This is a genomic window from Ensifer sp. Root278 (assembly GCF_001429285.1).
In the GTDB taxonomy this organism is placed as follows: domain Bacteria; phylum Pseudomonadota; class Alphaproteobacteria; order Rhizobiales; family Rhizobiaceae; genus Ensifer.
In genome coordinates this window covers 1-115343 of record NZ_LMJJ01000009.1, presented here as the reverse complement: position 1 = coordinate 115343, position 115343 = coordinate 1, and the positions used below count along the sequence as shown (strand labels likewise).

Here is a 115343-nt window from a genome sequence, read left to right as displayed (position 1 = left end):
GTCGCTCATATATTAGCGGCGGCGAATCGCCGTAACCCCGTGAAATCCAATGCGTTCGGCAGCTTCCCGCACGCGTTCGGCCGGCTGGGCGCGCACCGGACCCCGCACATTCAGTATGCGGTCGACGTTGGAAACGCCGACGTCTGCGGCTTTGAAACATGGTCAGGAGAGTCGAGTGCGGATAGGCCCTAGCCGATTGTTCGCACGCTATCGGCCATCAGCTTGATGCCGAGTGCGCCCACCACAGCGCCAGCCACGCGGTCAATCCAGGTCTTCGAGCGCAGATAGACGACCCGCGGCGCACGTGACGAAAAACCAAGGGCGACAATCGCATACCACACGAACTCGTCGATGAAGAGCAGTGGCGGAAGCGCCAGCAGCATCCAGGTGGGTGTGGGAGACGGTAGCAGCGCAGCAAACATGGATGCATAGAAGATGGCCGTCTTCGGATTGGAAATCTGCACGAAAAGGCCCCGCAGCAGAGACTTCCACAGTGTACCTGGTTGATCTGCGGGCGCATCGGCAATCGCTATCGTCTGGGGAGCGGCACGCCAGATACCGACGCCGATCCAGACGAGGTACGCGCCACCGGCGAGCCTGAGCAGCATGCTGAGCCACTCCACTTGAAGGAGGATCGCTGTCAGGCCGGCGACTGCAATGCAAGCGAATAGAAAGCCGCCAATTCCCATGCCTACCGCTGCCATTAATCCGTCAGCGCGTGACCGGGCGATCGCGATACGCGACACCACAATAAAGCTTGGGCCAGGACTCATGGCTCCAAGAAGGAAGACGCCCAGGATGGTGACAAGAATTGCGAATTCATGCATGTCGCTTCCTCCCGAAAAATCCGGCACCGCGGTGCGCCAGCACTATGGCGACTGTTGCGTCGTTGCTCAATCGTCCGAGTGCTCAGTCCAGCACGCGCAACCGACGCGTATCCTCATTTGGGGCGATTTGGCCGTTGCTCCATTCCCTCAGGCAAATTCTATTGTGGCCTGGGCTTCGTTGACCACCCAATCGATGAACACCTTGGCGAGCGGGGAATGGTCCCGGTTCTTTTGCGTGCCTTCGTCGCCGATTTTATGAAACCTCTGAGCGGGCGGACAAGCGCACCTTGGGCAAGCTCTTCGCCAGCAGTGATGTTGTCCTCCATCGCAATGCCAATTCCGCAGCGTGCCGCCGCGAGGTTCTGATTGAAATCTTCAAAACTCAGCCGGCGAACCGTGACGGGTATCTCCTGGTCGTGGTGACGGAACCAGTCGTTCCAGTGGGTGGATCCGACGCCGTCGAGAAGGACGTGGCGGGTCAGGTCCCTGGTGCGCTTGATGTCGCCGTCCCGGTTGAGGAGGATTGGGCTGCAACGCGAGTTGCTTCCTCTGGGTCGTGTTCAAAAGCCGTTGTGCCAGTCGGGGTGTTCGAACCCGACCGCAAGTTCAGGTCAGGGTCCAAACCCAGGCCGGCGTCGACGAGTATCGTCTGGTCGCCGCTGCGAAGGAGGACCACGTTGCGCGACCAATCGAAAGCGTCTGACGGCAGGAACATGCCGTTTAGCCACTCCGCCCGGACGGCCGGGTCGACGTTGTGGGCCAACATCGCGGTTGACAGCGACAGCACCCCATCGCTGACCACCAGCGCTCATCGGGTGTAGTAGCCGGGCTGATCGAGGTCTGCGAGAAGGCCGGGGCCGGAAGGCTGCCAGTCAAGCAATGTCCGGGTATGCGCGCTGGAAGCGGCCATGTCGGCGCCTGCCATCGTGGCGAACCAGCCGAAGTGTTCACGCGGCCGCGCCTCGACAGGAAGGTTGAGTTGGCGGCCGATTACAGCGGCGATTTCCTTGAACGGGACCGCCTCGTCGGCGACGGCGTGGTACACCGGTTCCGTCACTCCCTGCTCCAGGGCGAGCCGGTAGACGCGGGCGGCATCCAGCCTGTGAACACCCGACCAGCAGTTCTGTCCTTCGTCGACATAGGCCGAAACGCCAGTCGCGTGCGCCAGCTTCACCAGGACCGGAACAAAGCCGTAATCGCCGATCCCGTGAACGGACGGGGCGAGGCGTATGGTTGCTGCGCGCACGCTCCGGGCGGCAAGGGTTCTTGCTGCTGCCTCCGACTTGCGCGGGCTGGCCGGGTTCGGAAGGTCCATTTCGGTGACGCCGCGCGGCAGGCCGGACAGACCGGAGGTAACCAGCAGCGGCCGGTTCGATCCTTCGAGTGCACCGCCGAGGATCTCGATCACGCGCTGGTCCTGTGCGGCACTCTCGAGGAATGTCGTGAAGCCATGGTTCCCGGCGGCATGGATGAAATCATGGTTGAAAGCGGTATGGACGACGGCGTCTGCCGCCGATGCGGCTTCGCGCAGCACATCAAGGTCGTCGAGCGAGCCCTGGACTATATTGGCGCCGGCGGCGACAAGATGTTCTGCTTTCTCCATGGAGCGGGCAAGGCCGGCGACGCGGTGGCCTGCGCGTAAAAGGTCGTCCACGATGGCCGCGCCGACCCAGCCGGTCGCGCCCGTTACGAATACGTGCATGATGTTTCTCCAGTCTTTGGACAAGTCTTGAAGGTTGGATAGCCGCAGATTTATCCGGCCCGCATGGACAGTTCGACATCCTCCGCGAAGGGCACGGAGATATAGCCCGAGGCGTCTGAGCGAACATGGGCAAGGTAGTCGGGGCAATCGTCGGCGTTATCAGCGACAATCAATGCGCCGGGTTTCAGACGGTCTTCCACCAGATCCAGCACCTCGCGGTAGAGGGCCTTGGCGCCATCGAGCAGCAGCAGATCGATCGTCTCGGGAAGACGGGTGCTCAAGGTCTTGAGCGCATCGCCTTCCCGGATTTCGACAAGGTCGATAAGGCCGCCGTCAGCCAGGTTTTGGCGTGCCCGTAGGATCTTGGAAGGCTCGAACTCGCTGGTGATCAATCGCCCGCCGCCATTGTCCCGCAGCGCGGCGGCAAGATGGAGCGTGGAGATGCCGAAGGATGTGCCGAATTCCACGATCGATTTCGCGCCGCAGCTGCGAGCCAGCATGTAAAGCAGCGTGCCCGTTTCGCGCGATACCGGGAGCCAGAGATCCTTCAGTCGCCCATACAAATCGAGATATTCCGTCTTGCTGCGCACGAGACGTTCGCGCTCCTCGCGCGAAAGCGCGGCCATCGCCGGACTTGATGCCGCATCGGCTTCTTTGAACAGGCGATCGAGAAGCGGTGCGAGAGGTTCGGTGGTCAAGGTCGTCATGAAAAGCTCCGTTGTAGGAATGCGGCTTGTGTTGAAATTGAAAATACGAATAATTCGTCGCATTTGCTAATCGCATTGCCGAGCGCCCCAATGACGGATCGTCCAAGTGCCCGTATATCCTCAAGAAAACAGCCAAGGCAGGCGCGCTCGAACGAGCTTGTCCGCGCCATTTTGCAGGCTGCTGTTCAGGTTTTGGCGGAGGAGGGTGCGCAGAGATTCACCACCGCCCGGGTGGCGGAAAAAGCCGGCGTGAGCATCGGATCGCTCTACCAGTATTTTCCCAACAAGGCCGCGATCCTCTTTCGATTGCAAAGCGATGAGTGGCAGCAGACGACGGATCTTCTGCGGGGTATCCTCGAGGATCGCTCGCAATCGCCGTTTGAGCGGCTACGGACCCTCGTCCATGCCTTTATCCGGTCCGAATGCGAGGAGGCGACCGTCCGCGTCGCGCTTGATGATGCCGCCCCGCTCTATCGCGATGCGCCCGAAGCTCGGGAGGCAAAGGAAGCGGGCGATCCGATCTTCGAAAATTTCATGCTGGAAGTGCTTCCGCACAGCACCGGTGCTGCCCGGCAACTGGCCGCGGATCTGATCATCACGACGATGACCACCGTCGGTAAGGTGTTTTCAGAGACGCCACGGAGTGAGGCCGAGATAGAGGCCTATGCCGGCGCCATGGCCGACATGTTCTGCGCCTACATCAGCAGCATGGCTGACGGCGCCAAATCGTAGCGTCTGAAACGTCTCTGTGAGGTGGGCGGAGCCGGCAGGTTGAGCCGACCGATTGATTGACTGGCGGCCGGTTCGACTGCATGTCGCCGGGATACACGTCCGCGCGCCGCAATCAGCCGTCCGACCAGAAGCGTTCCTTGTCAAAGGCCTTTTTCTGTTCGCCGAGTTGGGAAGCGCCTTTCGGTGCGCGGTTTGCATCCTCAGCGCTGGACACCGAGAACCAGAGGCCTGCTGGAAGGATGACTTGCTCAAGATCCTTGGCCGGCGCCAGCGCCCACTTGAGAAGCGTAGCGTCGCGAATGGCCCACTCCGTCTTCGCGAACGGCGAGCCCGTGAGACTGGATTCGCTTGCGCCCGGTGCCCGCATCATGCCCGTGCCAAGTGCGATCTTGAACGACGAGGACGGAACGAATGCAGAGATGTTTACTGGGAGCGCGCGCTCGCTGGCGACCGTGCGGAGCGTCGGGAGCGGGACGCTGATTGACGCAAGGTCGAAGAACGGCGGCTCTTCGACAGTCTGCTTGAGGGTCTGGCGTTCGAGGGCTTCTTCCCCACGGCTCTTGCGCGTTGGAAGCATGGCGGTGAGCAGGGTGTTGTCGGCGGGTGCCGCAGTCTTGAATTTTGCTGGACCGGCACTGTTCGCAGCCACGATCGAGGTGGCCTTGACCCGTCGTTTGTAGTCGGCCATCGCCTGGTCATAACCCGGCAAGGTCCCGCCATTGGCGGGAAGGTGAAGCGTCTGCCCCTTCGGGAAAATGCGGGCCAGTTCCTGGCGCGACATCCGCGGCCACGCCCGCACGTTTCCGACGTCGAGATGCACGAAGGGAGATCCGGAGGTGGGGTAGTAGCCGACCCCTCCGACTTGCATCTGCATGGCGATCTCCCGCAACCGAGCGAGTTTCACGCCTGGAATGTAGAAGTCCATGGCCTTTCCCAGCATGTGCTGGCTGTTCTTGGCGACCCCGGTGCTGCGCGAACGGCCGCGCAGCATGTTATTGGTGGCGGGCGAGCGGTAGGCGGAGACGATGTTGATGTAGTCCTTGGCCCCGGCACGCTGGTAGACTTCCCAGACGAGGTCGAGAAGACGCGGGTCCATGCGGGCAGGCTCGTTCCTACGCCAGTCGCGGAGAAAGCGATTGATTTGTGAAAGCCCTTTCGGGTCGTATTTACCGTCCCGCTTGAAGGTGATCGTCGCGCGCTCGCCGGTGTGGGTGAAGAACAGTTTTAATGATCGAACTTCCGCCGAAGACGCGGTGGTGGTGAAGGCCATAGCGGACGCTGCGATGGCTGCGATCGCGGTCACACGCCCAAACCATCGTCCAATGCGCTGAACGCTTCTTCTTGCGACGCCGCACGATACAGGCGCCGGATACGCGGTTACTGGATACTCAGACACGGCGGGTTCCGATTCATTCGAGGTACAATCCACCGGCGGCAACGACCGGCGGTTCGGCTCTTCGACGGAAATTATGGTCAACGAAGGATTAAGAACCCGTTGATGCTGCCCCCTGAGGCTTCATGATGAAGAATTCCTGCGACGAGCAGATCCCCACGACCTCGGCCTTCGTTGGCCAAATCGGTCGCCCAAGGCGAGGCCACTTGCTTTCTCCGGTCCATACGTTAGGTCATACTGAATGAACCGGTTGCACTGTGGTATCTGCGTAGCCTGGGTGTCCTATGAGAAGTACTTCAGACGTCATTGCAGAACTGACGCAGGCCGAGCGTGACGTTCACATGCTGACGGAGGGCGAAAAGCTTCGCCTCCTCGTCCGGGCCTATGTCGCTGTCCAGGAAGGCTGGACGATGCTCGGGCAGCCCGATCGACTGAAGAAGTCAGCCGAAACCATGGATGTCATTCGGGCCGGTGGGATGCCGGTGCATCTCTACGATGACGAGATGCGGGCAATCCTCCAGGAGGCCGTCAAGGTCATCAGGCAGATCGAGGCCGCCATGGAAGCGAAAAACAATCCGATGCCCGCACGTGGCAAGTCTACGGAGCAAGAGTAGTAAACGCCCGGCGATACGGCCGAAGACCATCGGTCGCGCTGCTCGTCGCCGTCCGTGCGTGGGACGTTCGCGAGACCAAGTTGCCATCGACTTCAGGAAAGAACGTCGTCGTCTGAGATTGGGAACGAAGATTCGATGGCCGCGCCAATGAAGGCTTTCCGCGAAAGCCCAAGCTGGTCGCCGCGCTCCAGAGCAGCGCGGCAGCGGTTTCTTGCCCGTTCGTAGAACCATCCGCCCTGCGGCATTTCGCTGAGATACTGCAGGGCATCCTGTGGCCCGTTGATGGTGCGCTCGCCTTTCACACCAACCCTGACGGGGTGATCCCAAATGATCGCTTGCATTGCCGTTGTCTCCGGTTCGGCGCAGAACGCCTGGCCCGGAAATTTGTTCCTGGATCGGGCAGAGAGTGGCACCAGTCAATTTTGACTGCTTGCGACCTCAACTCAGTCATGGGCGATGTTTGAGCATTCCGGAAGCTGGCGCTTCTGGCACAATCTTGCGGGGCGGTGACCAAAATGGCACCGTGCACTGCGAGGAAAAATGAAGATGGCCGATACACAAGGACTTTACCGCCTCTACGGCGTTCCGAGCTGGGGCTCCGTCCTCGTCGAAGCGGCGCTGGTGCAAGCGCGGCTACCCTACACGTTCGAGAATGTCGCGGGGTTCGATGCGCCCGGCCCGGCCCGGGACCGTCTTGTCGGCGTCAACCCGCTCGCACAGGTGCCCGTGCTCATACTTCCCGATGGCACGGTGATGACGGAGAGCGCTGCCATTCTGCTTCATCTTGCGGAGACATACCCAGAAGCCGGACTTGCGCCACCGGTCGGGGACCCGCTTCGTCCTGCCTTTCTTCGTCGCCTGATCTGGCTCGTGACTGCCGTATATGGGACCTTCACCTACGCTGACTACCCCGAGCGTTGGGCACCGAGCGTGCCGGACGAGTTGCGCAGCCGGGTGCTCGGGCGCCGAATGGATCTGTGGCGCCAGTGGGAGGACGAGATCGCACCCGCGCCGTGGGCGCTCGGAGAGCGGTTCTCTGCCCTTGATATCTGGATCGCGGCGATGACGCGCTGGCGACCGGGGCGCGATTGGCTGGCAGAAAACTGCCCGAAGCTGCTCAGTATTGCCCGGCGTGTCGACGCGGATCCCGATCTTCGCGAGCTATGGACGAGTAACTTCGGCGCGATCTAATTCGCAACCCTGTCCCGCCGGGTGCGTATGTCTGGCGCTCCGGCGCCAGTCCCTGCTAGGCCACGTCGGCCATCAGCAAAGACACGGGAAGCACCGCTTCTTCCTTGACGGTCTTGGTGACGATGTAGGTGAAGTAGCGCGCGATGCCGAGTTCCCTATCGAGAAGTGTGTCGATCAGGCGCTGATAGGCGTCGATATTGGCGGCGACAATTTTCAGGATGTAGTCGACGCCGCCGCCGACCGACCAGCAGCAGACGATTTCCGGAATATCGCGGACGGCTCGTTCGAACCGGTCGAAGTCCGCCTGACGGTGGTTGGCGAGCGTCAGCTCGACCATCACGCTGGCAACCGGCGCGACACGCCGCAATGCCACATGTGCATGGTAGCCGCTGATGATGCCGGCCTTTTCGAGCTTGCGCAGCCGCATCCAGCAGGGCGTGGGCGAAAGGCCCGCCTTTTCGGCGAGCGCAAGTTTGGTGATGCGTCCATCCCGCTGGATTGCATCGAGAATGCGCAGGTCGATCGCATCAAGCTTCATGGCAAACTCCCGCGCAACTCGTTTGTCTGCTCTTATCAAGCCTTGCTGAGCAATGCAGCCTTTTCCGCATCCATTTCGGCGATGTCCTGGAACCGGTCGGCAATGCGGGCATGGGCACGGCCGCTGTCGGAGGCACCTATGGTGACGATGATTTCGTCCGGCCCCGGGGCGTCGGCGATCTGGAAGTTGGAAGTGAGAAAATGCGATCGTTTGCCGCTCTCGCTCTTGTGCATCATCGGCAGCGACAGCAGCGCGCCCGGCGCATTGCGGGTGTTGGCGAATTCGAGGTAGTTGGTGCCGCCGATCGCCTCGCGAAAGGGATTGCCGAAACGCAGCGTGTGGATCATTGCCGAAGCATGTTCAATTTCACCGGCAATGCCGACGGCCGCCGCCTTGCCGCAAGCCTCGATCCGGTCCGCCGCCATCTGACGAAGCAGCCGGTCCGTCATCTCGTGGCTGAGTTCGCCGGCGATACGGATGATTTCCGGCCGCAGATCTTCGACAAAGCCTCGCCCCGCCCAGGGGTTCTGGATCACCGCCGCCACCACGACGACGTTTACCGGGCGCGGCGCCACCTTGCCGCCCTCCACCAGCGTTTCTTCGAGGAAAGTGCAGATTTTTCGAATGCCGATCGTCATGGGATGCGCCGTTGCTGTTTGTTGGGATTGCTTCGCACCCTAGCGGGATCGCCGGGCGGCGCTTCCTATATTTCGTCGGAAGATGTGCGCTGCGGCTTCTCGGAAGCGGAGTAGACTTTGGCCTTCGCCGCGCGCATGGTTGGTTGATAGATGTCAAGAGGCGAGACGATTTGGATCAGAAGTCCCAGATACTGGCGCTCCGCGACGTCGCCAGTCAGATCAACAGCGGTGGCGATCTTCAGACGGCGCTGCAGCAGCTCATTGCGGCCGCCTGTCGCCATGCGAACTGGTCTCTGGGGTCGATCATGGGCATCGACGCGGCGCATGGTTACGCCCATGTCATCGTGCGCTACGATCCGACACTGATCGAGCGGCAGTTGCCCGACAAATGGGAGCTGGCGACCAGCCCGTCGCTGATCGCGCTGCAGCGAAACGAGCCCGTCTACATCCGTGACGCACGCGAATCCGCCGAGTTTCCAGGTTATCGGAAGGAGGCTTTCGAGCGCGACTATCGTACGGTGCTCGTCATGCCGATGAACTGCAGGGATGCTGAGGGCCGACCGATGGTGCTGAGCGTCATTGCTCGCGAGGTCGCCGAGGTGTCGGAAGACGATCTCGCCTTTCTCGGCACGATCATCCACCTCGGTGCCATCGCCGTCGAACGGGAACATCGTCTCGAGGCGGAGAAGCGGTCGGCGCAGCGGCTGGAGCGCGCCCTGGAGGCACATACCTCGCTTCTGGAACATGTGTTGAGCGATGGGTCGGTCGCACCACTTTCGGCCATGGTCGGCACGATGCTGCCGAATCCGACGGTGGTCGTTGATTTCACCGCCAATCAGGTTGTCGCCGGCCAACCGCCGAACGCACTCTACGACGAGGCCAGCTGGCACGAGGCGGCTTCCACCGTTCTTAGCCGGCCGCTGATGAAGGCCGCCCGAGACGCTGTCGAGCGCGGGACGACCGATGCCGTGAACCTCTACCTCGATGACGGCACGCAACGGTTCAAGATAACGGCCCGTGTCGAAGCGCTGATGGTCGACAATCAACTGGTCGGGGCGCTCATCATCTTCCCGACGACGCGCGAGTTCAGCGATCTCGATCTCCTGATGCTCGACAGCGCCAAGTTTGCGCTGAGCGTGCAGATGATGCGAAGCTTCATCCGGTTTCGCTTCGAGACCAGGACGCAGACCGAACTCTTCTTCGAGATCGTGGAGGCGCGGTGGCGCAATGCCGGCGATGTTGCCCAGCGCGCCCAGCGGCTCGGCCTGAGTTTTTCCGTGCCTCAGCAGATGATCGTCGTCGATTTTCCGGATAAGACGAAGGCATTTGGCGGCGCTTCCGTCGATGTGGAGCACACGCTGTCGCGTGTCATGCAGCAGGCATCCGTTCAGGCGAACCTGATTGCCGTCGAGGGCGGCGTCGTCTGCCTCGTTCCCCACGATACGGGTAAGCGGCAGGAGCGCACGACAAAGCTCGCCCGCCGTATCGCCGAGGAACTCGGCCGTTACTTCGACGAGGCACCGATCGTCGTCGCCAGCAACCGGTGTGCCGCCCTGTCGGATTATCCGCAGGCCTGGGAACGCTGCGCCCGAATGATCCGCATCGGCCGCTCCTTTGGTCTGACTGGCGCGGTCTCTGCGCAGGATTTCGGCCCGCTGCCGATGCTGGTCGCTGCCTGCGAGGCCGGCGACGTGCGCGGTTTCGTGCACGAGAGTGTTGGGGCGATCGCCGATCACGACCGGGACAACGGAACCCCCTACCTCGAAACGCTGTCGATCTACTTGCAGGAGGGGTGTCGCAGCCAGGCTTGTGCCGACGCGATGGGCCTGCATGTGACGACGCTGCGCTATCGGCTGGCGCGCATTCAGGAGCTGTTTGGCGTGGATGTCGAAACGCCGGAAAAGCGCTTTGCCGTCGAACTCGCGATCCGCCTGCACGGTGTCATCGACAACCGTTCCACCCTCCGCAGCTAGATTTTCCTCGTCCGTCGGGAGCCGTCTTGCGACCACGTCGCCACCCCTTTTCGTGGCCTTCAATCGCCTCCTAGGGTTCGATGCAGAAGTTCTTCGCCCACTCCTGTGAAGCGACGGAAGAACGACCGCCGTGACGGCATTAGCCTCCAATCAACCTGATGGTGAGGAGGCAAGAAGCGCATGGTTGAGACTGCAGCATCGACGGACGTGCCGATTGATCCGATTGCGCTTCGCCGCGCCTTCGGTACGTTCGTGACCGGTGTCACCGTCATCACCACCCGCGACGATGACGGCACGCCGCGTGGAATGACTGCGAACTCCTTCACCTCGGTTTCGCTCGATCCTCCGCTACTTCTGGTCTGCGTTGCGAAGTCGGCTTCGAGCTATCCTGCCTTCACCAATGCAGGGTGTTTTGCGGTCAACATCCTCCATGAAGGACAGGTCGACGTCTCCGGAACCTTTGCCTCAAAATCTCCGGACAAGTTTCAGTCGGTGACCCACGATCACATCCACACGGGCGCGCCGGTCCTGACCGACAGCCTGACCTGGTTCGACTGCACGACTTTCAGCACTGTTGATGCCGGCGATCATGCGATCCTGATCGGCCAAGTTCGGGCCTTTGGTACCAGTCCGACCGCACCGCTCGGCTTTTGCCGCGGCCGCTATGCCAGCGTTAAGGACCCGTTGCCGAATGGCTGGCTCGCGTCGCATGGCATGATCATCGGCTATCTGATCGAAGCGGGCGACGGCCTGCTTCTGCGTTCGGACGGCAAGGGCGGCTGGGTTTTGCCGTCTGCGCGGCGACGCAAGGCGGACAGCCAGCTCGTCATCGACGGTGGCGACGCGCTGCGGCTCGTCCCGGACGAGACCTTCCTCTATTCGGTCTTCGATGTCGCAGACAGCGACCCGGGCTATCTCGTCTATCGCGCCCGACTGGCGGGCGAGGGCGGCGCCCGCACCAGGCTGCCAGCGGATCTGCGCTTCTTCCCGCTCGACGATCTTCCCGACGATGCGATCGCGACGCACGAACTGCGATCCATGTTGCGGCGCTACGTACGCGAGAGGCAGGCGGGCCGCTTCGGCATCTACATGGATTCCGACGACGGCGGCCGTATCGCGATGATCGACGGCGAAGCCCGTACCTGGCTTCAGACCTCCCAAGACCAAGGACAATGATATGAAGACGACGGTCAGTTCCATTGAAGGTTCGCGCCAGCTCCTGTTCATCAACGGACAGTTCGTGGCGCCGAAGAACGGCAATTACATCGCCAGTTTCGACCCGACGACGGGCGAGTGCTGGTATCATCTTGCCGAAGCGGATGCGGACGATGTCGAGGCCGCCGTGGCCGCTGCCAATGCCGCCTTTCGCGATCCGGCCTGGCGCCGCATGACGCAGACCGATCGCGGTGCGCTGATGCGCCGGCTTGCCGAACTCGTTCGCGCCAACGCCGACACGCTCGCGGAAATCGAGACGCGCGACAATGGCAAGCTGCTGAAGGAAACCAGGGCGCAAATGCGCTCCATGCCCGACAGCTACCACTATTTCGCGGGCATGGCCGACAAATTGCAGGGCGAGACGATCCCGATCAATCGTCTCGATACGCTGAACTTCAATTTGCGCGAACCCTTGGGCGTCGTCGGCATGATCACGCCGTGGAATTCGCCGCTGATGCTTCTGACCGGCACGCTGGCGCCTTGCCTCGCAATCGGCAATACGGTCGTCATCAAGCCTTCGGAGCATGCGACCGCCACGACGCTGGCGCTTGCGGAGCTGATCCACGAGGCGGGCTTTCCCGCCGGCGTCGTCAATGTCGTGACCGGTACCGGCCAGAGTGCCGGCGAGGCGCTGACACGTCATCCCGGAATTGCGAAATACGTCTTCACCGGCAGCACGGCCACGGGCCGGCGCATCGCCGGCAACGCCGCTGAGAACCTTGTCCCTTGCTCGATGGAGCTCGGCGGCAAGTCGCCTCATGTCGTTTTTGGCGATGTCGATATCGAACATGCGGTCAACGGCGTCGTCTCCGGTGTCTTTGCTGCCGCTGGCCAGACCTGTGTCGCAGGCTCGCGCTGTTTTGTGGAAGCGCGCATCTACGATCGCTTCATTGAGGCGCTCGTCGCGAGGACAGAACGCATCCGCGTCGGCCTCCCGACGGCCGACGACACCGACATCGGTCCGCTCGCGCTCGCTGATCAGCTTTCAAAAGTCGAATCCTACGTGGCCTCCGGCATCAAGGAAGGGGCGCGCATCGCCGCCGGCGGCCGGCGGCCGCAGCGGCAAGGGCTTTCGTCGGGGGGCTGGTACTTCGAACCGACCGTGATGGTCGACGCCGAAAACGACATGACCTTCATGCGCGACGAACTCTTCGGCCCGGTGGTCGGCGTCATGCCATTTCGCGACGAGGAAGAGATGATCCGGCTCGCCAACGACACGCGCTATGGCCTGGCCTCCGGCATCTGGACCAAGGACATCGATCGGGCGCTGCGGTTCGCCAACCGGATCGACGCCGGGACCGTATGGATCAACACCTACCGCTCCGCCTCTTTCATGTCCGCCAACGGTGGCTTCAAGGAAAGCGGCTACGGCCGGCGCGGCGGCTTCGAGGTCATGCACGAGTTCTCGCGATTGAAGAACGTCATCGTCGACTACTCCGGCGCGATGCAGGACCCCTTCGTCATCCGCCTGAAATGACAGCAAAAGCACGGGCACAGGAAAGGCAGAAAACATGAAGTTCGCAGTCTCCCTCACGATGGAACGCTTCTCCCCCGATATTCCGATGGAGCAGGTGAAGAGCAACTTGCTGCAACTCGCGCGGCTTGCCGACGAAGGCGGCTTCGAAACGCTGTGGACTGCCGAGCACCACACGCTGGAATGCACGATCTCCCCCAATCCGTTTCAGACATTGGTCTGGCTTGCCCAGCACACGGATCGCATCCGGCTCGGCACCTCCACCCTGGTCGCGCCCTATTGGAACCCGATCCGGCTCGCCGGCGAGTCGGCACTCTGCGATCACCTGACCAACGGGCGCCTGGAATTCGGCATCGCCCGCGGCTCCTACCAGTACGAGTTCGACCGCATGGCGGGCGGCATGCCGCAGCAGGAGGGTGTCGCCTACATGAAGGAGATCGTGCCGGCCGTGAAGAAGCTCTGGTCCGGCGACTATGCCCATGAGGGGCAATACTGGAATTTCCCGATCACGGCGGCCGTGCCGAAGCCGCTGCAGCAGCCTCATCCGCCGATCTGGGTGGCGGCGCGCGACCCCGGCACTTTCGACTGGGCGATCGCGAACGGCGCCAGCATCCTGTCGACACCGCTCTCCGCTCCGGAGGCCGAGATCCACGTGCTTTCCGAGAAGTTTCATAAGGCCGTTGCCGATCATCCCGAAGTACGGCGTCCGCGCTTCATGATGCAGCGCCGCACCTGCGTCTATGACCGGCCGGATGGCTGGGAGCGCGCCGTCAAACACAGCATGGATTACGGCCGCGCCTTCGAAAACCTCATGCAGAACATCGGAACCGTGAGCGAGGGGTTCCCCGAGGCTGTGCCCTATGAGGCGGTCAAGGGCAAAGACAACTACAACCCGGAAAACATCCGCAAGAACCTGATGTTCGGCACGCCGGACGAAGCGATCGAGAAGCTGCTGGTCTATGAGGCCGCCGGCGTGGACCAGTACTGCCTGGGCCTGACCTTCAATCTGCCGTTCGAGCTGCAGAAGCGGACGCTGGAATTGTTCGTCAGCGAAATCATGCCCTTCTTCGCCGCCCGTGAGACGGAACAGAAGCGCGTTGCGGTGGGTGGCTGACGATGGCAGGGGCTCAGCGCCATACGATTGGAGAGGTGACGCTCAACTACCGCATCGAGGGTGACGGCGAGCCGCTCGTCTGCATCCACGGCGTCGGCTCCTATCTCGAGGCATGGTCGGGCGTGGTAGAACGCCTGAAGGAACGGTTTACGATCCTGACATTCGACCTTCGCGGGCATGGCCGGTCCAGCCGGGTCAAGGGCCGGTACGAGATCGATGACTTCGTCAACGAGACGCTGGCTCTCGCCGATGCGGCGGGTTTCCCCACATTCCATCTCGCAGGCTTTTCGCTGGGCGGGTTGATCGCCCAGCGTCTCGCCCTGACCCATCTTGGCCGTCTGCGCCGGCTGGCACTTTTGTCAACCGTCGCCGGCCGCACACCGGCCGAGCGTGAGCGGGTTCTCGATCGCCTGGCCGCACTCAGGGCCGGTACGCCTGCCGATCATCACAATGCCTCACTGTCGCGCTGGCTGACGGAAGACTTCCAGGCGCGCCACCCGGACGTGGTCGAAAGGCTAAGGGCGCGGGACGCCGAAAATGATCCGGAATGCTATGCGGCCGCCTATCGCGTGTTGGCGGAAACGGACTTCGGCGGTTTTCTCGACCAGATCCGCTGCCCGACGCTGATCGCCACCGGCGAGGACGACGCCGGCTCCAACCCACGTATGGCGCGCTACATGCATGAGCGCATTCCCGGTTCACAGCTCCGCATCCTGCCGAGCCTGCGTCATTCCATCCTCATCGAGGCGCCGGACATTGTTGCATCGCTGATGGGCGAGTTTCTGAGCCAGGGGGAGACGGTTGATGGATGAGGCGCTGCAGGCAAGGGGAGAGGCTGTTCGGCGCAGAGTGCTCGGCGACGACTATGTCGATCGCGCGGTCGGTAGCAGCGATGCCTTCTCGCGTCCGTTCCAGGATCTGTTGAACGAATATTGCTGGGGCACCGTCTGGACGGACGAGGGCCTCGATCTGAAGAGCCGCAGCCTGCTCAACCTCGGAATGCTCGCGGCGCTCAACCGAATGCATGAGTTCGGCATCCATTTTCGTGGGGCGATCCGCAACGGTCTAACCGATGACGAGCTTCGCGCGGCACTCGTCCAGATCGCGATCTACTGCGGCATTCCCGCCGGCGTCGAAGCCTTCCGCGTTGCGCGGAGCGTCCGCGACGAGATGGCCCAGAAAGGGGAGCGCTGACTTCCACGGTTTCTAGGAAAGGGCAGCTCCGCGCTACCCCGTATCGCCGGAAGACGGAAGGCCGGCTGAGACCTCAAGATCAACCCGATGGCAGGAAGAGGACCCTGTCAAAAACAGAACGACAAAAGGGAACGACAGCATGAACACATTCGCAAAACTCACCGCGGCCGCATCGCTCGCCCTGTCGCTCGCGACCTTTCCGGCGCACGCCGGTGCCGTGCTCGACCACGTGCTCGATGCAAAGACGCTGAAGGTCGCGACCGACGCCAACTGGGCGCCGCAATCCTTCATGAACGAGAAGAACGAGATGGACGGCTTCGACGTCGATGTCGCCAAGGAAATTGCAAAGCGGCTGGGTGTCGGCGTCGAGTTCGTCACGCCCGGTTGGGACATCATCACCGCCGGCAACTGGCAGGGACGCTGGGACATGCATGTCGGCTCGATGACGCCGACCAAGGAACGCGCCAAGGTCTTCGATTTCCCGGCGGTTTACTACTACACCCCGGCCGCCGTAGCCGTTCACAAGGACAGCCCTGCGGTCGGTTTGATCGATCTGGACGGCAAGGTTGTCGGCGCCACGGCGACGTCGACCTTCGAAGCTTACGCCAAACAGGATCTGACACTCGATGCTGCCGGCGCCCCTGCCTTCGAATACGCGTTCAAGCCGAAGGAAGTGAAATCCTACGCCAACTCGACGACAGCCTTCGACGACCTGCGCCTCGGTGACGGTGTTCGCCTCGACGCGGTCGTGTCGTCGCTGCCCAGCATTCGCGACGCGATCAAGGCCGGTTATCCGATCAAGCAGGTTGGCGACCCTGTCTTTTACGAGCCGCTCGCTGTCGCCATCGAATACGGTGACAAGGAACTGAGCGCCAAGATCGCCGAAGTGATCAAGGCGATGCAGGGCGACGGTACGCTGAGCAAGCTCTCGGAGAAATGGTACGGCGTCGACTACACCATCGTGAAGTAAGGCACCCCATATCTGGCGGTCCGGGAGACCGGACCGCCCTTTGTCCAAAGGGACCAAAGATGCTTTATCCGGATACTGTTGAGTCCGAAATACTCGTCCACAAGCCGTGGTTCGTGGCTAGCATTTTCGCCACCGTTCTCATTGCCTTCACGGCCTTCGGCCTGACCGGCACAACGATGGGCGAACTGATGCGCCCGGTGATCGGCGAACCGCTCGAAAGTGGGTTCTATGGCCGTTTTGCGACCGCATTCGTCGTGGCAGTGCTCTTCTGCCTCAACATCGTCCTGATCGGTTTTGCGAGCCTCAGGGTCCAGATCGCCGTCGTCTGGCTGGAGTTGCTCGCGCTGTTCCTCGCCTTCTTCCAGACCTTCAATCTCAGCCTGCCATTTATCGAGGAGAAGTTGCCGTTTCTCATCACGCAGGGGCTGGTGACGACGGTCTATGTTTCAGCGATCTCGATTGTGATTGCATCGGCGATCGCCATCCTGGGCGCTGTGGCCAAGCTCTCGAGCAACGGCTTTGCCTATGCGATTGCCAGCTTCTACACGTCCTTCTTTCGCGGCCTGCCGCTCTTGATGCAGGTTTATCTGATCTATCTCGGCCTGCCGCAACTCGGCTTCATCATCGATGCGGTGCCGGCCGGCATTCTGGCACTTTCGCTCTGCTACGGCGCATACATGACGGAGATCTTCCGCTCCGGCATCCAGAGCATCGATCGCGGCCAGTGGGAGGCATCACGCTCCATCGGTTTCGGCTTCGGGCTGACGATGCGCAAGGTCATTCTGCCACAGGCGCTGCCGGTCATCATCCCGCCGACTGGCAACCAGTTCATCTCGATGTTGAAGGATAGCTCGCTGGTCTCCGTCATCGGTGTCTGGGAACTGATGTTTCTCGCCCGCACATTGGGCCAGAAGACCTTCCAGCACATGGAAATGCTCATATCCGCCGCCATGCTCTACTGGACCCTGTCCATCGCTCTCGAGTTGATCCAGTCCCGCATCGAACGTCACTATGCCAGGAGCAAGGTCAGATGAGTGCTGAGACCATCATCGACGCCAGGAACGTTTCCAAATGGTACGGCGCCTTCCAGGTGCTGACGGATATCAACCTGACGGTCCGCAAAGGGGAGCGCATCGTCATTTGCGGCCCGTCCGGCTCCGGCAAGTCCACGTTGATCCGTTGTTTCAACCGCCTGGAGGCGCACCAGGAAGGCGAGATCGTCGTCAACGGCATCAACCTGCATGCCAAGATGCGCAATGTCTCGGACGTGCGGCGCAATGTTGGAATGGTGTTCCAGCATTTCAATCTGTTTCCGCACATGACCGTGCTGATGAACTGCATGGTCGGGCCGATGTGGATCAACGGCGTATCGGAAGCAGAGGCGCGGGCGAGAGCGCTCACATTCCTGGAGCGGGTACGAATTCCGGAACAGGCCAACAAGTTCCCCATCCAGCTTTCTGGCGGTCAACAGCAGCGCGTCGCGATCGCGCGCTCGCTCTGTATGCAGCCGGCAGTGATGCTGTTTGACGAACCGACATCCGCGCTCGATCCGGAGATGGTGTCCGAGGTTCTGGACACCATGACGAGCCTGGCGAAGGACGGCATGACGATGGTCTGCGTCACGCACGAGATGGGGTTTGCGCGGGCGGTCGCCGACCGTGTGATCTTCATGAATTCCGGACAGATAGTTGAGGAAGCAAACCCGGACGAGTTTTTCACCAATCCCAGGCACGAGCGGACGAAACTGTTCCTCAGCCAGATACTGAAGCACTAGCGCAGTCCCGTCGTCCTCAGGCTGCAAGATCGGCTTGGGGTCGCCTGGAGCACGGAAGACTCGATCGCATCGAGAGGCGACATCATCGACATTGTCCGGTCGCTGGCGCGGCCGGTTAGAGGAGGATGTACGCCACCGGCTGTTGGTTCCAGCGGCGCCGTGCCGACCTGTTGCCGGATGCTGTAGCGCTAAACCCGATCGCTCGCCGCCGTGATTGACACGATACGCCGCGTCGACGTTGAATAAGGCGAGGGCGGTTCGGTGATTTGCGAATTCGGCCATCTGGTTACTTCGAAGCGGGCGGGCGGAAAGCGGGAGGACAGCAGTGTCGTATATGGATGATTTGGACGTCGCCGATGCGGCTTTGTTGATCATGCACTATCAGGCCGACGTCTTTTCGATCCTGGCAAGCGATGTTCCAACGGATCTGCTCGATCGCACCAATTCACTGATTGCGCGGTGGCGTGACACGGAGAACCCGACGATCTTCGCGAATTTCGCGATCGACTATAGGTCGCCCTGTGAAAACAATATGTTGATCAGCAACATCATGAAGACAGGTTACTTTCGTGACCCGGCGCCCGTAACTGGGCTCGATGTAGCCGAAAGCGACTGGCGATACGCATGTCCGCGCGCCAACGTGTTTCATGGCACGACTTTGCACCAAGACCTGCAGGCAAAAGGCATCAAGACGTTGGTCATGGCTGGGATAGCGACCAGCGGCGTCCTTTTTTCCAGCGTCGGGTGGTCAAGCGATGCAGATTATAAAATCTACATCGTCCGTGACTGCTGTTTTGATCCCGACACAGTTGCGCACGACGCACTTTTCCGGACGAGCTTCGCCACACGGGCCACCATTGTTTAGATCGCTGCTGATTTCGCCTTCGCCCGATCAGCTTCTAATGCAAACGATGTCCATGCTTGGCGTGATTCCCGCCTCGTAGGCCGAGGATGCGTGGGCGTTCGGGACCGGTTCGATGGGCGAGACCTCGGAATTATCTCACGGCCGTCTCTATCTTGGCTATCCCTTCCAGCGTTCGATGGACTGGGCATTTGTCGGCGATTTCGGCGATTTTGGCGCGAACCTCATCCGAGATCTCGCTGTCGACCGATATGACCCGCTCGAACCGGTCGATTTTTCCGCCATCGGCGCGTTCGGATGCAGCGCATTCTTCGCAATCCCTCGCGTGGATCTTGGAATGCGAGACTTCCACCTTGATGCGCCCCAGCGCCAGCTTCTTGTGGTCGGCGTAAAGACGCAGCGTCATCGAGGTGCAAGCAGCGAGTCCGATCGAGAGGAAGTCATAGGGCGATGGACCGGAATCCAGCCCGCCCGCACTTTGTGGTTCGTCGGCAAAAAGGCGGTGGCTACCGGCCTGGACCGAGTTCTGAAATTTGCCTTCCCCCGTTTCCATCACGCGAACCTGTTCCATCGGTCTCGTGCCCTGTGGCGGGTCAGCCACGAGATAGCGGCCCAGCCATTCCGCAATGATCCGGGCGGCGAAGGCGGCGTCGGCAGGATCGGTTAGCAGATGGTCGGCCTTGTCCAGGGAGACAAAGCTCTTGGGGTGTTTTGCCGCGTGGAAGATGTCGCTCGCATTCTCGATACCGACCGTTTGATCCAACGGGGCATGAAGAATGAGAAGGGGTTTCTTCAGCGTCGCGACAGCATTAAGGACGCGATGCGCGCGGGCGTCTTCGACGAATTGTTTTCTGATCAGGAACTTGCGCCCAGCAAGATCGACCTCGGCGGCGCCGCGATCCTCGATGTCCTTGAGGCTCGTCCCGAAATTCTTCAGGACATGGCCGACATCGGCCGGCGCCCCGATCGTCGCCACCGAGCGGACCTCTGGAATGTCTCTGGCGACGGCGAGAACTGCGGCACCGCCGAGGGAATGGCCGATCAGCAGTGATGGTGCCTCGAAGTGTCGGCGCAGATAGTCTGCAGCCGAAAGCAGGTCGGCAATGTTGGAGGAGAAATTGGTTGAGGCGAATTCACCTTCGCTCGATCCCAAGCCGGTAAAATCAAAGCGGAGGACCGCGATCCCTTCACGCGCAAGTTCGGCCGCAATGTGGCGCGCCGCTGCTAGATCCTTGGAGCAGGTGAAGCAGTGGACGAAAATAGCGTAGGCCCGCACGGGACCGTTGGGAAGATCGAGACGAGCGCCGAGGGTTGCGCCGGAATGGCCCGAAAATTCAATTCGTTGAGTGTTGAAATTCATGGCGATGCTCCTTTGAGGAGAACAAGCATGTGGCAGAGGTCTTCAGTGGCATCGCACGCGATGCCACTTTGCCGGACTTGTTCCGACGGTCTGGCTGAATGCCCTGGTAAAATGAGCCTGGTGGACCCCAGCGCCTCTGGCGCAGGCTGATGATCTTCGCGCCATCGAAGGCTGACCCGAAAGGGGCTATGGAGTTGGAATGCTGCGGTTCTTCATAGCGCCCAGCCATGCTCCTGCCTCCCACGTCTCGATAACCAGGACGAGCCTGCGTTCATATCTTATTGACGCCAAATCAGGAGCTTAGGTCAAGAAGGCGAGCTTGAGGGCGTATCAATGACGCCGTGCCCGCTATATGCATGGGAATGCGGGCAGTGGTGAGTGGGCTTGTTCAGGATGGGATCAAGATGGACGACAACAACATCATCAAGTTTGAACGACCGAAGCCAAAGAAGGAGGCCAAGCCGGTCAGTCCAACGCAGCGAAAGGCGTTGATTTGGCTGGCGCTGGTAGCTGCGTTGATCGGGGTGTGGTCATACTACCAGTTTGTCGCGCCGCCGAGCTTGCCTGGGCACTAGGTCCAAAGACCACAGAATTGCCGGCCGTTGTCCGGATGCGCCAACTTCGGACCCGCTTTTGCCGTTGGCCGGGGTCGGTGGAAATGCCGTGCAAATTTAGCCAACAGGTTGCTCAGACGCACGCACGAAATCGGGCGACTAGCAGCAGTCGAGACGGGGATCGGGCTGGTCCGGGGGGCTGTCTAATCGTGGAAGTGCTTAGGGGGCTGCCGGATGTGGCTTCCCATTGCCCCGACGGCATATGGGTGACAGTAAAGCCTCAACTTCAAGGGAGCGGTTCAATACCTTGACGATCTCCTGGACGATCGAGCGAGCGTTAGAACAGCCGGCTCGCCCTGGCGCGCGCGCCTAGCGATTTCTCGCCGTCCCCGTCGGTCGGCGCGCGACCGCTCTTTCCCTTTCGCTTTTTGATCGTTCGGATGGAAACCACTTTTGACGTTGCCTGACCGTTCACGGGCCGATTTGTCTTTGACTCCGGCGATGCCTGGATTAGCGTTATTTTCCCGATCGACCTGCGCTCTACGGCGCACTGCTTCCGGCGCTTTCGCTTGAGAGGAACGCGGACAGGGAAGACCTAAGGGCTCCTCAAGAGCATCGGCCAGTCGAACATCGACATCGATACCGCCCGCTATGTCACCAACGATTTCATCGCCGAGGCGAATGATTTCGACAAGGCGAAGGTCCATGCCGATGCTGACAGCTACCGACTGCCGGAAGATCTGGCGGCGATCGACATGGCGGAGGTAGAGGCGAGTTTCTACCGGAACGCGATCAACTGACGGATGCGCTCGCCGCAAGAAGGGTGCAGCCTGACTGCACCGCGAAGGCAGGCGAGGGACGACATCACCGGCCTTGCCCGGCCGCTGGCGCGGCCGGGCAAGGGGGGAGGCAAGGAAGTCAAAGGCTCTGGAGACGCATGTCTTCTACGGCGGGCGATCGCATATGTTGCGGCGAGCGAGCGTGCCTGCCAAGCCCGTCAATCGGCAGGTGGCAGCGGACAAAGCCGCTTCCGGTTTCCTGAATGGGTGGCCGCGTGTCCGCGCAGAGGCTGCCGGGCTGCCGCGGACAACGCCCGGCAAAAGGACAGCCGATCCCCGGAGTTGCCTTTAGCGTGGGCGTAGCCGGGGGCCGGGAGACGTGCCCATCCTTCCGAAGGCTTGGTGCGGCTTCCAGCAGCATTTCGGTGTAAGGATGCAGCGGCGCGGTGAGCAGCGAGGCCGTTTCGCTCATCTGCATGAGTTCGCCGTGATAAAGCACGGCCACCCGATCTGCCAGTTGCTGCACGACGGCCAGGTCATGCGAAATGAAAAGCATGGCGACGTCGTGCTTCTCCTTGAGCGAACGCAGAAGCTCGACAATTCGGGCCTGGACGGACACGTCGAGTGCAGACAGGATTTCGTCGCAGATCAGCAGCTTCGGGTTGACGAGCAGCGCACGGGCAATCGCGATGCGCTGGCGCTCGCCGCCCGAAAGCTGGTCGGGAATGCGATCGAGATAGCCGGCGTGAAGACCGACGCTTTCCAGCACCGTTTCAAGCGTCTTTCCGTCAGCCGGGATGCCGAAATGCTTCAAGGGACGCTCAAGGATCGACCGAATGCTGGACCGGGGATTGAGCGAGGCGTCGGGATTCTGGAAGATATACTGGATCTGTCGCAAGTGCTCGGCCGAGCGACCATCCAGCGCCGGAGAGAGAGGACCGTCCTCAAGAGTGATCGCTCCCGAGCGCGGTGGCAGCCGCCCGCTGATCGCCCGGGCGATCGTCGATTTGCCACTGCCGGACTCGCCCACGAGCGCGACGACTTCACCGGCGCGGAGTTCCAGGTCGATGTCGCGCACCACCGAGTGGGTCGTGCGGCCGAGAAATTTGTCGACGATGCTTGGCCTTTGATAGGAAAGCGAAAGGTCGGCGACCGAGAGAAGGCGCTCCGACCTGGCCGCTGTCCGGCCGTGCGGACCGGCCACGACGGCCGGCAGTTGCTGCGTCGCGGCGTCCCGCCAGCGCATGCAGGCAACCGATCGCGCATCGGCGATCAGTTCGAGGGCTTGAGGTGTCGTGCGGCAGGCGGTCGTTGCGAAATCGCAGCGGGGCTCGAACTTGCAGCCGGTCGACATCTGATCGCGCCGGAGTACGCCGCGCAGTCCGCGCGTCTGTCGATCGGTGCCGTCCATCGTGGGGATCGATGCAATCAGCCCGCGGGAATAGGGATGAGCGGGTGCTGAAAGAAGCTTGTCGCTGGCGGCGACTTCGACGAGTTGGCCGGCATACATGACGCCGACGCGGTTGGCGATCTGGGCGAGCAGAGCGAGGTCATGGGTGACGTAGAGCATCGCCATGCCGATGCGGGCCCTGAGATCGGAAAGAAGCTGGATGATCTGGCGCTGGGTAGTGACGTCCAGGCCGGTCGTCGGCTCGTCGAGGACCAGAAGATCGGGATTGCAAGCGACGGCCATGGCGATCGTCACCCGCTGCTGCTGGCCGCCGGAGAGTTCGTGCGGATAGCGGTGACCGACATCCGGCAGCCCAACGAGCGCAAAGAGCTCGACGATGCGTCGTTCCATCGTCGTGTCATCGGGCAGGGCCTTGTGCGTTGCGATCATCTCGCGGATCTGCGGACCGACCCGCATGCCGGGACTGAGCGATGTCGTCGGGTTCTGTGGCACGAGCGCTATGCGGTTACCACGCAGGCGCGTCAGCGATGCCGGGCCAAGTTTCAGAAGATCGACGCCGTCAAACAGCACCTCGCCGGTCTGAACGAAGCTGTTTATCGTGCCGTAGCCGAGCAATCGGTAGGCAACCGTCGACTTGCCGCAGCCGGATTCCCCGACGAGCCCGAAGGCTTCGCCGCGGGCGATCTCGAAGGACACGTCTTGCACGACGTTTGTCCAGCCGGAAGGTCCGGCATAGGCGATGTTGAGGTTGCGAACTTCGATGAGCTTTTTCATGTTTCACGCTCCCGCGACGGACCGCTGGCCAAGCATGCGCGACAGGCCGTCGGTAAAGAGGTTGAAGCCGATGACGAGTGAGGCGAGGCCGAGGCCCGGCCCGAAAACCGTCACGGGAGAAGCGATCAGGAGGTTGCGGTTTTCGCTGATCATCAGCCCCCATTCAGGCGTCGGCGGGCGGATGCCGAAGCCGAGAAAGCCCAGCGCCCCGATGAGGATCGGCGCATAGCTGAGGCGAAGCGAGAACTCGACGAGCAGCACGTTCGCGGCATTGAGAAGGATTTCACGGAAGACGATCGACCAAGTGCCTTCGCCGCGCAGCTCCGCCACGGCGACATATTCACGCGTGGCGATCTCCATGGCCGCTGCGCGGGCGATGCGCGCAATGCGCGGCGCATAGACGAGGGCGACGACGAAGACGATGAGCACCGGTTCTCCGGCGAGCGCCGGGCCTGCCGCAATGATCATGACGAGCGCGAGCGCCAGGAAGGGTATGCTGATCATCGCCTCGACGATGCGCTGGGTGATCTCGTCGAACCAGCCGCCGATATAGCCAGACAAAAGGCCGAGCGTCGTTCCGGCCACCATGCCCAGTACCGTGCCGGCGAAGGACAGCAGCAGCACGATATGCGCGCCATACATGAAACGGCTGAAGACATCGCGGCCGATTTGGTCGAGCCCCATCGGATGCTGGAGGGACGCACCGGAAAGCGGGAGGCCTGCTCCCATCTCAGCAAAGCCATAGGGCGTCCAGAAGGCGCCCGCGATTGCAAAGAGCACGTGGGCGATGAGGATGATCGCGCCGACCCTGAAGGGACCGGGTGTGGTTTGCCAAAACCCCTTGTCGAGCCAGGCGAACCGGCTGGGCAGGCTGGATGTCGTCATGGTCATCGGCTTGTCCTCAGGCGGGGTTGAAGCAGGACGGCCAGGACGTCCGCTACCAGGTTGGCGGCGACATAGACGGCCGCGCTGATCATCACCGTCGCCTTAATGAGGGGAATGTCGCGCAATTGAAGCGCGTCGATCAGCAGGGTGCCGAAACCGGGATAGGAGAACACCCGCTCGACGATGACGACGCCGCCGATCAGGAAGCCGAGGTTCAGCGCCGTGACATTGAGCGCGGGCACGATGGCGTTCGGAAGCGCGTGGCGAAAGAGCACGGCGCGGGGGCGAAGTCCCTTCAGCTCCGCGAGACGCACATAGTCGGAGCGCAGCACTTCGATCAGGCTGTCGCGCAGCACGCGGATGGCATAGACGGCCATCATGATCGCGAGCGTCACGGCGGGCAGAACCATGGCACGCAACGTCTCCTGCCAGGTGCTGGTCTCGGAGATCGTCGCAAGCGCCGGCAGGATCGGCACGGCGACGGCAAACAGGAAGAGCAGCATCGTTGCCAGCAGAAAGTCGGGCAGCGACAGCAAGAGCAGGGTGATCACGGAGATGACATTGTCGACGGCCTTGCCGCGGTTGACCGCCTGGATGATTGCCGGAACGAGTGCCAACACCAGGTAGATTGCAAAGGCGAGGAGCGAGAGAAGCAGGGTGTTGAGAATGCGGGGCGCGAGTACGTCGGCGATCGGCCGGCCCGTTGCGATCGACACCCCGAGATCGCCACGCAGGAAGTCGCCGATCCATTGGAAGTAGCGCACGAGTGCGGGCTGGTTGAGGTGGAGCTGGCTGCGTAGTACTTCCAGCGCCTTGGCGGTTGCGTCTCGTCCAAGGATACGGGTGGCAACGTCGCCCGGAAGGGCCTCGAGGATCAGGAAGATCAGGATCGAGACCAGAAGCAGGGTGAGGGCCGAAAACAGGATCCGGCTGAAAAGCAGGCGAGCTACACTCATTTTGGGTTTGCTCCGACTGAGACCAAAGCCGCCTTCGCGGTCAGCGGATCGGGAATGAAGGCCGCATCCGTCTCAAGATCGCCTTCCCAAATGTAGAGAAGCACCAGGGGCTTGTCGGCCGAGAGCGTTGCATGCGGCACCCATGGTGCGTGATGGATGATTTCGTCGTTGCCGCGCATGTCCCAGTCGGCGTCCCCTGCCCGCCAGAAGGAGGGGCCAGTGACCGTGTAGTACAGTTCATCTGCGGGATGGTGGTGGAGCGGATAGTGGGTTTCCGGCCCCAGGAACATCAGCCCGAACGCGATGTCCGGATCCTGGATCAAGGCCGGCACGCCATTGTCGGGTCCGCAAATCACGCCGTATCCGTAGTTCTCACCGAAATCGCTACTTGGCGGATTGGCCAGATAGCTCTTGCTGCGGGTGATATGGATGGCAGGCAGTAGGGCGCCGAGCGCCCGGGCCAGCTCCGATGTCTCGCGATAAGCAGCAAGTTCGTTTTCGCAAGCCACCTGGATTGGCACGCGCCCCTCCGGTACGGGGGCAACCGGCGGCAGGCGACCGGCAATCCGGCGCAGCCTGGCGGCATGGGAGCGCGATACGGCTCGCGGATCGCGATCCAGCGCATCGGCAAAGCAGTTTACAAAGGTCTTCAGAGCGGAAATCGTCATGCAGCTATCCTCTTCCGCGGGACTGGTCGTCCCGTGGATGGGTTGTGTTCAGAGGTGGGAGGGCGGCTCTAGAGCGCCGTGCGTTCAGCTGAACGCACGAAGGACGCTCTAGTACTTTGATTCTAGAGCATCTTTCCGCCTCAAGTGATTCCACTTGAGAGCGGGATGCTCTAGTCGCCGCAGGTCAGTTCCGCATAGTCGATGCGGTTCACATCGACATTCGGCCGGTAGCCCGAGCAGCCTTTGCGCAAGCCCGCCACGACCGAGGTGAAGACCGGCAGGATCATGCCGCCTTCATCGGCGACGATGCGTTGGGCGTCGCGATAGAGCTTATTGCGCTCCGCTTCGTCCGCCGTCTGGCCGGCCTTGACAACGAGCGCATCGAAATCGTCTCGCTTCCAGTGCGTCTCGTTCCATTCGGACTTGCTGTTCAGTGAGAGCGTCAGGGCTTCCGCCGGCGGCCGGGCGCTGGTGTAGGAGATGACCGCCGGCTTCTTCAGCCAGACCGTATCCCAGTATCCTTCGGCCGGTGACGTGATGACATTGACGCGGATGCCGGCTTCCGCGGCCATCTGGGCATAGACCTGCGCCAGCAGCATCATGCCCGGGTAGGAATCCGACGTGTAGAGATCGAAGTCGATACCGTCAGGGTGGCCGGCTTCGGAGAGCAGGGCCTTGGCCTTCTCGACATTCGCCGCCTTTGCCGGCACACCGAGGCCGAGCGGCGACGACAGCGGGATCGGCGTATCTCCGCCAACCTCGCCATAGCCGAGCAGTACGGTATCGAGGATCTTCTGCCGGTCCATCACCAGCCGCAGAGCTTCGCGCACCTTGACGTCGTCGAAGGGCGGCGTGTCGGTCCAGACGGCGAGGTAAAGCGAGGTTGCGCCAGGTGTCGCAACGAGCTCGACCGCGGGATTGTCCTTGAGCGTAATCAGGCTCGGGGGATCCACAGTCAGGGAAAGGTCGACGGTGCCGGAAAGAAGTGCGGAAAGCCGTGAGGTGGATTCGAGGCTGGTGGTGATCTCCAGGCACTCTGCCTTCGGCAGGCCGGTACGCCAATAGTTCGGATTGCGCCGCATCACGCGGACCGCGCCATTGATGGTGAAGGTCTCTTGCAGGAAGGGGCCGGTGCCGTTGCCTTTGGTGCGTAGATCCTCGGACTTGGCGCCATCCGGAACCATCAATGCATATTTGGTTGCGATCAACATCGGCAGTTCGACGACCGGCTCCTTCACCTTGAAGAGCACGGTGTGATCGCCGACCGCCGTGATGCCGTTCGCATCGAGGAAAGCGAGGGTCGAAAAGCCGCCGGGCGAGATCGCCGGATCAAGCAGGCGGCGATAGGAATAGACAACATCCTTGGCATCGAAGTCGGAACCGTCGTGGAACTTTACGCCTTTGCGCAGGTGAAACGTCCATTCTGTGGCATCGGCATTGGACTGCCAGGATTCGGCCAGCACAGGCACGGGCTGCATCGTGTTGCTGCGATCGACAAGCGGTTCGTAGACCGAACGGATGTGGTAGACGCTGTCGGTGCCGATGAGGGCCGCCGGGTCCATCGTCTGTTTCTCGCCGTCGGATTCATAACCGAGCACGCGCACGCAAGCCTGCTGAGCGGATGCGGCGGTTGCGAAAAGCGAACAGCCGGCCATGGCCACGGCAAGCGCCGTGGTTTTCATAAGATCCCGTTTCATTTCGGTTCCCCATTTTTGGATTATTTAGGGAGTATGAAAATGGGGACGGCTGGTTGCAAACGATTAGAATTAACGTCTACATGAGCAAAATTCATGTGGGTTTGAGAGCATGGTCCGCCGCACACTGCCTCCCTTGACGACGCTGCGGGCGTTCGAAGCCGCGGCGCGGCTGGTGAGTTTCAAGGCGGCGGCAGAAGAGTTGCGCGTCACGCAATCGGCAATCAGCCACCAGGTGGCTTCGCTCGAGCGCAATCTCGGCACTCCGTTGTTTCTCAGGCTTCCCGGTCGTGTGGAACTGAGCCGGGACGGAGCGGTCTACTTTCCCGTCGTGCAGGATGCGCTCGACAAGATTGCGCTCGCCACCGACCTCATCCGCCAAACGAACACGCCGGCCTCGCTAACCGTACAGGTCTATGTCACCGTCGCCGTCCGATGGCTGATACCGCGCCTGCAGACCTTCAAGGAGGCCTCGCCCGAGATTGCCGTCAATCTCGACGCAAGCCTACTCGATTGGGAGTTCAACCCCGACCGCGCCGATATCGGCTTCATCTACACGCGGGCGCCGAACCGCGCGAACCTTGCATACACTCTGCTTCGCCGCGAACGCCTCGTCGGCGTCTGCTCACCGGCCATCGCCAAGGTCATCAAGTCGCCCGAAGACCTCAGGCATTTCTCGTTTCTGTCGGTGAGCGGGACAGCGGAGGATGCCGCAACCTGGGCGGCCAGCGTGGGAGCGACCGGCCTCTCCCAAAAATCCTCGCCGCTTTTCGATAGCAATCTGCTCGCGATAGAGGCGGCCGCCAATGGACAAGGTGTGGTGGTCGTGCCGCAGTTTTTGGTCGAGGGAGACATTGCCAACGGCACGCTCGTTGCCCCGCTGATCTCGGATGTCATGCAACCGGGCGGATGGTATCTCGTGCACCTGGAGCGGCGCGCGAGCGAGAAGGCGATCCGCAAGTTCCTGCAGTGGATCCAAAGCCAAGTCTGACGGTGACGCGGGGGCAAGAGGCTCGCAACCGTCACGCTACAGGCTGGGCGTTTCCCGGTGGCTTGCGATCCAACAGCTATGAAGCGGAAAGCGTTTTTTCCGATATGGTCCATGCTCGCTCTCACGCGCACCTCGACACTCTCGTCAGCGCGCCACTAATCTTGGCCGGTCGGTAGGCCTTTGAAATGCCTGACCTTCTCGTCAAGCTGCACCCACTTGTGCTTCGACTGTTCGAACACTGACAGGGCCGGTGGCGCGAAGATCGGGTCGGCAAATGAGCCGACGGCCACCCCGATCCAGGACGGTGCGGCCTCGGCCTTCCAAAAGACGGTAGAACCGCATGTTGGGCAAAAATGCATTCGTACCTTGCGCCCGCTGTCAGCAGTGCGAACGAATTCCGTAGACGCTCCGGAAATCTCGATGCAGTCGACAGAGTAAAACGCGTTGGCGCTGAATGGCGCGCCAGTTCTTCGTTGGCAAGCCAAGCAGTGACACAGCGCGGTCAATTGCGGCGGTTCGCCAAACGTCAGTCTAAGAGCGCCACAGGTGCATTGGGCAGTGGCCATGGAAAGTCCTTCCGCTTGCGTAGTGAAAATACGTTGGATTGAGGGGGGCGCAGTTCCGAGCCGCAGATCCTTGCGGCCGAGAATGCGGAAGGGCGAGGCCCGATACTATATCAGGCGTGCCAAAGTGACGAAGTAGTGCGCGACATTCCAAGGTCCAGGGGGCAACCATACGAGGGACGTATGGACGATACCCTTCGGTTATCTGCGCATGGATGGCGAACCGTTCACCACCACTCAAGTGACCGTAGGTTCCCAGAGCTCAGCCGGATCGTGAAGGCGCGCGCAAGCAGGCGCGCGCTTGCAACTCGAACGTCGATCCCTAATGCGATGGTTGTGCTGACGCAACGCGCACCGGCGCGCCCGCTATCGGTTCCAGCCACCCAACCTGTCGTGAAGCACTGCTATGTCTTCGCGCAGGAAAGGAGGGCGATCCCTGTCGATCTGCTCCTGGTAGGTTCGGGCATATTCGTGACCCGAATATACGGCGGCGGCGATCAGGCCGGGCGCCAAACAGTCGCCTAGCCGGACAACAGTCTTGATCCCCGCATCTGCCCATTCCGCTTCCCGTGCTTTCAGGTCATGCCACAAGGTTTCATCGGGCAGCCGCGCCGTGACCGGGACGAGTGTGGCGCAGTCGATTTGCCGCGTCTTTCCGCTATAGACGCAGGAAACCTCAAGCCGGTCCTTCGTGCGCCCGGCAAGCGCCATGGCAGGAATGATATCCACGCCGAGTTCGATGAGACGTCTTTGCACCCGTCCCTGTTCCAGCGTGTTCTTGCTCCACGGCGCAACCTGGGCTTCGGGCGTCACGAAGGTCACGGCCCGGCCAGCCCTGGCCAGCATTTCAGCAAGCACGCTGCCCATATAGAAGCAATCGTCATCGAAGATTACGACCGGACCGTCGACGGACACGGCCGCGGTGCCGTCGACAAGAAGGGCGTCGGGCGAAACGAGGGCGCCTTCCGAAAGGAATTCCAGGGGCAAGCGGTGGGTGCGGCCGACGCCGTCGCATCGCCAGTTCGCGCCGGTGGCAATCGCCACATGAGGCATGCCGTATTGCAGAACGTCTTCGGCGCTCAGCGGGCTGTGCAGGTAGAGTTGGGCATTCACCTGCGTGCTCAGCTGGCCGACGCGCCAGTCGCGCACGCGCCCCCAGGTCGAAAGCCCTGGCAAACGGCATTCGCGCGCGACCCGTCCGCCCCATTCTCCGCCCGCCTCGGCAAGCACGACGTCGACGCCGCGTTGGGCAAGAGCACGCGACGCCTCAAGACCCGCCGGGCCGCCACCGATGATGAGCGCCGGCTCGGGCGCCGGCGACGATGCAATAATCTCCGGGTGCCAGCCCTTGCGCCATTCTTCGCCGATTGTCGGGTTCTGCGTACACCGCATCGGCACGTTGGTATTGTCGCCGGAAGTGCAGATGTTGCAGCCGATACATTCGCGGATGTCGTCGATGCGTCCCTCCTCGATTTTTTTCGGCAGGTAGGGATCGGCGATCGACGGGCGTGCCGCGCCGATGAAGTCGAGAATACCCTGGCGGATCACCCGCACCATGCTGTCCGGTGAGGTATAGCGCCCAACGCCGACCACCGGCTTGGTCGTGACGGATTTGACGAAGCGGATATAGGGCTCCTGGTAGCCTTCCTCGGAAAAGCGGGCCGTCTGGCTGTCGTTGGACCAGTCGGATAGGTTGACGTCCCATAGGTCGGGAAGATCGGCGAGCGCCGAGATGATGTCCTTGCCTTCTCCTTCGCTGGTAATACCGGATGGGCCCATCAGTTCGTCGACTGCGAGGCGCACGGCGAGTGCGCAGGTATCGCCGATCGCCTCGCGGGTATCCTCCAGAATCTCCCGGAAAAGCCGCAGCCGGTTTTCGAAGGAGCCGCCATATTCGTCGCTGCGATCATTGTGGCGGCGCGAAAGGAAGTGCTGCAGCACGCTCATGTCGTGGCCGGCATAGACATAGATGATGTCGAAACCGGCCCTCTTGGCACGCAACGCGGCATTGCGATACCAGCGGCGCATGTCGGCGATGTCGGCCTTGTCCATCGCACGCGCCTGGACGGGGTCGAGGCTGTCGCTGATGGCATGCGACGGGGCAAGCGGGATCATCCGGCTGAAGCGGTTGGCGACATGCAGGCCATTATGCACGAGCTGGATGGCCGCCAGGCTGCCATGGTGATGGATGCGCTCGGTGACGGCCGAGAGCGCGGGCAGGTCGCCTTCGTCCCAAAGACGCGCTTCGTTGGCCGGCGTCAGGTCCGAGGTTGGATGGATTTCCGCTTCCTGGGTGGAGACGACCGCCCAGCCACCTTCGGCTTTCATGCCGCGCAGGTGGGCCTCTGCGTTGGGATAACGGTACCCCATGCCGGAACAGTGCGGCACTTGATAGAAGCGGTTACGCGCCGTGACCGGGCCGATCTTGACGGGTTCGAAGAGAATATCGAAGCGGGGGTCTCGGGACATCGCTACTACCACGATTAGGATTTCGATTGAGGCGGCCGGGGCCGCCGAAGCCCAGAATAGCCGGGCGCGGCCGCGTCGCAAGACCATTGCTATACGATTGTATAGTTTCTTCCATGGGAAATTGTTTTGATGTCATTGCGCTGCGTCATCATCTTTTCCGCCGCTTTGAAAAAGGGTGCGCTCGACGAGGCCGGCTAAGCGCGTGATCGAGAGCACGACCCGCCTCAACACGCCCGGACCGGATCTCGCGCGTCTTGCCGATGTCCACGCCATGGCCGATGTGACGGGCTTTGGCCTTGCCGGTCACGCTCTCGAAATGGCGCGCGGCTCGGGCTGTCAGCTGCGGATCGACTGGTCCGCTGTGCCCTTGCTGGAGGGAGCCCGCGACCTCGCCGGTGCGGGCTTCATCACGGGTGCCGCGGGCCGCAATTGGGCGTGTTACGGGCAGGAGGTCGTCTTTTCTCGCGAGATGGGAACGATCGACAAGGCGCTGCTATGCGATCCGCAGACAAGCGGCGGTCTGCTCGTCGCCTGCTCGCGATCGTCCGCGCCGGAAGTGCTCGACGTCTTCCGCAAGCATGGCTTTGAGGCGGCCGTAATCGGGGAGGTCGTGACGGGGACTGCGGAGTTGGTGGTCGCGCAGCGCGCGTTGTTGACCGCGCATGCGGGCGGGACGCCTTCAGGCCACTTCGAGCTGAGAGTCTTTCGCCCCTTCAGCGATCGACGGCGATTCCCATTGCATGTGGGAAGCGTTGAGCCGGCGCGCCACGATATCGTGGTTGAGCCACTGGATGGGACCGGACGGTTCTGACGACGCGCCGAAGATGAGTTGCCCCGTCGCCTCCACCACCAGAGCACTCAGGTGGTCGCTGATCATGACCTTGCCGTCGCGGTGCATCTGCGTGATTTCGTTGGACGTGCCGATTGTCAGATCGGACTGCGCTTGGCTGTTCGCCATGGGCCACGCCGAGAAGTCGTAAAACGGACGCATGACTTCATTGGCCTGCATGTCGGTAATTTTCTGGAACACATCCTTCATCGTGAGGCCGTCGGCCAGAAGCTGCTGGCAGGCCTGCCACTGGTACTCTGCCCATTGGCCGCCGTTCTCTTTCTTCAACGCAAGCAGAAGCGGTATCAGTGGGAGCTCGATGCCGGTGAAGACGTCGGACGAATTGGTCCGGATTTCGGGGCAGTTATAGACGGTCGCCTTGATACCCGCGGTCCAGGCATGCTGCGCGATGCCTTCGAGCCGCATCTTGGCGTAGCCTTGCGTGTAGTTGGTGTAGGTCTGCCAACGGTAGCTGCCGTCAATCAGGACGGCCGTTCCATGGTAACCATAGGCCGTATAGCGAACCTGACCGCCCGATGCCTCGATGCGCTCCCGGATCGCCGTGCTGTAGTCGATGAGATGTCGGAACGTGATTGCGGAGACTTCGTCGAAATTCTGCAGGATGAGCTTGCCCATATCGCTGTCGAGCAGGGCTTGCGACGACATGTGGCGGGCACCACGACCCTTGTAGATTCGATTGGCAATAACCAGGAAGACCTTCGCCTTCGGGATGCCCCCGGCCATTGTATGGGCGAAAAAGACGTTGCGGCCGTCGGCGATCATTCCGTCGAGAGCGGCCATGACCTCCTTGAGCGCATTCGTGAACCGCGCGGTGGCGATGTCCCGGCACTGTTTGATGTAGTCCCAGTCGAGCTTGTCGTCCTGCCAGCTCTCCAGCGTCATGTCCGCGAGAAGATCGGTCGCAGTTGGGCCGCCGGCCGGAGCGTCGAGATCGAAGCCCGCCATCAGAGGGATGTTGATGATCTTGCCGCCCAGCCGCTCTTCGGCGGCGGCGAGTTCCTCGGCGTCCAGAGGCCGCAGCGCGTTGTTCTCATCGCGCCGTCCGACCGTGATCCCCACGATTTCCATACCAGCCCGCCGGGCTTCGTCGAGCAGGCCAGTCGCGTATCCGCGACCGAACAGTTCGCCGAAGAGGACGAAAACATCTCCTTTGCGAAAGACGCTGTTTTCGGCAAGACGGTTCAATGCGATCGGGTTTTCCATACTGTCAGCTCTTTGGTCCGTTAGTCGTCGAGGGGTGACTCGGACGAACTTTGAGCGTCACATGACCACATTGGTCTAGAATAGGAAGTCATATTGCGTGACCGTTCATTTCAAAACGTGAACTCGCTTAATGGAGGCGGGCACCAGAAAAGCGGGTCAAGACCCCTCGGATTGACCACACGAGAGAGGGAACTCACGGTCGCGCCGGCGCGATTCGGGATGCGATCTGTTGCGGCTCAGCGCGTGTGGCGCGACGATATTAGCGTATCGATTAGGTGCCTTGTTGGGTCTCATGACCGCAGCGCGGAATGTACCGAGCCCGAGGGCAGTAGGACTCATCAGCCATCCGATGGACGAAGCGATTTCATCAGAAGCACCCAATTTTCCGTATCGCCCTTCCAGCCTTCCCGGACACAGGCGAGCGTTGCCACTTGCTCGTAGCCGCTGCGCTCGTACAGTCGTCTGGCACCCACATTGTTGTCGGCGACGATGACGCTCATCCGACGGAGCGCCTGATCCCGCGCTATGTCTTCTGCCAGACCGAGCAGGCGTGAGCCAAGCCCTTGCCCTCGGTACTCGGGATAGCAGGCCAGTACATTGACATACCAGCTGTCGAGTGCCTTGTTTTCCAGTTCTTGCAGCGGCCGGAACAGGGCGGGGAAATCATCGGCAATTGGGTCGGGCTCCGATCCAATCGGGTAACCAGTCAGGCTTGCTACGGCGCCATCCCCGAAATCCACAACCACAATCTGGCCTTCGCGCACCCTTTGCATTTGTCGGGCGCGACCAACGTCCCATGGATCTTGCCCGTCCTTTGCAAGCCCCTCCCAGATGTACAGGGGCAAACCCTCGCCCGCGAAGTTGACGAGATCGGCCAACGCCTTCGCATCTGCCTCGCTTGCAACTCGTAGCGGTGGTTCGAGCCGGATCATCTGGATCCTCCGGAAAGCTTGTGGGCGGACGGCTATCATATGAGGTTTTTCTGATGACGTGGAGGTCATTCTGACGGCGGCGTGATTGACCTCGCCGTCGATTGAGCGGTCATTCGGTCGTAAGAACTGCCGCGCATGATCCACCCGGTTGCCAAAAAACCATAATTGCTTCACCTAGATTGGCATCGACACTCGGCATTAAGAATTGGATCAACGCTGAATGCGCATATCATACGTCTTCCTTGGTGCATTTCTTGCAATCGTACAGTCCGCCTATGCTGAAGTCGCCCCACCGCCTGTTTTGGAGCCACTGAAGCAACAGGCACAAGCGGCGCAGTTGAGTGCAAAATTTCTCTCGCGTTTCAGCTACAAGCCGGTTCAACTCGACGACGCCTTGTCCGCCAAGATCATGGATCGGTTCATCAAATCCCTCGATCCGGATCGCGTACTTTTCCTGCAGGCGGATATCGACGGGTTCATGTCCGACCGCAGCGAGATCGACGATGCCATCCGGCGGAAGAATTTGAAGATCCCGTTTGAAATCTTCAACGTGTACGGTAAGCGCGTTGTCGACCGCATGAGCTACGCGCGCGACTTGCTCAAGCAGGACTTCGATTTCAGCGAGCAGGAAAGCTATCCCGTACTGCGCGAAAACGCGCCTTGGCCGCAGTCGGAAGCCGAGAGCAATGACCTTTGGCGCAAGCGCGTAAAAAGCGACTGGTTGCGGCTGAGACTGGGCGGCAAGACCGACGCGGCCATTCGCGAAACGCTCGCCAAGCGGTACACAAACGCTCTCGATCGCGCTTACAAGTACAAGAGCGATGACGTTTTCCAGTCGTTCATGAACGCCTACACGACGTCGGTCGACCCGCACACGGACTACTTCGGCGCGACCGCTTCGGCCGATTTCAACATCGCCATGAAGCTTTCCCTGGTTGGTATCGGTGCCGTGCTGCAGGAACGCGACGACTACACGACGATCCGTGAGCTCGTGCCCGGCGGGCCGGCGCAGCTTTCCGGCAAGCTTGCGGTCGGAGACCGCATTACCGGTGTTGGCCAGGGCAAGGACGGGGCGATAAAGGAAGTGGTTGGCACCCGGCTGGATGAAGTCGTGCAACTGATACGCGGGAAAAAAGGCTCCGTCGTGCGCTTGGACATCCTGCCGGCAGATGCCGGAGCAGATGCCACGCATCGCGTCGTCACCCTGGTGCGCGATAAAATCAGCCTTGAAAAGCAGGCTGCGCAGAAGACCGTGCTCACTGTGAAAGCGGGCGACGCCACGCGCAAGATCGGGGTGATTACGCTGCCGGCGTTCTACGAGGATTTTGAAGCCCGGCGCAAAGGCGACAAGGACTATAGAAGCGCGAGCCGCGATGTCCGAAAGCTCCTCGACGAACTCAAGCGGGAAAAAGTCGACAGCGTTCTCATTGACGTCCGCAACAACGGCGGCGGTTCACTGGACGAGGCGATTGATTTGACCGGCCTGTTCATCGGCAATGGTCCGGTCGTCCAGCAACGCGGTAGCGATGGTAAGGTCGACGTAAGAAGCGCTGATTTTCCAGCGCCTGCGTGGACAGGCCCCGTGGGTGTCCTGATCAATCGCGGCTCGGCGTCGGCCTCGGAGATTTTTGCCGCGGCAATCCAGGACTACGGTCGAGGCGTGATCATTGGCGAACCCAGTTTCGGCAAGGGCACCGTTCAAGCCGTCGTCAATCTTGACGAGATGGTCCGCAACAGCAAACCCGAATTCGGGGAGCTGAAAGTGACGATTGCCCAGTTTTTCCGGATCGACGGCGGCACGACGCAACTGCGCGGCGTGACCCCTGATATCAGCCTGCCGGCACTTTCCGACCCGACAACCTTCGGCGAGACCAGCTATGACAACGCCCTGCCGTGGGCGCAGATCAAGCCCGCGAAGTATGCGCCCGCCGACACTGTGACGACGTTGTTGCCGAAACTGCAAAGCCGCCATGATGCGCGGGTTGAGAGCGATCCGGACTTCCAACGCCTGTTGAAAGACATTGCGGAGGTGAAAGCGCAGCGCGAGAAAGGGGTAGTCTCCCTCAATGAAGCCGAACGCCGCAAAGAACTGACTGCCCGAGAAAATCGACGGAAGTCTCGCGCGCAAGCAGGCGATGGCGACGATACTGGCGGAGATGATGGTCTCAATGCAAACGAGCGGAGCCTGAGTGCTGACATTGCCATCGAGAATGCCCGCAAGAACGCAAAGGACGTCTTGCTGAACGAGGCGGCCGCCATTCTTGCCGATGAAGCCGTTTGCAGGAAGGCGTGCTAGCGGCGGCCACAAAACGATCGGGAAGCACGGGTGGGACTAATCAGACCCGTGTCACCCCAAGCATTACCGCATCAAAGGATATGCTTCCGAACAAGGGCCCATCGTACCTGGTTGGGCCCAAGCTTTGTCCGGCATCCCCACGACCACAGAGCCTATGCATGACACGGGGAGCTCAGGCACAGCTGCCAGAACGATTACTCCGCCGCCGACCGCTGGGGCAGAACCCAGTTCGGGCGCGGGAAATGGCAGGTGTAGCCGTTGGGATAGCGCTCCAAGTAGTCCTGGTGCTCCGGCTCGGCCTCCCAGAAATCTCCCACCGGCTCCACTTCGGTCACGACCTTGCCTGGCCACAGGCCTGATGCTTCCACGTCCGCGATGGTATCTTCGGCAATTCGCTTCTGCTGGTCATCGACGTAATAGATTGCCGACCGATAGGACATGCCGATGTCATTGCCCTGGCGGTTCTTCGTGGTCGGGTCATGGATCTGGAAGAAGACCTCCAGAATTCGCCTATAGCTGATCCTCTCCGGATCGAAGAGGATTTCGATGCCCTCGGCATGGGTTCCGTGATTGCGGTAGGTCGCATTGGGCACGTCGCCGCCAGTGTAGCCCACGCGCGTATCGGTGACGCCGGGAAGCCTGCGGATCAGGTCTTGCATCCCCCAGAAACAGCCACCGGCCAGAACAGCTCTCTTGGTCATCCAGAATTCCTCCGGTTGATAAATACGCCCTGGTCTCATCTCCGCTCACGGGGAATGAACCGTCGGCGACGGAACTGTAATATAGGAACTCGTTTTGCTCAGATCAGGAGGTCTTCGGGGCGAATTCCGAGCTGAGGCTCTGGAAGTTGGGACAGACTATTTCCGGGTCGCTTAAAAGCGTTAAGCGTCGGGCACGGTGCCTCCGGGGCTGTCGCGGCCGAATGCTACAACGCTCCGGGCTTGAGCGGCTCTGCAAGCCGCGTCAGCAGCGTTACCACTTCGGCCTGCAGGTCCAGGCAGATTTGCTGATGTTCGGATACCTGCTTCTCGCGGCGCGGAAATTCCCGCAACAGATTGTCGAGGGTCATCGACTCGCGCGCATAGGCCTCGTAAAGGTCATAGAGCTGTTGGTTCTTTGTCATGCGCAGGAGTTCGCGATGCCGTGGAAGCACCAGCGCAAGGCGAGCCCGGCCGAGTTGCACCAAACCCATATCGTCTTTTACCCTCTGCTCTAACCTGTGATCTGTACCATCCAGGTTCTCTCGTGCGGTCCGGCGTCTGAACGCACCGGTGGAACGAGAAACGCTGCAAGACGAGGACGGTTCCCGGCGATGTGCAGGCGGAGCCGGAGTGCGAGGGAGAGAGAGTTGAGATTGGTAAAGCCGGTGACGCTCGTCAAGTCTGGCCGCTGCGGGCATCCACGGGCAGGCTGAGCGCGGTACCATCGACGCGACTTAGGACGAAATTGTCAAAGTTGGCGATTGAGGCGCAGGAGTGGTTGGGGAACACACGCACGCGGCTGCCGAGCGGCAAGGGACGTCCCGAGAAGGGAACGAAACCATGCTCTTCGGACAGTCGTTCGAGTGTCCACATACCGGTTTCGCCGTCGCCTTCGGCGCTGACGACAGTGCCGAAGCCTGCACCACCCATGCCATGCGCGCCGCGATCGGAGCTCATGGACTTCGAGCCGGCGTCAATGACGAAGTGCATGTCGTTGGAGGCAACGACGCGGGCGACCACGCAAAGCGCGAGGTCGTCGGCAGAGCAGATACCAAGCCGGAGCGCGGTGCCGTCCAGAAAGACGTAATTGCCAGGCCGGATACAGTCGACCTCCTGGGGCAGCGGCGCGCCCTGGCAAGTCGGCGTCGCGCCGACGGAAATGCAGTCGACCGCGATTCCGCGTTGCCGAATCCGGTCGGCGAGACTGGCGAGGTCTGTCGCCTCATCGCGGGCGATTTTGTTGAGGGCGTGCGGTTGGGAAGCCGCGTAGGCATGTCCGGCGTGCGAAAGCAGGCCGGCAAAACGCAGGCCGTCGGTGGCGGCGATCCTTGCGCACAAATCGAGCGCTGCAGGACCATTGGGTTTGAGGCCGACGCGACCGAGGCCAACGTCGACCTTGAGGAACACGCCGATCTCGACGCCGTGTCGGTTGGCGGCTTCCGACAGCGCATCGACACCCGTTTCGCTCGCCGCAATCGTACGCAGCTCGGCGCCCCGTGCCTTTACCACAGGCAGCAGGCGATCGAGTGACGCGGCGCGGACGATGGGATAGGCGAGGATGATCGACGGAATCCCGGCTTCGGCGAAGATCAGTGCCTCGCTGGGCTTGGATGCGGTTATGCCGCGGGCGCCTGCCTCGAGCTGCTGTCGTGCGATGTAGAGGCTCTTGTGCGTCTTCACATGCGGAAACATCGTGACGCCGGCCGCGTCGGCGCGCTGCTGCATGCCCTTGACGTTGCGCGTAAGCCGTCTCTCGTCGACTTCGATATAGGGCGTCGGTTGCTCGGCAGCCGTTGGACGCAGGAAGCCCTCGGCCTTCACCTCGTTTGCGCCGTTGTCGATGTCTGCCGACGCCATGCCGGCCGCGCTCGCAGCCGATTGCGTCACTTCGGAAGTGCTCATGTTGGGTTACTCTGATCTGGAACGGGAAATTGCGGCCGTTGTCAGCCGGTTGCGACCTGCCGCACGTAATGGGTCGATGAGATCTGCCGCATCGGCAGTTCGCGCGGCACGAAGTCCGGCGCACGCACCGCACTCGGGATTTCGTCGGACATCGGCTGGCGTCCTTCCGGGCGGCGTGTCGGGTCAGCGATCGGAACGGTCGATAGCAGCTTGCGGGTATAGGGGTGCTGCGGGTTGCCAAATACCGAGCGGCGATCGCCGATCTCGACGATCTCGCCGAGATACATGACGGCGACGCGGTGGGCGATGCGTTCGACCACGGCCATATCGTGGCTGATAAACAGCAGGGCGATCTGCATTTCGCGCTGCAGGTCCATGAGAAGGTTGATGACCTGCGCCTGGATCGTCACGTCGAGCGAGGCGACGGCCTCGTCGGCGACAATGAGACGCGGGTTGAGCGCGAGCGCGCGGGCGATACAGATGCGCTGGCGCTGGCCGCCGGAAAACGCATGCGGATAGCGCTCTAGGTGCTCGGGCGAAAGCTCGACCTTAGCCAGAAGCTCGGCGGCGCGGGCGCGTATGACCTCCGTCGAGCCCAGCTTGTGAACCCGCATCGGATCCATCAGCGACTGCTCGATCGTCATGCGCGGGTTGAGCGAGGAGAAAGGATCCTGGAAGACCATCTGGGCTTCGCGGCGAAATCTCGCGAGGACGGGGCGCGGCGCGCCGATCAGCTCGGTTCCATCGAAGCGGATAGAGCCCGACCGTGGTCGATCGAGCTGCATGATCGAGCGGGCAACCGTCGACTTGCCGCAACCGGATTCACCGACCAGCGCCAGGGTTTCGCCCGGAAAGATATCGAAGGTGACGTTCTCCACCGCATGCACCCGGCCGGAGACGTGGCCGAACAGCCCCGCCTTCAAGTCGAAGCGCGTGACCAGGTTGCGCACCGAGACGAGAGGGCGCCGGGCGTCCGTCATTTGCGCAGACGCGTTCATTCTGTCGCCTCCGCGAGTTGCTGCTCCGGTTCAAACACCAGCAGCGGGAATTTTTCCGGCGCATCCTTGTCGGCCATGCTGCCGAGGCGTGGCACGGCGGAAATCAGGGCGCGTGTATAGGCATGCTTCGGTTTGGCGAAAATATCGTAGACCGAGCCGGTTTCGACGATTTCGCCCTTGAGCATGACGCAGACGCGGTCGGCGACTTCGGCGACGACGCCCATGTCGTGGGTGATGAACAGCACTGACATACCGATTTCGCGCTGCAGGGCACGAACGAGATCGAGGATCTGCGCCTGAATGGTCACGTCGAGCGCGGTCGTCGGCTCGTCGAGGATCATCAGCGATGGGCGGCAGGCAAGGGCAATCGCGATCATGACGCGCTGGCGCATGCCGCCGGAAAGCTGGTGCGGATATTGGTCGAGCCGGCGCTCCGCATCGGGCACGCGGACCAGTTTGAGGGTGTTGAGCGCGACCTGGCGCGCTTCCTCCGGCGTCTTGCCCTGGTGATGGATCACCGCCTCGGCGATCTGGTCGCCGACGGTGAAGACCGGGTTTAGGCTCGACATCGGATCCTGGAACACGATCGAGATGTCCGCGCCGCGAAGAGCTTCGACGCGCTTTTCCGAGAGTTTGGCGAGGTCGGCGACCGTGCCGTCCTTCAATCGCATCAGCACTCGCCCGCCGGTGATGGTCGCACCGTCATACTCGGTCAGCCGCATGATCGTCATGGCCGTGACCGATTTTCCGGACCCGGATTCGCCGACCAGCGCGACGGTCTCGCCGCGCGCTATGCGAAAGGAGACGCCGCGTACCGCGCGCAGCTCGGCGCGGGTGTGGGCGGCGAAACAGACTTCAAGGTCTTCCACAGAAAGGATGACATCCTCGGGCAGCTCAGGTGTTGCGGATTTGGACAGGGGCATCAGCACATGGACCCGATTGCGAGGGGACGTTGCGCCCTCAGGTCTCGCAACGAGGTTGCATCCTGTCAATATGGTTGAATGGCAGGGTCGTCCCGGTGAGGCCGGACCGCGCTGCACCACGACCTTCCGCCTATGCCACAAAACCGAGTGAAATCAATGTGTCACGAATGTGGCAGGCAAAACTATGCGTTTCGTGCATTGCATCGCCTGTCTTCGCATAGCCGGCGATCCGCTGCCTTTGGGCGCCACGACGCTCTAGGCGGCGTCGATATCGACATCGAAGCCACTTTTGTACTGCGGCAGCGCCGCGCACTGTTTCAGATGCTGCCACAACCCATCGCTGTCAGGACTGCCGGGACCGGCGCGCCTGAAGATCCGGATTTCCATTTCGAGTGACATCTGTGGCCCGCCGATCTGGGCAAGGCGGCCCTGCCGCATCGCTTCCGCCACGCAGATCTGCGGCAGCCAGGCGACACCGCGCCCGGCGACGGCCATGTGCTTCAGGCCGTCGGCGAGACCCGACTGGTAGACGGTGCTGAGATTGAGCGGGCGACGCCAGCGCGACTGGATCAAGGTCGCCAGCTTGCCGATGTAGCCGTCGCTCCAGGAATATGCGAGGTAGGGGATTTCCGTGCTTTCGGGCACGTCGATGTCGAACAGCGGGCGGCCATTTTCGTCGGTTCCCGACACCAGGATGAGCCGGTCCTTGCCGATCTGCAGGGATTCGAACGGGCCGCCTTCCAGTACCGGCGGGCCATCGGGATGCACATAGGTGATGGCAAAATCGCACTGGCCCGAGCAAAGGTGATCGATGCTTTCAAGGAAGTCGGCGGCATGCATGCTGGTGCGAAGGGGCAAGCGCGAGATCAGCGGCGAGCCGATCCATTTCGGGAAGAAATACATCGCCAGCGTATGCAGCGAAGTAAACGTCAGCATGGCCGAGCTCTCGCCGGCGACATTGCGACAATCGGTGCGCAGCCGGTAGGCCTCGCGCACGAGGCGTTGGCAGCCCGGCAGGAACATCGTGCCGGCCCGCGTCAATTGCACGGGATAGGTGCTGCGGTCGATGAGATCGGCGCCGATCCAGTTCTCAAGCGATTTGATGCGCCGACTAAAGGCGGGCTGGGAAATGTTGCGTGCAGTCGCCGCCGTCGAGAAATTCCTTGTCGCGGCAATTTCCAGAAAATCTTCAAGCCATTGCAGTTCCATGCTGGCCCTCATGCGTGTTTTGCATAGTCTATCCTAATTACACATTGGACAGACGTGCAAGGGCTCTTCTAGCCTCTCCCATAACGAGAAGAAAAACTTCCGCCTCCACCAAATGGGAACAACGATGAAACGCACCTTAGCCCTAGCCCTCTGCCTGGGGCTCGGCATCGCGGCTGCGCCCGCTATGGCCGAGACCAAGAACCCCGGCACTTTCGTCTTCATGTGGACCGACGACATCCAGTCGTTCGACCCGGCCTATATCGCCAACACGCCGAGCTCCTACGGCTCGCTCAATATCTACAGCCGTCTATTGAACTTCAACGGCTCGAAGATTTCAGAGTTCGTGCCGTCGCTCTCGACAGAGGTGCCGTCGCTGGAGAACGGTCTCATCAAGCAAGGCGCGGATGGCTCCATCAGCTACACCTTCCCGATCCGCAAGGGCGTGTTCGCCCACAAAGTCGGGATCAAGGGTGCCGACGGCAAAGTCACCTGGGAATATTACGACAAGTTGACGGACGCGCAGAAGGCGACGATCGAGCCGGGCTACGGCCAGATCACGCCCGAGGACGTGCGCTATTCGCTGTTGCGCGCCATCCTTCAGGGGCAGTCGTGGATGTCGAACGCGATCACCGAAGTGATCACCGCCGGCAAGTACACCGACATCGCCAAGTGGGTTGAGACAGAAGGCGAGGTCAAATCCATCAACGACGCCAGCCCCGAGGTCCTGCGCAAGGTTTACGATCAGCTCGCGTCGCAGATCGTCGTCGAGGGCGACAATCTCACGCTGAAACTGCCCAAGTCGTTTCCGGCAACGCTTGGTGTGATCGCGCTGCCTTTCGGCACCTCGGTCCTTGACAAGGAATGGGTTGCCTCGGTCGGCGGCTGGGATGGCTCGGGCGACACCTGGAAGGCCCATTACCGTCCGGAACTCGGCGCCAATCCGCTGTTCGCCGAAGAAAACGGCACCGGCCCCTTCATGCTCGAGGAATGGGATCGCACCGACCGGCGCATAACGCTGAAGCGCTTCGACAGTTACTTCATGGGGCCTGCCAAGCTCGAGCGCGTGGTGATGCGCACCGTTCCGGAATGGACGACGCGGCGCCTGCAGCTTCTGTCCGGTGACGCCGATTTCGTCACGGCCCCCGTCGAGTTCATCGACGAGCTCAGCAAGACCGAGGGCGTCAAGGTCATCGACGGCCTGCAGAAGGTGTTTTCGCGCGGTGTCTTCTTTGCCTGGCCGCTCGACGACAACGACAATCCGGCGATCGGCAGCGGCAAGCTCGATGGTGCGGGCATCCCGCCGGACTTCTTCGCCGACATCGACGTGCGCAAGGGCTTCAACTATGCCCAGAACTACGATGCGCTGCTGAACCAGGTGCTGCTCGGCAAGACCGTGCAGTCGCGCGGGCCGACAGTGCGCGGCATCATGGGCTATCGCCCGGACTCGCCTGTTTACAGCTACGATCCCGCCAAGGCCGAGGAATACTTTAAGAAGGCGTTCGGCGGCAAGCTCTGGGATACCGGCTTTACCTTCACGGCCTATGTGACCGAAGGCTACCCGCAGCTGACCGCAGCGCTCTCGGCCTTGCAGCAGGGCCTTTCGCGCATCAATCCGAAGTTCAAGATGCAGATCCAGGCGCTGCCATGGGCATCCGTTTCGGACAAGCTCAACAATCGCGAAAAGCCGGCGGCACCCTTGACGGTGATGGGCTGGGGTCCTGACTATTCTGACCCGGGTGGCCCGCTCGGTGCGGCCAGCTACTACCTGTCGCCCACGGGTCTCGTCGGCGGCATGGTCGGCCAAGGTTACCGCGATCTGATGGCCGAGAAGTTCAAGCCGCTGCTCGACGAAGCCTGGGCCTCGGTCGACCCCGCAGTGCGCGAGCCGATCTACGCCAAGCTGCAGGAAATGTCCTACGAATACGCCACCACCCAGTTCCTCTGGGAGGACTTCGGCTACGTCGTCACCCGCAGCAACATCGATGGTTATGTCGACAACATGATCCTCTACGGCGCTTGGGACTTCTACCCGGTCACCAAGGCCAATGACTGATTGGCTAGTGCGCGTCGGGCGGAAAACCGCCCGACGCGCACCTGTTTCATCTTCCCTGAAATCGGAACGTGTGAATCGTGCTGAACTACGCACTCAGACGACTGATGATGCTGCCGATCGTTCTCTTCGCGCTGTCGTTGATGATCTTTGCGCTGCAGATGTCGCTTTCGCCGACCCAGAGACTGGCGGCCTATGCGCCGTCGCCTGATTATCTCAAGGGTGGTCAGGAAAGCATCCGCAGGATGATCGAGCAGTATGGGCTCAATGATCCCTCCTATATCCAGTACGGTCGCTGGATCGGCGGTGTGCTCAGCGGCAATCTCGGCTGGTCGGAGACCGCCCGTCAGCCGGTATCGACGGCGCTGATGTCGCTGTTTCCGGCAACGCTGGAACTGGTGGTGCTCGCCTTCGTTCCTTGCCTGCTGCTCGCCGTCTTCCTCGGTTCGCGCGCCGGCATCTATCTCAACCGCTGGCCGGATCACGTCATCCGCATCTTCACAATTCTCGGCTGGTCCTTCCCGGTCTACGTCTTCGGCCTGTTGATGCTCTTGATCTTCTATTCGGCGCTCGACTGGTTCCCGCCCGGCCGGCTTAGCCAATGGGCACAGACGGTGGTCAGCTCCAGCGACTTCGTGCGCTACACCGGCGCCAATACCGTCGACGCGCTGCTCAACGGCAATCTGGCAATCTTCGGCGATGCGCTTCGCCACCTCGCAGCACCCGTCATCACGCTGACCTATGTCAACGTCGCCAGCATGACGCGGGTGATGCGCACCTCGATGCTGGAAACGCTGCGCCAGGATTATGTGCGCACCGCGCGTGCCAAGGGTCTGCCGCGCCGCGTCGTCGAATTGCATCACGCCCGGCGCAACGCGCTTCTGCCGCTTGCGACCATCGCCGGCATGGAGCTCGCCGTGATGATGGGTGGCGTCGTTATCACCGAGACCATCTTCGATTACGCCGGCCTCGGCCAGTTTGCCGCCAAGACCGCCGCCAATCTCGACTTTCCCGCCGTCCTCGGCTTCGGCCTCTATTTCGCGATCGTTCTGGTGCTGATGAACCTGGTCGTCGATCTCATCTATCCGTTGCTCGATCCGAGGGTGAAGACGCAATGAAGGTTCTTCGTTACCTCGCAAGAAATCCGGTGTCCCTGTTCGGCGTCGTGATCCTGCTTGCCTTCGTGCTGATCGCCGTTTTCGCGCCGGTCCTGGCGCCGCCGCAAAGCTTCCAGCTTTCCCCCTACGACACGCCGCGCGCCGGCTTCCTGGCAACGCCGCAGCCACCGTCGCCGGAGGCCGTTTTCGGCACCACGCAGGGCCAGTACGACATCTTCTACGGTGTCGTTTGGGGCACGCGGACGGCATTCAAGATCGGGCTCGGGGTCGTCGCGATCTCGGTGCTGATCGGCATGGTCGTCGGTGCAGTCGCCGCCTATTACGGCGGGGTCGTCGAGGAAGTGCTGATGCGCATCGTCGACGTGTTCATGGCAGTGCCCTTCCTGATCGCGGCGATGGTGCTGACGGCGCTGCTCGGCAAGGGCATCGTGCCGATCACGATCGCGCTGACGACATTCGGCTGGATGAGTTATGCCCGCATCGTGCGAAGCGAGATCCTGAGGATCCGTGAGATGGATTACATCCACGCGGCGAGGAGCTACGGCGCCAGCGACCTCAGGCTGATCGTGCTGCATATACTGCCGAATGCCATGTTCCCGGTGCTGGTTCTGGCGACGATGGCGACCGGCTCCATGGTGCTGTCGGCCTCGGCGCTCAGCTTCCTCGGTGTCGGTACCGAAGAAGGCTACGCCGACTGGGGGCAGTTCATCGCCTATTCGCGCAACTGGATCGTCGGCCAGCCCGGCAACCCCTTCCAGTTCTGGTACACGCTGGCCTTCCCCGGCGCTGCCGTCTTCCTTTTCGTGCTGTCGTGGAACCTGGTCGGCGATGCGCTTCGCGACATGCTCGACCCCCGTCACGCCCATTGAGACCCAATGCCTTTAAGGTCCCCCAATCCCTTTAAGATCAAAGGAGCATTTTCCATGTCCTCTCTGTCTGCTGCGTCCATCGAGCTGTTCGAGGATCTGATCCGCTACGAGGTCGAGGACAAGGCGATCCCGTCGATCTCCTACGCCCTTGTCGACCGTGACGGCGTGCTTGCCGAAGGCCATGTCCAGCGCCATGACCGCCATTTCGACATGGGCAAGGACACCTGCTTCCGCATCGGCTCGATCACCAAGACCTTCACCTCGCTGGCAATCATGCAGCTAGTCGAGAAGGGCCTGGTCGATATCGATGTCGACGTCTCGACCTATCTGCCCGGTTTCAAGCCGGAAAACCCGTTCGCCGACGCTGAAGGCGGGCCACACGGTTCGGTCATCAGCCTGCGCAAGCTGATGACCCATACGGCCGGTCTCGTGCGCGAGCCGAAGAGCGGCCACTATCTCGACGCCACCCGGCCGCCGCTCGAAGATACGGTCAACGAGCTGGCAAGCTCTGTTCTAAAGCAGGACCCGAGCCTTGGGGTGATGCACTATTCCAATGCCGGCATCGCCGTCGTCGGCCGGGTGATCGAGACGGTGGCCGGCCAGAGCTATTCGGACTATGTCGCCGCCAATATCCTGAAGCCGCTCGGCATGGACAACTCCTCCTGCGGCATGGCGCCCGGCATTCGCGAGCGGCTCGCGCCTGCCGACATGTGGACGCTCGACGGCGACACGCCGGCGCCTGTGTTCAGCCTCGGCGGTTCGCCGGCCGGCAACATTTTTTCCACCACCGGCGACATGGCACGCTACGCCCAATGCCTGCTTCGTGGCGGCTTCGACACGGAAGGGAATTCCATCATCTCGCCGGCGTCGCTGCGCGAAATGTGGACGCCATTCGGCAAGCGTCCGGTCGGCCACGACAGGACGCTCAACGGCTATGGCCTGTGCTTCGGTTCCGGCGACGTCTATGGCTGGACCTCCGTCGGTCACGGCGGTGCTGTCTATGGCTACGCCTCGCAGATGATGCTTCTGCCTGCCGCCGGCGTCGGCGTGCTGGTCTTTGCGACCCTTGATTTTGCCAACCAGATCGCCTCGTGGCTCGGCGTCGACGGCGTGCGCATCGTCCTTGCCGAGCGCAAGATGGGCAAGATGCCGGAGCGGACACAGCGTCCTCCGGAGATCTCCGAAGCTCAGTTCAAGACCCTGCCGGGCTACTATCGGGACGACACCACGCAGGAGATCGTCGAGGTCAAGTCCAAGGACGGCAAGATCTATCTGATGGGCGAGGGTGTGCCGCACCGGATCCGTCCGGTTGCCGGCAACGACTTCGTCATCGATGGTCGTATCTACGGGCGGGGCGCGGACTACGCCCACATGAACCTTTCCTTCCCCGAAGCCGGCAAGCTCGTTTGGAAGGATGCCAAGTGGACACGCATCGAGGCGCCTGAGGACGAAACCGTGCCCGACGCGATCGCGCCACATCTCGGCGAATACGGGCCGGATTTCAACATCACCTACCTGACCTACAGCCATGGCGGGCTGAAATGCCTGATCGAGTACTTCTGCACCCACACTTGCGAGCCGGTCGAGGAAGGCCGCTTCCGCATGCATGGACGGCTTTACGAAGACGAGATCCTCGAGCTCGACGCCGTCGACGACAACGGCAAGCGCGGCATTCGCGTCGGGCCGATGTTCCTGGAACGGCGCAGCCCGTCCCAGGCGGAAGCGGCGTGAGCCGGACCATGGCCGCTCCGATCAGCGCTCCGATCAGCATGGAGTCACCCCTGGGCGCCCGCATGTTCATCGGCGGGCGCGAGGTCGACTATTATTGCGGCACGTCCTACTTCTGCCTGCACGGCCACCCCGAAGTGATCGAGGCGGCCTGCGACGCCACCAGGCAGTACGGCATGGGCCCGGGCACGCTCGCCCACATGCAGGTCTATGCCGACCTGCAGGGGCGTCTGCGCGACTGGTTCGGCACCGAGGAGGTCGTCTACATGATCTCCGGCTACACCAGCCCGATGGTGCTGCTGCAGGGCTTGCGCGACGATTTCGACGTGATCCTGATGGATTCGGCGACGCATTACAGCACCCGCGACGCAATCCCGACGCTCGGCAAGCGGATCCATGTATTTCGCCATGCCGACCCGGACGATCTGGCCGCGCAATTGTCGCAGCATGTGAAACCGGGCGAGCGGCCGGCGGTTCTGACGGATGGCGTTTTTCCGTCCTCGGGCAAGTTGGCGCCGCTTGCAGATTTCCGGCAAGCGATGGCCTCCTATGATGGCGCATTGCTCTGCATCGACGATTCCCATGGCGTTGGCGTCCTTGGCGAGACCGGCCGCGGATCGCTGCAACATGCGGGGCTCGAAGGCGAGGGCAACTATCTTGCCGGTACGATGAGCAAGGCATTCGGTGCGCTTGGCGGCATCGTCCCTGGTGGCGCGGATCTTGCCGCGAAGATCGCGGGCAATGCCATGATCATGCGCGGTGCCTCGCCGGCGCCTCCGGGTCTTGCGGCCGCCGCCGCAGCATCGTTGCGGGTTCTGCAAACGACGCCGGAAAAGCGTGCCAATCTCGTCCGCAACGTCAAGCACATGCGCAGCGGGCTGCGGGCACTGGGTTTCGAAGTCGCCGACACGCCAGTGCCGATCGTCACCATCAAGGGCGTCACCGACCTCGAGCAATTGCGCGATCGTCTTGCGGAGCGCGACATCATCGTCAGGGTGCAGCAGCCCGGCGGCTATTCCGATGCGTCAGACGTCTCGACCATGCGGCTTGCGGTGTTTTCCGAGCACACGCCTCACCAGATCGATCGGCTCCTACAGTCGATGGCCGAGCTTCTTTAAACCTGAGAGGCAGCGCCGCGGCCGAAGCTGGTGTCGGTAGAGTCCGGCCGTCCGTCGACGGAGCGCGGATGTCCGTTTGTGGGTGAGCCAATAAGTAATTGAAGTATCAGGAATTAGGCGATTTTTGCATGGAGTTTTGCCCAAATTGAATTGGTCAGTGGCGGCGAGTTGCACCAATGTTCCGTGCAAACGACGCGCGAATAGATCGCATAGCGCTGTCCGCCTGCCAGTAGCGCCGCTCCGATGACCGTCTCGACCGTGCTCCCCGATCGTCCGCAGAGACCAAGTCGTCGGCGGCACTGAACGTGCTTGGGCCCCGCGACGCTTGCCCGAAACGACCGCACCTACCCCGTAGTTGCCGACAGACCGAAGGAGGAACCGCCTATGAAAGTCTTTATCTCCGCCGATATCGAGGGTACCGCAGGCATCGCCCATTGGGACGAGGCCGAGCGTACCCATGCCGACTGGGCCGAATTCCGAGCCCTGATGACCGCCGAGGTGGTCGCCGCCTGCGAGGGGGCGCGCGCCGCGGGCGCGACCGAAGTCGTGGTGAAAGACGCCCATGACAGCGGCCGCAACCTCATTCTCGACCGCTTACCCGACTACGTCCGCATCGTGCGCGGCTGGTCCGGCCATCCGGATGCCATGATGTTCGGCCTCGATGCCGGCTTCGCCGCGGCGATCTATACGGGCTATCACTCCAAAGCCGGCAGCGAGGACAATCCGCTCGCCCATACCTCCACCATGCGCATCTCGCGCCTGCTCCTCAATGGCGAGGTCGCCTCGGAATTCACCGTCAACGCGCTCTGCGCCGCCGGCTACGGCGTGCCGTCGGTCTTCCTTGCCGGCGATGCGGGCATTTGCTCGCAGGCGCGGGCCATGGTGCCGGGGCTGAAGTCCGTGGAAACGCTGGAGGGGAAAGGTCGTTCGACGACTTCGATCTCCCCGGCCTGGTCGCGCCGGCTCATTCGCGAAGGCGTAGCAGAGGCGCTTTCCGGCGATTTCGCACAGGTCCTGCCGAGAAGGGCAGAGCGCTACGAGGTGGTGATCGAGTTCAATAATCCGACGGATGCCTATCGTGCCGGCTGGTATCCCGGCGCCTACGCGCACGGTCCCCGCGCCGTCGCCTTCAAGCACGCGGATTTTGCGGAAATTCTGCGCGCGCTGGTCTTCCTGAAAGCCTGATCAGGCGGGTTCACGCTCCAAGAGCAGCTTTGCTGTTTGCCAGAGGTCTTCGACCCTGCGGTTGCGCGACGCGGCGTGACGGTAGAGGCGAATTTCGAGGTCGAGGTTCCATCCCGCATCCGCGGAGGCGGGCACGAGGCCCCCGGCCTCGATCACGTCGTGCGCGAGGCTCTCCGGCAGCCAGCAGACGCCGGCCCCTGTCATCGCCATGTTCATCAGCCCGGCGCTGATCGTGTTCTCATGTGTGGTGCGGCGCCGGAAAGGCGGACGCCGGAGCATAAGGCGGGAAAGGGCGACACCGAAAAACGAATTGAACCCGTAGCTCAGATAGGGGATGGCGAGCCTTGGCTGGGCGACGGCGCGGTCGAGAATGTGCAGCCCCGGCAGCGTGCCTCCGGCCAGGGAAACGTTTGCCGCGGCAAGCGGGATCAGCCGGTCATGTGCGATTGTCAGCGACGAGAACTGTCCGCGGTCGAGGTGGAACGGCACCTCCGAATGGGCATAGGTCAGGAAGAAATCTGCCTCGTCGCCGATGAGGGCCTCGAGGTTCGCTTCGATGCCGCCACGGTCTGCCATCAGCGAGGTGCTGAAGGCGCCGCCTGCCTTTTCCAGCAGTTTGAGCCAGCGCGGGAAGATCGTTACCGTCAGCGTGTGGAGCGCGGCGAAGCGGATGAGACCCTCTTCGTGAGACGGACGCAGCGACTCGCGTGCCGCGTAGAACGTTCGGATTGCCTCCTGCGCGATGGGGAGGAAATTCCGACCTGCCGGCGTCAACTCCGCCGGCATGGTGGCACGGCTGATGAGCGTCGCACCGAGCCATCCCTCCAATTGTTTGATGCGCCGGCTGAAGGCCGGTTGCGTCACGTTGCGCAACTCGGCAGCGCGCGAAAAGCTCCACGTATCGGCGAGTGTCACGAAGTCCTCCAGCCACTTGATCTCCATGCCCAGCTCCCTTGTGCGTTAGAGTTGTAGGGGATCATAAGTTGTTGGAAAGAAATCGCTATGCCGATATTGCATCAGCCTTTGCTAAAAGCGAATTAGCCAAACCCCAACAAACCTTCCACGTTGCGCCCAAGGCAAACAGTTCTGATTTCAGCCAGCAGAGGAGGCTGCGAAATCAGGCTGATAACAAAAGGGAGATTGTTAATGGCCTTCCAGCTTCACGCTGATCTTATCCTGCGCAATGGCCGAATCTGGCGGGGCAGGGAGGAGGGGATCAGCGAGGCCCTTGCCATCTGGCAGGGCAAGGTCCTGGCCACCGGCAGCGACGCTGACATGCTGAGCCTCAAGGGGCCGCGCACGGAGGTCATCGACCTCGAAGGCCGTTTCGCCAGCCCCGGCCTCATCGACAACCACCTGCACCTGATCTCGACCGGCATTACCATGGGTTGGGTCGATGCGACGCCTGCCGCCGCGCCGACACTTGCCGTCCTGCTCAAAAAGCTTGCCGAGCGTGCCGCCGCCACCCCGAAAGGCACCTGGGTGCGGGCGCGGGGCTATGACCAGGTCAAGCTCGATGTTGGCCGGCATCCGACCCGAGAGGATCTCGACCGGGCGGTGCCGGATCATCCTGTGCTGCTGACGCGGGCCTGCGGCCATGTCGCCATCGCGAATTCGCTGGCGCTGAGGCTGGCTGATGTCACCGAGGCGACGCCGGTGCCGGATGGCGGTGTGATCGGCACCACTGACGGCCGTCTCAACGGCTTCCTCGCGGAAAATGCGCAGAACCTCATCAAGGGTGCCATGCCGGAGGTGACGACGGAGGAACTGATCGACGGTATTGAGCGCGCAGGGCGTTATCTTCTGTCGCTCGGCATTACCAGCTGCATGGATGCGGCCGTCGGCCAACTCGCGGGCTTTGCCGAAATCCAGGCCTATGAGATGGCCAAGCTTTCCGGTCGCCTGCCGGTGCGCGTCTGGCTGACGCTGCTCGGCGACCCCGGTGTCTCGATCGTCGAGGATTCCTGGCGCGCGGGTCTCATATCCGGCGCTGGCGACGATATGTTGCGCGTTGGCGCGGTGAAGATCTTTCTCGATGGCTCGGCCGGCGGGCGCACCGCCTGGATGACGAAACCCTATTTGGGCGAGCCCGACAATATCGGCGTGCAGATGCTGCCCGACGCGGAGGTCGAGGCGATCGTCAAGTCCTGCCACGATCGGGGCTATCAGATGGCCTGCCATGCCATCGGTGACGGTGCGATCGAACAGCTTGTCACCGCCTATGAAAAGGCGCTTGCCGCCAATCCCGATCCGGACCGGCGTCACCGCATCGAGCACTGCGGCTTCTCATCGCCCGGGCAAGATGCGCGCATGAAGGCCGCCGGCATCCTGCCCGCGCCGCAGATGGCCTTCATCCACGATTTCGGCGACAGCTACGTCTCCGTGCTCGGCGAGGAGCGCGGCAAGGCCTCCTACCAGATCGGTACCTGGATGCGCATGGGCCTCAAGGCCTCGACTGGCTCGGATTCTCCCGTCTGCTTGCCCGATCCCTTCCCGAACCTTCACGCCATGATCACGCGCAAGACCGGCAGGGGCACCGTGATGGCGGAGGCGGAGAAGCTGAGCCGTGAGGAGGCGTTACAGGCCTACACGGAATACGGCGCCTATTCGCAGAAGGCGGAAGGTGTGAAGGGCAGGCTGGTACCTGGCCAGTGGGCGGACATCGCCGTCTTCGACAACGACCTGCTGGAGGCGCCGGCGGATACCATTCTCTCAGGCACACGCTGCCTGATGACCCTGCTTGCGGGCCGCGTCGTGCATGACGCGCGCTGACGGCCTGCCGGACTGATCAACACAAAGCCGAAAACGGCACGAGAGGGAAAACAGCATGCTGAAAAGATTGACACTGGCCGCAATGCTTAGTCTCGGGGTGGCCACAGGAGCGCTGGCCGCGGGCGAGCGCCATGGCGGGACGCTGGTCTTCACCGCCCCCTATGGCTCGAGCTTCGCCACACTCGACGTGCAGGCGAGCCCGAACACGCAGGAAGAATTCATCACCCAGGCTATCCACCGCGCGCTTTACAGCTGGGATTCGAACCAGAACAAGCCGGTGCTGGAACTGGCAACCTCGGAAGACGTCTCCGAAGACGGCACGGTGCACACCTATCACCTGCGCGACAATGCCGTCTTCCACAACGGCAAGCCGCTGACGGCAGACGACATCATCTACAGCTACAAGCGCATCGCCAACCCGAAGAATGCCTTCCCGGGCGCCAGCTACATTGCCGTCATCAAGGGCGCGGAAGATTTCATCGCCGGCAAGGCGGAGGAGATTTCCGGCCTCAAGAAGATCGATGACCACACGCTGGAGATCACCTACACAGGCCCGATCAATCCCGGCTTCCCGCTAATGCAGAACACGACGGTCATCTATCCGTCGAATGTCGAGGATGAATCGAGCTTCGCAAAGACCCCCTTCGGCCTCGGCGCCTTCGTCTTCAAGGAGCACGTGCCGGGTTCGCAGGTCGTCGTCGAGAAGTTCGACAAGTATTACGAAGAGGGTAAGCCCTATCTCGACCGTATCAACATCGTGCTGATGGCCGAGGACGCCGCCCGCGACGTCGCTTTCCGCAACAAGGAAATCGACGTCTCCATTCTCGGCCCCACCCAGTACCAGGCCTATCAGGGCGAGGAAGTTCTAAAGGATCATCTGCTCGAAGTCGCCGAGGTCTATACGCGCAATATCGGCTTCAACCCGGCCTTCGAACCGTTCAAGGACAAGCGGGTACGCCAGGCGATCAACCACGCGATCAACGCGCCGCTGATCATCGAACGCCTCGTCAAGAACAAGGCTTACCCCGCCGCCGGGTGGCTGCCGATTTCCTCGCCTGCCTTCGACAAGGACAAGGTGCCCTATGCCTTTGATCCCGACAAGGCGAAGGCCCTTCTGGCGGAAGCAGGCTATGCCGACGGCTTCGAGTTCGAAGTGACGGCGAGCCCGAACGAAAGCTGGGGCGTGCCGATCGTCGAGGCCATCCTGCCGATGCTGAAAAAGGTCGGCATCTCGGTAAAGCCGAAGCCGGTCGAAAGCTCGGCGCTCGGTGACGCCGTGACGTCGAACAACTTCCAGGCCTTCATCTGGTCGAACCTTTCCGGTCCCGATCCGCTGAATGCGCTGCGTTGCTATTATTCCAAGACGCCGCAGTCCGCCTGCAACTACGCGAGCTATGCGAGCCCGGAGTTCGACAAGCTCTATGAGGCAGCCCAGCAGGAGCGAGACTCGGCCAAGCAGAACGACCTGCTGCGCCAGGCCAACAACATCGTGCAGGACGACGCGCCGGTCTGGTTCTTCAACTACAACAAGGCTGTCATGGCCTATCAGCCATGGATCCACGGCCTTGTTCCGAACGCGACGGAACTGGCGGTCCAGCCCTATGACGAGATCTGGATCGACGAAACGGCGCCGGATGGGCGCAAATAAGCCTTGAGAGGTTCGGGGCGGCTTCGGCCGCCCCACACATCAGTTGTCCCGCCCGTCCGGGTGGCCAAAATGGAACCGCTCATGTTTCGTTTTACCTTGCGCCGCATCCTGCAGGTCGTCCCGACGATCGTCGTGGTGGCGCTGCTGATCTTCGTTATCTTCTCCGTCGTTCCCGGTACCTTCGCGGCCAGCCTCTTTGCTGACGGCAAGCGTGCCGCAGATCCGCAAATGATTGCTCGCCTCAACGAGGAGTTCGGGCTCAATAAACCGCTGATGGAGCGCTTCGTGACCTATGTCACGGATCTCGCGCGGTTCGATCTCGGTACCAGCTTCCGCACGCGCCAGCCGGTTGTCGACCTCATCAACGATCGCATGGGCGCCTCGCTTCAGCTTGCCGTCGCCGCCATGGCCTTTGCCATTGTCGTCGGCGTGCCGCTCGGCTTCCTTGCAGCACTCCGGCCAGGTTCGATCCTCGATACGGTGACGATGATCGGCGCGGTCTCAGGTCTGTCGATGCCGCAATTCTGGCTCGGCCTGTTGATGATGTATCTTTTCGCCCTGCAGTTGAACTGGTTGCCGAGTTTCGGCTATGGCGACGGCTCGTTGCGAAACCTCATCCTGCCTGCCGTAACCCTCGGTGTCACGCCGCTGGCGCTGCTCGCACGCACCACGCGGGCCGGCGTGCTCGACGTATTGAACGCCGATTTCATCCGCACCGCCCATTCCAAGGGCATGAGCGAGGCGAAGGTGGTGCGCTGGCATGTGGCCCGCAATTCGCTGGTGCTGATCGTCACTACGGTCGGCCTGCAATTCGGCTCTTTGATCGGCCAGGCCGTCGTTATCGAAAAGCTGTTCGCCTGGCCCGGTATCGGCTCGCTCCTGGTCGATAGCGTCGCGATCCGCGACATCCCCGTGGTGCAGGGCACGATCCTGGTTATCGTGCTTTGGTTCCTGATCATCAATACCGCCGTCGATCTGGTCTATGCCGCGATCGATCCGCGCATCAAGCAGGAGTGACGCGCGTGCGCCTCGGCTTCAACTTCTGGCTCGGTGCGACGCTGACCGCGCTCGTCATCCTCGCCGGCATTCTCGCCCAGTGGATCGCACCCTTCGACCCGGTGCTCGATGCGGATCTGATGAGTTCGGAACTGCCGCCGGATGCCACTTTCTGGTTCGGCACGGACGGGCAGGGACGGGACGTCTACACCCGCATCCTCTACGGCGCACAGATCTCACTGACCGTCGGCATCGTGTCGCAGGTGATCAACTCGATCATCGGCGTCACGCTCGGCATGACGGCCGGCTATTGGGGCGGCTGGTGGGACGATCTGGTGAACGGGCTGACCAACGTCATGCTCGCCATCCCTTCTTTGATCTTCGCGCTCGCCGTGATGGCCGTGCTCGGCCCCGGCCTGCCGTCGCTCCTGATCGCGCTCGGCCTGACCAATTGGAGCTGGACCTGCCGCATCGCACGGTCCTCGACACTCTCGTTGAAATCGCAGGGATACGTGCAGGCGGCGCAGACGCTCGGTTATGGGGATCTGCGCATCATGTTCACGCAGGTCCTGCCCAACATGATGGGACCGATCCTCGTCATGGCGACGCTCGGTATGGGGTCGGCGGTGCTGTCGGAGGCGGCGCTCTCCTTCCTCGGCCTCGGCATTCAACCGCCGTTCCCGAGCTGGGGCTCGATGCTGACCGATGCGCGGCAGCTCATCCAGCTCGCGCCCTGGGCAGCGCTCTTCCCCGGCCTTGCCATCTTCCTCTCGGTACTCGGTTTCAACCTTCTCGGCGACGGCCTGCGTGACAGCCTCGATCCGCATATGAGGACGCGCAAGCCATGACCACGCCGCTTCTCGACATCAGGGATCTGCGCCTCGTCGTTTCGCTCGGTCGTTCGGCCCACCATCCGCTGCTCAAGGGCGTCTCCTTCCAGATCATGCCGGGCGAGGCCTATGGTCTCGTCGGCGAATCCGGCTCCGGCAAGTCGGTTACATCGCTCGCCGTCATGGGGCTCTTGAAAAGGCCGCTCGCCGTTTCGGGCGGGGAGATACTGTTCAAGGGACAGAACCTGTTGGCGCTGCCGAAACGCGAGATGCGGCGCCTGCGTGGCAACCGCATCGCCATGATCTTCCAGGAACCGATGACCGCGCTGAACCCGCTTTCGACCGTGGGCCGGCAGATCGCCGAAATGTTCGTGCTGCATCAGGGAAAAAGTTGGGGGGAGGCTGAAAAGCTCGCCGTCGAGGCGCTTGGGAACGTGCGCGTGCCCAACCCCGATCGGCGCGCGAAGAACTACCCGCATCAGATGTCCGGCGGACTGCGCCAGCGCGTGATGATCGCGATGGCGCTTGCCTGCAGCCCGGACCTGCTGATTGCCGATGAGCCGACGACCGCGCTCGACGTCACCGTGCAGGCGGAAGTGCTGCGCCTCATCAAGGAACTCTGTGCGGCGCGGGGCACTGCAGTCCTCTTCATCAGCCATGACCTCGGCGTCATCGCCAGTATCTGCCAGCGCGTCGGCGTGATGTATTCGGGCTGCCTCGTCGAGGAAAATGAGACGCGGGCACTGTTCGAAGGCCCGCGGCATGAATATACCCGCGGGCTGCTCGGCGCCCTGCCGCGCCTTGGCAGCCGTAGCGAACATGGGCGGCAGCGGCTCGTCGATATCGACAGCATCATCTCCGATCGCTCGAAGCTGACCGAGAGCCGCTTCATCGCACCGCGCGACCTGGAAGGGAGCCAGCCATGACCGCTCCGCTGCTGCAAGTGGACGATCTGCACGTCCGTTTCCCCATTTCCGGCGGCGGCCTGCTCGGCACCGGGCGGCGCGCGCTTCACGCCGTCAACGGCATCAGCTTTGAGCTGGCCAAGGGCGAATGCCTGTCGATCGTCGGCGAATCCGGCTGCGGCAAGTCGACGACGGCGCTATCCATCCTCGGCCTCCAGGAGCCGAGCGAGGGCATGATCCGCTTTCGCGGACAGCCGCTTGCCGGCCCCGGCGCGCCAGGTCGCATGGATAGGGCGAAGGCGGTGCAGATGGTGTTCCAGGACCCCTACGCCTCGCTCAACCCACGCCAGTCCGTGCGCACCTCGCTTGCCGCGCCGCTGCGCCTGCACGGCATAACCGCTGCCTCCGAAATCGAGGGCCGCATCGAGGCGATGCTGAAGAATGTCGGTCTGACGCCCGAGCAGGCGGGGCGCTACCCGCACGAGTTCTCCGGCGGCCAGCGCCAGCGCATCGGCATCGCCCGCGCGCTGATCCTCGAGCCCGAGATCGTCGTGCTCGACGAGCCGGTCTCTGCCCTGGACGTATCGATCCGCGCACAGATCATCAACCTGCTGCTCGACCTTCAGGAAAAGCTCAGCCTCTCCTATCTGATGATCAGCCATGATCTTAGCGTGGTCGAGCATATGAGCGATCGGGTGCTGGTCATGTATTTCGGCGAGATCGTGGAAGAGGGCGGCTGGCGCGAGATTTTCGAAGCGCCCACCCATCCCTATACGCGACGGTTGATCGCGGCCATTCCCGATCCGGATGCGGCCCTGAATTCGGCGGCCAAGCCGGATCTCTACCCCACCATGCCGCAACTCGTCGGCCGCAGCTTCGTTTCCGACGGCAGCACCGCGCCGGATGTCTTTACGGCACCGGCGCGATCCGAGCTTATCGAGATCGGCGGAAACCATAGGGTCCGGATGGCTGTGGCCTAGCCAGCGGGTCTCGTTCGGAGATAGATGTGGTGTCGGTATGAAAACGACTGCCTGCGCGATCCGGACGGGATAAATATACGTAGAATTTCTAGATTCTGGGATGAACCAATGGACCGCATGCCGAAGATCGCCGTGATCATGGATGAGAACACCAGTTCAGGTGGCGGACGCTATGATACCTCGAAGAATTACTTCTCCGCGATCCGCCGCGCCGGCGCTTTTGCCTTCGGCATCCCGTACATTCCTGATCTGGTTGACCAGGTCGTCGAGGAGTTTGACGGGTTCCTGAGCGTCGGTGGCCGTATCAACTTTCCGAAAGACTGGTACGTCGATGGAGACCAATCCCAGTATCCGCCATCTGATCGTCTTGCCGTCGATATGGCGTTGATGGAAGGGTTCCTCGCGCGCGAAAAACCTGTGCTTGGCATCTGCAATGGCATGCAAATGCTTGGGTGTCTCAACGGCTGCCGGATGGTCTCGGATGTCCATTCGTCGTGGCCGGAAGCCCTCAATCATGACCAGGCAAATGTGTCGCATGACGTGCGCATCGTCGCCGGCACCAGAATGGTTGAAATCTTCGGCGCCGACACATTCGCTGTGAACACGTTTCATCGAGAGGCGATTGTGGAGGTATCCGGCGCCGTGACCGTCACGGCCCGAGCATCCGATGGAGTCGTCGAAGCGATCGAGATCGGCTCGCAGTCTTTTGCCATGGGGCTGCAATGGCACCCGGAATTGCTGGACGCCGAAAGCCATCCGGGCGCTCGCGTATTTGACGCGTTTGTGGAGGCTGCAAGCCGTCGATCCCGTTAAGCGGGCAAAACGACATAGCATCGCGAGGGTAGGCTTCTATTGGCGCGCTCAGTTATTGTGGCCGCTGTAGCGTAGCAGTTCCGGAACACGCAGAGCCAAGATCGCAAGTGAAATGGCCAACAGCGTCCCGCTGATCAGCGCCACATTGGCAATGCCGATGATTTCTGCCGCCGAGCCGAGCAGCAGGCTCGAAACCGGCATCACGCCGATGGTCAATTCCTGGATGCCCATCACGCGTCCCTGCACGTGCGGTTCGGTCATCATGAGCATGAGCGTGGTCTGCAGGATGCCGAACGGTGACGCCGACAGTCCGATGAGCCCCATGAGAGCAAACGACAGAGGCACCGAGGACGACAGAGCGAAGGTCGCCCATAGTCCGCCCCAGATGGCCGTGCCAATCAGGAAAAGGCCGCCCTTGTAGCGGAAGTCTCCGAGACTGGCGATGACGAGAGCCCCGGCCAGGCTGCCGGTACCGGCGCATGCCAGTAACAGGCCGAGCCCCTGTGGCGTCAGGCCCAGATGTTCCCTAGCGATAACCGGCATGAAGCCCTGGTAGATCGGCCACAACAGAATATTGGCCAGGAACGTGACGCCCAGGACAGACCGGAGGAGGACGTTCCCGGAGATGGTGCGAAAGCCTGACGCGACAAGGCTCACAAAGCCGTCTTCTCGATCTGGTTGCCGGCCGCTCTTCAGGTTCCTCATCGGCCAGAGCGCTACGAACGAAACGAGATACCAGCCGGCGGAGATCGCTAGCGCCGATGCAGCTCCGAATGCCACGATCATCGTTCCTCCAAGCGCCGGCCCGATCATCTGCATCATGCTCAGGATAAGCGAGTTCAGAGCATTCGCGTTGCTGAGCTTCTCGCGATCGACGAGGTCGGCGACCAGCGCGAAACGTGCCGGCTGGGATGGGGATTGCGCCAGGCCAATGCAGAAGCCCCCAAAGACCAGGCCCCAGAAGGATATTTTGTCCAGGGCTACGAGAAGCGCAATCACGCTGAGGACGGCAAAGGCCCAGCCGGACGCAGCCAAAAGCAGTTTGGGCCGGTCGAAGCGGTCCGAGATCACGCCTGCGAGGGGACCAAGCATCATCGGCCCCAGCCTTGCCGCGGTGAAGAGGGCGACGGAAAACTCCGAGCGGGTGGTCTCAAACACCAGCCAGCCGAGCACGAGCGTCTGCGTCCAGAGGCCCCCGAAGAAGAAAAGGTTGGATATCCAGAGCCTTCGATACCCTGGATAAAGGAGAAGCGACGACGCGATCCTGGCCAGGAAACCGACATGAGGCGTGGATGAGGAAGAGCGCTCGCTTGGGACCGTGTCGGAACGTCCTGCGCTGTCCAGTTCTTGCGTCATCACATTGCACCTTTCCAGGCAGCCGTTCGCCTCGGGTTGGATCTGTTCTTCGAGAGGCAGCTGCTCGTTGCGGCGTCTGCGGTGCCAATGCGATGTTCGCCGCCGCCGCATTGCGCAATTCGCGATCGGAGCGCGCGACATCGGCCTCGCCTATAGGGATGTTCTCGGCTGTTCGGAAATTAAGAAAACCGATGGAAACCATTGCGTTAGCGAATGAAACCGGGTTGCGAGATGCAGGAACCGATTTTGCCGTTCCAAACGCGACGATCGGGCACAGACCTGGCGACTTCTAGGGCTTCGCCGGTCGGCTCAGAGGGAGGCCGGCGATCGTAGCCCAATGAACTCTGTACTTTTCCCTTTGCATGCAGGTTGTATACAAGATAATAAATGCAACGCATTCAATCTTGGTGTGACGCGTGATCTGGACCGCCTGGTGATCGCATGGTGTGGTGATCCGCCGTCATCCTCGCCGAAATCGGCTCCAGCGCATTTGGGGGACGAATGAACCGCTATCCCATGTTCAATCCCCAGCTGCTGCTCAGTTTTGTGGCCATTTGCGAAAGCAACAGCTTCACCCGCGCAGCCGAGCGGGTGAACCTTTCCCAATCGACAGTCAGTCAGCAAATTCGCCGACTGGAGGAAATGCTCGGGAAGGCACTTTTTGAACGCTCGTCACATCAGGTGCAACTGACGGAGGAAGGCGTCAAGTTGCTGAGCTATGCGCGCCGCATCATCGCGCTGAACGAAGAGGCGCATGACGCCTTGGCGGGCCCATGGCGTGACGGCGTGCTTCGCTTGGGAATGCCCGAGGATTTCATGGTGCCGACGGCCGATCTGCTGGCGGCTTTCAATAGCCAGCATCCGCACTTGCGGCTGGACGTGACGAGCGGTCTCAGCGCCGATCTGCAACTCGCCTATCGGGACGGAGAGCTCGACCTTATTCTCGTCAAACAGCGCCGCAAGCAACAGCCGCGCGCGGCAAGGCCTGAACCGTTGCTGTGGCTGGACAGCCTCGTGCGCCCGGCGATCGAGCAGGTGCCGGTGCCTTTGGCTGTGTTCCCGCTGAACGGCCTCTACCGCGACGAATTATGTCAGGCGCTCGATACTCTCGGCATTCGCTGGCGTATCAGCTACAGCAGCGCCAGTCTCGCAGCGCTCGCCGCCGCCTCGGCTGCCGGGCTTGGTGTCAGTCTGCTGCCTGCGAGCTGCCGTCTGCCTTCCCACCGCGTGCTGGGCGCGGCCGAGCGTCTGCCATCCGTCGATGACTTTGAACTGGCGCTGTTTTACCGCGACGATGCTAGCGCCGCAGCGCTGGCGCTTGCGGAACGTCTCATCGAGTATTGTGACCTGCGGCGGTAGCGACAGAGGGGAGGTGTCTACCTCCTTGTCATTCGCGATCGCTGCGCGGTCGCCCGCTTGCATTGGCAAATCGAATAGCCAGCATTGGTAAATGTCGCTGCCATGCGGTGGCGCCGTTCGGTAGATTGGCGGCCCTGACCCAATCCATGATGAGGCAACGCAACGATGTTGGAACAGATGCTACCGCAAAGCCGCAGGACCTTTCTCAGCCGGACCGGGGCGCTGACCACGGCGTGCGCTGTCGCCGGCTTGTCTGGCGGCGCGGTTCGCGAGGCATCGGCCAGCGCGGGTAAGAGCGCTGGCGAGACGAACACCAAGACGCTCGTGGATCGCCACTACATCCTGACCGGCGTGCGATTGGAGGAGGGGTTTGAGTATGACGGCGATGTCGTCGTCGCCACACGGACTGCGCTCTACGCGTTGGAGATCAAGGACGGCGCGATTGTCGCCTTGCACGCTGAGAATGCGAACCTGCCCGAAGGTGTGCCGCGCTATCAGGCGCACGGCAAACTGTTGCTGCCGACGATGCGCGATATGCACATCCATCTCGATAAGACGTTTTATGGTGGTCCATGGCAGGCGCCGCGCCCGCGTCAGGGCAAAACCATCATGGATATGATCGCTCTCGAGGAGAAGCTGCTTCCTCAGTTGCTGCCGACCTCGCGAGAGCGCGCGGAGGGCCTGATCGCTCTCCTGCAGTCCAAGGGAAGCACGGTCGCACGCAGCCATTGCAACATCGACCCGGTCAGCGGCCTCAAAAGCCTTGAGCACCTGCAGCAGGCGTTGGAAAACCATCGTGATGATTTCGTGTGTGAAATCGTCGCCTTCCCCCAGCACGGCCTGCTTCACTCCAAGGTCGATGGCCTGATGCGTGAAGCCATGCAGATGGGCGTTCAGTATGTCGGCGGCCTGGACCCGACGAATGTCGACGGCGCCATGGAAAAGTCACTCGACGCCATGTTCCAGATCGCGCTGGATACTGGCAAGGGCGTGGACATTCATCTGCATGAAACGAGCCCCGCCGGCATGGCGGCGGTCAACTACATGATCGATACCGTCGAGAAGAATCCCGCTCTGCGCGGCAAGGTCACGATCAGCCACGCCTTCGCACTGACCACACTTGCTCCGGAGGCTCTGGAAGAGACAGCCTCGCGCCTGGCGGAACAGAAGATCTCGATTGCCTCGACGGTGCCGATCGGTGGATTGATGATGCCCTTGCCGCAGCTGGCCCAGAAGGGGGGTTTCGTCATGACCGGAACCGACAGCGTCATCGACCACTGGTCGCCATTCGGCAGCGGGGACATGCTGGAAAAGGCATATCTCTACGCGCAGCTTTATCGTGGTTCGGACGAATTCCGTCTGTCCCGGTCCATGTCTATCGCCACTGGCGGCATTCTGCCCCTCGACGACAAGGGCAAACGCGCTTGGCCAAATGTCGGCGATGAGGCCTCGTTCACGCTCGTCGGAGCGAGCTGCTCGGCAGAGGCGGTGGCCCGGGTGCCCGCCAGGACTGCGACCTTCCACAAGGGGCGTCTCGTGTCGGGTGGGGTTGGCGAAGCCTGATAAGCTCTGCTTTGGGTGTCACGACGACGTTCGTCATCACGAGCCGGCCAGCAGCCGTGTCTTGCCGAACGTCGAAGTGCTCCAAGAGCTGGTAGCGTGTGTGTCAAAGGAATGGCTCGCGCGCCGACTGTGCACAAGGCTCCCGGGTATCCTCCGGGAGTGCTGCGTTTCGCCTAGGCAAGGCCCTCCGCAACGGCGTAGGCAGACAGCACTTCCTTGATGTTTCTGTCTCCGTCGGTCGGAAGCAAAGCCCGGGTCGTTACCGAGTCGAGGTGATGCGCCATGAGGGCTGCCGCCTCGTCGGTCTTGCCGGCGATCAATTTGTCCAGAAGCTCCTGGTGCTCCGATACGGCGCATTCCGAAGAATGCGGTCGGCCATAGAGTGCAAGGATCAGGGAACTGCGGGCGACCAGTTCGTTCACGTAGCGGATGAGGCTGGCGTTGTTCGTCATCTGTGCCAGCAGCGTATGAAATTCGCCCGCCAGACGGATCGACGGAGCGCGCTCCTTCTTTGCTGCTTCCTCGGCAGCGATATGAGACGAAAGAATGCCGATTTGTTCGCTCGTCAATTTTCCCGAAAGCGTCTCCACCACCAGCCGCTCCAGCGCCATTCGGGTCAGGAACAGATTGCGCCCTTCCTCAAGTGTCGGCCGCGCGACCACGGCTCCCCTGTTCGGCCGCAACTCCACCAACCCTTCCTCGCTAAGGCGAACCAGCGCCTCGCGCACCAGGGTCCGGCTGACACCCAACCTTTCGCCGATCGAATCTTCCGGCAGCTTCGATCCTGGAGACAGCGCCTGATCAAGGATTGCGCGTTTCAGGACGCGATGAACGGCCTGAGCGCGGCCGCCGCCGCCTTCGCTCTCTTTTTTTGCCATACTGGTCACTCCAAGCCGTAGCAATTGTCTCCTCGAATTGCATACAAAACGGCGAGATGTCTAGTGATTTGGCATCGACCCGAGGCAACAGCGGTGGGCGCAGAACGAAAAGGCCTGTCGCCAGGTGATGCCTCTCGTGTTCTGGCCGAGTTCGCTAGCAAGATGCTGTTCAGCCCGCACGAGGCGGGCCCAAGGGTCGAAACCCATCGGGAGAGCAATATTTCGCTCAGATCGGTGACTGCATTGCTTGTGCGTAGCGTGACGGGTTGAAGCGCGTATAGAGGAAGAAAACGCCGACGACGCAGCCGAGATGCAGCGTCCACCCAGGGGCGAAGCTGCCGCTGATGTCGTGCAGAAATGCCGTGGCGAAGGGGCCGAGGGACGCGATCAGGAAGCCGCCGCCCTGCATCAATGCCACCAGCACACCGGCCTCCTGCGGTCGCGGCAAGTGATCGAGGGCGGTGACGATTGCCAGCGAGAAGCTGCTGCCGAGGCCGGCACCGCACAGGCCAACCCAGATCGCGGGCGCCGCTTGGGGCACGAACGCAATGCCAGCAAAACCGATCGCCTGCATCGCCAGCGTCAGGCGCAGGAAGGCGCGGCGATCGATGCTACGGCGGGCCAAGACCGGCAGGGCGAGGGCGGCAGCCGCCTGACAGATGGCCATCAGCGCTACGAGATTGCCGCTATCTCCGCTGCTCCAACCGAGAGATTGGTAATAGGAGGCGAGCCAGGCGACGGCGGAAGAGTAGCCGGCGTTGACCAGGCCGAAGGCGAGTATGAGCGTCCAGGTCCGGGGCCGGCGGAGCAGCCGGCCGGTGAGCGCCTTGTCCGGGCGATCGCTGCGCGAATCCGACAGGATCAGCCACGCGGCACTGAGAGCAACAAGCGCCGGTGCCGCGAGCCAGGCAAGTGCCGGGCGCCAGCCGTAGCCGGCACTGACGAGGAATGGCGTCAGCCGCGCGCCCAAAGCCCCGCCGCCCATCAGGACGGCGGAATAGAGGCCGGTGACCACGGGTATGCTGCGCGGAAACTCCGCCTTGATGATGCCCGGGAAGGCCGCCTGGATAAAGGCGACGCCGGCGCCGCAAAGGGCGGCCGTCATCACCAACGCTATGCCGCCCGGTGCGACAAGCCGGAGCAGGGAGCCGGCCGCCAGCACAACGAGAGCGACGAGAATGCCGCGCCGCGTGCCGATCAAGGCCTGCAGCGAGGGGGATACGAAGGCACCGACGCCCATGAGCATTATCGGCAACAATGTCAGCAGTGCCAGGCTGCCATATCCCATGCCGGTATCGGCGACGATCTCGGACAGCACAGGCCCCGGAGCGGTAAGAAATGGCCGCAGATTGACGGCGACCAGCACGACGAGAATGAGCAGCATCCATTGGCGGCCCGTCGTGGGCTGGGTTGATTTGGGCATGATCGGGTATTTCCTTTACGTCTTCTTCTTGTTTGTGGCCCGAAGAGGCACTTGCGCGATGGCGCGTCAGTCATTCGCGATGGGCAGCCCCCCAAGGTCACCAGCGCAAGCCGGGACAGTGGCCGGCCAAAAAGGATGTCGGCGACAGGTCGCCAATGCCGTTGAGGTTTGGCCGGCGCGGAAAGTCCGCAAAGATCTTGCCATCCACGCTTACGCCGAAGCCAGTTCCCGCCCCATGATGCGCTCGACCGAGGGGGCAAGGCGGAGAAGCTCGCGGGTATATTCGTGTTTGGGCGCGGTGAAGAGGGTTTCGGTATCGGCAAGCTCGACGATCTCTCCAGCCTTCATCACGGCGACCCGGTCGCACATCTGGCGGATCACCGCGAGGTCGTGGCTGATGAACAGCATGGAGAGCCCGGCGAGATCACGCAGATCCTTGAGGAGGTTGAGGAGCTGTGCCTGCACCGAGACGTCCAGCGCTGAGGTCGGCTCGTCGCAAATGAGCAGCGACGGGCGCGGACCCAGAGCGCGGGCAATGGCGATGCGCTGGCGCTGGCCGCCGGAGAAGGCGTGCGCGAAGCGTGCGCCGGCATCGGCGGGAAGGCCGACCGCTTCGAGCAATGTCTTTGCGTCCTGCCTGGCTTCATCCGCATTCGAGGCCAGCTTGTAGAACAGGATCGGTTCCGCAATGGCGGCGTTGATCCGCAGGCGCGGATTGAGCGCCGAATAGGGATCCTGGAACACCATCTGCAGGGACTGACGGATCGATTTTTCACGTCGGCCGCCGAGCGCCGTGCCCTCGAAATCGATGGAGCCCGCACTCTGGGTGACAAGCCCGGCGATGGTGTTGGCAACGGTGGTCTTGCCGCAGCCGGATTCGCCGACGAGGCCGAAAATCTCGCCGCGCCGGACATCGAAGGACACGCCCTTGACGGCCTTGAAGACCAATGTCTTGCGAAGCAATCCGCGGCCGCCGTATTCCACTGCAAGGTCGCGCACGGAAAGCACGACCTCGTCGCGGCTGCCGGTCTCGCTCTTCGCACTCTTGCGGCGCACCGTAGCGCGTGCGTCGAGCGTCACCTGTGTTTCTTCACTCGGCACGGGCAGGCGATCTAGGCGCGTATCGATCGGTGGTACTGCCGCGATCAGCGTGCGGGCATAGGGTGCCTTCGGCGCCGTCAACACCTCGCGCGTCGGGCCGCTTTCCACGACTGCACCGTTCTGCATGATGGTGACGCGGTCGGCGATCTCGGCGACGACGCCCATATTGTGGGTGACGAGCAGCACGCCGACGCCCCGCTGATCGGCAAGATCCCGGATGAGCTTGAGGATCTGCGCCTGCACCGAGACGTCGAGTGCGGTGGTCGGCTCGTCTGCCACGATAAGCTGCGGATTGCAGGCGAGTGCTGTGGCGATGACCACCCGCTGGCGCTGACCGCCGGAAAGCTGGTGCGGATAGCTGCCGAGCCGACGCTCGGGCTCCGGGATGCCGACGGCCTTCATCAACTCCAGTGCGCGGGCCTTCGCCTCCCTTGAGGAGAGCTTCAGATGCGTGAGCATGCCTTCGCACAGCTGGCTTTCCACCGTGAAGAGCGGGTTGAGGCTCGTCATCGGATCTTGGAAGATCGCGCCGACGTCGCGCCCGGGCACGATGCCTTCGGTGCGGCCGGTGCGCAGGTTGATCTCCTTGCCGGCAATGACGATCGAACCGGCGGCGATCTTGCCGGGGGCCTGCAAGAGACCCATCAGCGCATTGCCGACGGTGGTCTTGCCGGCGCCGGATTCGCCGACGAGAGCGTGGATTTCTCCGGGCCGGATCGTGAGATCGATGTCCTTGACGGCGACAAGCGTGTCGCCGTTGGCCAGAGGATACTCGACGCGGAGGTTGCGAATATCGAGAACGGGGCGCGTTGTTTCGGTCATCTCATCGAGCCATCAGTTTCGGGTTGAAGTGGTCGCGCAGATAGTCGCCGATCACGTTGACGGCCAGCACGAGGATGACCAGCACTGTCGCGGGCATCACTGCGATCCACCAGAGGCCGGAGAACAGGAACTGGTTGCCGATGCGGATCAGTGTGCCGAGCGAAGGATAGGTCGGCGGCATGCCTGCGCCGAGGAAGGAGAGCGTTGCCTCCGTCAGGATCGCGCCGGCGAGGTTGATCGTGGCGATGACCATCACCGAACTCATGATGTTCGGCAGGATGTGGCGGCCCATGATGCGGGTGGACGGCAGGCCGATGACCTTGGCGGCACGCACATAGTCTCGCGCGATCTCCACCATGGTCGAGGCGCGTACGGTTCGCGCGTATTGCACCCATTCGTTGATGGCGATGGAGAAGATCAGCACCAGCGGTGCCCAGGCGAGCATCGTCTCGGCGCTGAGCTGCGCGCGGGCGATGCCGCTGATGAGCAGTGCGACGAGGATAGTCGGGAAGCTGACAAAGATATCGGCGATCCGCATCACGATGCTATCGACCACGCCGCCGAAGAAGCCGGCGACGAGGCCGAGCACGACGCCAAGCACGGCCGCAAAGACCACTGCGCCGAGGCCGATGACGACGGAGATCCTCAAGCCGAACAGGATGACCGAGACGAGGTCGCGGCCCTGGTTGTCGGTGCCGAGCAGAAACCGCGAATCTCCGCCTTCCATGAAGACAGGTGGAATTTCCATATCCATCAGCGAATAGGAGGCGACGTCGCGCGGGTCCATGGGCGCGATCATCGGGGCGAAGATCACGAGGACCAGCATGACGACGAGCACCAGGCTGGCGATGACAACGGAAACCGGCGGAAGCCGGCGCATCAGGGATTGCGTAGCCATTATCGTGTCCTCAGGCGCGGATCGATGAAGGTGTAGAGAATGTCGACGATCATGTTGATCATGACGAACAGGAAGCCCACGAAGAGAAGGTAGGCAGCCAGCACCGGCACGTCGGGATAGCCGACGGCGTTCGTGAACAGCAGGCCCATGCCCGGCCATTGGAACACCGTCTCGGTGACGATCGCGAAGGCGATGAGTTGCCCGATCTGCAGGCCTGTGACGGTGACGACCGGCATCAATGCGTTGCGCAGCGCGAGCCGTCCATAGATGTAGGTCCGCGGCAGGCCGCGTGCGAAGGCGAAGCGGATGTAGTCCGACGACAAGACGTCGATCATTTCCGAGCGCACCAGCCGCATGATCAGGGTGAGCTGGAACAATGCCAGTGTGATCGAAGGCAGGATCAGCGACTTCAGGCCCGAAAGCGAGAGAAAGCCGGTTTGCCAGAATCCGATGTCGACAAGATCTCCGCGTCCCGACGATGGCAACCATCGCAGATTTACTGCGAAAACCAGGATCAGCAGCAGGCCTGTGACGAAGGTGGGCATGGAAATGCCGACAAGTGTCGCTGACTGGGTCAGCCGCGAGAAGAAGGCGTGCGGCTTCAGCGCGCAGAGCACCCCAAGCGGTATGCCGAGCGACAGTGCCAGCACGGTGGCAACGATCACCAGTTCCAGCGTGGCGGGAAGGCGACTGAGCAACAGGGTCGTCACGGGCTGCTGGTAGCGATAGCTTGTGCCGAGGTCGCCGGTCAGCACTTGGCCAACGAATTTGACGAACTGAGCCAAGACCGGCTTGTCGAGACCGAGCGCGACGCGCACTGCGTCCTTTTCGGCCTGGGTCGCCCCCTCGCGCACCATGGAGGCGACCGGATCGCCGACGAAGCGGAACATAACGAAGGCAATGGCCGTCACCGCGACCATCACGAGGATGGCCTGAAGCAGCCTGACTGAAAGAAGTCTGATCATCGGATAGTCCTTACGGGGAGCGATCTTGCCCTAAGGGCGGCCGCCGGGTTTATGCGCTCCCGCATCCTCCGTGCCGTCGCCGGTCCTGGAGGGTTGACCCGGTTTGCGGTCCAGTCCCGGCTTGCTTTCGCTTGCCGGGACTGGCCCTGGGAGAGTCCTGATTACTTCTTGATCTGCGCGAACCACGGACGGACATACTCGTCCGGGAACTGCGGCATGTCGACCTTGCTGTTCATCGCCCATGCGACCGGCTGCTGATGCAGCGGCAGGTAGAGAACCTGATCATGGGTGATGCGGAACGCCTGCTTCAGATCCTCGACGCGCTTGGTTTCGTCGAGTTCCGTCGAAGCAGCATAGGCCAGCTTGTCGATCTCGGGATTGGAAAGCCCGTCGGCGTTGCTGCCGCCAAAGGTGCCGTCATTGGTCGCGAGCAGCGCTTGCAGCGGGCTAAAGCCATCCATCGGCGGCAAAGAGGCCCAACCGAGAAGATAGATGTCGAACTCGCCCTTGTCGGTCCGCGGGAAATAGGTCGTCTTGCTCTCGACGCTCACATTGGCCTGGACGCCGATCTGCGCCCACATGGAGGCAACGGCAAGGCAGATCTGTTCGTCAGCGATATAGCGGTCGTTCGGGCAGGCGAGGCCGGTCTTGAAGCCGTCCGGATAGCCAGCCTCGGCCAAAAGCGCCTTGGCCTTGGCGACGTCGTAAGGCAGCGGCACATCGATGTCTTCGTCGTAGCCGGTCACCGCCGGTGCGACAAGCATGCCGGCCGTACGGGACTTGCCGCGCATCAGGCGCTTCTGGATCGTGTTGGTGTCGATCGCCTGCCACAGTGCCTGGCGCACGCGCACATCGCGCAGCGGGTTAGGCTGGCCCGGTGTCGCATGCAGTTCCGGCCGGTAGCTGAAGACGAAGAAGATGGTACGCAGCGACGGGTTTTCGACGACCTTCAGACCGTCGGTGGCCGCAATGCGGTCGACGTCCTGCAGCGGAACCGGCGCAATCATGTCGACCTCACCTGACAGCAAGGCCGCGACGCGGGTCGCGTCGGAGGCGATCGGGCGGAATTCTACTTCGTCCAGATTATGCTGCGGCTTGTCCCACCACTCCTTGTTCACTTCGAAGACCGAGCGCGAGTCCGGCTCGTAGGCCTTCAGCTTGAAGGCGCCCGTGCCGTTGGCATGGTTGCTGGCATAGGTGACGACGCCGGTCGAAGCATTGCCCGGCTTCAGTGCGTCATGCTCCTCCATCCATGGCTTGCTCATGATGTAGATGGCGGCAAGATCGTTGAGGAGCAGCGGGTAAGGGGCACGCAGGATAAGGTCGACGGTATACTCGTCCACCTTCTCGACACCGACGACGGTGGAGAGGTTTTCGCGGTTGCGCGCGCCGGGATCGATCTGGCGCTGGATCGTTGCCACCACGTCGTCGGCGTTGAAGGGCTGGCCCTCATGAAACTTCACGCCTTGGCGTAGCTTGAAGCGCCAGCGCGTCGGCTCGACGACTTCCCAGGATGTGGCAAGCGCCGGCTCCAGCTTCAGATCCTTGTTGCGGCGCACCAGAGGATCGAAAACCATGTGATGAACGCTCTGGGTGAAACTGTCGACCTGAGCGTTCGGGTCGTAGGAAATGACATCGCCGGATGAGGCCCACCGCAGCGTTTCGGCAAATGCGGGCGCAGGCAGCGGCGCCAGAAGGGCGAGTCCCGTCAGAAGGGTCTTTATAGAGGTTTTCACTGGTTTCTCCCGTTTAACGTATACATATTGCCTTTGCTATTGGATACGAATGTTCCCAAAAATAGTGTACATCTGATGCAAACAATATCAAGATGGCGAAAGTCGATTTGGCAGCGCTTTGTCAAAAAAGAACGTCAAACCCGGCAGCCGGAGAGGGAATCTTCCATGACGAACGCACTACTGATTGAAAATGCCACGATCATCACGATGGATCCGGGACGGCGGGTTCTCGATCGCGGCCATATCCTGGTTGAGAATGGACGCATCGCCGCCATCGGCGACGGAAGCCTTGCTGGAGAAACACATGCCGAGCGCATCGACGCCGCCGGCATGGTCGCGATGCCCGGATTGATCGACACGCACGCCCATGCCGGACATATGCTGACCAAGGGGCTGGGCAGTGAGGCCGAGGATTGGATGTCCGTGACCGGCCGTATCTATGCAACCGCGACAGATCCTGAATTCTGGGCGGCGGAGGCGGCACTGTCGGCCGCCGAGAGGATCAAATGCGGCACGACGACTGCGGCGCTGCTGTTTGGCGGCGGCCCGGATATCATGCGCAGCGAGGCGCCGGAGGCAGCCGAAGCGCACCTCGCCGCGGTTGCCGCCATGGGCGTGCGAGAGGTTCTGGCAGTGGGGCCGAACCGTCCAGGACAGGAACATGTGTATCGCCAGTATACGCCGACGTCCCACAGCGACATCGTCGTCGACCCGGACCGGCAAATCGACGTGGCCACGGAGTTGGTCGATGCTTGGGCCGGACGTCACGAGCGGATACAGGTCGTCTTTTCCCTGCCCGTATTCGATGAGCAGGAATTGCGAGACGAAACGGTATACAGAATTGCATGCAAGGTCCGAGATCGTGCGCGGGAAAGGGAATGCCTCGTGGTGCAAGATGGACACCGCGACGGGTCCATCGCCGCCAATGACGTGCGCCTCGGCCTCTTTGACGAGCGATCGCTGCTTGCCCATTGCATAGACCTGACCGAGGGCGACCGCGCAGTCCTGAAACGAACCGGTGCCAAGGTCGCACACAATCCCAGTGCATTGATGTCGGTTTACGGTCGGTGCCCGGCGCCGGAACTGATGGCGGACGGCGTCACGGTTTCCCTCGGCACCGACGCCGCGGCACCCGATAGGCCTTTCGACATGTTTCGCAACCTGTTCCAGGCGCACCGCTACCACGCGCGCCATTTCGCAGACGATGCCGTGTTGCCACCGCTGCAGCTGCTTGAGATGGCAACGATCGAGGGCGCGCGCGCTCTGATGATGGAGAATGAACTCGGTTCGCTCGTGGCCGGCAAGCGCGCCGACATCCTCCTCGTAAACATGCGTCAGCCCCATCTCTGGCCGCCGCACGATCCGGTGCAGCGCATCGCGCGCTTCGCCAACGGGGCGGACGTGGATACGACCATCGTGGGTGGACGGGTGCTGATGCGCGGGCGGCGCCTTGTTGGTCAGGACGAAGGCGCGATCCTGGATCGCGCCTTGCGCGCCTTTGATCTCGCGATGGCTCGTGCCGGACTAAGCGAGCGTCGTTAAGCACTGGGACAAGCGAGGATATCAAGGTGATTGCAGACCTACTCATCCGCAATGCCCGTCCCTTCGGCGGCCCGCTCGAAGACCTTTTCATCCGTGACGGCCGGTTCGTTGCGGCAGATAGCGTCCGTGCCGCGGTCGAGATCGATGCGGCCGGACATGTCGCCATGCCGGGTCTTGTCGAGGCTCATACCCATCTCGACAAGACCCTCATCGGCATGGACTGGTTCGAAAATCGGGTTGGCCCGACCCGCAATGACCGGATCCTGGCCGACCGCGACGCCAAGCGCGAACTTGGCATCAATGCGCGCCGGCAGTCGGCCCGTCAGATCATGCAGACGCTTGCCTACGGCGTTTTGAGCATTCGCAGCCACGTCGATGTCGACACCGAGATCGGCATTGCCAACATCGAAGGTGTCCTCGAAACGCGCGAGGCGATGCGTGATCTGGTCGATGTGCAGATTGTGGCTTTCCCGCAGAGTGGCATGCTGCCGCGCGCGGGCACGCTCGAGTTGATGGACGCGGCCCTCAGCGCCGGCGCCGACATCGTCGGCGGTATCGACCCTGCCTCCATCGAGCGCGATCCGGTGCGTCATCTCGATGCCATCTTCGCCCTTGCGGATCGTCACGCAAAACCGATCGACATCCATCTGCACGAACCGGGTGACCTCGGTGCATTTTGCCTTGATCTCATCATCGAACGCACGCGCGCCTTGTCGCTGCAAGGGCGGGTCATGGTAAGCCATGCCTATTGCCTGGGGATGCTCGATGCCTCACGGCAGGCTGGGTTGATCGAACGGCTCGCTGCAGTGCGTATCGCGGTTATGACCGTAGGAAGTCCATCGGCGCCCGCACTGCCATTAAGATTGATGCGCGCGAGCGGACTCACCGTCGCCTCCGGTTCCGACGGTATTCAAGGCACCTGGGAGCCGTATGGAAATGGCGACATGCTGGAGCGCGCGAAGTATCTGGCGCAGCGCAATGGCATGGCCAATGATGTCGATCTCGAATATGCGGCCCGCGTCTGCACTTTCGGTGGTGCGGACGGCATCGGGCTCGGCGGTTATGGTCTCTCCGATGGTTGTTTCGGCGATCTGGTGCTGGTGCCGGCGCGAACGTTGGCGGAAGCGGTCGCGCTGACCCCGCACAAGCGCACCGTGATCCGGCGCGGTCGCGTCGTCGTGGACGGCGGCGAACTGGCAGGTGACCTGCCGGTCATCGAGTGAGGCTTTGTCGATGAGATCAGGAACCGGGCTGACGGAGGAGAGTTCGACCGGTCGAGACGTCGACAGGCAATCGCAGGAATGGTTGGCCGAAGGGGTCGGCCGCGCCTTTGCCGTTCCGACTGGGGATGATAGTTGTTTGCGGTCCATCCCTCGGCAGACTCTTTCGACCGCACGCCCCGCCATTTTTCAGGTTCTTCATGACGACGCCCAAACCCAGCGACAGCAATGCAAAATCCTCGGTTCCCAAGTCGGACGTGGTCTATCGCATCCTGAAGCGCGCGATCCTAGACCAGGCCTTCGCTGCGGGAACGAAGCTTCCGGAGGATTCGATCGGCGAGCGGCTCGGCGTTAGCCGCACGATCGTGCGCCAGGCGCTGGCCCGGCTGAACGGCGAGGGCCTGATCGAATTGCGTCCCAACAAGGGCGCCTGTGTCAGCCATCCCAGCCTCGAGGATGGACACGATATCTTTGCCGTGCGGCGAGCCCTGGAGACATTGGTGGTCGATAGCCTGATCGGCAGGCTGACGCCGCCGAAGATCAAGGAGCTTGAAGCGCATGTCGATGCCGAGGACAAGGCAAGGGTCAGCAATCCGTCGACCTCGATTCAACTCGCCGGTGAGTTTCACGTCCTGCTCGCAAGACTGACTGAGAACGCGACCCTATTGCGCTATGTTACGGAACTCGTTTCGCGCTCGTCGATGATCCTTTCGCTCTATGGACGCCCCCATTCTTCCGATTGCGCCGTATCCGAGCACCGCGCCCTGATCGCCGCCCTTGCGCGGAACGATCGCGAAAAGGCATGCGCGCTGATGGGCCACCACATCGGCGCCATCACGGCCCGAGCTCTGCTGAAAAGCAACGTTGAGGACGGCTTGCCGGATCTCCTTGCTGCCTACGCAAAGGAAGAGGGCCTTTAGATCGTAACGCCCACTCGGACGTTGCTTGCCTGCGGAAGCTCACGTTCGAGGATGCGCACCCGCACGTTTTGTATGCAATTCATTCGACCACGCGATCAAGGAAGCTCGTCCAAGTCTGCCGCGTGCGAGGAGTAGCGTGGTTCCGCCTTTACACGCCCTATCTGCCGCTTGATCGCGGCAGAGCCTGATTTCTTTTCATATATCCCTGCCAGTTTTCCGCGGCGAGTTTCTTGCCTTGCTGGAGAAGGGTCCCTCTCTCGAATCTTCCCATTATTGTATGCAATTCTCGTGTACGATATTGACGTTATAATGGATGCAATATAGCTTGAACGTCGGGATTGGCACTGTCGGGGAGGGCAGCATGCGCATCGTACCCGTTGCCAACCGGAGGGACGGCGATGCTTTCCTGAGAATCTATAGTTCCCACCGAAGGATGTATGCCGGTGTCGGCCGTGTCTGCGCGCTCGAGCCATCAGTGCTTTTGGCTGCCGTTTGCCGTTCACCGACGCCATTCCCCAATGTAGTCAACGGCGGGCGTGCGCGCTGCCGCCCCGATTGTCGCCGCGCCGGGCGTCGGGGTTTTTTGCTGAATTTATCAACAGGCAAGCAGGAGATCCGGACTTGAACACAGATTTCACCACGCTACCGCCTCCGGATCGCTATCGACTGCTGACCAACTTCATCGGTCCGCGCCCCATCGCGCTCGTTGGCACGCGATCGCCAGCCGGACACAACAACGCAGCGCCCATGAGCTTCTTCAACGTGTTCTCCCATGAACCGCCGTTGGTGGTGCTGGGGATCCAGAACCGTGGCAATGGCGACGAGAAGGACACGGTCGCGAACATCCGCCGAACCGGTGAGTTCGTCGTCAACATGGTCGACATGGCGCTCGCCGATGCGATGATCGTCTGTGGCGTCAATTTCGCCTCGGAGGTCGATGAACTCGATTTCGCGGGCCTGACGCCGATACCGTGCAACCAGATCGACGCCGCCCGTATCGCCGAAAGTCCCTGCAGCTTTGAATGCAGGGTCGAGCAGATCCTCGACTATCACAAGCGCGTGCTGGTCATCGGCAAGGTCGTGCACATGCATATCCAGGACCGGTGCCTCGATCCCGCGGGGCGTTATGCGAACCCCGAGACCTATCAGCCGATCGCGCGGCTGCATGCCGACAATTATATCACCTCAGATCGACAATTCGAACTTAAGAAGCCGGAGGAACTGCTGCCTCTCGAGCTCGCGCAAGTGAACCCAAGGCCGGAGAGGGCCGCCCAATGATCCGCATACATGTCATCAACCCGAACTCGACCGCATCAATGACCGATCAGATCGCACGGGCCGCCGAAGCTGTGCGATCGGAAGGCTCTGTGATCGATGCGGAGACCGCAATCGGTACGCCCGTCTCGATCGAAGGTTACGCGGACGAGGCGATGGCCGTCCCTGCGATGCTGGCGGCGATCCGTGCTGCGGAGAAGCGGGGTGCGTCGGCACATGTGATCGCCTGTTTCGATGATCCCGGCCTTGCGGCTGCGCGCGAAGTGGCAACTGGCCCGGTCATCGGAATCTGCCAGGCGGCGGTACAGGTGGCAATGACGGTGGCAACCCGCTTTGCGGTGATCACCACCTTGCCGAGGTCGGTGCCGGTGATCGAGGATCTCGTCAAGCAATATGGTGCTGCCGCGCGCTGCCGGCGCGTGCGCTCGGTCGACCTGCCTGTTCTAGCTCTGGAAGCCGACCCGGAAAGTGCGCGGACCAAACTCCTCGGCGAAGCGCGCGCGGCGATACGCGAGGATGGCGTAGACGCCATCGTCCTTGGCTGTGCCGGCATGGCGGAGCTGTGCGATTGGCTCTCCCGCGAAGCTGGAGTACCCGTCATCGATGGCGTGGTGGCGGCCGTCAAGCTCGCCGAGGCATTGGCGAGTGGCGGCTTTCGGACCTCAAAGGCAGGTGCCTACGCCTATCCCCGCGACAAGTCGGGTGATGTCGCGGCCGCCCGCTGAGCCATTCGGCCGCATTAGAAAAACGCGCGGCCGATGGATTGGCGTCGGTGCTGACCGTACGACCAGGGACACTGCACCCATATCAGGGATGTCGAAGGTGGGATCTTTGCGGAGATACGACGGGGCGCTGCGGGAGGCCGGTTTCATGCCGAGCGGCGAAGCTCTACCATCCGGCGGCTCAAGTCTCAGGTGCTGCCTCTGCGCGGGCGCACCCGCGAATCTCGTCGAGTGAGCGCACGCCGAGGCGTTCCATAAGCGCGTAGAGATCATCGAGAAGGCGCGGAAAGTAATCCGGTCGGCTCATGCTGGCGGCGCCGATCTGCACCAGATGGGCACCCGCCATGATGAATTCGACCACATCCTCCGCTGTGGTGATGCCGCCCGAAGCGATCACCGGACGCGTGGCGACGCGCGCTGCCTGCACGCAGCGCCAAAGCGCGAAGGGCTTCACGCCGGAACCGGAGTAGCCGCCAAAGCCAGTGGAGCCGCAGACGAAGGCGCGCCGTTCGATATCGATACGCGCGCCGGGAATGGCGTTGAACAGTACCGTTCCATCCGCGCCGCCTCGCTCCGAGGCGGATACGAAGTCCTCGATTATCATCTTGGCGGACGTGGCCGCCTTCGACCACAGCAGCACCTTGCCCTCTGCCGCAGCTGAAAGCGCGCGGAACATCTCCTCGTTTTGCTGAGGATTGTCCCAGTAGGAGGGTTCGTCACGGCCGGCATAGGGGAAGTTGCCATTGACCTCGACGCCGGCAATGCGGCCGCTTTCCACGCAGGCGCGGGTCATGTCCACGAGTTGCACGCGGGTCGGTGCCTTGATGTTGACGAAGACCGGAACGTCCTCCGCCGGCAGCCGCGGCAGCGCCTCGGCAATGAAGCGGTCGAGCGTCATGTTGTTGATGCCGAAGGCCGAGAGATAGCCGCTCTCCGTATGCGCAAAGCGACGGCAACGGTTCGGCTCGCCCTGCCAGGGAAGGAAGGAATTTGCAACGACTGCGCCGAGCCGCGTGATGTCGAAGACATCGAGATACTCGACGATGTTGCCGAAGGTGCCCGCGGCCGACATGACCGGGTTCTTGAAGGTCACGCCGCCTGCGCCCATCGGTACGGTTACGGAAAGGTCCATGGCGGCGATCCTCAAATGAAGGGGGCGGAGGCGAATTGCAGGCGCACCAGGTTCACCCGCTGCAGCGCGAACCACGGACCGACGCGACAGCTCGCCTCGCCGTCCTTGTTGTCCGAAACGGTCACGTGACAGCTCCGGCAGGCGCCGATGCCGCAACTCATGTCCATATTGGCAAAGAGATAAGGGTTGGCGTCGGGGAACTCGGCCGCGAACGCCTGAAGTCGCACGGGTTCGAGCGCGAGGAAGACGGAGGTCCAGGCGAGGCCGCGTTCGACACGCCGGCGCAAGTCTTGCCAGAGGTCCGTGCCCGCCTCCTCGACGAGCACCGTCGCCCCGCGCAGCGCGAAGGGCGCGACGCGGTAAAGGAAGGCCGAGGTGGTCACGATGAGCGAACCCGCGCCGACGGAAACGGCAGGGTTTTCGTTCGACCAGACCGTCAGCCCGTTGCCCGCCGCGGGTGCAAGATCGTCGGCCTCGAACTTTGCGACCAGCACGGCACGATCACCCGAAAATCTATCGACCGTCGCGATCCGGCAGCGGGGGCTGTGGCGATCCTCCGAGAAAAGCACGGTCTCGCCAGGGCTAGCTGCGGCAAGGCCGGCAACCTCCAGCCGCAGCCAACGGCGCGCGCCCGCCCGCCGCAGTTCGTGGCACGCCAGGACCTCGGTTTCACTGAGAAAGCGCATCACGGCTCACCGTGCCATCAGCGTTACGCCGGGGCCAGGCGGCAGATCCCACAGCACCCAGAAGACGAGTTGCAGCACGAGAACCGCGAGGATGGCGAGCGCATAGGGCATGGCCAGCATGAGCGGCGTTCCGACCTTCACCGCCTCGGTACCCTTCGGCCGCCATTTGTTGAGCAGGCCGATCACGAGGATGAGGAAGGGGTTGACCGGGCAGATCGCGTTCAGCGGCGCATCGCCGATGCGATAGATCATCTGGGTCGCCGCCGGACTGTAGCCGAGCGCCAGCATCAGCGGCACGAAGATCGGCGCATACATGATCCACAGGACGCTGCCGGAGATGATGAAGAGGTTCGATACAGAGACGAGCAGCAGGAAGAGGAAGATCGCAACACCCGGCGAGGCCTGCATGCCCTGCAGCATCACCACGCCGTAGCTGCCGATATATTCTCCGATATGGCTGTCGTTGAAAAGCTTCAGGAAGATCACCGCAGCTGCGGAAACGACGAGGAAATAGGACATGGACGAAATGCCGTTCTTCATCCACTCCGCCGCCTCGCCCAGTGATTTCAGCCGGCCGGAGGCCCAACCGTAGGCGACGCCCGACAGCGCGAAGTACAGCGAGATCAGGACGACGATGCCGCCCATGAAAGGGGACTTCGGCACGATCTGCCCGCCTTCGCCACGCAGCGCCCCACCCTCCGGCAGGAGGGATGCGAGGATCAGGCCGAGATAGATGACGGTGAAGATGCCGGCCGCGACAAGGCCCCGCCCTTCGCGGCCATGGCCGGTGCCGGCTTCATCAGCCACCTCCGTTTCGATTTCCAGTTCGCTCACGCGGTTCGGCGCGAGCTTGGAGGGAACGAAGAAGTAGGTGATGAACAACATCGCTGCAGTCGCGGTGAAGGCGCTGAACGCGTTGAAATACCAGTTCATGATCGGCGAGACGTTGGCCGCGGCCTCCGGCGGCAGAACGCTCGCCGTAATGCCCGAGAGCACCGTATCCGTCTGATTGATGACGAGGGAGGCAGAAAAGCCGGCCGTGTTGCCGACGAAGACCAGGATGATGCCGAGCCACGGGTTGAGCCCCATCTGGTAGAAGAGCGTGGCCGCAAGCGGCATCAGCACGAACATCGCCGCGTCGCCGAAAAGGTCTCCGTTGATTGCCACGAACGAGACGACGCTGATGATCGCGAATTTCGGAACGCGGCGCAAAAGCCCCCGAATGACCGAGGACAGGAAGCCGGAATGCTCGGCAACCGAAATGCCCATCATCACGACCAGTGTCAGGGCGATCGGCGGAAAGCCGACCAGCAGTTTCGGGAACTCGACGATGAGGTTGGCAAAATAGGACGGCGTCAGGATGTTCTCGATCGCGACTGTCTTTGCCACGGCCTGGCCCGTGGCCGGATCCACCGTCGAGAAAGCCAGCGACACCCCGGCTTGAGCCAATGGGAAAGATGCCAGTGCCGTCAGCGCCGCCAGCGCGAGCAGCAATGTGAAGGGCTCGGGCAGCCGGTTGATGATCCCCTCGAGCCTGTCGAATAAATTGCTGTCGCGCCTTGCCAGCGTCCCGTCCATGCTGTCCTACCCCATCCTCGAAATGCCTTCGATAGCCAAGTTATTCCGCAAGTGTCGGCGAAAGGGAAGGCAATGTCGACAGGATAAGCGCAAATTTGTATACGTTTATTTCAATTATTGTGCGCAATATGGAATGTCATTGGATTGCCCCCCGGCTGCTGATCAAGGTGGCACGTTTAGAGTCGCGACCACAATTCACTCGGTCCTGGTGCTTGTCGCCTCAGGGTCGTTCTTGACCGACTGCGGGTCTGCCGGGAACTGTGGGCCGCCTTATCGCAACACGCGGCCGGAATGTGCGCTTTGAGCGGGTGCAATCCGGTTGCCCCACCATACATGCGGCGGGGCAACCGGAAATATTACGCGGCGGATCGAAGTCCGACCGCTGCGGCGAGACCCCTTGCCCGTTCCAGGCACGCAGGTTGCTGATCGGCAAACCGCTCGGCGCCGATTTCCATGATCAGCGTCGTATCCGGAAGGAAGGTCAGTTCGGAGAAGATGTCATCCCAGGCAATGTCGCCCCAGCCGATCGGCAGATGCAGATCGCCGATGCCGAGCGCGGTGGCTTCGGCCGGATGATAGAAGCGGTTCATGGAATAGGGCAGGCCGAAACTGTCGTGAACATGCAGGTGGCCCGTCACGGGCGCCATTGCCCTCAGCTCGTCACGGAAATCCAGCCCGCGATGCGTGGACTCGATATAAGCATGCGAGAAGTCGATGAGCGCGACGACGTTGTTGGAACCGATCGCTCGCACTGTTTCGGCGACCTGGCTCGGTGTCTGTCGATACTGGCCGCTTTCTGTCGTGAAAATGTTCTCGAGCGCGATGCGGACCCCGTATCCTTTTGCGATCTCGGCCATCTCCGCAAGTGCGTCGCGTTCCATCTTGTCGAGATCAGCGGCATTCTCTCCGGGGGCAAGCTGTGCTGCGCCGGAGTGATGGACGAGAATGCCCGCACCAAGCCGGTCGCAAAGCTCGAGCATCGCCCTCACGACCTTCTTTTGCAGATGGTGATGCTGGCGGTCCATGAAGTTGGAAACGATCTGGCCGTGCAGCGAAAGTTTCTTGAACGTGTACTTCTTCGCCATCTCGGCGACGCGTTGTACACGGTCTTCGATGATGCGGCCGCCACTGACGATCTCTTCGCCATAGATTCCGATCTCGCAGGCGTCGGCTCCGGTCTCGGCAATTTCGCGCAAGGAGGCGTCAAGGCTCGAAAGATCGCCCTTGCCCGTTCGATTGCAGAATCCCACGGCGGAAATGATGTCGTTCATCACGGTTTCTCCTGATTTATTGAAGTGATCAGACTGCTTGGAGCGTCGGATGGCTGGCGGCACTGCTGACGGCGCGGGGCTCCAGATCGACGTGGATCCGCCGGCCGGTCTCCTGGTCGAAGAGATGCAATTGCGCCAGAGGGAGCTCCAGGGTGATCCGATCGCCCGGCCGGGCGCGCGTATGCTCGTCAACACTGGCGGCGAAGGGATGGCCATTCAGTTCCGAGTGGATGACGCGGCCGGAGCCGAGCTCCTCGACGAAATCCACCTTGATCGAGACGCCTTTTGCTTCAGGCGCAACGACACATTGTTCCGGGCGAATACCGACCGTGACGTGCCTTGCGCCCAGTCGCCCAGCAAGCGCCCGGTCTATCGGCATCTTTGTGCCGCCGAACGCCAGGCAGGCGCCGTCAACGTCGACGGCGGCTTCGAACAGGTTCATCGCCGGCGAGCCGATGAAGGATGCGACGAAGATGCTTGCCGGACGGTGGTAGATGTCGAGCGGCTGGCCGACCTGTTCGACCACGCCCTTGTTCATCACGACCAGCTTGTCCGCCAGCGTCATCGCTTCCACCTGATCGTGCGTGACGAAGATGGACGTTGCCTGGAGACGCTGATGCAGCTTGCGGATCTCGGCCCGCATGATGACGCGCAGCTTGGCGTCCAGGTTCGACAGCGGCTCGTCGAACAGAAAGACCTTCGGTTCGCGAATGATCGCGCGCGCCATGGCGACGCGCTGGCGCTGGCCGCCGGAAAGTGCCGCCGGCTTGCGATCGAGATAATCGGAGAGCCCGACGATCTTCGCCGTTTCCTCGATCCGGCGCAAACGCTCCGCCTTCGGGACACCGGCCACCTTCAGGGCATAGCCGATGTTTCCCGCGACTGTCATATGCGGATAGAGGGCGTAGTTCTGGAACACCATGGCGCAACCGCGTTCCCGCGGCTCAAGCCTGTTTACGACCTTGCCGTTGATGGCGATTTCGCCAGCGGTGATGTCCTCAAGCCCCGCGATCATCCTCAGAAGCGTGGATTTTCCGCAGCCGGACGGGCCGAGGATCACGACGAATTCTCCCGATGCAAAGGCGAGGTTGATGCCATGCAGGGTGGGGTTCTTTCCGTAGGATTTACGCACGGCGCGAATTGCGATGTCAGCCATGGGCGCGGACCTCTCTGTCTGTTCTGTTTGGGGAAAGCGGGGTCATTTTTCCGTGGCCACGAGGCCGCGAACGAACCACCGCTGCAGGACGGCAACGACGATGAGCGGAGGCAGCATGATGATCAGCGATCCGGCGAGCGTCACGTTCCAGTCCGGCGTGCCGTTGTCGGACGGCAGGAGTGCGACCAGCGACATCATCGTGGTCTTGTATTGGGGGTCCGTCACCATCAGGAGGGGCCAGAGATACTGGTTCCACCCATAGACGAACATGATGGTGGTCAGTGCGAGCATGTTGGTGCGCGAGAGCGGCAGCAACATGTCGATGAAAAAGCGGATCGCGCCTGACCCGTCCATGCGCGCGGCCTCTGCCAGTTCGTCGGGCAGGGTCAGGTAGAATTGGCGATAGAGGAACGTTCCGGTCGCGGTCGCGATCAACGGCAAGGTGAGGCCGGCATAGGAATTGAGAAGGTTCCAATCGACGGAAACTTCGAAACCGGTGACGGCGGAAATCAGCAGTCGAACCGGCTGAAACAGGTCGGCAGCGACCGCATAGGTGGGCACCACGCGCACCTCGAGCGGCAGCATCAGGGTGATGAACACCATCCAGAAGAAGAAGCCCTTCAGCGGCGTTCTGAAGAACACGATGGCAAAGGCCGTCAGCGCCGACAGCGCCACCTTGCCGACCGTGACGAGGCTGGCCATGACGAAGCTGTTCAGCATCGCTGTTCCGAGGTTGGCGCGCGACCAGGCGGCGCCCATGTTCTCGAAGAGGCGGTCCTGCGGCACGAAGCTGAAGGGTATGGCGTTGACCTGCTGGAATGTCTGGCTGGCGCCCGACACGATGACGATGAAGGGGCCGATCAGCAGCAGGAAGCCGAAGATCATGACGCCATAGGTCAGCGCGTTGGCGAAAGGTGTCCGCTGGATCATGGAAGCCTCACTTGTAATGGACCTGGCGCTCGATGAAGCGGAACTGGATGAAGGTGAAGGTCATGATGAGGCCGATGAGCACGAGGCTCTGGGCCGACGCGCCGGAGTAGTTCAAGCCGCGGAACGCCTCCTCGACGATGCGGTACACCATCACGTCGGTGCCGTGGTTCGGGCCGCCATCCGTCGTGCGGGCGACAATGCCGTAGGTATCGGCGCCGACGAAACCTTCGGTCATCATGATGACCAGCAGGAAGAAGAGTGTTGGCGCCAGCAGCGGGATCTGGATGTCGACTGCGCGGCGGATCGGGCCGCATCCGTCCATCGCTGCCGCCTCGATCAGCGATCGAGGGACCGACTGCAGACCAGCAAGAAGGAAGATGAAGGTGTAGCCCGCCCATTTCCAGGCGAAGACGACGATGACGAGGAGAAGGGCGTGGCTGCCGTACTTGGCTGGGTTCCAGAAATCCGGAAAAGTGGCGTTGACCGATGCCATCAGCCCGCGCTCAGGCGACAGGATGAAACGGAAAGCCATGCCGGCAGCCGGCCCCGCAATCGCGTAAGGCAGAATGTAGAGGAACCGGAACGGTGCGGAGCCCGGCAATTGCCGGTCGACAGCAAGGGCAAGAACAAGGCCAATGAAAATGGTGGCAAGCGTGCCGCAAAGGGCGAATGCCAGGCTGACGCCGACGGAGTTCCAGTAGAGCGGGTCGGCGAATACTTCCTGGAAGTTGGCAAAACCGACGAACTCAGCGGCGCCGCCGAATGGCGGCTCGAGCGTGAAGGCCCACCGCAACACGGCAACTGCGGGCCAATAGAAAAAGAGCAGGATCAAAATGATCTGTGGCAGGGCGAATAGGCTGGGCAGCCACCAGCTGCGAAAGGCCGCACGCTTGTCCATGTGTTGTATTTCCGATGCGCAAGAATAGAAATCGGAGCCCGCCGATGTTGCGGCAGGCTCCGGGCGGATCAGATGCTAGTTCAGGGTCTGTCCGGCGTAGGTCTTCTCGAAGCGACGCAGAACGGCGTTGCCGCGTTCAACCGTCTCGTCGAGCTCAGCCTGGACGTCTGCGTTCTGCATGAAGATCGCTTCAAGCGCGGTCGCGAACTCCTTGCGGATCTGCGTGAAGCCGCCGAGGCGAATGCCGCGGGTGTTTTCAGAGGTCGGGGTGAAGGACAGGCTCTGGATGGCGAGTTCACGCCCCTTGTAGGGTGCCTTGTAGTAGAACCCGTTGGCCTTCATGGCGTCGAAACCGGTCTTGGTCACCGGGATATAACCCGTCACCGTTGACCACCACTCGGCCATTTCCGGCGTCGCAAGGTAGTTGAGGAAGGCGGCCGCGCCCTTGTATTCCGCTTCCGGACGACCGGCGAGCACCCAGAGCGATGCGCCGCCGACGAGCGAGTTCTGCCGCTCCGTGCCCTTCCATACGGGCAACATGGCGACTTCCCACTTCACACCTTCGGGAAGGGTCTTGCCGATCGTGCCGTGGTCGGCGATCGAGGTCTGTATCATCTGGCAGGTCTGGGACGTGAAGGCGGGGACGATGTCCATGCCGAGTTGCTTGGTCTTGACCACGAAGAGCTTCTCGTCGGCCATCTTCTTGAAGAACTTCACGTGATCGACGAACTTGGTCTTGTTGACGACAAGCTCGGCATCCAACCCGTTGTAACCGTTGGCCTTGGTGGCGAGCGGCTGGTTGTGGATGGCCGAGAACTGCTCCATCAGCGGCCAGGTGTCGAAATTGAAGGCGAGCGGGCATCCGTAGCCGGCGGCCTTCAGCTTACGGGCAGCTTCCTCGACCTGTTCCCAGGTGTCCGGCTTGAAGTCGATGCCGGCCTTCTGGAAGGCGTCGACGTTGTAATAGAACATGGCCGTCGAGGAGTTGAACGGGAAGGAATTCAGCTCGCCTTTTGCCGTGGCGTAATAGTTGGCGATGCCGCCGAAATAGTTGTTCCAGTCGATGATGTAGCCGTTGTCGGCCATCAGCTTCTTGGCGGGCACGAATGCGCCCGACAGCATCATGTCCAGGGTGCCGGCATCATAGATCTGGGTGATTGCCGGCTGCTTCTTGGCGCGGTAGGCGGCAATCGTGTTCTGCAGGGTCGTGTCGTATCCATTTTGAGAGGTGCAGACGATCTCGAACTCGGACTGGCTGTCGTTGAACTTCTTGCAGGCATCCTGGACACGTTCGCCAAGATCACCCGAAAGGCCGTACCAGAATTCGAACTTCGTCTTTTCGGCTGCGGCCGCCGACGCGCCAAACGCGACGCTTGCCATCAGGCCGATGAATACGGACGTAGTGACGGAGACTCTCATTGCAAAACGCTCCTTGCAGATTGGCGGACACCAGGATCGGTGGCACGAATGAAGCCGGGCGCTTGCTAACAGTTGAGTGTGACAGTCCTTGCCAATCTGCATGATGGAAAAATGAAAGTTTGATTACGCTGTCAGGCGGCGGCGCGCTCCCTGGTTGCGGCAGGTCTGTTCTTGCCGGGGAGCCCGAAGAATGGCGCCACTCAACTGGCCGATACCCTGAACGTCACTCGGATGCTTGCTGTGGAGCAAGGAAGGGGGCGGGCGTACCGGCTAGCTATGCGGTGGCTCCGGACATTCTCGGAGACAGCGTAGAAGGAGCTTGATTGTGGTGAGGCGACGCAACGGTTGGGGACTGGCATTCATCGCTGCCTGCCTGTTCGTGCTGCAATCGGTCGCCGGCGCATTTGCCTTCAGCTCGATGCCTGCCTTCTCGCAACTCGACGCTTTCGGCAATGCACTGTGCATCAGCGCTGATCACGCCAGCAACGGCAATCACGATCACGACGGCGGCCATGGCAAGGCTGCCGATTGCTGCCTTCTTGGATGTTGCGTGTCCTCGCAGGTCTTGGCGGCGACTCCGCAGCCTGGCGACGATCTTAACCACCAAGTCGCGTCAGCGGTGCACACGTTTTGGTCCGCGGCAGAGCCGTTGCCGACGGGCGAACATCGCCTCGGCTATCCTCGCGCGCCCCCTCGGCTGCTCGCCTGATCGGTTGCGTTCGCTCCAGCCTATGTCGGGGGGAGGGATATCCTCCCCTGGCGTCCGCCGGCCCCATCGCGACGATCTTCGGCGCATCCCGACGTCCCTTCAGCGTGGTCCAAGACTGACTGCAGGCCGCTCTTGAGCCAACGGGGACCCGTGCACTGACCGTCTTGTGCGATCGCTGCCCGACCACCGACCAAGAATGTCGGCAACCTTTTCCGGATCACTGCATCCAATCCCTGACAGCCGCGGGGGGATTTCCCGCGACCCAACACAAGCTCAATAATCTCAAAGGAATAGCCATATGTTGTCGAAACTCATCACCACCGCTGCCTTCATCGCGATAGGCACCACGGCAGCTTTTGCCCACTCCACGCTCGAAACAACGGAGGCGCATGTCGGCGCGTCCTACAAGGCCGTCATCCGCGTCCCGCATGGATGCGACGGCAAGCCGACCATCGCTCTGCGCGTTCAGATCCCGGAAGGCATGATCGCCGCAAAGCCGATGCCGAAGCCGGGCTGGACGCTGGAGAAGGTCAAGGGAGCCTACGAGAAGTCCTATGACTACTTCGGCACGCCGATGAAGGAGGGCGTGAAGGAGGTCGTCTGGAAGGGCGGCAGCCTGGCCGACGACGAATATGAGGAGTTTGTTTTCCGCGCGTTTCTGACTGAGGGCCTGCCAGTCGGCAAGACACTCTACGTGCCGCTGGTGCAGGAGTGCCCTGATGGCGCGACCGAGCGTTGGATCGAGGTCCCGGCAGAAGGCAAGTCGGGTGACGATCTCGAATATCCGGCGCCCGGCATCAAGCTGCTTGAAAAGAAAAGCGGGCACTGAGCAGTGCAACGTGGGGGCGAGGGCCAAGTGACCGGAGATCACGCATGATGCACGTATCATCGAGCTTCACTCGTCTTGCGAGGCTGATGGTGATCGCGCTCTGCGGGGTCCTCATGCAGGCCGCCGCGGCCTTCGCCCACGCATCGCTCAACACAAGTGAACCGCAGGATGGCGCGGTCGTCGGCACCGCGCCATCGGTCTACGTGCTGACCTTCAGCGAGCCGGTTTCGCCGTTGTCCTTAAAGCTCGTCAGACCGGATGGAACAGCGATCCCGCTCGAGCGGTTCGACCTGAAGGATCGAGTGGTCGTGATCGCGGCGCCATCCGATCTTGGGCACGGCACACATGTGCTCAGCTGGCGCGTGACCTCTGCCGACGGGCATCCGATCGGTGGATCGGTCGTCTTTTCGATCGGCGCGGCCAGCACCGCTCCGCACGCGACGGAAGACAAGATCGACTGGGCCGTCCGCGCCGGTCTCCTCCTATCGAAGCTCGCGCTTTACGTGGGGCTGTTCATCGGCGTCGGCGGTGTGTTTTCGCGCCACTGGCTGCTCTTTGGTCCGCGATCAGGGTGCAAAGTCGTCGCAGCAGCGCTCGGTATAGGGCTCCTCGGCGCACTTGCCGCTGTGGGTTTTCAGGGGCTCGATGCACTGGGCGTTTCCGTGACGCAAATTGTCGAGCCGGTCGTTTGGTCCACGGCGATGGCAACGAGCTTCGGCGGTACGGCCATTGCCGCCTTCGCTGCCTTTTGTGTGGCCGCCATCGCTCTCCGGGCGAAGGGTCGGTCTGCTCGACTGTCATCTCTCGCCGCGCTGATCGCGTCATCCGTCGCCTTGTCGCTGAGCGGCCATGCATCGACAGCCGAGCCGCAATGGCTGATGCGTCCGGCGGTCTTCCTGCACGTCGCAACGATCAGTCTCTGGGTTGGAGCGCTGGCTCCCCCGGGCCTCGCGTTGCGGCGCAAGGACCCGATGGCTCTTCAGGCGCTCGGCCGGTTCTCGGCCTTCATCCCTTACGTGCTCGTTGTTCTTATCGTAGCGGGTTTCATCTTGGCCTTTGTGCAGGTGGAGAAGCCGCAAGCGCTGCTGGAAACCGCCTATGGCCAGGTGCTGATGGTCAAGATGGCGTTGCTGGTCGGACTGTTTCTGTTGGCGCTTGCAAATCGGTGGTGCCTGACGGAACCGGTAATGGCTGGCGATCGGGCTTCGGCGAAGCGGCTGGTCCGCTCGATCGCCGCGGAAACACTGATCGTCGTCCTGATCTTCGGCGCCGTTTCTTGCTGGCGCTTCACGCCGCCGTCGCGCGCGCTCTTAGCTCTGGCGGCTCAGCCTGCAAGCGTTCACATCCACACGGACAAGGCGGTGGCCCTCGTTGAGGTCTTGCCCGGACGGGTGGGCGAGGTCGACGTATCGATCAACCTCGCCACGGGCGAAGTCGAACCGCTTGCCGCCAAGGAGGTGACGCTCGTCCTATCCAAGCCTGATTCCGGCATCGAGCCGTTCAAACGTGCGGCAGCGCGGCGCGGCGACGCAGATTGGCGGATCGAGCGCGTGAACATACCGCTGGCGGGCACCTGGCAGGTACGTGCCGATGTTCTGATCAATGACTTCGAGAAGGTAACGCTGAGCGATCAAATCATCATTGGGCCGTGAGCGCGGAGGCCGCCGCACAATCTCGCGCGCACGCCAGCGGATCGCCCAGTGGGCGTTCGATCGCTACTGCCCTGGAGGTGTTCCGTCTAGCCCCGGCTGGTTATCCAATAGTCCGTTTAGGTTCATTGCCTTCCGATGAAGCCTCTGTCAGCCTTTTCCGATTGCGGTTGCGCCGACGTCGCAGTCCCCGCTGCAGCGGCCAGTCGCAAGCACCTGACTCTGGGCCTCTGCTTGGTTGGTGGAGGCTCTTTTTCTGGACGCGGGCGTGGGTGGTAGCCGACCGGAGGCGGTCCGCTCGACATAAATCGCAGATCACGTCCCGCGTTAATAATTTAGAAATATCGAATGTTCATTCTGCTCCGCCATGCGCGGTTTCCTGCTGATGGCGATTTACGCGGGCGGATTGTGGGTGGTCGACACGACGATGTGTGAAGGCCGCTACACCCAGGAGTTTGGGCATGAGGTTCAATCCGCGACCAGACAGGCCCGGTATTGGCTGAACGTCCAATTGAACTTCCTGGCCGCCCGCTTCTAACAGACCATTGCTACGCGGTGCCGGAGAAGCGGGAAGCCGAGGATTTCTGCCTCCCAAGGGAATGGTTGGCTACTCAAGCGACAATCGACGGCACCAAGGGCGCAAGGCGCAGAGCAGCGAGAAACCCGCCGGGACGGGCGGAGTTCAGGCGGAAGTCGTTTCACGGACGCCGCTGTCGAGAGCATTGTGCGCTGCCTGCATGACGTCGATATCGTGAATGTGGCTTATGGTTGCCATCTCCATCATCAGATCGCCGATTACCAGATCAATACGTCTCGGCGCGTCGCTTTCCTTTTTCGCCTTTTTCGCGATGGCGGTCTCAAGCTGCTCGTGCGATCCCCCCAAAGCAACGTAGAGTTCCATCGCAGTCGTCAGAACGTTCGTGCGACGCACGGAGATATCGCTGGTCGAAGCATCGCCTATGGAGGCAACCATCAATCGAACAGCTCTGTTTTGGAACTCACTCATTCTGCACCCTGCTCAAATGCCGTTTGGTGCGGGGCATATCGCCGATTGCTGAACCCAATCTTAAGCGCAAAGGTAGTGTTGGTGGTTACTCAAGCTGGTGCAGTCGAACCTTCCTGGGGGCAAGGTCTCGTCATGACCATTCGGCTTGCGACCGTGGTCTCGCCGACTGCCGGCGCAAATGAGAACGTTTAGAGAACTTTCCTGTGTGACTGCACCATCTGCCGGTGTATAAGAGCCGGATGGTCCAGAGAGCAGGCAGTGCAGATCTTCCGCTTCACGGTGGCCGGGTTCCCCGGTGGCTTGGCGAGCGCATGACGAAACTTGGTGCGATCATCACCCAGGCGATCGTCATCGAATATGGTCGAGACGAGTTTCTTCGGCGGTTGGCACATCCGTTCTGGTTTCAGTCTTTCGGATGCGTCATGGGCATGGACTGGCACTCTTCCGGCATCACCACCAGCGTCATCGGCGCCCTGAAGCGTGGTTTGTCGCCTCTGTCAGGCGAACTCGGTATTCATGTCTGTGGCGGTCGAGGGCGGAACTCCCGGGAGACCCCCGGCGAGCTGATTGCAATTGGCGAGCGCGTGGGCCTCGATGGAAGTGGCCTGGCGACAACCAGCCGCCTCGTCGCAAAGGTCGACAGTGCAGCAGTTCAAGACGGCTTCGACCTTTACCTGCACGGTTTTATCGTCACCGACGACGGCAAATGGGTCATCGTGCAACAGGGCATGAACGGCGAAAAGCGGCAGGCCCGGCGCTACCATTGGCTTTCGGAGGGGATCACCAGCTTCGTGGATTCGCCCCACACGGCGATCGAAGGCGCGCGGCAGGGCGAGATCGTCAACCTTGCCGACCGCCGCGCCGCGGCCTCGCGCAACAGCCAGCTCGATCTTCTGGCTTCGCTGGGGCCGGATCGGATCGTCCGGGAGGTCGCGGCCATCGAGCCAAGGCGGGTGACCAAGCAAAGCGCGCAGCCAATGCTGCCGCATTTGATAATGCCTGAACATCACGACGTGCGCGAAGAAGACGTCAATATGAAACGCCTGCATGCCACGCTCGCTGCGGCCGCCGACCGTGGCCCAGAGGATTTCGAGCATCTCCTGCTGGTGCCGGGCGTTGGGGCGCGGACCGTCAAGGCGCTGGCGATGGTGGCCGAAGTGGTGCACGGTGCGCCATGCCGGTTCGCCGATCCGGCGCGCTTCTCGCTCGCCCACGGCGGCAAGGATCGCCACCCGTTCCCGGTTCCACTGAAAGTCTACGACGAGACGATCCGGGTGATGAAGTCCGCCGTGTCGAAAGCGAAGCTCGGTCGTGACGAAGAGATGCAGGTTCTCAAGCGCCTCGACGATCAGGCTCGCCAGTTCGAGAGATACGTGACCGGCCCGGATCTCAAGGAGATCGTGGCCGGCGAGTTTCGACAATCGCAAGAGTTCGGCGGTCGCAGCGTCTTTGGCTGGGAAGGGCCGGAAGAACCGTCGAGAGATGCAGGGCGGTCACGCCGTCAAGGCAACCGCGACCGGTAGGCGGCTCAATGCGACCGCAAGGCGTTGCAGCGAATCTCTTTCTTTGATCTCTTCGAGGAGTTCTCGCCGGAACTCAAACCTCCTCCCAAGGGTTGGAAGGTCGTGCGAACAAGCTTGCGAGGGCGAACCAGCAGAATCCACGTCAAGAGGAGTCTCGCGATGGAAGAACTGCAGAGCATCACGGTATCTGAGGAACGGCTCGAGGATTGCCGGGACGTCGTTGAACTTGACCTCCAGCTTTTGATCCGCGAGACGATCGACTCCGGGTTTTCGGTGGAGGAGGTGTTGATCGCGATCAGTGAGCTGGTGGCGGAGGATTTCGCCCACGCCGTCAAGGTCGCCAGCGTCCACTAGAGCATCCCGCATTCAAGTGGAATCACTTGAAGCGGAAAGATGCTTTGGAAACCAAACGCGCGGGGCTCTAGGGAACGCGTTGCTGTCCGAAACGGAGTATCCGGTCGCGCAGCGAAGGCTCGGCGACACGCTTCGCCGCTTCCCGATAGTCGAACCAGGCGAGCTTTCGCTCTCCCTTCTCGGGGAATTTCCCGCGCATGCGCGTGACTTCCAGGGGGTGGAGTTGAACCCTGCAGGAGATCTTGAGCCCATGGTCCAGCCTCTTCTTGTAGAAGTAGTAGCCGAAAGGAAACCTCTGGCAGGTGCCCTTCACGCCAGCCTCTTCATAGGCTTCTCTCGCAGCCACCTCATGCGCGCGCTTTCCTTTCATCGGCCAGCCCTTGGGAATGACCCAGCGTCCGGTATCCCGGCTGGTAATGAGAAGGATCTCCAGTGTGTTGTCTTTGCGAAAGCGATAACACAAGGCCGCGTACTGCATGCGCGGCGGCCGGCGAAGCATCAACTGCACGTCAGAGACAATCTGGTGTAGAAAATTCACAGAAACGCTATCTCCTTTGTCGCCCTTTGCGGCAAACGGGCTCTGCCTGCCACTCGCGGACAGTAACATCCGGATCGGCGGTTCTGTTCCGTCAACACATTGCGCGAAAGTGGAGCGCGCGACGGATTGGGCCGCCAATTCAAAGCGTCGACAGGATCCGATTGCTGAGTGATCCCCGATAGGTCTTTTTGATGTCCACCTTGTTTTCCAGCGAGTCCAGGATCTCGTCGCAGAAATCGATGTCGTGGAGTTCGCGAATGGTCTGGAGGCCGCCAGGCGTGAATACGTTGATCTCGAGAAGCTTGTCGCCGACGATATCAAGGCCGACCAGGAACATGCCGTCTTCAACGAGCTTCGGCCGTAGCGTCTCGGCGATCGCCAGCATCTCCTTCGTAACGTTGGCCGGCTTTGGAGTGCCGCTTGCGTGGATGTTGGAGCGGACGTCTCCCTTGGGCGGCACGCGTCTGAACGCAGCATAGACGTCGCCCCTGTGCAGCGGTCGTCCGTTCATCAGGAACAACCGCGTATCGCCGTCCGACGCCTTCGGAAGGTAGCTCTGCACGATAAGATAGCCGACGACGCCGACAGCCTCGACAATTTGGGTAAGATTGCCCTCCGTGCTGGTACCCACCCGGAAGACGTTTCGACCGCCAGAACCCTGCAACGGTTTGATGATCACCCCCTCGGGGTGGCTGTCAATGAACGTACGGATTTCATCGATGTCCTTGGAGATCAAGGTTGTCGGGCGAACGGTCACCGGGAAATCCTGGAAGTAGAGCTTGTCCTGGGCCAATGCCAAGCCGCAGGGATCGTTGACAACGATCGTACCGCGCTCCGCGGCGAGACGGCCGAAATTCGCCCCGGCGTGAGATGCCCAGGGTCGGTTTTCGGCGTCCTCCGACGGATCGTTGCGAAGCAGCAGAACGTCCACTTCTTCGACGTTGACGATGGTCTTGTCCGCGTCGGTAAGCGCTCGCAAGAGCGTCTCGGGCTTCTTCGGTCGCGTGCCGACGAAACCGGCCGCCCGTATCATCAGTGTATCGTCAGGGCGCAGGATAAAATCACCGGGCGTGACGTAAAGAACCTCATGTCCGCGAGAGAGCGCGGCAAGCGCCAACGCGGTCGTCGTATAGGTCGGCCTTTCGGTTTCGAGTGCGTTGACAAGGAGGGCAATACGCATTGGGGCTCCTAGCTTCGGGGGATTTTGATCGCTGTTCACGCCGCGTCACAAAATGAATGCGCGGCACATGACCCAAGAAATAGGGCGGGCCGCCGGTGGCAGCTACTCCTTCGTATCGCGCCAGTCGGTAATTGGCGTTTTCGTCGCGATGCCGTTGTCGATGGTGAGCACGCTATCGAAGAAATCGACCCCGCTTTCTGACTGGATCGACGAGGTGTCGTGCATAACGGCGATCACCGTCGCCTCCGGGCAATGGCCCTTGATCGATTGATGGAACGCCCGAACCGCGTCGCTATCAAGGGCGCTTGTCGCCTCGTCGAGGAAGAGCAGGCCTGGCCTCAATAGCAGGATTCTCGCAAGGACCAGTTTCTGCTTCTCGCCTCCCGACAGAAGCTTGTCCCAGTTCTGCCCATCACGACCATCGCTCGAAAGCCCTTCCGTAATTTCTTCGAGCCCGGCTTCCTCCAACGCCGATACGACAGAGGCGACGTCATGGGCGTCAGCCTCATCCGGCAGGCAGACGAGATCCTTCAGGCAAACACCCTGGAGCTTGACGTCCTGGGCAGCGTAGAGGCTTCGCACGTTCTCCGGCGTCGTGATCGTGCCGCGTCCGTGTGCCCACAGACCGTTGATGGCCTTCAGAAGCGAAGTCTTGCCGCTTCCAGATTCACCGACCACCAAGGTCCACTCTCCGGGAAGGAAATTCAGTTCGTCAGCGGTCAGGAAAGCCTGGTCATCGCCGGCATGCATGAGCTCGACCGCTTGGATCGTAAGTCCGCGCGCGGTGTCCTGGGTCTTGTACTCGAACACCGAGGGGCCGCTGCGAGCATAGTAATTCTGCGGCTGCTGCACCGCTTCTATTGCTTGGGCAAGCTCGGTGATCCGGTGTGCATTCGCCCTGAGCGTCGCGATGTCGGGCATCGCATGGATGAACCACGAGCATTCGTTGATCAGAGCCGTCGCCAGCTCGGCGCCGGTGACATAGTCCTGCAGGCTGATCGTTTTGTCGACGTAGGGGAGTAGCCCTGGCGCATAGGCGACGATGCGTGAGCCGAGGAAATTATGCACCAGCTCGAAGCCCATGTAGCCGGCGGTCACGCGGTTGAGCCTCGTCCAGGTGTGGTCGATCTCGCGATATCGGCGCCCGTTGATGGCCTTCTGCGCCGGTTCGCCCTTGATGACCGCAACATGAAAACTACGGTGCAACAATTGGTTCAATTCGCTGCGATAGCTGCCCTCGGCCGATTGAATGCGTGTGGACAGGCCCTGCAGGACACTGCCGAGTTTGGCTGCGATGAACGTATTGAGCGGCACGTAGATCGCGATCGCCAGAAACATCAGGCAGGCGCTGCCGTAGCTGCCGAGCAGATCAAGCCCCCTGACGGGGCTCGATGTTTCGATCAGTTTGCTCCCGACGAAGCCAAGCGACAAAACAACGCCGGCGATGCCCACGCCAAGACCGATGGCGCCGCCGGTCATGCCCTTTATCGCTTCCTGTACCCTCTGGTCGATGTTGTCGGGCGACGAACTCTCGCCTTCGGTCGCGGCGCCAAATCCGTTCTGCTGAAGGTGGAAATGGGTATGGTTGGAATCGAGCAGCGCCTGGTTGAAGCGTTCATCCAGCCACTGGCGCCATTTCCGGTGGAGCGTGGTCGAGAAGAAATGACGGACCGCAGTGAACCCGGCATCCCTGGTGATCGCGATCGCCGCGAGCGTTGCTGCGGTGGTCAGGAGCGACGAAGGCGTGGTGGGCACGGTGGGATGGTGAAAATTGGCGATCCGATTGACGAGCTCGCCGGACGTCAGGGCGAAGTAGACGCTTGCTTGCGCCGACAATCCGGTGAGCAGCAGGATGAAAAAGGTTAAGCCCCAGGCCTCGCGCCAACGTTCGGAGAGCCAGTAGGCCAGCAACAGGCCCCAGAAGCTGCGCATGGAGGAAACAGGGCTGCTCCGGCGCGGTCGTTCCCGACCGAGGGTCCATTTGACCAGTGCTGCTGTTCGTTGTGCGTTGCTGCGCACGACCTCACTTAAAGCCATCACCATGAACTGGGGCGACGATCGGGCTTGTCAAACCCGAAGAATGCCACGGTAGAGGGATCAGGGCCCTTGCCAATTGCCGATGCCCTTTTATCTCCGAGGCTTAAGCGTGGGAGATTGAAATGTCGTCGCGGTCAATTTTGCCAGTTGCCGCTCATCGGTTCCCATCGCGGGGAGGGCTGCTGCGTGCCATCCGTCGCGGCGAGCGACGCTTCGCCGTCGCCTGGTGAGGCCGCCACTTCCCTTTGTCGGGCATCTGGCGGCTTCGAAGTATTGCGCCTCAAACGAGATTGAACTCCAGGCGCGCATTTTCTGGCTGATGTGCCCGGGACCGGGGCGGAGCCATTGTCTTTCATTACCAGTTCTCCTTGCGACTGGATGTTTCGAATGCTCCGGCGGCCATTGTGTGTGCGCTGGCCGGATCGAGCATGCCGGGTCTCATCAATGCATGGGGCGCTGACCGGGTTCCAACTGGTGCGGCGAAGTATTGTTTCCGTCTGGAACCTTTCGGCGCCGCGGCCGTTGGAGGCGTTCCAACCAGATGGCACAGGAGCTTGCTATGCCGGAGAAGACGCTCGAGGCGCTGTTCTATGACGGCCTTAAGGACATCTACTATGCGGAGAGGCAGATACTGAAAGCGCTGCCAAAGATGGCGCGCGCCGCGCAATTGCCCGACAGCAAAGCGGCGTTCCAGAAGCACCGGGACGAAACGGAGGGCCATGTCGAGCGCTTGCAACAGGTCTTCGAGAGCCTCGGCAAGCGCGCGCAGGGAAAGACCTGCGAGGCTATCCAGGGGATCATCGCCGAGGGCGAGGAGATCATCGAGGAGTTCAAAGGGAGCCCGGCTCTCGACGCCGGCCTCATCTCCACGGCTCAGGCGGTCGAACACTATGAGATCGCGCGCTATGGCACCCTGAAGACCTGGGCCAAGCAACTTGGGTTGGAGAAAGCGGTGCCGCTGCTCGACCAAACCCTTCAGGAAGATGCGGCCACTGACAAGGCACTCACCGAAATCGCTCTCTCTGCCGCCAACATCAAGGCGAAGGCGGCCTGACGATCGTGAAAAGGCGGAGGGCGCAGGCTCGCCCTCCGCGCCAATTCGGGCCATCGGCCAGAAGAAGCCTGGCACAAAGCCGGGCCGAAGCCATTCTGGGGAAGGCCTAGTCGCGGCGCCGCGCGCAGAGTTCTTCGCCGCATACGGCGCTAGCTGCGCGGTGAGCGATCTGGAACATGTCCTCGCCGAGGGGCTATTTTCGAGCGATCGCTTCGGCCAGCCGAAGAAGAAGAGGTCTCATCCGATCGGCCGGAACACCGGCATAGCCGAGAATGAGCGCAGCCGGCTGAGGCGTGGCGATCGTATAGTCGGACAGGGGATAGCATTGCAGCCCCGCATCGAGCACGGCGCGGTGCGAGGCCTGGTCTTCACGACCGTCTTGCAGCCAAGCGAGTGCGTTGAGCCCGCTTTCGGAGCAGTCGACGCGGGCAAGACTGCCAAGGGCGTCCCGCCCGGCTTGCATGAACGCCTCGCGGCGCTCGGCATAAAGGCCGCGCATGCGGCGCAGATGACTGGCAAAATGCCCCCCGCCGATAAACTCCGCAAGCGCCAGCTGGGTTTCGACCGGCATGCTGCGATGGATCAATCCCGAGAGCGTGCGAAAGGCTCCGACGAGCTGCGGTGGCAGGACGAGATAGCCGACGCGAATTCCCGGATAGAGCGCCTTGCTGAAGCTGCCTGCATAGATTACCCGGTCGTTACCGTCGATGGAGCGCATGGAAGGCAGTGGCGCGCCGTCGTAGCGGAATTCGCTGTCGTAGTCGTCCTCGATGATCCATGTATCGTTCGCCCGCGCCCATTCGAGCAGGGCGAGCCGGCGCGGCAACGACAGGGTGACGCCGAGCGGGTGGTGGCGCGAGGGCATGACGAAGGCGAGCCGCGCATCGGGATAGCGAGCCATGGCGCCTTCGACATCCATACCCTCTGCATCGACATTCGTCGGGCACAGCCGCAGCCCGAGCGTGCGGAACAGGTTGCTGGTGGTCACAGGTCCCGGATTCTCGAACCATATCCCATCGCCGGCGTCGGCGAGCGCCAGAGCTGCGAGCGTGAAGGCGGCATGCCCACCGGGCGTGATGACGATCTGCTCGGGATCGCAAGGATCGCGCCGATGGAGGGCCAGATATTCGGCGATCCTCTGCCGCAGAACCAGTTCGCCCGCAACGTCGCCATAGCCCATGGCCACAGCCTTGCCGCCGCGCGTCACCGAGTTCCAGCATTTCCGCCAGATGGCAAAGGGAAACCGGTCGAGCGCCGGACGGTTGGGGAGGAAAGGCCTGTCTTCCATCTGGCCGATATCAGCGGACATCCGGCGTGACAGGTCGCCAATACGCGACAGTCGCGGTGGGGTAGTCTCTGCGGCACCCCGCGGCGTTGGGGCGAACTGGTGTTTCGCTGATTGGCGGGGCAAGGCGGTCGATACGAAGGTACCGGCTCCCTGCCGTGCCTCCAGATAGCCCTCTGCCTTCAGGTTATCGAGCACTCGCACCAAGGTCTGGCGCGACAGGCCCAACTCCTCGGCAAGGATGCGGCTGGCAGGCAGGCGTGTTCCAGCCCGCAGGTGTCCCTTGAGGATCGCCATGCGCAATTGGTCCTGTACCTGGCGGAATTTCGGCAGGGCAATCGAGGCATCGAGGCGAAGGAAAGGCAGGATCGGGCCTTCAAGCTGTTTGACCACCGATACGTCTCCAAAATTGGTACAGTCAATTGCACCATAGTGGACGTTTCTTCGTCGTCCAATTGTTACATGCTGTCCCTACACGAAAACGCACCGATGCAGCCTTCCGCAGGACGCAGACAAGGTGCGGGGGAACCGGAACTGACGGCGGTGCCGACGACCGGATGCAAGGACAGAAGTAGCCATCGCCCACGATCCGTCGCCGACGGTCAACAGGAGGAATTTCATGAAGAAGCTTGTATCGCGCGCAACGAGCCGCGCCTTCGTCTCCACTCTTGCCCTGGCCGCGGCGCTGCCGGGTATTGCCTGCGCCGAGGCTTCGCAAGAACTCGTGGCCGCCGCCACAAAGGAAGGCACGCTGACGGTCATCGCGCTGCCGCACGACTGGTGCAACTACGGAGAGGTGATCGCCGGCTTCAAGGCGAAATATCCGGGCATCGAGGTCAACGAGCTGAACCCCGATGCCGGTACGGCCGATGAGCTGGAAGCAATCCGGGCGAACAAGGGCAATACCGGCTCGCAGGCACCCGACGTCGTCGATCTCGGTCTGGCCTTTGCGCCGGCCGCCGCGCAGGAGGGCCTGCTTCAACCATACAAGGTGGCGACCTGGGACGAAATCCCGGACAACATCAAGGACGAGAAGGGCTATTGGTACGGCGACTACTACGGCGTCATGGCCTTCGGTGTGAACAAGGACCTGCTTGAGACCGCACCGGCCGACTGGTCGGATCTGTCGAAGTCTGAATACTCCGGGGCCGTGGCGCTGACCGGCGACCCGCGGTCCTCGGCGCAGGCGATCCTGGCGCTGATGTCGGCAGGCATCTCGCGTGGCGCCAAGCCTGGAGCGGAATCCGGCGGCAAGGGCCTTGAGCTTTTTGCCGAACTGAACAAGTCCGGCAACTTCGTGCCGGTGCTCGGCAAGGCCGGCACCATCGCACAGGGGCAAACGCCGATCGTCGCTGCCTGGGACTACAATCTGCTGGCCTGGCGCGACGCGCTGAACGGCAATCCGCCGATGGACGTGGTCGTGCCGGCAAGCGGTGTCGTCGCCGGCGTCTATGTGCAGGCGATCTCGGCCTATGCGCCGCACCCGAACGCCGCCAAGCTCTGGATGGAATATCTCTATTCCGACGAGGGCCAGACCGGCTGGTTGAAGGGCTACTGCCACCCCGCGCGCTTCAACGCCATGCTGAAGGCCGGCAAGTTCCCGCAGGAGCTGCTCGACAAGCTGCCGCCGGCCGAAGCCTATGAAAAGGCGATCTTCCCGACCGTCGACGAACTTTCCGCCAACAAGACCGCCGTGGTCGAGGGCTGGGACAAGGTGGTTGGCGCCAACGTGAAATAACTCCTCCGGTCGGCGAGAGGCTTACCTGTCAGGAAGCCTCTCGCCCGCCTTTGGCGCAATTTTTATTCCAGGGACAAATCCGATGACGACAAGTGTCGCATCCCTGCCGGCAGCCTTCAGGCCGCGGCAGGTTCTCAGCTGGCTCGGGGTTGCCCCTTTCTTCCTCTTTGCCACGCTCTTCCTCATCCTGCCGACACTCAACATCGTGCTCGGCGCGTTCCGCAACGCTGAGGGACAGGTGACGCTGGACAACCTTGGCAAGCTTCTGGCGCCCTCGATACGGTCGGCGTTCTGGATTTCGATCGAGCTCAGCCTGCTGACGGCGGTACTCGGGTGCCTTTTCGGCTTTCTCATCGCCGCTGCCATCACCCTTGGCGGCCTCCCGCGCCCCTTGCGCAGTGCCATCCTCACCTTCTCGGGTGTGGCCTCGAATTTTGCCGGCGTGCCGCTTGCCTTTGCCTTCATCGCAACACTCGGTCGCCTCGGCTTGGTGACGATGCTGTTGCGCCATTGGTTCGGCATCAATCTCTACGGCGCAGGCTTCAACATCGTCTCCTTCCTCGGCCTGGCGCTCACCTATCTCTACTTTCAGATCCCGCTGATGGTGCTGATCATCACGCCGGCGCTGGAGGGGCTGCGGCGCGAATGGCGAGAGGCGGCAGAGAGCCTTGGCGCCAACGGTTTTCAATACTGGCGACTGGTGGCGTTGCCGGTGTTGTGGCCCTCGCTTCTCGGTACGCTCGCTCTGCTTTTCGCCAATGCCTTTGGTGCTGTTGCGACCGCAATCGCACTGACCGGCTCATCACTCTCGATCGCGCCGATCGTACTGTTTGCGCAGATCCGCGGCGACGTGCTCAACGATCCGCATCTGGGCTACGCCATCGCCTTTGCCATGATCCTGCTGACCGCCATTGCCAACGCGATCTACATCCTCCTGCGCATGCGTGCGGAAAGGTGGGTCAAATGACGGAGAGACGCCTCTGGTCCTGGCTCGCCGTCGCCTTGGGCGGGCTCTACTTCCTGCTGCCGCTCGTCGGCATGTTCGATTTCTCCATGCGCATGCAGCGCGATGGCTACAGCTTCGAAGCCTATCGTGTCGTGCTGGCCGATCCGCAATTCCAGCAGACCTTCGGCTATTCGGTCGTGTTGGCACTGCTGACGATTGCACTCGGTATCCTGATCGTGGTCCCGACCGCCTATTTCGTGCGGCTGCGTTTTCCCGGGTTGCGTCCGATCGTCGAGTTCCTGACGCTGCTGCCACTGGTCATTCCGCCGATCGTCATCGTCTTCGGCTATATCCGCATCTACAACACGTCCTCGGTCCTGCCGCTGACGGGAAGCTGGTGGGGCACCAATCTCCTGCTTCTGTTCGGCTATGCGACGTTGTCGCTACCCTACATGTATCGCTCGGTGGACACGGGCCTTCGCACCATCGATATCGGCAGCCTGACGGAGGCGGCACAGAGCCTTGGGGCCGGCTGGGCGCGCATTCTCGCCGTCGTCATCCTGCCGAACGTCTTCGTCTCGGTACTCTCAGGGGCCTTCCTGACCTTCGCGATCGTCATCGGTGAATATGTCTTCGCCGCCTTGCTCAACGTCGGGTCCTTCGGTCCGTACATGGTCTGGATGGGCGGCAACCGCGCCTACGAGCCATCGGCGCTCGCGGTGGTGGCCTTTGCCATTACCTGGGCCTGCATGGGGCTGATCCAGCTTTTCACCCGCTTTTCCAAATTCTCTACCGTGAGGCGTTGACCATGGCCTTTCTCGACATCCTTCATCTGGAAAAGTCCTTCGGTGCGCAGCGCGTCGTCAAGGATTTCAATCTCGGCATAGAGAAAGGCGAATTCATCTCCTTCCTCGGGCCTTCCGGCTGCGGCAAGACCACGGTCCTGCGTATGGTCGCCGGGTTCGAGACGCCGACGTCCGGCGCGATTTGCATCGACGGGCGCGATGTAAGCGGCCTGGCTGCCAACCGTCGCAACATCGGGATGGTGTTCCAGGCCTATGCACTTTTTCCCAATCTTACGGTTGAGCAGAACATCGGGTTCGGCCTGCGAATAAAGGGCGAGGGAAAGGCAGCGATCAGCGCGCGTGTTGGTGAAATGTTGGAGCTGGTCGGCCTGCCGAAACTCGGCGAGCGCTACCCGTTCCAGCTTTCCGGCGGCCAGCAGCAGCGGGTAGCCTTGGCGCGTGCGCTCGCAATCCGGCCGCAGGTTCTGCTGCTTGATGAACCTCTATCGGCCCTTGACGCGAAAATACGCACGAGCCTGCGGGAGGAGATCCGCCGCATCCAGCGTGAGCTCGGGATCACCACCATCTTCGTGACGCACGATCAGGAAGAGGCGCTGTCGATGTCGGACCGCGTAGTGGTCATGCATCAAGGCATAGCCGATCAGGTCGGCACGCCATTTGAAATCTACAATCGGCCGGCGACGCGTTTCGTGGCGCAGTTCGTGGGGACACTCAATCTCCTCGACGCCCGCCTCCTCGACGCAGCCGCGGGGCGGGTAGGGCTGGGGGATATCCCGGTGGCGCTGAACCGGGAACTGCCCGGCCGGGTTGGTGACCGGTTGAGCCTGGCGCTGCGGCCGGAAACAGTGGTGCTGGGGCGAAAAGACGAGGGCAGCGTCGTTCTCTCCGGCCATATTGCGGAGGTGCATTTCCTGGGGTCGGTAATCCGCATCCGTGTCGCGGTTGCCGGTCAGATCGTCTCCCTCGATACGTTCAATCAACCCGACACGCCGCCGCCTTCAATTGGCACGCCGGTCGAGGTCAGCATTTCTGATCGCGACCTACTCGTTCTTGCCGCCTGACGAAGCTCGTGAAGGAACCGGGATGGTGACCGATATGCCATGGGAAATGACGCATCGTCCGAACTGGAGGCAGAGGATAGAGGGGCTGTCGGCCGAAAGTCGCGCGCGGCTCGCTGCACGGGCACGACGCGCGCCGCTGTTTGCCCATGCCTATGCCTTTCACCTGAACTTCCGCTTTGGCGGCATGAAACCCTTGGATCTAGTTGAATTCGCGAGAGGGCAGCGTCTCGCGGGCCTCAAGATTCATGTCGAGGACGGCGAGCAGGCAAGTCTCGCCAGAATGCCGGACGAGGCGTTGAGCGCCCTTGGCGCGGCGGTGAGCGAGTTCGGCCTGGAATTGCATGTCGAGACCAGCACGACGGAGCTTGCCGGGCTCTCGGATGCGGTGCGCATTGCGCTTTTGACCGGAGCCAGCTCGCTTCGCTGCTATCCGCGTTACGAGGGGCGTATCTCGCAGATCGTTGCGTGGACGATCGCAGATCTCAGGCGGCTTGAGGTACTCGATCCTGAAGGCAGGCTCCGGTTCACGCTTGAACAGCATGAGGATCTCAAATCAGCAGAGTTGATCCAAATCATCGAGGCGGTCGCTAACCCGCGCCTCAGCCTCCTGTTCGATTTCGGCAACATGATCAATGCGTTCGAAGCACCGATGTCGGCCCTGGCAGCGCAGGCGCCATACATCACCGAGGTACATGTCAAGGACTGCCTCGTGCGGGCGGACCGCGGCGGTTGGGCGCATCTCGCCTGCCTGTCTGGAAACGGCGATTTGCCGATGCTCGCGATGTTGGTGGAACTCTTGCTGCTTGGCGGCGACAAGCCCCAGGTCCTGGCCTTCGGGCTGGAAGAGGAGGAGGGCTACTTCGCGCCTGCACTCCGCTTTGCTTCCGAGGCCGGGGACCCGTTCATTCCCGCCCGCTCGCCAAGCTTCACGACGATCGGAACGGGCAATCAGGAGAGGCGGCTGCGCCAGGAGATAGCGGCCGCCCACAGGCAGGTCGAAACCATCCGAAGCCTGTTGCAGAAAATCATAACCCAAGCTGAGAAGGTCCAAGAATGACGGCCGAACACGTCTGCCCGCCGGCGTTTCTGGCATTCGCCCACGAACTGGCCGATGCCGCCGCCACCGTTATACGCCCCTATTTCCGCCAACGGTTGGAGATCTCAGCCAAGGCGGACAGCAGTCCTGTTACGGAAGCCGATCGCCTTGCCGAAATGACGATGCGGCAGATGATCGAGACGTGCTTTCCTGACCACGGTATTCGTGGAGAGGAGTTTGGTGCCGCCAATGCGGATGCGGAATGGGTTTGGGTGCTCGATCCGATTGACGGCACGAAGTCTTTTGCGTCCGGCTCGCTGGCTTTCGGTACCCAAATCGCTCTCCTGCATCAGGGCACGCCGTTCATTGGCATCATAGATCAGCCGGTAACAAACGAACGCTGGGTTGGCCAGCGCGGATGCCCGACCCTCTTCAACGGTGTACCGGTCCAAACGAGCGATTCGGTCCGCCTCAAGGAGGCGATCGTCTATACATCGGCGCTGGAGCAGTTCGATCCCGATGCCAAAGAGCGCTTCTCGCGACTGGCCGCCGGGGCGCGCTTCACGCGCATGTCTCATGATTGCTACGCTGCCGGCCTGCTCGCGCTCGGTAGCGTTGATCTCCTGGTCGAGAGCAACGTGTTCGATTACGACATACTTCCGCAGATACCCATCATCGAAGGGGCGGGCGGTATCGTTACGGACTGGGAGGGCCACCCGCTGGATGACACGCACCGGTACGAGACAGTCCTCATGGCAGCAAACGAGACGCTCCATGCCGAAGCGCTCGGTCGGTTAAAGCGCGGGAAGGACCCGGTAGCGGACTAGTGGGCCAGTCGCATTGTCTAACGAGTGCGTTCCGCGGGATGGTGCCCTTCGAATAGCGGGCGATGTTTCGCGAGCGCCTGGCCTGCAAACTCGGTAAAGGCGCTGACCCGGGCCGTGCGGCGCAGATCCTCATGGGTGAGAAGCCAGAGTTCTCGCGTCATTTCAGCAACCGGCGGGCCGATGCGCATCAGGCCGGACGTCGTATCGCCGAGATAGCAAGGGAGAGCGGTAAGCCCGATGCCGGCTGCTGCCGCTTCGCGCGCCGTAACCAGCGAGTCACAACGCAGCACCGCTGGCGCCGGCAGCGTCGCGCGCATCCATCGTGCGACGCTTGTGGAAGCAAGCGCGTCGCCGAGCCCAACCCAGCGTTCCCTCGCGAAGTCGATCTCGTCGACTGATGCCAAACCGCGTTCCTGAAGGTAGGAAGGCGCCGCATAAACGGCGAAGGCAACACTCGCGATCCGGCGGCCAACGAGGGCATCGGGGGAATCAACGGCTGGGCGAATGGCGACGTCCGCGTCGCGGTGGGAGAGATTTGCCAGAGCATTCGACGTGCTCACCTCAAGCAGGACGCCGGGGTGGCGCTGCTGGAAGGCAGCCAATATCGACGGCAGGATCGAGGCCATGAGCGTATCGGTGGTGGTGATCCGCAGACTGCCTTCCAGACGCAGATCCTGTCCCGTCAGGCGCCGTTCGAGCTCAGTGACCGTTTCGGCCATCTGCCGCGCCACCGCGAGCAGTTCCTCGCCTCCGGCAGTCAGCGTGTAGCCGGACGGGAGGCGATCAAACAGCCGAACCCCCAATTTCTGTTCGAACGATCCGACGCGGCGGAGCACCGTGGTGTGATTGACGCCGAGCGCGCGGGCGGCAGCGGCCAGAGAATTCGTCTCCGCGACCGCCAGGACAAAGCGGAGATCTTCCCAATCGATTTGGCGGTGGCTGTGCATGATTGCGCAAACTTACAACAGGGAAGCGGACCGGGCGAGCGAAGTTGCAGCGCTGTCCCCATTCTCGGTCGGATCGGCAAAGCCGACCCCTCACGATCAGGCGCCTTGGTGTTTGGTCGCCGCGTTGCTGGTGTGCAAATATGCAGTGTCAGACGGCAAAGCAACAGATCGCGCTGCGAGAAAGCACGGTCTAACTAAGTATCCACGATCGGGCGGACCGGTCGATGGAGATACGCAAGATGACCCCCATCCAACTTTACACCTACCAGACGCCGAATGGTCACAAGGCCTCGATCATGCTGGAGGAGACCGGACTGCCCTATGATGTTCACGTCATCGACATCGAGGCCGGCGAGCAGAGGACACCGGAGTTCCTGGCCCTCAATCCCAACAACAAGATACCGGTTATCGTCGATCCGGATCAGGATCGCACCGTCTTCGAGTCGGGCGCGATTCTGCCCTATCTCGCCGCGCGATCCGGTGTGCTCCTGCCCGGCTCCGATGCGGAGCGCATCCAGGTTCAAAGCTGGACTTTGTTCCAGGCCGCCCATGTCGGCCCGACCTTGGGCCAGCTCTGGAACTACAAGGTCTTCGCACCGGAGAAGATCCCCTATGTCATTGGCCGCTTCGAGGCGGAAGCAAACCGTGTCTACCGGGTGCTCGACGGGCAACTGGCGCGCTACTCCCACATCGCGGGCGAGGCATACGGCATTGCCGACGTGATGACCTGGCCATGGATTCATGCCGGTCTCACCAAGCTCGGCCTCACGCTCGACGCAACGCGCAATCTCGCCCGGTGGTACATGGCGGTCGGTGCCCGCCCGGCTGTGCTGCGCGGACTTGTCGTCCCGCGGCTGCTGGCCCGCGAGAGCATCAGCGCCTGATCCTTTCTCCCTATCCACGCTCAATGTCATTCTCATCAAGGAGGTCCCGTCATGGAGACCCTGTTCGTCCCAATGGCTCTGGTTGCGGGCGGTCTGCTCGCCGTTCAGGCCGGCGCCAATGCGCAGCTTTCGAAAGCGGTCGGATCACCGTTCGCGGCGACCACGCTCCAGCTCGCGATTGGCACCGGTTTGCTGTTTCTCGTCGCCCTGTTCACCGGGACGGTCGCCGTGCTTGGCGCGGTTCCGCAGGCGGAGTGGTGGCATCTCATCGGAGGCACTGCCTCGGCCGTCTACGTCGTCTCGACGATTGTTCTATTTCCCCGCCTCGGCGCAGTAGTATCGGTCGGCCTCTTTATCGCCGGGCAGATGCTCGCTTCTCTCGCACTCGATAGCTTCGGCCTGCTTGGTGTGGCGCAAACCGGGCTTCGAGCCGGAGCCGCGGCTGGCACGCTTGTCGTGCTCATCGGTGTCGGCATGGTCGTGTTCGGCCAAGGCGGAAAGGACAATCTCAAAGCCGACAAGCTTGGATGGATCGCCTTGGCACTCGTGGCCGGCGCGGTCCTCCCGGTCCAGGGGGCGATCAATGCGCTGCTGCGCCAGGAGCTTGGCGGTGCGCCGTTTGCGGTGGGCGCGATCTCGTTCTTCGTCGCCACGCTCGCCATGGCAGCGGTGATGCTGGTAGCGCTCGCCAGGCAAAAGACACCTCGCCCCAACATCGGCGGCGTGCAGACCATGCCCTGGTGGGGTTGGCTCGGCGGTTTCGCCGGAGCGACCTATGTCACTACGGTGTTTACTGCGATCCCGGTGATCGGCGCTGCCGCAGCCGTTGGTTTCACTGTCGCAGGTCAGCAGGTCGCAAGCGTATTCGTCGATCGCTACGGCTGGTTCCGCCTCCCGCAAAGGTCGGTGTCGGGCTTGCGTCTTGCCGGTGTGGTGCTGCTGCTTGCGGGTGTCGCTCTCATCAAACTCGTCTGAAGCAAGACCCACCTTATCGCAGTCGGCGATCCGCCGACTGCCCGAGAACTTCCATGTCACTCAGTCGCTTGGCTGGTCACACCCATTCCGAGCTGCATTTCCTGCACGGTGGCGCGCGTCGCCTCAACATAGGCATCAACGAGATGACGATTCTTTGTATCGCGAAGCCAGCAGAGGCTGAGATCAGATGCAATGTTGGGGCGGAAGGGCCTGATCGTAAGGTGATCGCGCTGGCCGTAGGCGAACACCGGGTCGACAATGGCAATCCCGAGCCCGTTGGCGACCATTTCACACACCGCCGGCGCAAGGGTCGCATCCATGATGTAATTCAGGCGGGTGCCGTAGCCATCAAGTGTGCTCTCGATCTTTTGCCGGATGCGGTTGTCGGCGGCAAAGCCGATATAGGGCTCGCCATCGATGTCGGCCGGCTCGACCTCTTGTTTCGCCGCGAAGCGATGGCCCGCCGGCGCTATGCAGACAAGGTCGCCGCCGCGTAGGGGAACGCATTCGATATAGGGGTTGTCCGTATTGCGATTGATCAGGCCGATGTCGACCTGTTTGGAGAGCAGCCATTCAACGATGAATTGCGAACTGCGGATCACCACGGAAATATAGGCATCGCCATACCTGGCAAGAAAGCGCTTGTTGGTGTGGCTGATGAAGGGACCGGACAGGGCCGGCATCACGCCAACGGAAATTTGCCCAAGCTCCTCGCGCCGGATGAGGTCGACGGCGCGCTCTATCTGCTTGATGCCGGCAAAGACACGATCAATCTCCTTGTAGAGCCGCATCCCGTGTTCCGAAGGGATGAGCCGGCCCTTGACGCGATCGAACAGCGCAAGTTCCGTATCCTCTTCCAAATGCGCCAATAGCTTGCTCACCGCAGGTTGCGAGATATGCAATATCTCGGCTGCACGGCTGACCGTACCACATTCGATCACGGCCTTGAGGGCCTCGATTTGTCGGAGGTTCGGTGCACGCTTCATTCCATAACCTCTCAACAGGGGCGGCCTGCAATCACCCTAGCTCCGGCACCGGATGTTGACAATGTGACTGCTCGCTATGCTTGAAAACACCGGGACCCGGCGCCGCGAAGGGGAACGCAATCCTATAACCTTTTGGAATAGACGCAGACTCAAAAACAATTAGACGGGTCAAAATCGCTGCGCCTATCTAGGTGCAGGCTGCAATCGGATCGATCCGGTTGCGCGATTGGCGATCGGCCCGGCATTGCGCCACGCACGGACCGACGCTCATCAAGTCACGCTGGGAGGCGCGAGGAGGAACAAATGATTATCGGGCAGAAGATCAATCGCAGGAACGCACTCAAGCTGCTGGGAGCTGGCAGCGCGACGCTGCTCGCAGCGCCGTACATCATCCGGCCGGCCAGCGCGCAGAGCTCGGTTCTCAACATCACCACATACGACAAGTTCCTGCCGCAGGACTTCATCGAGCAGTTCCAGAAGGAAAGCGGCATTGAGGTGCGCATCCGTCTGACGGACGACCAGGGCAAGCAGTACAATCTGCTCACGGCAGAAGGCGCAAATCCGACCACCGACATCGTCACCGTTGCGGGCCATCGCTATGGCCAGTTCATCGACTCGAAGCTGGTGCAGGCGCTGGACACAGCAAGGCTGCGCAATTGGTCCAACCTGAATCCGGCCTATCAGGACGCGGCCTGGGCGCGCTACGAGGGCAACCTGTGGGGGTTGCCGATCCTGGCTGGCTACGAAGGCCTGGTCCGCAATACGGACTACGTGCCGGAGGCCGACAGCTGGGGCATCATGTTCGACGAGAAATACGAGGGTCTGACCGCGTACCTGGCGGGCGACTTTATGTCGATCACCATGAAATATCTTGGCCACGATGGCGATTTCGTCACCTATACCGACAAGGCCGAAGAGGCCCGCAAGGCTGCAAACGAGGCGCGTGACTTCCTGATCAAGCACAAGCATATGGTTCGCAAATATTACGACGCAGCCAGCGAAGTGCAGCAGATGTTCATCAACGAGGATATCCACCTGGCGCAAGCCTGGTCTGGCCCGGCCGCCAAGCTGATCATGGACGGCGTGCCAGTGAAGCTGTCTGTGCCGAAAGAAGGCACCTACGGGTTCTGCTACACGCTGAACATCGTCAACAATGCGCCCAACGCCGAGAACGCCTACAAACTGTTCGATGCTATCCTGGCCAATCCTGAGGTCGGAGCGGCAATGACGCGCACCTCCGGCTTCAGCTCGACGATCTCGGGCGTCGACAAGCTGCTCAACGACAAGGAGCGGCTGGCGTCGACGCTGCCGCAGGACGAACTTGAACGTGTCACCTTCTTCAGCTCGACTAACCGTTCGCTGAAAAACGAAATCATTGATCGTGCCGTCGCCGAACTGAAGGCGGCTTAAGCTACCATAGAGCGGCGACTGGCCCTGACCCCGTTGTAGCGACGGGGTCAGTAAGACGACGCACGTCTGGTCGCCGCCCAACGGGTCAAGGTTTGGGACAATTCAATGGCCGTGGGAACAAGCACAGCGGATGGCGGTATCCCCGCCTATGCCGCTCAAATGAAATATTCGACAGGCATTGCCCGGGTGATCCACTCGCCGGCCTATCGATATACGTTGGGCGCCGTTGCCGAGTGGCGATACGGACGCATCCTGCTCTTGGCCGGCGTGCCGGTTGTCTGGATGCTGATGATGCATATCGGCCCCATCTACGAGATGCTGCGAATCAGTCTTCTGTCCAGCTATCCGCCGGAGCCTGGCGTGGAGGCGAATTTCACGCTCGACAACTACGCGCTGTTCTTCAGCGAGAAACTCTACTGGATGCCGCTGCTGCGTAGCTTCGTCTACGCATCGATTGCAACTGCGGTAACCCTGATCGTGGTCTATCCGGTTGCCTACTACGTGGCAAAGGTGGTCTCGCCCGGGGGTAGGTCGCGAGCGCTGCTCCTGCTGTTGGCACCGTTCTGGGCCGGCGAAATCATCCGCATCTTCTCGGTCATCATGCTTCTGGCCAATCGTGGTGCAGTCAACGTGCTTCTGCGGGAGATCGGGCTGACCGACCGCCCCATTCAGATGCTCTACACCTCATTCTCGATCAGCTTCGGCCTGGTCTACATGGTCTGCCTGTACATGTTGCTGCCGCTCTATTCGGCGATCGAGAAGATCCCGAAATCCCTGCTTGATGCGTCAGCCGACCTCGGGGCAGGGCCGTTCACGCGCTTCCGCCGCATCGTGCTGCCGCTTTCGCGCGACGGTATCGTCTCCGGTTGTTCGTTGGTCTTCCTCACCTGCATGGGCGTGTTTGCTGCCCCCATCCTGCTTGGCGGGCCGACCACCAGCATGTTCTCCGAGACGATCAGCAGCTTCTTCCACGGTGCCAGCAGCCGCTGGCCGGCGGGCGCTGCCTTCGCAATGATCATGCTGGCTGCATCCCTCGTAACCGTGGGGCTGTTCATGCGGGTCGTCGGCGGCTCGAAGCAAAGGACATTCTGATGCGCGCCGTGTTTCTCGATTGGCCAGGGCTGGCCCTCAAGTCCTTCTACTGGCTGTTTGTCCTCTATCTGTTTCTGCCGTTGTCGTTGATGGTCGCGGTCAGCTTCAAGGATGCGAGCTTCATCTCGTTCCCGCTCGGAAACCTGACGATCGACTGGTACGCCAAGGTTATTCAGGACAAGCAGTTCCTGGACGCCTGCCTTTACACCATCATGATCGCCGCGGCGACGACAGCCATCGCAACGGTGATCGGGGTCTGGATCGCGATGTTGATCGGATCGCTGCGCGGTGCCGCTCAATACGTGGCCTTCGCCGTGGCCTGCCTGCCGGCCGTCGTGCCGGGTATGATCTCGGCGATCTCGCTGCGCATTTTCATCACGACCATAGATCTTCCGACAGGGACAGTGGCCATCATTCTCGGCCACGTCGTCCATGCCGTGCCCTTCGTTGTGGTCATGGTGCTGACGCGACTGCGTTCGATGCCGGGCAATCTGGTCGACGCCGCGCGTGATCTCGGTGCGGACAGCATCGTCACCTTTTTCCGCGTCACCCTTCCTTACCTGGGGCCGGCCATATTCGGCGGCATGATCTTCTGTCTCCTGCTGTCGAGCGATGACTTCGTCCGCACCTTCTTCCTCGGCGGCTACCGCCCGACGCTGCCGATGCTCATCTTCGCTCGCGTACAGTCCGGCATGTCGCCGGAGATCAACGTCATGGCCACGCTCGTCCTGGTCGTGACGGCCGTGGTCGGCCTTTACGCAGAATATCTCACACGTCGTTCGAGGATCCGCTGATGGAACCGGTTGTTCAGTTCGAAAATGTCAGGAAGAGCTTCGGCAGCTTTGTCGCGGTCGAAAATCTCAACCTCAACATAGAGCGCGGCAAATTCGTCACATTGCTCGGCCCTTCCGGCTGCGGCAAGTCGACGACGCTGCGTATGCTCGGTGGGTTTGAAACACCCACGAGCGGCCGCATCCTGCTGTCCGGCCGCGACGTGACCCAGGTTCCGCCGAACCGGCGCAACGTGAACATCGTGTTTCAGGATTATGCACTGTTTCCGCACATGACGGTCGCGAAGAACATTGCCTTCGGCCTGGAGTTGAAGGGGGTCGACAACCGGCAGATCCAGAAGCGGGTATCGGAACTTCTGGAGCTCGTACAATTGCAGGAGTTCGCAAGCCGACTTCCGTCCGAGCTGTCGGGCGGTCAGCGCCAGCGTGTCGCTTTGATGCGGGCGCTCGCACCCGATCCTGACGTTCTCCTGCTCGACGAGCCTCTTTCTGCACTCGATGCGAAGCTTCGGCAGACCATGCAGGTCGAGCTCAAGGCGATCCAGGAACAGACTGGCAAGACGTTCATGTTCGTCACCCACGATCAGGAAGAGGCACTGACCATGTCGGATACGATCGTGGTCATGAACAATGGCCGGATCGAGCAGATGGGCGATCCGGCGACCCTGTACAATCGGCCGGGCTCCGCTTTCGTGGCGACCTTCCTCGGTGAAACCAATCTGTTGCGTTCCGATGTCGTCGGCGCCGAAGCTGGGGAAGCCGCGGTGCGGTGGAACGGTGTGACGATCAAGACCTCTGCCGGCGCGCTGTCTCCCAAGCCAGGCGACGCGATCTACGTCGTGTTGAGGCCTGAGGCAATCCAATGCTCGGCGCACGAACCGAGCGTGGCAAACCGGGTGCAAGGGCGGATCCGCCAGCGCGTCTTCAAGGGCAACCACACGTCGCTCAAGGTCGAGATCGGCGACGGACACCTGCTCAACGCGCTCGTTCACCCAAGCGAAGTGGAAGGCCTCAGCCGCGACGACATCTGGGTTGGCTGGCCGTCCGAAGCGACCACACTCATCCCCTCCCGAAACGCGGCGTCATAGCCGCAGCGTCTTAACGACGGGCGCCTGGCGGCGCCCGTTACCCGATATCAGTTAAAATGGAAAACGACATGCGAGTAGGTATCGCGGGTGCGGGCTCTATTGCCTTTGGCACCGCCGCACTTCTTGAAAAACTGGGACACAAGGCAACGCTCTGGTCGCCGTCCGGTACAGGTACGTTGGCGCTCACCGAGGGAGAAAGCCTGACGGCCGAGGGTGCCGTCGAAGGCGTATTCGATCCGGCGGTCGCTGAGAGCGCAGCAGATCTGGTCAGCGGTGCAGATGCGATCGTCATCGCGCTGCCGGCCTACGGTCACAGGTTCGTGCTGGACGCAATCGCGCCGTATCTTGCCGCCGGGCAGCTGGTGATCTTCAGTTCGCATACCTCGTTCGGAGCGCTTTATCTTTCATCGCTTCTGGCCGCGCGCGGCATAACCGTGCCGATCGTTGCCTGGGGGACGACGATTGTCAGCGGCAGGAAGCTCGGCCCGGCGCTGGTCCAGGTGAACACGATACGAAAGCAGGTTGATCTGGCGACCGTTCCGGCATCGGAGAGCGCCAGGGGATACGCAGTCTGCACGGCGCTCTTCGGCGAACATTTTGTCGATCGCGGCAACCTTCTGGCGATCGCTCTCTCGAACCTGAACCCGCAAAATCATCTCGGGATCGCGCTTGGCAACATGTCGCGCATGGAGCGCGGCGAGAGCTGGATCCAGGCCCAGAACGTCACCCCCAACATCGGCCGTCTCCTGGAAACGCTCGATCGCGAGCGTCTGGCCGTTGCCGAGAGACTGCAACTAGATGTGCGCGACATCTTCCAGCATTTCCACCTGTCGTTCCATGTGCCGGTCAGCAACATCTCGCAAATGAACCAGGAGATGCACCAGGCCGGCCACTGCGGCACCGGCCCCGCGACAGCGGACAGCCGTTACGTGACGGAAGATGTCCCCTTTGGCTTGGTCGTCACGGCGCAGCTCGCGCGCCTCGCCGGCTGCCCGGCGATCCTGCATGAATCGGGTATCCGCATCTTCTCGGCAATGTACGGCCGGGACTTCGAAGGCGAGAACGACATCCTTCCGAAACTGGGGCTCGAGCGACTGGATCTCGAAGGTCTCGATGCGCTCTGCCGCAGCGGCTTCCCGCCGGTTGCAGCCGAATTGCCCGCAGAGGCGGCGCATCGAGCCGAAGGAAGCGTCTGAATGAACGAACGCTTCCTCTCCCATCTTCGTTCTGAACTCGAGGGCCTGAAGACGGCCGGGCTTTACAAGTCGGAGCGTGTCATCACCTCGAAGCAGGCGGGCGCGATCGAGGTCGCCTCGGGCGACCGCGTGCTCAACTTCTGCGCCAACAACTATCTCGGCNTACAAGTCGGAGCGTGTCATCACCTCGAAGCAGGCGGGCGCGATCGAGGTCGCCTCGGGCGACCGCGTGCTCAACTTCTGCGCCAACAACTATCTCGGCCTTGCCGACAACGCGGAACTCGCCGAGGCCGGCAAACAGGCGCTCGACCGCTACGGCTACGGCATGGCCTCGGTGCGCTTCATCTGCGGCACGCAGGAGGAGCATAAGGCCCTCGAGGCGCGCATCTCGTCGTTCCTCGGCCTGGAAGACACCATCCTCTATTCCTCCTGCTTCGATGCCAATGGCGGCCTGTTCGAAACGCTGCTTGGCGAAGAGGACGCGATCATCTCCGACGC

The 115343-nt window shown here is 61.8% G+C and carries 102 protein-coding genes and 5 pseudogenes; 59 read left to right on the top strand and 48 right to left on the bottom strand.

Annotation, left to right across the window (positions count from 1 at the left end; translation table 11 throughout):
• Positions 1-15 precede the first annotated feature (15 nt).
• The 5 genes and pseudogenes from ASE60_RS34500 to ASE60_RS10345 form a co-directional block, all read right to left on the bottom strand.
• Positions 16-117, bottom strand: a pseudogene (locus tag ASE60_RS34500) (LacI family transcriptional regulator); the annotation flags it as partial.
• A gap of 71 nt (positions 118-188) precedes the next feature.
• Positions 189-827 (bottom strand): LysE family transporter, encoded by a 639-nt coding sequence (locus ASE60_RS10360; RefSeq protein ID WP_057249903.1) that lies wholly within the window; start codon positions 825-827, stop codon positions 189-191.
• 592 nt (positions 828-1419) lie between these two features.
• Positions 1420-1632 (bottom strand): annotated as a pseudogene (locus ASE60_RS33605) (MBL fold metallo-hydrolase); the annotation flags it as partial.
• Between the two features lie 3 nt (positions 1633-1635).
• Entirely contained in the window at positions 1636-2529 is an 894-nt protein-coding gene (locus tag ASE60_RS10350) for an SDR family oxidoreductase (protein WP_057249898.1), read from the bottom strand.
• A 50-nt stretch (positions 2530-2579) separates the two neighbouring features.
• A complete protein-coding gene (locus ASE60_RS10345) occupies positions 2580-3236 on the bottom strand; it encodes an O-methyltransferase (protein ID WP_057249896.1) in 657 nt (218 codons plus the stop codon).
• A gap of 90 nt (positions 3237-3326) precedes the next feature.
• On the opposite strand from ASE60_RS10345, the gene ASE60_RS10340 reads away from it, so the two are divergent.
• Positions 3327-3968, top strand: a complete 642-nt coding sequence (locus ASE60_RS10340) for a TetR family transcriptional regulator (RefSeq protein WP_057249894.1) — start codon at positions 3327-3329, stop codon at positions 3966-3968.
• A gap of 112 nt (positions 3969-4080) precedes the next feature.
• On the opposite strand, the gene ASE60_RS10335 is transcribed toward ASE60_RS10340, so the two are convergent.
• Complete coding sequence (locus tag ASE60_RS10335) at positions 4081-5238, bottom strand: DUF882 domain-containing protein (RefSeq protein ID WP_082615800.1); 1158 nt, start codon at positions 5236-5238, stop codon at positions 4081-4083.
• A gap of 407 nt (positions 5239-5645) precedes the next feature.
• Here ASE60_RS10335 and ASE60_RS10330 point away from each other — a divergent pair, with 407 nt between their 5' ends.
• Complete coding sequence (locus ASE60_RS10330) at positions 5646-5975, top strand: hypothetical protein (RefSeq protein WP_156414621.1); 330 nt, start codon at positions 5646-5648, stop codon at positions 5973-5975.
• A gap of 92 nt (positions 5976-6067) precedes the next feature.
• Here the strand turns inward: ASE60_RS10330 and ASE60_RS10325 are convergent, their stop codons facing one another.
• Positions 6068-6316: a DUF982 domain-containing protein gene (locus ASE60_RS10325; protein ID WP_057249890.1), complete on the bottom strand. Its 249-nt coding sequence runs from the start codon at positions 6314-6316 to the stop codon at positions 6068-6070.
• Between the two features lie 205 nt (positions 6317-6521).
• On the opposite strand from ASE60_RS10325, the gene ASE60_RS10320 reads away from it, so the two are divergent.
• A complete protein-coding gene (locus ASE60_RS10320; protein ID WP_112994905.1) occupies positions 6522-7166 on the top strand; it encodes a glutathione S-transferase family protein in 645 nt (214 codons plus the stop codon).
• 55 nt (positions 7167-7221) lie between these two features.
• Here ASE60_RS10320 and ASE60_RS10315 read toward each other — a convergent pair whose 3' ends face one another.
• The gene (locus ASE60_RS10315; RefSeq protein ID WP_057249886.1) at positions 7222-7704 is read right to left on the bottom strand and encodes an Lrp/AsnC family transcriptional regulator; all 483 of its coding nucleotides are present in this window, start codon (positions 7702-7704) and stop codon (positions 7222-7224) included.
• A 35-nt stretch (positions 7705-7739) separates the two neighbouring features.
• Positions 7740-8342, bottom strand: a complete 603-nt coding sequence (locus ASE60_RS10310) for an amino acid synthesis family protein (protein ID WP_057249884.1) — start codon at positions 8340-8342, stop codon at positions 7740-7742.
• Positions 8343-8512: 170 nt separating this feature from the next.
• Between ASE60_RS10310 and ASE60_RS10305 the strand changes: the two genes are divergently transcribed.
• From ASE60_RS10305 to ASE60_RS10260, 10 genes are all read left to right on the top strand, one after another.
• On the top strand, positions 8513-10315 hold the full coding sequence (locus ASE60_RS10305; protein ID WP_057249882.1) for a helix-turn-helix domain-containing protein: 1803 nt from the start codon (positions 8513-8515) through the stop codon (positions 10313-10315).
• 180 nt (positions 10316-10495) lie between these two features.
• Complete coding sequence (locus ASE60_RS10300) at positions 10496-11491, top strand: flavin reductase (RefSeq protein WP_057249881.1); 996 nt, start codon at positions 10496-10498, stop codon at positions 11489-11491.
• Position 11492: 1 nt separating this feature from the next.
• Positions 11493-13007 (top strand): aldehyde dehydrogenase, encoded by a 1515-nt coding sequence (locus ASE60_RS10295; RefSeq protein WP_057249880.1) that lies wholly within the window; start codon positions 11493-11495, stop codon positions 13005-13007.
• Positions 13008-13041: 34 nt separating this feature from the next.
• On the top strand, positions 13042-14118 hold the full coding sequence (locus ASE60_RS10290) for an LLM class flavin-dependent oxidoreductase (protein ID WP_057249879.1): 1077 nt from the start codon (positions 13042-13044) through the stop codon (positions 14116-14118).
• A gap of 2 nt (positions 14119-14120) precedes the next feature.
• Positions 14121-14930, top strand: a complete 810-nt coding sequence (locus ASE60_RS10285) for an alpha/beta fold hydrolase (protein WP_057249876.1) — start codon at positions 14121-14123, stop codon at positions 14928-14930.
• Positions 14923-15312 carry a carboxymuconolactone decarboxylase family protein gene (locus ASE60_RS10280; protein ID WP_057249874.1) on the top strand — a complete coding sequence of 130 codons (390 nt, stop codon included), beginning with the start codon at positions 14923-14925 and terminating at the stop codon, positions 15310-15312. The genes ASE60_RS10285 and ASE60_RS10280 overlap by 8 nt, the downstream gene beginning before the upstream one ends.
• A 139-nt stretch (positions 15313-15451) precedes the next feature.
• Positions 15452-16282 (top strand): transporter substrate-binding domain-containing protein, encoded by an 831-nt coding sequence (locus ASE60_RS10275; protein WP_057249872.1) that lies wholly within the window; start codon positions 15452-15454, stop codon positions 16280-16282.
• A gap of 59 nt (positions 16283-16341) precedes the next feature.
• The gene (locus ASE60_RS10270; RefSeq protein ID WP_057249870.1) at positions 16342-17316 is read left to right on the top strand and encodes an amino acid ABC transporter permease; all 975 of its coding nucleotides are present in this window, start codon (positions 16342-16344) and stop codon (positions 17314-17316) included.
• On the top strand, positions 17313-18056 hold the full coding sequence (locus ASE60_RS10265; protein WP_057249868.1) for an amino acid ABC transporter ATP-binding protein: 744 nt from the start codon (positions 17313-17315) through the stop codon (positions 18054-18056). The genes ASE60_RS10270 and ASE60_RS10265 overlap by 4 nt, the downstream gene beginning before the upstream one ends.
• A 334-nt stretch (positions 18057-18390) precedes the next feature.
• A complete protein-coding gene (locus tag ASE60_RS10260) occupies positions 18391-18921 on the top strand; it encodes an isochorismatase family protein (protein ID WP_057249866.1) in 531 nt (176 codons plus the stop codon).
• Between the two features lie 130 nt (positions 18922-19051).
• Here the strand turns inward: ASE60_RS10260 and ASE60_RS10255 are convergent, their stop codons facing one another.
• Positions 19052-20278, bottom strand: a complete 1227-nt coding sequence (locus ASE60_RS10255) for a bifunctional alpha/beta hydrolase/OsmC family protein (RefSeq protein WP_057249864.1) — start codon at positions 20276-20278, stop codon at positions 19052-19054.
• A gap of 404 nt (positions 20279-20682) precedes the next feature.
• Between ASE60_RS10255 and ASE60_RS35135 the strand changes: the two genes are divergently transcribed.
• Positions 20683-20853 carry a hypothetical protein gene (locus ASE60_RS35135; RefSeq protein ID WP_197417297.1) on the top strand — a complete coding sequence of 57 codons (171 nt, stop codon included), beginning with the start codon at positions 20683-20685 and terminating at the stop codon, positions 20851-20853.
• An 897-nt stretch (positions 20854-21750) separates the two neighbouring features.
• Here ASE60_RS35135 and ASE60_RS10245 read toward each other — a convergent pair.
• From ASE60_RS10245 to ASE60_RS10225, 5 genes are all read right to left on the bottom strand, one after another.
• Positions 21751-23796, bottom strand: a complete 2046-nt coding sequence (locus ASE60_RS10245) for an ABC transporter ATP-binding protein (protein ID WP_057249860.1) — start codon at positions 23794-23796, stop codon at positions 21751-21753.
• A gap of 3 nt (positions 23797-23799) precedes the next feature.
• Positions 23800-24687 (bottom strand): ABC transporter permease, encoded by an 888-nt coding sequence (locus ASE60_RS10240; protein WP_057249859.1) that lies wholly within the window; start codon positions 24685-24687, stop codon positions 23800-23802.
• Positions 24684-25637, bottom strand: coding sequence for an ABC transporter permease (locus ASE60_RS10235; protein ID WP_057249857.1), 954 nt, complete (start codon positions 25635-25637; stop codon positions 24684-24686). The genes ASE60_RS10240 and ASE60_RS10235 overlap by 4 nt, the downstream gene beginning before the upstream one ends.
• On the bottom strand, positions 25634-26305 hold the full coding sequence (locus tag ASE60_RS10230; RefSeq protein WP_057249855.1) for a dimethylsulfonioproprionate lyase family protein: 672 nt from the start codon (positions 26303-26305) through the stop codon (positions 25634-25636). Before ASE60_RS10230 ends, ASE60_RS10235 begins: the two co-directional genes overlap by 4 nt.
• Before the next feature lie 170 nt (positions 26306-26475).
• The gene (locus tag ASE60_RS10225; RefSeq protein ID WP_057249854.1) at positions 26476-28002 is read right to left on the bottom strand and encodes an ABC transporter substrate-binding protein; all 1527 of its coding nucleotides are present in this window, start codon (positions 28000-28002) and stop codon (positions 26476-26478) included.
• Between the two features lie 109 nt (positions 28003-28111).
• Between ASE60_RS10225 and ASE60_RS10220 the strand changes: the two genes are divergently transcribed.
• Positions 28112-28990, top strand: coding sequence for a LysR substrate-binding domain-containing protein (locus ASE60_RS10220; RefSeq protein WP_057249853.1), 879 nt, complete (start codon positions 28112-28114; stop codon positions 28988-28990).
• Between the two features lie 155 nt (positions 28991-29145).
• Here ASE60_RS10220 and ASE60_RS10215 read toward each other — a convergent pair whose 3' ends face one another.
• Positions 29146-29556 (bottom strand): GFA family protein, encoded by a 411-nt coding sequence (locus ASE60_RS10215; RefSeq protein ID WP_057249852.1) that lies wholly within the window; start codon positions 29554-29556, stop codon positions 29146-29148.
• Positions 29557-29919: 363 nt separating this feature from the next.
• The gene (locus ASE60_RS10210; RefSeq protein ID WP_057249937.1) at positions 29920-32022 is read right to left on the bottom strand and encodes an NAD(P)-binding protein; all 2103 of its coding nucleotides are present in this window, start codon (positions 32020-32022) and stop codon (positions 29920-29922) included.
• A 175-nt stretch (positions 32023-32197) separates the two neighbouring features.
• On the opposite strand from ASE60_RS10210, the pseudogene selD reads away from it, so the two are divergent.
• Positions 32198-32632: pseudogene (gene selD, locus ASE60_RS35575) on the top strand (selenide, water dikinase SelD); the annotation flags it as partial.
• A 69-nt stretch (positions 32633-32701) separates the two neighbouring features.
• On the opposite strand, the gene ASE60_RS10205 reads toward selD, so the two are convergent.
• Both ASE60_RS10205 and ASE60_RS10200 read right to left on the bottom strand, forming a co-directional pair.
• A complete protein-coding gene (locus tag ASE60_RS10205) occupies positions 32702-34075 on the bottom strand; it encodes a hypothetical protein (RefSeq protein ID WP_057249851.1) in 1374 nt (457 codons plus the stop codon).
• 338 nt (positions 34076-34413) lie between these two features.
• Positions 34414-35007: a GNAT family N-acetyltransferase gene (locus ASE60_RS10200; protein WP_057249850.1), complete on the bottom strand. Its 594-nt coding sequence runs from the start codon at positions 35005-35007 to the stop codon at positions 34414-34416.
• A 220-nt stretch (positions 35008-35227) separates the two neighbouring features.
• Here ASE60_RS10200 and ASE60_RS10195 point away from each other — a divergent pair.
• Positions 35228-37332: pseudogene (locus ASE60_RS10195) on the top strand (carboxy terminal-processing peptidase); the annotation flags it as partial.
• Between the two features lie 165 nt (positions 37333-37497).
• Here ASE60_RS10195 and msrA read toward each other — a convergent pair.
• The 6 genes from msrA to ASE60_RS10170 all read right to left on the bottom strand — a co-directional run bounded on the left by msrA (position 37498) and on the right by ASE60_RS10170 (position 43036).
• On the bottom strand, positions 37498-38004 hold the full coding sequence (msrA, locus tag ASE60_RS10190) for a peptide-methionine (S)-S-oxide reductase MsrA (RefSeq protein ID WP_057249847.1): 507 nt from the start codon (positions 38002-38004) through the stop codon (positions 37498-37500).
• Positions 38005-38228: 224 nt separating this feature from the next.
• A complete protein-coding gene (locus ASE60_RS10185) occupies positions 38229-38495 on the bottom strand; it encodes a hypothetical protein (protein ID WP_057249846.1) in 267 nt (88 codons plus the stop codon).
• 184 nt (positions 38496-38679) lie between these two features.
• Positions 38680-39906: an alanine racemase gene (locus tag ASE60_RS10180; protein WP_057249845.1), complete on the bottom strand. Its 1227-nt coding sequence runs from the start codon at positions 39904-39906 to the stop codon at positions 38680-38682.
• Between the two features lie 41 nt (positions 39907-39947).
• Positions 39948-40904, bottom strand: a complete 957-nt coding sequence (locus tag ASE60_RS33595; protein ID WP_082615799.1) for an ATP-binding cassette domain-containing protein — start codon at positions 40902-40904, stop codon at positions 39948-39950.
• On the bottom strand, positions 40901-41827 hold the full coding sequence (locus ASE60_RS33590; RefSeq protein WP_082615798.1) for an ABC transporter ATP-binding protein: 927 nt from the start codon (positions 41825-41827) through the stop codon (positions 40901-40903). The genes ASE60_RS33595 and ASE60_RS33590 overlap by 4 nt, the downstream gene beginning before the upstream one ends.
• 255 nt (positions 41828-42082) lie before the next feature.
• A complete protein-coding gene (locus tag ASE60_RS10170) occupies positions 42083-43036 on the bottom strand; it encodes a LysR family transcriptional regulator (protein WP_057249844.1) in 954 nt (317 codons plus the stop codon).
• 124 nt (positions 43037-43160) lie between these two features.
• Here ASE60_RS10170 and ASE60_RS10165 point away from each other — a divergent pair, with 124 nt between their 5' ends.
• From ASE60_RS10165 to ASE60_RS10140, 6 genes are all read left to right on the top strand, one after another.
• Positions 43161-45089, top strand: a complete 1929-nt coding sequence (locus ASE60_RS10165; RefSeq protein ID WP_057249843.1) for an ABC transporter substrate-binding protein — start codon at positions 43161-43163, stop codon at positions 45087-45089.
• A gap of 77 nt (positions 45090-45166) precedes the next feature.
• Entirely contained in the window at positions 45167-46204 is a 1038-nt protein-coding gene (locus ASE60_RS10160) for an ABC transporter permease (RefSeq protein WP_244495589.1), read from the top strand.
• On the top strand, positions 46201-47073 hold the full coding sequence (locus ASE60_RS10155) for an ABC transporter permease (RefSeq protein WP_057249842.1): 873 nt from the start codon (positions 46201-46203) through the stop codon (positions 47071-47073). Before ASE60_RS10160 ends, ASE60_RS10155 begins: the two co-directional genes overlap by 4 nt.
• Before the next feature lie 54 nt (positions 47074-47127).
• Complete coding sequence (locus ASE60_RS10150; RefSeq protein WP_057249831.1) at positions 47128-48804, top strand: serine hydrolase; 1677 nt, start codon at positions 47128-47130, stop codon at positions 48802-48804.
• Between the two features lie 8 nt (positions 48805-48812).
• Positions 48813-49919, top strand: a complete 1107-nt coding sequence (locus ASE60_RS10145) for a pyridoxal phosphate-dependent aminotransferase family protein (RefSeq protein WP_244495588.1) — start codon at positions 48813-48815, stop codon at positions 49917-49919.
• 384 nt (positions 49920-50303) lie between these two features.
• Positions 50304-51104, top strand: a complete 801-nt coding sequence (locus ASE60_RS10140; protein ID WP_057249830.1) for a M55 family metallopeptidase — start codon at positions 50304-50306, stop codon at positions 51102-51104.
• Here the strand turns inward: ASE60_RS10140 and ASE60_RS10135 are convergent, their stop codons facing one another.
• Positions 51105-52046: a LysR family transcriptional regulator gene (locus ASE60_RS10135; protein WP_057249823.1), complete on the bottom strand. Its 942-nt coding sequence runs from the start codon at positions 52044-52046 to the stop codon at positions 51105-51107.
• Between the two features lie 41 nt (positions 52047-52087).
• On the opposite strand from ASE60_RS10135, the gene ASE60_RS35130 reads away from it, so the two are divergent.
• The 8 genes from ASE60_RS35130 (at position 52088) to ASE60_RS10100 (ending at position 60048) form a co-directional block, all read left to right on the top strand.
• Entirely contained in the window at positions 52088-52273 is a 186-nt protein-coding gene (locus ASE60_RS35130) for a hypothetical protein (RefSeq protein WP_200964170.1), read from the top strand.
• On the top strand, positions 52251-53876 hold the full coding sequence (locus ASE60_RS10130) for an amidohydrolase (protein WP_057249821.1): 1626 nt from the start codon (positions 52251-52253) through the stop codon (positions 53874-53876). Before ASE60_RS35130 ends, ASE60_RS10130 begins: the two co-directional genes overlap by 23 nt.
• Positions 53877-53931: 55 nt before the next feature.
• Positions 53932-55524 (top strand): ABC transporter substrate-binding protein, encoded by a 1593-nt coding sequence (locus ASE60_RS10125; RefSeq protein WP_057249818.1) that lies wholly within the window; start codon positions 53932-53934, stop codon positions 55522-55524.
• A gap of 81 nt (positions 55525-55605) precedes the next feature.
• Positions 55606-56541 (top strand): ABC transporter permease, encoded by a 936-nt coding sequence (locus ASE60_RS10120; RefSeq protein WP_057249931.1) that lies wholly within the window; start codon positions 55606-55608, stop codon positions 56539-56541.
• Between the two features lie 5 nt (positions 56542-56546).
• Positions 56547-57368, top strand: coding sequence for an ABC transporter permease (locus tag ASE60_RS10115; RefSeq protein ID WP_057249929.1), 822 nt, complete (start codon positions 56547-56549; stop codon positions 57366-57368).
• Positions 57365-58276, top strand: a complete 912-nt coding sequence (locus ASE60_RS10110) for an ABC transporter ATP-binding protein (protein ID WP_057249816.1) — start codon at positions 57365-57367, stop codon at positions 58274-58276. The genes ASE60_RS10115 and ASE60_RS10110 overlap by 4 nt, the downstream gene beginning before the upstream one ends.
• Entirely contained in the window at positions 58273-59235 is a 963-nt protein-coding gene (locus ASE60_RS10105; protein WP_057249814.1) for an ATP-binding cassette domain-containing protein, read from the top strand. The genes ASE60_RS10110 and ASE60_RS10105 overlap by 4 nt, the downstream gene beginning before the upstream one ends.
• A gap of 108 nt (positions 59236-59343) precedes the next feature.
• Positions 59344-60048 carry a gamma-glutamyl-gamma-aminobutyrate hydrolase family protein gene (locus ASE60_RS10100; protein WP_057249812.1) on the top strand — a complete coding sequence of 235 codons (705 nt, stop codon included), beginning with the start codon at positions 59344-59346 and terminating at the stop codon, positions 60046-60048.
• Positions 60049-60096: 48 nt separating this feature from the next.
• Here the strand turns inward: ASE60_RS10100 and ASE60_RS10095 are convergent, their stop codons facing one another.
• A complete protein-coding gene (locus ASE60_RS10095) occupies positions 60097-61404 on the bottom strand; it encodes an MFS transporter (protein ID WP_057249927.1) in 1308 nt (435 codons plus the stop codon).
• Between the two features lie 501 nt (positions 61405-61905).
• On the opposite strand from ASE60_RS10095, the gene ASE60_RS10090 reads away from it, so the two are divergent.
• Positions 61906-62763 (top strand): LysR family transcriptional regulator, encoded by an 858-nt coding sequence (locus ASE60_RS10090; protein ID WP_057249809.1) that lies wholly within the window; start codon positions 61906-61908, stop codon positions 62761-62763.
• 165 nt (positions 62764-62928) lie between these two features.
• On the top strand, positions 62929-64326 hold the full coding sequence (locus ASE60_RS10085; protein ID WP_244495587.1) for an amidohydrolase family protein: 1398 nt from the start codon (positions 62929-62931) through the stop codon (positions 64324-64326).
• A gap of 173 nt (positions 64327-64499) precedes the next feature.
• Here ASE60_RS10085 and ASE60_RS10080 read toward each other — a convergent pair whose 3' ends face one another.
• The 6 genes from ASE60_RS10080 to ASE60_RS10055 form a co-directional block, all read right to left on the bottom strand.
• Positions 64500-65204: a GntR family transcriptional regulator gene (locus ASE60_RS10080; protein ID WP_057249807.1), complete on the bottom strand. Its 705-nt coding sequence runs from the start codon at positions 65202-65204 to the stop codon at positions 64500-64502.
• 226 nt (positions 65205-65430) lie between these two features.
• Entirely contained in the window at positions 65431-66627 is a 1197-nt protein-coding gene (locus ASE60_RS10075) for a cyanate transporter (protein ID WP_057249805.1), read from the bottom strand.
• A gap of 210 nt (positions 66628-66837) precedes the next feature.
• A complete protein-coding gene (locus ASE60_RS10070; protein ID WP_057249803.1) occupies positions 66838-68550 on the bottom strand; it encodes an ABC transporter ATP-binding protein in 1713 nt (570 codons plus the stop codon).
• Position 68551: 1 nt separating this feature from the next.
• On the bottom strand, positions 68552-69448 hold the full coding sequence (locus ASE60_RS10065; RefSeq protein ID WP_057249801.1) for an ABC transporter permease: 897 nt from the start codon (positions 69446-69448) through the stop codon (positions 68552-68554).
• Positions 69448-70413: an ABC transporter permease gene (locus ASE60_RS10060; RefSeq protein ID WP_057249798.1), complete on the bottom strand. Its 966-nt coding sequence runs from the start codon at positions 70411-70413 to the stop codon at positions 69448-69450. The genes ASE60_RS10065 and ASE60_RS10060 overlap by 1 nt, the downstream gene beginning before the upstream one ends.
• A gap of 161 nt (positions 70414-70574) precedes the next feature.
• A complete protein-coding gene (locus ASE60_RS10055; RefSeq protein WP_057249796.1) occupies positions 70575-72149 on the bottom strand; it encodes an ABC transporter substrate-binding protein in 1575 nt (524 codons plus the stop codon).
• Positions 72150-72224: 75 nt separating this feature from the next.
• On the opposite strand from ASE60_RS10055, the gene ASE60_RS10050 reads away from it, so the two are divergent.
• The 5 genes from ASE60_RS10050 (at position 72225) to ASE60_RS10030 (ending at position 77831) form a co-directional block, all read left to right on the top strand.
• The gene (locus ASE60_RS10050; protein ID WP_244495586.1) at positions 72225-73691 is read left to right on the top strand and encodes an amidohydrolase family protein; all 1467 of its coding nucleotides are present in this window, start codon (positions 72225-72227) and stop codon (positions 73689-73691) included.
• A 26-nt stretch (positions 73692-73717) separates the two neighbouring features.
• Positions 73718-74914, top strand: a complete 1197-nt coding sequence (locus ASE60_RS10045) for an amidohydrolase (RefSeq protein WP_082615797.1) — start codon at positions 73718-73720, stop codon at positions 74912-74914.
• Positions 74915-75111: 197 nt separating this feature from the next.
• Complete coding sequence (locus ASE60_RS10040) at positions 75112-75831, top strand: GntR family transcriptional regulator (RefSeq protein WP_057249792.1); 720 nt, start codon at positions 75112-75114, stop codon at positions 75829-75831.
• Positions 75832-76452: 621 nt separating this feature from the next.
• Positions 76453-77109 (top strand): flavin reductase family protein, encoded by a 657-nt coding sequence (locus tag ASE60_RS10035; RefSeq protein WP_057249790.1) that lies wholly within the window; start codon positions 76453-76455, stop codon positions 77107-77109.
• Positions 77109-77831, top strand: a complete 723-nt coding sequence (locus ASE60_RS10030) for an aspartate/glutamate racemase family protein (RefSeq protein ID WP_057249921.1) — start codon at positions 77109-77111, stop codon at positions 77829-77831. The genes ASE60_RS10035 and ASE60_RS10030 overlap by 1 nt, the downstream gene beginning before the upstream one ends.
• 178 nt (positions 77832-78009) lie before the next feature.
• Here ASE60_RS10030 and ASE60_RS10025 read toward each other — a convergent pair whose 3' ends face one another.
• From ASE60_RS10025 to ASE60_RS09990, 8 genes are all read right to left on the bottom strand, one after another.
• On the bottom strand, positions 78010-78960 hold the full coding sequence (locus tag ASE60_RS10025; protein ID WP_057249788.1) for a hypothetical protein: 951 nt from the start codon (positions 78958-78960) through the stop codon (positions 78010-78012).
• Between the two features lie 11 nt (positions 78961-78971).
• Complete coding sequence (locus ASE60_RS10020) at positions 78972-79646, bottom strand: hypothetical protein (protein ID WP_057249786.1); 675 nt, start codon at positions 79644-79646, stop codon at positions 78972-78974.
• Between the two features lie 6 nt (positions 79647-79652).
• Positions 79653-81224, bottom strand: a complete 1572-nt coding sequence (locus ASE60_RS10015; protein ID WP_057249784.1) for an AbgT family transporter — start codon at positions 81222-81224, stop codon at positions 79653-79655.
• Positions 81225-81580: 356 nt separating this feature from the next.
• On the bottom strand, positions 81581-82495 hold the full coding sequence (locus ASE60_RS10010; RefSeq protein WP_057249783.1) for a TIM barrel protein: 915 nt from the start codon (positions 82493-82495) through the stop codon (positions 81581-81583).
• A 28-nt stretch (positions 82496-82523) separates the two neighbouring features.
• Positions 82524-83651, bottom strand: coding sequence for a sn-glycerol-3-phosphate import ATP-binding protein UgpC (locus ASE60_RS10005; RefSeq protein WP_057249781.1), 1128 nt, complete (start codon positions 83649-83651; stop codon positions 82524-82526).
• A 42-nt stretch (positions 83652-83693) separates the two neighbouring features.
• Positions 83694-84581: an ABC transporter permease subunit gene (locus ASE60_RS10000; protein WP_057249778.1), complete on the bottom strand. Its 888-nt coding sequence runs from the start codon at positions 84579-84581 to the stop codon at positions 83694-83696.
• Positions 84582-84588: 7 nt separating this feature from the next.
• Positions 84589-85479, bottom strand: coding sequence for a sugar ABC transporter permease (locus tag ASE60_RS09995; RefSeq protein WP_057249776.1), 891 nt, complete (start codon positions 85477-85479; stop codon positions 84589-84591).
• 75 nt (positions 85480-85554) lie between these two features.
• The gene (locus tag ASE60_RS09990; RefSeq protein WP_244495590.1) at positions 85555-86859 is read right to left on the bottom strand and encodes an extracellular solute-binding protein; all 1305 of its coding nucleotides are present in this window, start codon (positions 86857-86859) and stop codon (positions 85555-85557) included.
• 367 nt (positions 86860-87226) lie between these two features.
• Between ASE60_RS09990 and ASE60_RS09985 the strand changes: the two genes are divergently transcribed.
• The 3 genes from ASE60_RS09985 (at position 87227) to ASE60_RS09975 (ending at position 90088) form a co-directional block, all read left to right on the top strand.
• The gene (locus ASE60_RS09985; RefSeq protein ID WP_156414620.1) at positions 87227-87607 is read left to right on the top strand and encodes a DUF2946 family protein; all 381 of its coding nucleotides are present in this window, start codon (positions 87227-87229) and stop codon (positions 87605-87607) included.
• A 298-nt stretch (positions 87608-87905) separates the two neighbouring features.
• Positions 87906-88436, top strand: a complete 531-nt coding sequence (locus tag ASE60_RS09980) for a YcnI family protein (RefSeq protein ID WP_057249769.1) — start codon at positions 87906-87908, stop codon at positions 88434-88436.
• Between the two features lie 44 nt (positions 88437-88480).
• Positions 88481-90088, top strand: a complete 1608-nt coding sequence (locus ASE60_RS09975) for a copper resistance protein CopC (protein WP_057249768.1) — start codon at positions 88481-88483, stop codon at positions 90086-90088.
• A 679-nt stretch (positions 90089-90767) separates the two neighbouring features.
• Here the strand turns inward: ASE60_RS09975 and ASE60_RS09970 are convergent.
• Entirely contained in the window at positions 90768-91091 is a 324-nt protein-coding gene (locus tag ASE60_RS09970) for a hypothetical protein (RefSeq protein WP_057249766.1), read from the bottom strand.
• A 239-nt stretch (positions 91092-91330) separates the two neighbouring features.
• On the opposite strand from ASE60_RS09970, the gene ASE60_RS09965 reads away from it, so the two are divergent.
• Together ASE60_RS09965 and ASE60_RS09960 are read left to right on the top strand one after the other, a co-directional pair.
• On the top strand, positions 91331-92614 hold the full coding sequence (locus ASE60_RS09965) for a DUF763 domain-containing protein (RefSeq protein ID WP_057249763.1): 1284 nt from the start codon (positions 91331-91333) through the stop codon (positions 92612-92614).
• A 159-nt stretch (positions 92615-92773) separates the two neighbouring features.
• The gene (locus ASE60_RS09960) at positions 92774-92968 is read left to right on the top strand and encodes a hypothetical protein (RefSeq protein ID WP_057249919.1); all 195 of its coding nucleotides are present in this window, start codon (positions 92774-92776) and stop codon (positions 92966-92968) included.
• Positions 92969-93035: 67 nt separating this feature from the next.
• Here ASE60_RS09960 and ASE60_RS09955 read toward each other — a convergent pair whose 3' ends face one another.
• The 3 genes from ASE60_RS09955 to ASE60_RS09945 all read right to left on the bottom strand — a co-directional run bounded on the left by ASE60_RS09955 (position 93036) and on the right by ASE60_RS09945 (position 96618).
• The gene (locus tag ASE60_RS09955; RefSeq protein WP_057249917.1) at positions 93036-93506 is read right to left on the bottom strand and encodes an NUDIX hydrolase; all 471 of its coding nucleotides are present in this window, start codon (positions 93504-93506) and stop codon (positions 93036-93038) included.
• A gap of 139 nt (positions 93507-93645) precedes the next feature.
• Positions 93646-94686 (bottom strand): glutathione synthetase, encoded by a 1041-nt coding sequence (locus tag ASE60_RS09950; RefSeq protein ID WP_057249761.1) that lies wholly within the window; start codon positions 94684-94686, stop codon positions 93646-93648.
• A 102-nt stretch (positions 94687-94788) separates the two neighbouring features.
• Positions 94789-96618: an ATP-binding cassette domain-containing protein gene (locus ASE60_RS09945; RefSeq protein WP_057249756.1), complete on the bottom strand. Its 1830-nt coding sequence runs from the start codon at positions 96616-96618 to the stop codon at positions 94789-94791.
• A 664-nt stretch (positions 96619-97282) separates the two neighbouring features.
• Here ASE60_RS09945 and ASE60_RS09940 point away from each other — a divergent pair.
• Complete coding sequence (locus tag ASE60_RS09940; protein WP_057249915.1) at positions 97283-97777, top strand: ferritin-like domain-containing protein; 495 nt, start codon at positions 97283-97285, stop codon at positions 97775-97777.
• Positions 97778-97970: 193 nt separating this feature from the next.
• On the opposite strand, the gene ASE60_RS09935 is transcribed toward ASE60_RS09940, so the two are convergent.
• The gene (locus ASE60_RS09935) at positions 97971-99455 is read right to left on the bottom strand and encodes a PLP-dependent aminotransferase family protein (RefSeq protein ID WP_057249754.1); all 1485 of its coding nucleotides are present in this window, start codon (positions 99453-99455) and stop codon (positions 97971-97973) included.
• 226 nt (positions 99456-99681) lie between these two features.
• Here ASE60_RS09935 and ASE60_RS09930 point away from each other — a divergent pair, with 226 nt between their 5' ends.
• The 6 genes from ASE60_RS09930 to ASE60_RS09905 all read left to right on the top strand — a co-directional run bounded on the left by ASE60_RS09930 (position 99682) and on the right by ASE60_RS09905 (position 105476).
• Entirely contained in the window at positions 99682-100800 is a 1119-nt protein-coding gene (locus ASE60_RS09930; protein WP_057249753.1) for an ABC transporter substrate-binding protein, read from the top strand.
• A gap of 82 nt (positions 100801-100882) precedes the next feature.
• Entirely contained in the window at positions 100883-101767 is an 885-nt protein-coding gene (locus tag ASE60_RS09925) for an ABC transporter permease subunit (RefSeq protein ID WP_057249750.1), read from the top strand.
• Positions 101764-102552 carry an ABC transporter permease gene (locus ASE60_RS09920; protein WP_057249748.1) on the top strand — a complete coding sequence of 263 codons (789 nt, stop codon included), beginning with the start codon at positions 101764-101766 and terminating at the stop codon, positions 102550-102552. The genes ASE60_RS09925 and ASE60_RS09920 overlap by 4 nt, the downstream gene beginning before the upstream one ends.
• 2 nt (positions 102553-102554) lie before the next feature.
• Complete coding sequence (locus ASE60_RS09915) at positions 102555-103613, top strand: ABC transporter ATP-binding protein (RefSeq protein ID WP_057249746.1); 1059 nt, start codon at positions 102555-102557, stop codon at positions 103611-103613.
• Positions 103614-103635: 22 nt separating this feature from the next.
• A complete protein-coding gene (locus ASE60_RS09910; RefSeq protein ID WP_057249744.1) occupies positions 103636-104670 on the top strand; it encodes a TIM barrel protein in 1035 nt (344 codons plus the stop codon).
• A complete protein-coding gene (locus tag ASE60_RS09905; RefSeq protein WP_057249742.1) occupies positions 104667-105476 on the top strand; it encodes an inositol monophosphatase family protein in 810 nt (269 codons plus the stop codon). The genes ASE60_RS09910 and ASE60_RS09905 overlap by 4 nt, the downstream gene beginning before the upstream one ends.
• Before the next feature lie 17 nt (positions 105477-105493).
• On the opposite strand, the gene ASE60_RS09900 is transcribed toward ASE60_RS09905, so the two are convergent.
• On the bottom strand, positions 105494-106423 hold the full coding sequence (locus ASE60_RS09900) for a LysR family transcriptional regulator (protein ID WP_057249740.1): 930 nt from the start codon (positions 106421-106423) through the stop codon (positions 105494-105496).
• 239 nt (positions 106424-106662) lie between these two features.
• On the opposite strand from ASE60_RS09900, the gene ASE60_RS09895 reads away from it, so the two are divergent.
• Both ASE60_RS09895 and ASE60_RS09890 read left to right on the top strand, forming a co-directional pair.
• Positions 106663-107307, top strand: a complete 645-nt coding sequence (locus ASE60_RS09895) for a glutathione S-transferase N-terminal domain-containing protein (RefSeq protein WP_057249914.1) — start codon at positions 106663-106665, stop codon at positions 107305-107307.
• Positions 107308-107358: 51 nt separating this feature from the next.
• A complete protein-coding gene (locus tag ASE60_RS09890; protein ID WP_057249738.1) occupies positions 107359-108282 on the top strand; it encodes a DMT family transporter in 924 nt (307 codons plus the stop codon).
• 56 nt (positions 108283-108338) lie between these two features.
• Here ASE60_RS09890 and ASE60_RS09885 read toward each other — a convergent pair whose 3' ends face one another.
• A complete protein-coding gene (locus tag ASE60_RS09885; RefSeq protein ID WP_057249736.1) occupies positions 108339-109268 on the bottom strand; it encodes a LysR substrate-binding domain-containing protein in 930 nt (309 codons plus the stop codon).
• Between the two features lie 303 nt (positions 109269-109571).
• Between ASE60_RS09885 and ASE60_RS09880 the strand changes: the two genes are divergently transcribed.
• From ASE60_RS09880 to ASE60_RS33585, 7 genes and pseudogenes are all read left to right on the top strand, one after another.
• On the top strand, positions 109572-110678 hold the full coding sequence (locus ASE60_RS09880; RefSeq protein WP_057249734.1) for an extracellular solute-binding protein: 1107 nt from the start codon (positions 109572-109574) through the stop codon (positions 110676-110678).
• 105 nt (positions 110679-110783) lie between these two features.
• Entirely contained in the window at positions 110784-111770 is a 987-nt protein-coding gene (locus ASE60_RS09875) for an ABC transporter permease (protein ID WP_082615795.1), read from the top strand.
• Positions 111770-112564, top strand: coding sequence for an ABC transporter permease (locus ASE60_RS09870; protein WP_057249732.1), 795 nt, complete (start codon positions 111770-111772; stop codon positions 112562-112564). Before ASE60_RS09875 ends, ASE60_RS09870 begins: the two co-directional genes overlap by 1 nt.
• Positions 112564-113649 carry an ABC transporter ATP-binding protein gene (locus tag ASE60_RS09865; protein WP_057249731.1) on the top strand — a complete coding sequence of 362 codons (1086 nt, stop codon included), beginning with the start codon at positions 112564-112566 and terminating at the stop codon, positions 113647-113649. Before ASE60_RS09870 ends, ASE60_RS09865 begins: the two co-directional genes overlap by 1 nt.
• 68 nt (positions 113650-113717) lie before the next feature.
• Positions 113718-114845 (top strand): NAD/NADP-dependent octopine/nopaline dehydrogenase family protein, encoded by a 1128-nt coding sequence (locus ASE60_RS09860; RefSeq protein WP_200964167.1) that lies wholly within the window; start codon positions 113718-113720, stop codon positions 114843-114845.
• Positions 114846-115007: pseudogene (locus ASE60_RS35370) on the top strand (glycine C-acetyltransferase); the annotation flags it as partial.
• A gap of 1 nt (position 115008) precedes the next feature.
• On the top strand, positions 115009-115343 hold a 335-nt coding region (locus ASE60_RS33585), incomplete at both ends, for an aminotransferase class I/II-fold pyridoxal phosphate-dependent enzyme (RefSeq protein WP_156414623.1).

Excerpts from the sequence above, each read along its gene's own strand:
- ASE60_RS10120 (WP_057249931.1), top strand. The coding sequence starts at position 55,606 with ATGTTTCGTTTTACCTTGCGCCGCATCCTGCAGGTCGTCCCGACGATC.
- ASE60_RS09945 (WP_057249756.1), bottom strand. The coding sequence starts at position 96,618 with ATGCGCAGCTTCTGGGGCCTGTTGCTGGCCTACTGGCTCTCCGAACGT.
- ASE60_RS09895 (WP_057249914.1), top strand. The coding sequence starts at position 106,663 with ATGACCCCCATCCAACTTTACACCTACCAGACGCCGAATGGTCACAAG.
- ASE60_RS09910 (WP_057249744.1), top strand. The coding sequence starts at position 103,636 with ATGGTGACCGATATGCCATGGGAAATGACGCATCGTCCGAACTGGAGG.
- ASE60_RS10075 (WP_057249805.1), bottom strand. The coding sequence starts at position 66,627 with ATGCCCAAATCAACCCAGCCCACGACGGGCCGCCAATGGATGCTGCTC.
- ASE60_RS09860 (WP_200964167.1), top strand. The coding sequence starts at position 113,718 with ATGCGAGTAGGTATCGCGGGTGCGGGCTCTATTGCCTTTGGCACCGCC.
- ASE60_RS33595 (WP_082615799.1), bottom strand. The coding sequence starts at position 40,904 with ATGAACGCGTCTGCGCAAATGACGGACGCCCGGCGCCCTCTCGTCTCG.
- ASE60_RS09890 (WP_057249738.1), top strand. The coding sequence starts at position 107,359 with ATGGAGACCCTGTTCGTCCCAATGGCTCTGGTTGCGGGCGGTCTGCTC.
- ASE60_RS10170 (WP_057249844.1), bottom strand. The coding sequence starts at position 43,036 with ATGGAACTGCAATGGCTTGAAGATTTTCTGGAAATTGCCGCGACAAGG.
- ASE60_RS10025 (WP_057249788.1), bottom strand. The coding sequence starts at position 78,960 with ATGGACCTTTCCGTAACCGTACCGATGGGCGCAGGCGGCGTGACCTTC.
- msrA (WP_057249847.1), bottom strand. The coding sequence starts at position 38,004 with ATGACCAAGAGAGCTGTTCTGGCCGGTGGCTGTTTCTGGGGGATGCAA.
- ASE60_RS10110 (WP_057249816.1), top strand. The coding sequence starts at position 57,365 with ATGACCACGCCGCTTCTCGACATCAGGGATCTGCGCCTCGTCGTTTCG.
- ASE60_RS10165 (WP_057249843.1), top strand. The coding sequence starts at position 43,161 with ATGAAACGCACCTTAGCCCTAGCCCTCTGCCTGGGGCTCGGCATCGCG.
- ASE60_RS10225 (WP_057249854.1), bottom strand. The coding sequence starts at position 28,002 with ATGAAACGGGATCTTATGAAAACCACGGCGCTTGCCGTGGCCATGGCC.
- ASE60_RS10000 (WP_057249778.1), bottom strand. The coding sequence starts at position 84,581 with ATGATCCAGCGGACACCTTTCGCCAACGCGCTGACCTATGGCGTCATG.
- ASE60_RS09885 (WP_057249736.1), bottom strand. The coding sequence starts at position 109,268 with ATGAAGCGTGCACCGAACCTCCGACAAATCGAGGCCCTCAAGGCCGTG.
- ASE60_RS10090 (WP_057249809.1), top strand. The coding sequence starts at position 61,906 with ATGAACCGCTATCCCATGTTCAATCCCCAGCTGCTGCTCAGTTTTGTG.
- ASE60_RS10085 (WP_244495587.1), top strand. The coding sequence starts at position 62,929 with ATGTTGGAACAGATGCTACCGCAAAGCCGCAGGACCTTTCTCAGCCGG.
- ASE60_RS10180 (WP_057249845.1), bottom strand. The coding sequence starts at position 39,906 with ATGAGCACTTCCGAAGTGACGCAATCGGCTGCGAGCGCGGCCGGCATG.
- ASE60_RS10130 (WP_057249821.1), top strand. The coding sequence starts at position 52,251 with ATGGCCTTCCAGCTTCACGCTGATCTTATCCTGCGCAATGGCCGAATC.
- ASE60_RS10010 (WP_057249783.1), bottom strand. The coding sequence starts at position 82,495 with ATGAACGACATCATTTCCGCCGTGGGATTCTGCAATCGAACGGGCAAG.
- ASE60_RS10240 (WP_057249859.1), bottom strand. The coding sequence starts at position 24,687 with ATGACCATGACGACATCCAGCCTGCCCAGCCGGTTCGCCTGGCTCGAC.
- ASE60_RS09930 (WP_057249753.1), top strand. The coding sequence starts at position 99,682 with ATGAAGAAGCTTGTATCGCGCGCAACGAGCCGCGCCTTCGTCTCCACT.
- ASE60_RS10015 (WP_057249784.1), bottom strand. The coding sequence starts at position 81,224 with ATGGACGGGACGCTGGCAAGGCGCGACAGCAATTTATTCGACAGGCTC.
- ASE60_RS10005 (WP_057249781.1), bottom strand. The coding sequence starts at position 83,651 with ATGGCTGACATCGCAATTCGCGCCGTGCGTAAATCCTACGGAAAGAAC.
- ASE60_RS10340 (WP_057249894.1), top strand. The coding sequence starts at position 3,327 with ATGACGGATCGTCCAAGTGCCCGTATATCCTCAAGAAAACAGCCAAGG.
- ASE60_RS09995 (WP_057249776.1), bottom strand. The coding sequence starts at position 85,479 with ATGGACAAGCGTGCGGCCTTTCGCAGCTGGTGGCTGCCCAGCCTATTC.
- ASE60_RS10050 (WP_244495586.1), top strand. The coding sequence starts at position 72,225 with ATGCAAACAATATCAAGATGGCGAAAGTCGATTTGGCAGCGCTTTGTC.
- ASE60_RS10095 (WP_057249927.1), bottom strand. The coding sequence starts at position 61,404 with ATGACGCAAGAACTGGACAGCGCAGGACGTTCCGACACGGTCCCAAGC.
- ASE60_RS09980 (WP_057249769.1), top strand. The coding sequence starts at position 87,906 with ATGTTGTCGAAACTCATCACCACCGCTGCCTTCATCGCGATAGGCACC.
- ASE60_RS10235 (WP_057249857.1), bottom strand. The coding sequence starts at position 25,637 with ATGAGTGTAGCTCGCCTGCTTTTCAGCCGGATCCTGTTTTCGGCCCTC.
- ASE60_RS10270 (WP_057249870.1), top strand. The coding sequence starts at position 16,342 with ATGCTTTATCCGGATACTGTTGAGTCCGAAATACTCGTCCACAAGCCG.
- ASE60_RS10245 (WP_057249860.1), bottom strand. The coding sequence starts at position 23,796 with ATGAAAAAGCTCATCGAAGTTCGCAACCTCAACATCGCCTATGCCGGA.
- ASE60_RS10260 (WP_057249866.1), top strand. The coding sequence starts at position 18,391 with ATGGATGATTTGGACGTCGCCGATGCGGCTTTGTTGATCATGCACTAT.
- ASE60_RS10335 (WP_082615800.1), bottom strand. The coding sequence starts at position 5,238 with ATGGCCTTCACCACCACCGCGTCTTCGGCGGAAGTTCGATCATTAAAA.
- ASE60_RS09870 (WP_057249732.1), top strand. The coding sequence starts at position 111,770 with ATGCGCGCCGTGTTTCTCGATTGGCCAGGGCTGGCCCTCAAGTCCTTC.
- ASE60_RS10040 (WP_057249792.1), top strand. The coding sequence starts at position 75,112 with ATGACGACGCCCAAACCCAGCGACAGCAATGCAAAATCCTCGGTTCCC.
- ASE60_RS10200 (WP_057249850.1), bottom strand. The coding sequence starts at position 35,007 with ATGATCCGGCTCGAACCACCGCTACGAGTTGCAAGCGAGGCAGATGCG.
- ASE60_RS10135 (WP_057249823.1), bottom strand. The coding sequence starts at position 52,046 with ATGGAGATCAAGTGGCTGGAGGACTTCGTGACACTCGCCGATACGTGG.
- ASE60_RS10155 (WP_057249842.1), top strand. The coding sequence starts at position 46,201 with ATGAAGGTTCTTCGTTACCTCGCAAGAAATCCGGTGTCCCTGTTCGGC.
- ASE60_RS10105 (WP_057249814.1), top strand. The coding sequence starts at position 58,273 with ATGACCGCTCCGCTGCTGCAAGTGGACGATCTGCACGTCCGTTTCCCC.
- ASE60_RS10230 (WP_057249855.1), bottom strand. The coding sequence starts at position 26,305 with ATGACGATTTCCGCTCTGAAGACCTTTGTAAACTGCTTTGCCGATGCG.
- ASE60_RS10310 (WP_057249884.1), bottom strand. The coding sequence starts at position 8,342 with ATGACGATCGGCATTCGAAAAATCTGCACTTTCCTCGAAGAAACGCTG.
- ASE60_RS10345 (WP_057249896.1), bottom strand. The coding sequence starts at position 3,236 with ATGACGACCTTGACCACCGAACCTCTCGCACCGCTTCTCGATCGCCTG.
- ASE60_RS09950 (WP_057249761.1), bottom strand. The coding sequence starts at position 94,686 with ATGCGTATTGCCCTCCTTGTCAACGCACTCGAAACCGAAAGGCCGACC.
- ASE60_RS10125 (WP_057249818.1), top strand. The coding sequence starts at position 53,932 with ATGCTGAAAAGATTGACACTGGCCGCAATGCTTAGTCTCGGGGTGGCC.
- ASE60_RS10330 (WP_156414621.1), top strand. The coding sequence starts at position 5,646 with ATGAGAAGTACTTCAGACGTCATTGCAGAACTGACGCAGGCCGAGCGT.
- ASE60_RS09990 (WP_244495590.1), bottom strand. The coding sequence starts at position 86,859 with ATGGCAAGCGTCGCGTTTGGCGCGTCGGCGGCCGCAGCCGAAAAGACG.
- ASE60_RS09880 (WP_057249734.1), top strand. The coding sequence starts at position 109,572 with ATGATTATCGGGCAGAAGATCAATCGCAGGAACGCACTCAAGCTGCTG.
- ASE60_RS10070 (WP_057249803.1), bottom strand. The coding sequence starts at position 68,550 with ATGACCGAAACAACGCGCCCCGTTCTCGATATTCGCAACCTCCGCGTC.
- ASE60_RS10290 (WP_057249879.1), top strand. The coding sequence starts at position 13,042 with ATGAAGTTCGCAGTCTCCCTCACGATGGAACGCTTCTCCCCCGATATT.
- ASE60_RS09920 (WP_057249748.1), top strand. The coding sequence starts at position 101,764 with ATGACGGAGAGACGCCTCTGGTCCTGGCTCGCCGTCGCCTTGGGCGGG.
- ASE60_RS10060 (WP_057249798.1), bottom strand. The coding sequence starts at position 70,413 with ATGATCAGACTTCTTTCAGTCAGGCTGCTTCAGGCCATCCTCGTGATG.
- ASE60_RS10295 (WP_057249880.1), top strand. The coding sequence starts at position 11,493 with ATGAAGACGACGGTCAGTTCCATTGAAGGTTCGCGCCAGCTCCTGTTC.
- ASE60_RS10265 (WP_057249868.1), top strand. The coding sequence starts at position 17,313 with ATGAGTGCTGAGACCATCATCGACGCCAGGAACGTTTCCAAATGGTAC.
- ASE60_RS10150 (WP_057249831.1), top strand. The coding sequence starts at position 47,128 with ATGTCCTCTCTGTCTGCTGCGTCCATCGAGCTGTTCGAGGATCTGATC.
- ASE60_RS33590 (WP_082615798.1), bottom strand. The coding sequence starts at position 41,827 with ATGCCCCTGTCCAAATCCGCAACACCTGAGCTGCCCGAGGATGTCATC.
- ASE60_RS09915 (WP_057249746.1), top strand. The coding sequence starts at position 102,555 with ATGGCCTTTCTCGACATCCTTCATCTGGAAAAGTCCTTCGGTGCGCAG.
- ASE60_RS10100 (WP_057249812.1), top strand. The coding sequence starts at position 59,344 with ATGGACCGCATGCCGAAGATCGCCGTGATCATGGATGAGAACACCAGT.
- ASE60_RS10360 (WP_057249903.1), bottom strand. The coding sequence starts at position 827 with ATGCATGAATTCGCAATTCTTGTCACCATCCTGGGCGTCTTCCTTCTT.
- ASE60_RS10210 (WP_057249937.1), bottom strand. The coding sequence starts at position 32,022 with ATGTCCCGAGACCCCCGCTTCGATATTCTCTTCGAACCCGTCAAGATC.
- ASE60_RS10300 (WP_057249881.1), top strand. The coding sequence starts at position 10,496 with ATGGTTGAGACTGCAGCATCGACGGACGTGCCGATTGATCCGATTGCG.
- ASE60_RS09965 (WP_057249763.1), top strand. The coding sequence starts at position 91,331 with ATGGTCCAGAGAGCAGGCAGTGCAGATCTTCCGCTTCACGGTGGCCGG.
- ASE60_RS10205 (WP_057249851.1), bottom strand. The coding sequence starts at position 34,075 with ATGGAAAACCCGATCGCATTGAACCGTCTTGCCGAAAACAGCGTCTTT.
- ASE60_RS35135 (WP_197417297.1), top strand. The coding sequence starts at position 20,683 with ATGGACGACAACAACATCATCAAGTTTGAACGACCGAAGCCAAAGAAG.
- ASE60_RS10220 (WP_057249853.1), top strand. The coding sequence starts at position 28,112 with ATGGTCCGCCGCACACTGCCTCCCTTGACGACGCTGCGGGCGTTCGAA.
- ASE60_RS10325 (WP_057249890.1), bottom strand. The coding sequence starts at position 6,316 with ATGCAAGCGATCATTTGGGATCACCCCGTCAGGGTTGGTGTGAAAGGC.
- ASE60_RS10320 (WP_112994905.1), top strand. The coding sequence starts at position 6,522 with ATGGCCGATACACAAGGACTTTACCGCCTCTACGGCGTTCCGAGCTGG.
- ASE60_RS09905 (WP_057249742.1), top strand. The coding sequence starts at position 104,667 with ATGACGGCCGAACACGTCTGCCCGCCGGCGTTTCTGGCATTCGCCCAC.
- ASE60_RS10065 (WP_057249801.1), bottom strand. The coding sequence starts at position 69,448 with ATGGCTACGCAATCCCTGATGCGCCGGCTTCCGCCGGTTTCCGTTGTC.
- ASE60_RS09865 (WP_057249731.1), top strand. The coding sequence starts at position 112,564 with ATGGAACCGGTTGTTCAGTTCGAAAATGTCAGGAAGAGCTTCGGCAGC.
- ASE60_RS10255 (WP_057249864.1), bottom strand. The coding sequence starts at position 20,278 with ATGAATTTCAACACTCAACGAATTGAATTTTCGGGCCATTCCGGCGCA.
- ASE60_RS10140 (WP_057249830.1), top strand. The coding sequence starts at position 50,304 with ATGAAAGTCTTTATCTCCGCCGATATCGAGGGTACCGCAGGCATCGCC.
- ASE60_RS10145 (WP_244495588.1), top strand. The coding sequence starts at position 48,813 with ATGGCCGCTCCGATCAGCGCTCCGATCAGCATGGAGTCACCCCTGGGC.
- ASE60_RS09900 (WP_057249740.1), bottom strand. The coding sequence starts at position 106,423 with ATGCACAGCCACCGCCAAATCGATTGGGAAGATCTCCGCTTTGTCCTG.
- ASE60_RS10285 (WP_057249876.1), top strand. The coding sequence starts at position 14,121 with ATGGCAGGGGCTCAGCGCCATACGATTGGAGAGGTGACGCTCAACTAC.
- ASE60_RS09940 (WP_057249915.1), top strand. The coding sequence starts at position 97,283 with ATGCCGGAGAAGACGCTCGAGGCGCTGTTCTATGACGGCCTTAAGGAC.
- ASE60_RS10080 (WP_057249807.1), bottom strand. The coding sequence starts at position 65,204 with ATGGCAAAAAAAGAGAGCGAAGGCGGCGGCGGCCGCGCTCAGGCCGTT.
- ASE60_RS10215 (WP_057249852.1), bottom strand. The coding sequence starts at position 29,556 with ATGGCCACTGCCCAATGCACCTGTGGCGCTCTTAGACTGACGTTTGGC.
- ASE60_RS10280 (WP_057249874.1), top strand. The coding sequence starts at position 14,923 with ATGGATGAGGCGCTGCAGGCAAGGGGAGAGGCTGTTCGGCGCAGAGTG.
- ASE60_RS10315 (WP_057249886.1), bottom strand. The coding sequence starts at position 7,704 with ATGAAGCTTGATGCGATCGACCTGCGCATTCTCGATGCAATCCAGCGG.
- ASE60_RS10350 (WP_057249898.1), bottom strand. The coding sequence starts at position 2,529 with ATGCACGTATTCGTAACGGGCGCGACCGGCTGGGTCGGCGCGGCCATC.
- ASE60_RS10275 (WP_057249872.1), top strand. The coding sequence starts at position 15,452 with ATGAACACATTCGCAAAACTCACCGCGGCCGCATCGCTCGCCCTGTCG.
- ASE60_RS09875 (WP_082615795.1), top strand. The coding sequence starts at position 110,784 with ATGGCCGTGGGAACAAGCACAGCGGATGGCGGTATCCCCGCCTATGCC.
- ASE60_RS10020 (WP_057249786.1), bottom strand. The coding sequence starts at position 79,646 with ATGCGCTTTCTCAGTGAAACCGAGGTCCTGGCGTGCCACGAACTGCGG.
- ASE60_RS09960 (WP_057249919.1), top strand. The coding sequence starts at position 92,774 with ATGGAAGAACTGCAGAGCATCACGGTATCTGAGGAACGGCTCGAGGAT.
- ASE60_RS09975 (WP_057249768.1), top strand. The coding sequence starts at position 88,481 with ATGATGCACGTATCATCGAGCTTCACTCGTCTTGCGAGGCTGATGGTG.
- ASE60_RS10185 (WP_057249846.1), bottom strand. The coding sequence starts at position 38,495 with ATGGGTTTGGTGCAACTCGGCCGGGCTCGCCTTGCGCTGGTGCTTCCA.
- ASE60_RS09925 (WP_057249750.1), top strand. The coding sequence starts at position 100,883 with ATGACGACAAGTGTCGCATCCCTGCCGGCAGCCTTCAGGCCGCGGCAG.
- ASE60_RS09970 (WP_057249766.1), bottom strand. The coding sequence starts at position 91,091 with ATGAGTGAGTTCCAAAACAGAGCTGTTCGATTGATGGTTGCCTCCATA.